Origin of the sequence: Streptomyces flaveolus, assembly GCF_044765825.1 — a bacterium.
In the GTDB taxonomy this organism is placed as follows: Bacteria; Actinomycetota; Actinomycetes; order Streptomycetales; family Streptomycetaceae; genus Streptomyces; species Streptomyces flaveolus.
Map to the genome: position 1 here is coordinate 1 of NZ_JBIWKU010000017.1, position 113,419 is coordinate 113,419.

At 72.0% G+C, this 113,419-nt stretch carries 104 protein-coding genes and 1 pseudogene (1 of these 105 cut by a window edge); 66 read left to right on the plus strand and 39 right to left on the minus strand.

Annotation, left to right across the window (positions count from 1 at the left end; genetic code table 11):
• Positions 1–152 precede the first annotated feature (152 nt).
• Both ACIRG6_RS35270 and ACIRG6_RS35275 read right to left on the minus strand, forming a co-directional pair.
• Positions 153–542, minus strand: coding sequence for a hypothetical protein (locus ACIRG6_RS35270; RefSeq protein WP_350726721.1), 390 nt, complete (start codon positions 540–542; stop codon positions 153–155).
• Positions 543–625: 83 nt separating this feature from the next.
• Positions 626–4,063: an ALF repeat-containing protein gene (locus ACIRG6_RS35275; protein WP_364684889.1), complete on the minus strand. Its 3,438-nt coding sequence runs from the start codon at positions 4,061–4,063 to the stop codon at positions 626–628.
• Between the two features lie 382 nt (positions 4,064–4,445).
• On the opposite strand from ACIRG6_RS35275, the gene ACIRG6_RS35280 reads away from it, so the two are divergent.
• Positions 4,446–4,976: a hypothetical protein gene (locus tag ACIRG6_RS35280; protein WP_350726725.1), complete on the plus strand. Its 531-nt coding sequence runs from the start codon at positions 4,446–4,448 to the stop codon at positions 4,974–4,976.
• A gap of 53 nt (positions 4,977–5,029) precedes the next feature.
• Positions 5,030–7,243, plus strand: coding sequence for a trypsin-like serine protease (locus ACIRG6_RS35285; protein WP_403325905.1), 2,214 nt, complete (start codon positions 5,030–5,032; stop codon positions 7,241–7,243).
• 80 nt (positions 7,244–7,323) lie between these two features.
• Here ACIRG6_RS35285 and ACIRG6_RS35290 read toward each other — a convergent pair whose 3' ends face one another.
• From ACIRG6_RS35290 to ACIRG6_RS35300, 3 genes are all read right to left on the minus strand, one after another.
• Positions 7,324–8,610: a DUF2637 domain-containing protein gene (locus tag ACIRG6_RS35290; protein WP_381690308.1), complete on the minus strand. Its 1,287-nt coding sequence runs from the start codon at positions 8,608–8,610 to the stop codon at positions 7,324–7,326.
• 99 nt (positions 8,611–8,709) lie between these two features.
• A complete protein-coding gene (locus ACIRG6_RS35295) occupies positions 8,710–9,588 on the minus strand; it encodes a DUF3558 family protein (RefSeq protein WP_364684883.1) in 879 nt (292 codons plus the stop codon).
• A 117-nt stretch (positions 9,589–9,705) separates the two neighbouring features.
• The gene (locus ACIRG6_RS35300) at positions 9,706–10,593 is read right to left on the minus strand and encodes a DUF3558 domain-containing protein (protein WP_364684881.1); all 888 of its coding nucleotides are present in this window, start codon (positions 10,591–10,593) and stop codon (positions 9,706–9,708) included.
• 204 nt (positions 10,594–10,797) lie between these two features.
• On the opposite strand from ACIRG6_RS35300, the gene ACIRG6_RS35305 reads away from it, so the two are divergent.
• Positions 10,798–11,991, plus strand: a complete 1,194-nt coding sequence (locus tag ACIRG6_RS35305; protein WP_364825027.1) for an RtcB family protein — start codon at positions 10,798–10,800, stop codon at positions 11,989–11,991.
• A 20-nt stretch (positions 11,992–12,011) separates the two neighbouring features.
• Here the strand turns inward: ACIRG6_RS35305 and ACIRG6_RS35310 are convergent, their stop codons facing one another.
• Positions 12,012–12,791 carry an SDR family NAD(P)-dependent oxidoreductase gene (locus tag ACIRG6_RS35310; RefSeq protein WP_403325911.1) on the minus strand — a complete coding sequence of 260 codons (780 nt, stop codon included), beginning with the start codon at positions 12,789–12,791 and terminating at the stop codon, positions 12,012–12,014.
• A gap of 56 nt (positions 12,792–12,847) precedes the next feature.
• The gene (locus ACIRG6_RS35315; protein WP_350726809.1) at positions 12,848–13,186 is read right to left on the minus strand and encodes a YnfA family protein; all 339 of its coding nucleotides are present in this window, start codon (positions 13,184–13,186) and stop codon (positions 12,848–12,850) included.
• 125 nt (positions 13,187–13,311) lie between these two features.
• On the opposite strand from ACIRG6_RS35315, the gene ACIRG6_RS35320 reads away from it, so the two are divergent.
• The 4 genes from ACIRG6_RS35320 (at position 13,312) to ACIRG6_RS35335 (ending at position 17,298) form a co-directional block, all read left to right on the plus strand.
• On the plus strand, positions 13,312–14,412 hold the full coding sequence (locus ACIRG6_RS35320; protein WP_365024835.1) for an LLM class flavin-dependent oxidoreductase: 1,101 nt from the start codon (positions 13,312–13,314) through the stop codon (positions 14,410–14,412).
• Entirely contained in the window at positions 14,409–15,029 is a 621-nt protein-coding gene (locus ACIRG6_RS35325; protein WP_403325914.1) for an FMN reductase, read from the plus strand. The genes ACIRG6_RS35320 and ACIRG6_RS35325 overlap by 4 nt, the downstream gene beginning before the upstream one ends.
• Before the next feature lie 61 nt (positions 15,030–15,090).
• Positions 15,091–15,837: a response regulator transcription factor gene (locus ACIRG6_RS35330; protein ID WP_364681967.1), complete on the plus strand. Its 747-nt coding sequence runs from the start codon at positions 15,091–15,093 to the stop codon at positions 15,835–15,837.
• The gene (locus tag ACIRG6_RS35335) at positions 15,838–17,298 is read left to right on the plus strand and encodes a HAMP domain-containing sensor histidine kinase (protein WP_364822366.1); all 1,461 of its coding nucleotides are present in this window, start codon (positions 15,838–15,840) and stop codon (positions 17,296–17,298) included.
• Between the two features lie 431 nt (positions 17,299–17,729).
• On the opposite strand, the gene ACIRG6_RS35340 is transcribed toward ACIRG6_RS35335, so the two are convergent.
• Together ACIRG6_RS35340 and ACIRG6_RS35345 are read right to left on the minus strand one after the other, a co-directional pair.
• Positions 17,730–18,032 (minus strand): heavy-metal-associated domain-containing protein, encoded by a 303-nt coding sequence (locus ACIRG6_RS35340; RefSeq protein ID WP_403325919.1) that lies wholly within the window; start codon positions 18,030–18,032, stop codon positions 17,730–17,732.
• Between the two features lie 133 nt (positions 18,033–18,165).
• Positions 18,166–18,594, minus strand: coding sequence for a DUF7144 family membrane protein (locus ACIRG6_RS35345; protein ID WP_364681961.1), 429 nt, complete (start codon positions 18,592–18,594; stop codon positions 18,166–18,168).
• 303 nt (positions 18,595–18,897) lie between these two features.
• Here ACIRG6_RS35345 and ACIRG6_RS35350 point away from each other — a divergent pair, with 303 nt between their 5' ends.
• The 3 genes from ACIRG6_RS35350 to ACIRG6_RS35360 all read left to right on the plus strand — a co-directional run bounded on the left by ACIRG6_RS35350 (position 18,898) and on the right by ACIRG6_RS35360 (position 26,479).
• The gene (locus ACIRG6_RS35350; RefSeq protein ID WP_403325923.1) at positions 18,898–19,293 is read left to right on the plus strand and encodes a hypothetical protein; all 396 of its coding nucleotides are present in this window, start codon (positions 18,898–18,900) and stop codon (positions 19,291–19,293) included.
• Positions 19,294–19,392: 99 nt separating this feature from the next.
• A complete protein-coding gene (locus ACIRG6_RS35355) occupies positions 19,393–21,426 on the plus strand; it encodes a flotillin family protein (RefSeq protein WP_364681957.1) in 2,034 nt (677 codons plus the stop codon).
• A 79-nt stretch (positions 21,427–21,505) separates the two neighbouring features.
• Complete coding sequence (locus ACIRG6_RS35360; protein WP_403325926.1) at positions 21,506–26,479, plus strand: DNA repair ATPase; 4,974 nt, start codon at positions 21,506–21,508, stop codon at positions 26,477–26,479.
• 57 nt (positions 26,480–26,536) lie between these two features.
• On the opposite strand, the gene ACIRG6_RS35365 is transcribed toward ACIRG6_RS35360, so the two are convergent.
• From ACIRG6_RS35365 to ACIRG6_RS35380, 4 genes are all read right to left on the minus strand, one after another.
• On the minus strand, positions 26,537–27,100 hold the full coding sequence (locus ACIRG6_RS35365) for a DUF4396 domain-containing protein (RefSeq protein WP_403325929.1): 564 nt from the start codon (positions 27,098–27,100) through the stop codon (positions 26,537–26,539).
• 170 nt (positions 27,101–27,270) lie between these two features.
• Complete coding sequence (locus ACIRG6_RS35370; RefSeq protein ID WP_403325932.1) at positions 27,271–27,927, minus strand: DUF305 domain-containing protein; 657 nt, start codon at positions 27,925–27,927, stop codon at positions 27,271–27,273.
• Between the two features lie 119 nt (positions 27,928–28,046).
• On the minus strand, positions 28,047–28,448 hold the full coding sequence (locus ACIRG6_RS35375) for a DUF6153 family protein (protein WP_364681949.1): 402 nt from the start codon (positions 28,446–28,448) through the stop codon (positions 28,047–28,049).
• 88 nt (positions 28,449–28,536) lie between these two features.
• Positions 28,537–29,502, minus strand: a complete 966-nt coding sequence (locus ACIRG6_RS35380) for a Rieske 2Fe-2S domain-containing protein (RefSeq protein ID WP_403325936.1) — start codon at positions 29,500–29,502, stop codon at positions 28,537–28,539.
• A gap of 252 nt (positions 29,503–29,754) precedes the next feature.
• Here ACIRG6_RS35380 and ACIRG6_RS35385 point away from each other — a divergent pair, with 252 nt between their 5' ends.
• Together ACIRG6_RS35385 and ACIRG6_RS35390 are read left to right on the plus strand one after the other, a co-directional pair.
• A complete protein-coding gene (locus tag ACIRG6_RS35385; protein ID WP_364681945.1) occupies positions 29,755–30,165 on the plus strand; it encodes a four-helix bundle copper-binding protein in 411 nt (136 codons plus the stop codon).
• A 132-nt stretch (positions 30,166–30,297) separates the two neighbouring features.
• Positions 30,298–30,504 carry a DUF5994 family protein gene (locus tag ACIRG6_RS35390; protein WP_403325940.1) on the plus strand — a complete coding sequence of 69 codons (207 nt, stop codon included), beginning with the start codon at positions 30,298–30,300 and terminating at the stop codon, positions 30,502–30,504.
• Here ACIRG6_RS35390 and ACIRG6_RS35395 read toward each other — a convergent pair.
• The 3 genes and pseudogenes from ACIRG6_RS35395 to ACIRG6_RS35405 all read right to left on the minus strand — a co-directional run bounded on the left by ACIRG6_RS35395 (position 30,443) and on the right by ACIRG6_RS35405 (position 32,368).
• Positions 30,443–31,390 (minus strand): STAS domain-containing protein, encoded by a 948-nt coding sequence (locus ACIRG6_RS35395; RefSeq protein WP_403325942.1) that lies wholly within the window; start codon positions 31,388–31,390, stop codon positions 30,443–30,445. The two genes, ACIRG6_RS35390 and ACIRG6_RS35395, sit on opposite strands and share 62 nt — an antisense overlap.
• A 127-nt stretch (positions 31,391–31,517) precedes the next feature.
• Positions 31,518–31,745, minus strand: a pseudogene (locus ACIRG6_RS35400) (aldo/keto reductase); the annotation flags it as partial.
• 185 nt (positions 31,746–31,930) lie between these two features.
• On the minus strand, positions 31,931–32,368 hold the full coding sequence (locus ACIRG6_RS35405; protein ID WP_003974483.1) for a hypothetical protein: 438 nt from the start codon (positions 32,366–32,368) through the stop codon (positions 31,931–31,933).
• A 515-nt stretch (positions 32,369–32,883) separates the two neighbouring features.
• Here ACIRG6_RS35405 and hemL point away from each other — a divergent pair.
• The 7 genes from hemL (at position 32,884) to ccsB (ending at position 40,689) form a co-directional block, all read left to right on the plus strand.
• Positions 32,884–34,200: a glutamate-1-semialdehyde 2,1-aminomutase gene (gene hemL, locus ACIRG6_RS35410; RefSeq protein ID WP_403325945.1), complete on the plus strand. Its 1,317-nt coding sequence runs from the start codon at positions 32,884–32,886 to the stop codon at positions 34,198–34,200.
• 41 nt (positions 34,201–34,241) lie between these two features.
• Positions 34,242–34,889, plus strand: coding sequence for a histidine phosphatase family protein (locus ACIRG6_RS35415; RefSeq protein ID WP_189233860.1), 648 nt, complete (start codon positions 34,242–34,244; stop codon positions 34,887–34,889).
• A gap of 153 nt (positions 34,890–35,042) precedes the next feature.
• Positions 35,043–36,341, plus strand: a complete 1,299-nt coding sequence (locus ACIRG6_RS35420; RefSeq protein WP_364681938.1) for a polysaccharide deacetylase family protein — start codon at positions 35,043–35,045, stop codon at positions 36,339–36,341.
• A 66-nt stretch (positions 36,342–36,407) separates the two neighbouring features.
• The gene (locus tag ACIRG6_RS35425) at positions 36,408–37,049 is read left to right on the plus strand and encodes a TlpA family protein disulfide reductase (protein WP_364681936.1); all 642 of its coding nucleotides are present in this window, start codon (positions 36,408–36,410) and stop codon (positions 37,047–37,049) included.
• A gap of 10 nt (positions 37,050–37,059) precedes the next feature.
• Positions 37,060–37,821 (plus strand): cytochrome c biogenesis CcdA family protein, encoded by a 762-nt coding sequence (locus tag ACIRG6_RS35430; RefSeq protein ID WP_228754175.1) that lies wholly within the window; start codon positions 37,060–37,062, stop codon positions 37,819–37,821.
• Between the two features lie 4 nt (positions 37,822–37,825).
• Entirely contained in the window at positions 37,826–39,553 is a 1,728-nt protein-coding gene (resB, locus tag ACIRG6_RS35435; RefSeq protein WP_364681934.1) for a cytochrome c biogenesis protein ResB, read from the plus strand.
• 92 nt (positions 39,554–39,645) lie between these two features.
• Entirely contained in the window at positions 39,646–40,689 is a 1,044-nt protein-coding gene (gene ccsB, locus ACIRG6_RS35440; RefSeq protein ID WP_403326040.1) for a c-type cytochrome biogenesis protein CcsB, read from the plus strand.
• A 72-nt stretch (positions 40,690–40,761) separates the two neighbouring features.
• Here ccsB and ACIRG6_RS35445 read toward each other — a convergent pair whose 3' ends face one another.
• Both ACIRG6_RS35445 and ACIRG6_RS35450 read right to left on the minus strand, forming a co-directional pair.
• Positions 40,762–41,994: a hypothetical protein gene (locus tag ACIRG6_RS35445; protein WP_403325950.1), complete on the minus strand. Its 1,233-nt coding sequence runs from the start codon at positions 41,992–41,994 to the stop codon at positions 40,762–40,764.
• Positions 41,995–42,141: 147 nt separating this feature from the next.
• The gene (locus ACIRG6_RS35450) at positions 42,142–42,753 is read right to left on the minus strand and encodes a DUF7848 domain-containing protein (RefSeq protein ID WP_364822397.1); all 612 of its coding nucleotides are present in this window, start codon (positions 42,751–42,753) and stop codon (positions 42,142–42,144) included.
• 107 nt (positions 42,754–42,860) lie between these two features.
• Here ACIRG6_RS35450 and ACIRG6_RS35455 point away from each other — a divergent pair, with 107 nt between their 5' ends.
• The 3 genes from ACIRG6_RS35455 (at position 42,861) to ACIRG6_RS35465 (ending at position 44,285) form a co-directional block, all read left to right on the plus strand.
• Positions 42,861–43,820, plus strand: a complete 960-nt coding sequence (locus ACIRG6_RS35455) for a helix-turn-helix domain-containing protein (protein ID WP_364681928.1) — start codon at positions 42,861–42,863, stop codon at positions 43,818–43,820.
• Positions 43,768–43,905: a DUF397 domain-containing protein gene (locus ACIRG6_RS35460; protein WP_318216318.1), complete on the plus strand. Its 138-nt coding sequence runs from the start codon at positions 43,768–43,770 to the stop codon at positions 43,903–43,905. The genes ACIRG6_RS35455 and ACIRG6_RS35460 overlap by 53 nt, the downstream gene beginning before the upstream one ends.
• A 218-nt stretch (positions 43,906–44,123) precedes the next feature.
• The gene (locus ACIRG6_RS35465) at positions 44,124–44,285 is read left to right on the plus strand and encodes a hypothetical protein (RefSeq protein ID WP_364681926.1); all 162 of its coding nucleotides are present in this window, start codon (positions 44,124–44,126) and stop codon (positions 44,283–44,285) included.
• Positions 44,286–44,301: 16 nt separating this feature from the next.
• Here the strand turns inward: ACIRG6_RS35465 and ACIRG6_RS35470 are convergent, their stop codons facing one another.
• Positions 44,302–44,901 carry a TetR/AcrR family transcriptional regulator gene (locus tag ACIRG6_RS35470; protein WP_403325955.1) on the minus strand — a complete coding sequence of 200 codons (600 nt, stop codon included), beginning with the start codon at positions 44,899–44,901 and terminating at the stop codon, positions 44,302–44,304.
• A 136-nt stretch (positions 44,902–45,037) separates the two neighbouring features.
• On the opposite strand from ACIRG6_RS35470, the gene ACIRG6_RS35475 reads away from it, so the two are divergent.
• A complete protein-coding gene (locus ACIRG6_RS35475) occupies positions 45,038–45,559 on the plus strand; it encodes an LppU/SCO3897 family protein (protein WP_403325958.1) in 522 nt (173 codons plus the stop codon).
• 144 nt (positions 45,560–45,703) lie between these two features.
• Positions 45,704–45,910: a hypothetical protein gene (locus ACIRG6_RS35480; RefSeq protein ID WP_364681922.1), complete on the plus strand. Its 207-nt coding sequence runs from the start codon at positions 45,704–45,706 to the stop codon at positions 45,908–45,910.
• Between the two features lies 1 nt (position 45,911).
• Here the strand turns inward: ACIRG6_RS35480 and ACIRG6_RS35485 are convergent, their stop codons facing one another.
• A complete protein-coding gene (locus ACIRG6_RS35485) occupies positions 45,912–46,253 on the minus strand; it encodes a PLD nuclease N-terminal domain-containing protein (protein ID WP_364681920.1) in 342 nt (113 codons plus the stop codon).
• 88 nt (positions 46,254–46,341) lie between these two features.
• Between ACIRG6_RS35485 and ACIRG6_RS35490 the strand changes: the two genes are divergently transcribed.
• The 11 genes from ACIRG6_RS35490 (at position 46,342) to ACIRG6_RS35540 (ending at position 55,485) form a co-directional block, all read left to right on the plus strand.
• On the plus strand, positions 46,342–47,799 hold the full coding sequence (locus ACIRG6_RS35490) for a menaquinone biosynthesis decarboxylase (protein WP_239765356.1): 1,458 nt from the start codon (positions 46,342–46,344) through the stop codon (positions 47,797–47,799).
• Positions 47,796–48,701: a menaquinone biosynthesis prenyltransferase MqnP gene (mqnP, locus tag ACIRG6_RS35495; protein ID WP_318213906.1), complete on the plus strand. Its 906-nt coding sequence runs from the start codon at positions 47,796–47,798 to the stop codon at positions 48,699–48,701. Before ACIRG6_RS35490 ends, mqnP begins: the two co-directional genes overlap by 4 nt.
• A gap of 31 nt (positions 48,702–48,732) precedes the next feature.
• On the plus strand, positions 48,733–49,416 hold the full coding sequence (locus ACIRG6_RS35500; RefSeq protein ID WP_350720951.1) for a UbiX family flavin prenyltransferase: 684 nt from the start codon (positions 48,733–48,735) through the stop codon (positions 49,414–49,416).
• A 74-nt stretch (positions 49,417–49,490) separates the two neighbouring features.
• Positions 49,491–49,949, plus strand: coding sequence for an Lrp/AsnC family transcriptional regulator (locus tag ACIRG6_RS35505; RefSeq protein WP_239765359.1), 459 nt, complete (start codon positions 49,491–49,493; stop codon positions 49,947–49,949).
• 88 nt (positions 49,950–50,037) lie between these two features.
• Positions 50,038–51,201 carry an aminofutalosine synthase MqnE gene (gene mqnE / locus ACIRG6_RS35510; RefSeq protein ID WP_239765360.1) on the plus strand — a complete coding sequence of 388 codons (1,164 nt, stop codon included), beginning with the start codon at positions 50,038–50,040 and terminating at the stop codon, positions 51,199–51,201.
• A 182-nt stretch (positions 51,202–51,383) separates the two neighbouring features.
• Positions 51,384–52,034, plus strand: coding sequence for a UdgX family uracil-DNA binding protein (locus ACIRG6_RS35515; RefSeq protein WP_403325965.1), 651 nt, complete (start codon positions 51,384–51,386; stop codon positions 52,032–52,034).
• A gap of 42 nt (positions 52,035–52,076) precedes the next feature.
• On the plus strand, positions 52,077–52,601 hold the full coding sequence (locus ACIRG6_RS35520) for a GNAT family N-acetyltransferase (protein ID WP_403325968.1): 525 nt from the start codon (positions 52,077–52,079) through the stop codon (positions 52,599–52,601).
• 101 nt (positions 52,602–52,702) lie between these two features.
• Positions 52,703–53,002 (plus strand): DUF4229 domain-containing protein, encoded by a 300-nt coding sequence (locus ACIRG6_RS35525; protein ID WP_239765363.1) that lies wholly within the window; start codon positions 52,703–52,705, stop codon positions 53,000–53,002.
• 139 nt (positions 53,003–53,141) lie between these two features.
• Complete coding sequence (locus ACIRG6_RS35530) at positions 53,142–53,243, plus strand: putative leader peptide (RefSeq protein ID WP_350720957.1); 102 nt, start codon at positions 53,142–53,144, stop codon at positions 53,241–53,243.
• A 73-nt stretch (positions 53,244–53,316) separates the two neighbouring features.
• Complete coding sequence (locus tag ACIRG6_RS35535) at positions 53,317–54,630, plus strand: dicarboxylate/amino acid:cation symporter (RefSeq protein ID WP_318213913.1); 1,314 nt, start codon at positions 53,317–53,319, stop codon at positions 54,628–54,630.
• A 99-nt stretch (positions 54,631–54,729) separates the two neighbouring features.
• On the plus strand, positions 54,730–55,485 hold the full coding sequence (locus tag ACIRG6_RS35540; RefSeq protein ID WP_364822408.1) for a TetR/AcrR family transcriptional regulator: 756 nt from the start codon (positions 54,730–54,732) through the stop codon (positions 55,483–55,485).
• Here the strand turns inward: ACIRG6_RS35540 and ACIRG6_RS35545 are convergent.
• Positions 55,392–56,249, minus strand: coding sequence for a MaoC/PaaZ C-terminal domain-containing protein (locus tag ACIRG6_RS35545; protein WP_403325973.1), 858 nt, complete (start codon positions 56,247–56,249; stop codon positions 55,392–55,394). The two genes, ACIRG6_RS35540 and ACIRG6_RS35545, sit on opposite strands and share 94 nt — an antisense overlap.
• A gap of 345 nt (positions 56,250–56,594) precedes the next feature.
• Between ACIRG6_RS35545 and ACIRG6_RS35550 the strand changes: the two genes are divergently transcribed.
• Complete coding sequence (locus ACIRG6_RS35550) at positions 56,595–58,520, plus strand: AMP-dependent synthetase/ligase (protein ID WP_364822414.1); 1,926 nt, start codon at positions 56,595–56,597, stop codon at positions 58,518–58,520.
• A gap of 15 nt (positions 58,521–58,535) precedes the next feature.
• On the opposite strand, the gene ACIRG6_RS35555 is transcribed toward ACIRG6_RS35550, so the two are convergent.
• Together ACIRG6_RS35555 and ACIRG6_RS35560 are read right to left on the minus strand one after the other, a co-directional pair.
• Entirely contained in the window at positions 58,536–59,180 is a 645-nt protein-coding gene (locus ACIRG6_RS35555; protein ID WP_364681904.1) for a class I SAM-dependent DNA methyltransferase, read from the minus strand.
• Positions 59,181–59,311: 131 nt separating this feature from the next.
• A complete protein-coding gene (locus tag ACIRG6_RS35560; protein WP_003974443.1) occupies positions 59,312–59,515 on the minus strand; it encodes a cold-shock protein in 204 nt (67 codons plus the stop codon).
• Between the two features lie 288 nt (positions 59,516–59,803).
• Between ACIRG6_RS35560 and ACIRG6_RS35565 the strand changes: the two genes are divergently transcribed.
• The 5 genes from ACIRG6_RS35565 (at position 59,804) to ACIRG6_RS35585 (ending at position 65,052) form a co-directional block, all read left to right on the plus strand.
• Complete coding sequence (locus ACIRG6_RS35565) at positions 59,804–60,661, plus strand: menaquinone biosynthetic enzyme MqnA/MqnD family protein (RefSeq protein ID WP_403325977.1); 858 nt, start codon at positions 59,804–59,806, stop codon at positions 60,659–60,661.
• Positions 60,662–60,724: 63 nt separating this feature from the next.
• Positions 60,725–62,380, plus strand: coding sequence for a serine/threonine-protein kinase (locus ACIRG6_RS35570; protein WP_403325980.1), 1,656 nt, complete (start codon positions 60,725–60,727; stop codon positions 62,378–62,380).
• A gap of 50 nt (positions 62,381–62,430) precedes the next feature.
• Complete coding sequence (locus ACIRG6_RS35575) at positions 62,431–63,168, plus strand: prepilin peptidase (protein ID WP_364681975.1); 738 nt, start codon at positions 62,431–62,433, stop codon at positions 63,166–63,168.
• Positions 63,169–63,245: 77 nt separating this feature from the next.
• Positions 63,246–64,445, plus strand: a complete 1,200-nt coding sequence (gene mqnC / locus ACIRG6_RS35580; RefSeq protein ID WP_403325983.1) for a cyclic dehypoxanthinyl futalosine synthase — start codon at positions 63,246–63,248, stop codon at positions 64,443–64,445.
• 7 nt (positions 64,446–64,452) lie between these two features.
• On the plus strand, positions 64,453–65,052 hold the full coding sequence (locus ACIRG6_RS35585) for a hypothetical protein (RefSeq protein ID WP_350720974.1): 600 nt from the start codon (positions 64,453–64,455) through the stop codon (positions 65,050–65,052).
• Positions 65,053–65,057: 5 nt separating this feature from the next.
• Here the strand turns inward: ACIRG6_RS35585 and ACIRG6_RS35590 are convergent, their stop codons facing one another.
• A complete protein-coding gene (locus ACIRG6_RS35590; RefSeq protein WP_365022045.1) occupies positions 65,058–66,074 on the minus strand; it encodes a chitinase in 1,017 nt (338 codons plus the stop codon).
• 183 nt (positions 66,075–66,257) lie between these two features.
• On the opposite strand from ACIRG6_RS35590, the gene ACIRG6_RS35595 reads away from it, so the two are divergent.
• From ACIRG6_RS35595 to ACIRG6_RS35610, 4 genes are read left to right on the plus strand one after another with little or no spacing between them, the layout of a single operon-like run.
• Positions 66,258–66,653: a hypothetical protein gene (locus tag ACIRG6_RS35595; RefSeq protein ID WP_364681895.1), complete on the plus strand. Its 396-nt coding sequence runs from the start codon at positions 66,258–66,260 to the stop codon at positions 66,651–66,653.
• A 19-nt stretch (positions 66,654–66,672) separates the two neighbouring features.
• Positions 66,673–68,940, plus strand: a complete 2,268-nt coding sequence (locus ACIRG6_RS35600) for a bifunctional polysaccharide deacetylase/glycosyltransferase family 2 protein (protein ID WP_403325986.1) — start codon at positions 66,673–66,675, stop codon at positions 68,938–68,940.
• Positions 68,940–70,073 (plus strand): acyltransferase family protein, encoded by a 1,134-nt coding sequence (locus tag ACIRG6_RS35605; protein ID WP_403325989.1) that lies wholly within the window; start codon positions 68,940–68,942, stop codon positions 70,071–70,073. Before ACIRG6_RS35600 ends, ACIRG6_RS35605 begins: the two co-directional genes overlap by 1 nt.
• Positions 70,074–70,096: 23 nt before the next feature.
• Positions 70,097–70,792, plus strand: a complete 696-nt coding sequence (locus tag ACIRG6_RS35610) for a demethylmenaquinone methyltransferase (RefSeq protein ID WP_189233801.1) — start codon at positions 70,097–70,099, stop codon at positions 70,790–70,792.
• A gap of 12 nt (positions 70,793–70,804) precedes the next feature.
• Here ACIRG6_RS35610 and ACIRG6_RS35615 read toward each other — a convergent pair whose 3' ends face one another.
• Complete coding sequence (locus tag ACIRG6_RS35615) at positions 70,805–71,149, minus strand: PASTA domain-containing protein (protein WP_364681890.1); 345 nt, start codon at positions 71,147–71,149, stop codon at positions 70,805–70,807.
• Positions 71,150–71,241: 92 nt separating this feature from the next.
• Positions 71,242–71,748: a GNAT family N-acetyltransferase gene (locus ACIRG6_RS35620; RefSeq protein ID WP_350720986.1), complete on the minus strand. Its 507-nt coding sequence runs from the start codon at positions 71,746–71,748 to the stop codon at positions 71,242–71,244.
• Between the two features lie 100 nt (positions 71,749–71,848).
• Between ACIRG6_RS35620 and ACIRG6_RS35625 the strand changes: the two genes are divergently transcribed.
• Positions 71,849–73,132, plus strand: coding sequence for a geranylgeranyl reductase family protein (locus ACIRG6_RS35625; RefSeq protein WP_189233798.1), 1,284 nt, complete (start codon positions 71,849–71,851; stop codon positions 73,130–73,132).
• Here the strand turns inward: ACIRG6_RS35625 and def are convergent, their stop codons facing one another.
• The gene (gene def, locus ACIRG6_RS35630) at positions 73,133–73,762 is read right to left on the minus strand and encodes a peptide deformylase (RefSeq protein ID WP_239765378.1); all 630 of its coding nucleotides are present in this window, start codon (positions 73,760–73,762) and stop codon (positions 73,133–73,135) included.
• 160 nt (positions 73,763–73,922) lie between these two features.
• Complete coding sequence (locus tag ACIRG6_RS35635) at positions 73,923–74,765, minus strand: C40 family peptidase (RefSeq protein WP_318213928.1); 843 nt, start codon at positions 74,763–74,765, stop codon at positions 73,923–73,925.
• 754 nt (positions 74,766–75,519) lie between these two features.
• On the opposite strand from ACIRG6_RS35635, the gene ACIRG6_RS35640 reads away from it, so the two are divergent.
• From ACIRG6_RS35640 to nuoN, 14 genes are read left to right on the plus strand one after another with little or no spacing between them, the layout of a single operon-like run.
• Positions 75,520–75,879 carry an NADH-quinone oxidoreductase subunit A gene (locus ACIRG6_RS35640; RefSeq protein WP_003992243.1) on the plus strand — a complete coding sequence of 120 codons (360 nt, stop codon included), beginning with the start codon at positions 75,520–75,522 and terminating at the stop codon, positions 75,877–75,879.
• 13 nt (positions 75,880–75,892) lie between these two features.
• On the plus strand, positions 75,893–76,447 hold the full coding sequence (locus ACIRG6_RS35645) for a NuoB/complex I 20 kDa subunit family protein (RefSeq protein ID WP_029381065.1): 555 nt from the start codon (positions 75,893–75,895) through the stop codon (positions 76,445–76,447).
• Positions 76,444–77,199: an NADH-quinone oxidoreductase subunit C gene (locus tag ACIRG6_RS35650; RefSeq protein ID WP_318213929.1), complete on the plus strand. Its 756-nt coding sequence runs from the start codon at positions 76,444–76,446 to the stop codon at positions 77,197–77,199. The genes ACIRG6_RS35645 and ACIRG6_RS35650 overlap by 4 nt, the downstream gene beginning before the upstream one ends.
• Entirely contained in the window at positions 77,196–78,527 is a 1,332-nt protein-coding gene (locus ACIRG6_RS35655; protein WP_351137148.1) for an NADH-quinone oxidoreductase subunit D, read from the plus strand. Before ACIRG6_RS35650 ends, ACIRG6_RS35655 begins: the two co-directional genes overlap by 4 nt.
• Positions 78,524–79,396, plus strand: a complete 873-nt coding sequence (gene nuoE / locus ACIRG6_RS35660) for an NADH-quinone oxidoreductase subunit NuoE (protein ID WP_239765382.1) — start codon at positions 78,524–78,526, stop codon at positions 79,394–79,396. Before ACIRG6_RS35655 ends, nuoE begins: the two co-directional genes overlap by 4 nt.
• Positions 79,393–80,742 carry an NADH-quinone oxidoreductase subunit NuoF gene (nuoF, locus tag ACIRG6_RS35665; RefSeq protein ID WP_239765383.1) on the plus strand — a complete coding sequence of 450 codons (1,350 nt, stop codon included), beginning with the start codon at positions 79,393–79,395 and terminating at the stop codon, positions 80,740–80,742. The genes nuoE and nuoF overlap by 4 nt, the downstream gene beginning before the upstream one ends.
• Positions 80,739–83,243, plus strand: coding sequence for an NADH-quinone oxidoreductase subunit G (locus ACIRG6_RS35670; protein ID WP_364681886.1), 2,505 nt, complete (start codon positions 80,739–80,741; stop codon positions 83,241–83,243). The genes nuoF and ACIRG6_RS35670 overlap by 4 nt, the downstream gene beginning before the upstream one ends.
• Complete coding sequence (gene nuoH, locus ACIRG6_RS35675) at positions 83,240–84,616, plus strand: NADH-quinone oxidoreductase subunit NuoH (protein WP_318213933.1); 1,377 nt, start codon at positions 83,240–83,242, stop codon at positions 84,614–84,616. The genes ACIRG6_RS35670 and nuoH overlap by 4 nt, the downstream gene beginning before the upstream one ends.
• Positions 84,609–85,250 (plus strand): NADH-quinone oxidoreductase subunit NuoI, encoded by a 642-nt coding sequence (nuoI, locus tag ACIRG6_RS35680; protein WP_318213934.1) that lies wholly within the window; start codon positions 84,609–84,611, stop codon positions 85,248–85,250. Before nuoH ends, nuoI begins: the two co-directional genes overlap by 8 nt.
• Positions 85,247–86,104 carry an NADH-quinone oxidoreductase subunit J gene (locus tag ACIRG6_RS35685; protein ID WP_189233789.1) on the plus strand — a complete coding sequence of 286 codons (858 nt, stop codon included), beginning with the start codon at positions 85,247–85,249 and terminating at the stop codon, positions 86,102–86,104. Before nuoI ends, ACIRG6_RS35685 begins: the two co-directional genes overlap by 4 nt.
• Complete coding sequence (gene nuoK / locus ACIRG6_RS35690; protein ID WP_004927567.1) at positions 86,101–86,400, plus strand: NADH-quinone oxidoreductase subunit NuoK; 300 nt, start codon at positions 86,101–86,103, stop codon at positions 86,398–86,400. The genes ACIRG6_RS35685 and nuoK overlap by 4 nt, the downstream gene beginning before the upstream one ends.
• Positions 86,401–86,411: 11 nt before the next feature.
• The gene (nuoL, locus tag ACIRG6_RS35695; protein WP_403326001.1) at positions 86,412–88,376 is read left to right on the plus strand and encodes an NADH-quinone oxidoreductase subunit L; all 1,965 of its coding nucleotides are present in this window, start codon (positions 86,412–86,414) and stop codon (positions 88,374–88,376) included.
• A gap of 5 nt (positions 88,377–88,381) precedes the next feature.
• Positions 88,382–89,953: an NADH-quinone oxidoreductase subunit M gene (locus tag ACIRG6_RS35700; RefSeq protein ID WP_318213935.1), complete on the plus strand. Its 1,572-nt coding sequence runs from the start codon at positions 88,382–88,384 to the stop codon at positions 89,951–89,953.
• Positions 89,950–91,608 (plus strand): NADH-quinone oxidoreductase subunit NuoN, encoded by a 1,659-nt coding sequence (gene nuoN / locus ACIRG6_RS35705; protein WP_364681882.1) that lies wholly within the window; start codon positions 89,950–89,952, stop codon positions 91,606–91,608. The genes ACIRG6_RS35700 and nuoN overlap by 4 nt, the downstream gene beginning before the upstream one ends.
• A 77-nt stretch (positions 91,609–91,685) precedes the next feature.
• On the opposite strand, the gene ACIRG6_RS35710 is transcribed toward nuoN, so the two are convergent.
• Positions 91,686–92,285, minus strand: coding sequence for a Uma2 family endonuclease (locus ACIRG6_RS35710; RefSeq protein WP_403326006.1), 600 nt, complete (start codon positions 92,283–92,285; stop codon positions 91,686–91,688).
• Between the two features lie 232 nt (positions 92,286–92,517).
• Here ACIRG6_RS35710 and recQ point away from each other — a divergent pair, with 232 nt between their 5' ends.
• Entirely contained in the window at positions 92,518–94,509 is a 1,992-nt protein-coding gene (gene recQ / locus ACIRG6_RS35715) for a DNA helicase RecQ (RefSeq protein WP_403326009.1), read from the plus strand.
• Positions 94,510–94,542: 33 nt separating this feature from the next.
• On the opposite strand, the gene ACIRG6_RS35720 is transcribed toward recQ, so the two are convergent.
• The 8 genes from ACIRG6_RS35720 to fahA all read right to left on the minus strand — a co-directional run bounded on the left by ACIRG6_RS35720 (position 94,543) and on the right by fahA (position 104,369).
• Positions 94,543–97,272, minus strand: coding sequence for a fumarate reductase/succinate dehydrogenase flavoprotein subunit (locus tag ACIRG6_RS35720; protein WP_403326011.1), 2,730 nt, complete (start codon positions 97,270–97,272; stop codon positions 94,543–94,545).
• 11 nt (positions 97,273–97,283) lie between these two features.
• A complete protein-coding gene (locus ACIRG6_RS35725; RefSeq protein ID WP_403326014.1) occupies positions 97,284–98,072 on the minus strand; it encodes an ABC transporter ATP-binding protein in 789 nt (262 codons plus the stop codon).
• The gene (locus ACIRG6_RS35730; RefSeq protein WP_364681876.1) at positions 98,050–98,952 is read right to left on the minus strand and encodes an ABC transporter permease; all 903 of its coding nucleotides are present in this window, start codon (positions 98,950–98,952) and stop codon (positions 98,050–98,052) included. Before ACIRG6_RS35730 ends, ACIRG6_RS35725 begins: the two co-directional genes overlap by 23 nt.
• Positions 98,949–100,304 (minus strand): ABC transporter substrate-binding protein, encoded by a 1,356-nt coding sequence (locus tag ACIRG6_RS35735; protein ID WP_364681874.1) that lies wholly within the window; start codon positions 100,302–100,304, stop codon positions 98,949–98,951. Before ACIRG6_RS35735 ends, ACIRG6_RS35730 begins: the two co-directional genes overlap by 4 nt.
• A gap of 13 nt (positions 100,305–100,317) precedes the next feature.
• On the minus strand, positions 100,318–100,545 hold the full coding sequence (locus ACIRG6_RS35740; RefSeq protein WP_010986276.1) for a 4Fe-4S dicluster domain-containing protein: 228 nt from the start codon (positions 100,543–100,545) through the stop codon (positions 100,318–100,320).
• Positions 100,546–100,579: 34 nt separating this feature from the next.
• Positions 100,580–101,368, minus strand: coding sequence for a GntR family transcriptional regulator (locus ACIRG6_RS35745; RefSeq protein ID WP_239765395.1), 789 nt, complete (start codon positions 101,366–101,368; stop codon positions 100,580–100,582).
• Between the two features lie 673 nt (positions 101,369–102,041).
• Complete coding sequence (locus ACIRG6_RS35750; RefSeq protein WP_318213942.1) at positions 102,042–102,980, minus strand: M56 family metallopeptidase; 939 nt, start codon at positions 102,978–102,980, stop codon at positions 102,042–102,044.
• Between the two features lie 177 nt (positions 102,981–103,157).
• Entirely contained in the window at positions 103,158–104,369 is a 1,212-nt protein-coding gene (gene fahA, locus ACIRG6_RS35755; protein ID WP_403326019.1) for a fumarylacetoacetase, read from the minus strand.
• Between the two features lie 373 nt (positions 104,370–104,742).
• On the opposite strand from fahA, the gene ACIRG6_RS35760 reads away from it, so the two are divergent.
• The 5 genes from ACIRG6_RS35760 to ACIRG6_RS35780 all read left to right on the plus strand — a co-directional run bounded on the left by ACIRG6_RS35760 (position 104,743) and on the right by ACIRG6_RS35780 (position 111,969).
• Complete coding sequence (locus ACIRG6_RS35760) at positions 104,743–105,984, plus strand: DegT/DnrJ/EryC1/StrS family aminotransferase (RefSeq protein WP_365022029.1); 1,242 nt, start codon at positions 104,743–104,745, stop codon at positions 105,982–105,984.
• Positions 105,977–108,292 (plus strand): lipopolysaccharide biosynthesis protein, encoded by a 2,316-nt coding sequence (locus ACIRG6_RS35765; protein WP_365022027.1) that lies wholly within the window; start codon positions 105,977–105,979, stop codon positions 108,290–108,292. The genes ACIRG6_RS35760 and ACIRG6_RS35765 overlap by 8 nt, the downstream gene beginning before the upstream one ends.
• 288 nt (positions 108,293–108,580) lie before the next feature.
• Positions 108,581–110,371 carry a glycosyltransferase gene (locus ACIRG6_RS35770; protein WP_403326044.1) on the plus strand — a complete coding sequence of 597 codons (1,791 nt, stop codon included), beginning with the start codon at positions 108,581–108,583 and terminating at the stop codon, positions 110,369–110,371.
• Between the two features lie 27 nt (positions 110,372–110,398).
• Complete coding sequence (locus ACIRG6_RS35775; RefSeq protein WP_364681865.1) at positions 110,399–110,851, plus strand: hypothetical protein; 453 nt, start codon at positions 110,399–110,401, stop codon at positions 110,849–110,851.
• Positions 110,848–111,969 (plus strand): glycosyl hydrolase, encoded by a 1,122-nt coding sequence (locus tag ACIRG6_RS35780; protein ID WP_350721028.1) that lies wholly within the window; start codon positions 110,848–110,850, stop codon positions 111,967–111,969. The genes ACIRG6_RS35775 and ACIRG6_RS35780 overlap by 4 nt, the downstream gene beginning before the upstream one ends.
• A gap of 16 nt (positions 111,970–111,985) precedes the next feature.
• Here ACIRG6_RS35780 and ACIRG6_RS35785 read toward each other — a convergent pair whose 3' ends face one another.
• Positions 111,986–112,741 carry a polysaccharide deacetylase family protein gene (locus ACIRG6_RS35785; protein ID WP_364681969.1) on the minus strand — a complete coding sequence of 252 codons (756 nt, stop codon included), beginning with the start codon at positions 112,739–112,741 and terminating at the stop codon, positions 111,986–111,988.
• Positions 112,742–112,827: 86 nt separating this feature from the next.
• Positions 112,828–113,419, minus strand: partial view of a glycosyltransferase gene (locus tag ACIRG6_RS35790; protein WP_364681863.1) — the 3' portion only. Its footprint extends 728 nt past the window's final position; only the last 592 of its 1,320 coding nucleotides appear in the window; its start codon lies beyond the right edge, outside the window; the stop codon is at positions 112,828–112,830.

Below are 113,419 nucleotides of genomic sequence, written 5' to 3' on the forward strand. Positions count from 1 at the left end.
AATCAGAGGAGCACGCCCGCTCCCGCGGCGCCCGCGTCTACGGCGAGGCGGCCGGGGGGGGGGGGGGGGGGGGGGGGGGGGCCCCGCCCCCCCCCCCCCCCCCCCCCCCCCCCACGTCGGTGGCGGACCCTGGGTACGCGGCTGGCGGCTCCCTAGGAGTGGGAGAACCACACGCCGACGACGACCGCGATCATGACGAACATCGAAAACGTGATCCACACCAGGGACGGTGTGTGAACCTTCACCTTGATGTCGGGATTCTGTTCCTGTTTCAGGATGTCGGCCGCGACCCATTTCCTCACCGGGACGATCATGACGAGAAATGTCAGGAGAATGGCCGCGTAAAGGTACAGGGTCACGGCGAGCGAATAACTTTTCGCCAGGGCGAACAGCAGCAGGGTGGCGCCGAGGACGAGGGGGATGAAGGAGACGCTCGTCTTCCCCTTCGGGGTGGGCATCGACCAGCGCATCAGGGCTATGTGCACCGGGGTGACGGCGACGGCGATGGCGGCCCAGGCGAGGGTGGGCAAGGACAGGAACACAGTCGATGGTCCTTCCGGGACGGAATGCGCAGAGCACTTTACTGGACTGTTCGCATTCCGCCCCGGAATGTGTCACGGCCCGATTACCAGGGGGTCAGTGAGTGCCAGGCGTCGCTGACGGTGTCGGTGACCGTGTCTTTCGCGTCGTTCCACTTGGTGGTGAACACGCCGACCGCCGGTGAGATCAGTTCCTGCTGGAGGCGCGCGGCGAGTACCGGGGCGGAGCGCAGGCCCTCGGTGCCCCACTTGATGATTCCGGAGACACCGCCGAACTTCGTGAACGGTATGCCGCCGGTGAGGACGGCGATGGCGACGCCCGCGGAGGAGGAGAGGAAGGCCGAGGACGTCCAGCCGTCGGTGAACCCGGTGATCACGGCACCCGCGACACCGGTGACGAGCGACACCGAGCCCGCGATTCCCGCGATCGCCTCGCCCAGCGGCGGCGGGATCAGCAGGGACGCGGCGGCGATGCCGCCCGAGATGGTGGAGACGGCCGACAGGACGTTGGCGACGTCGCGCCAGTCGTCCTTGGTGCCGCCGAGGAACGTGCCCGGCTCGTCGACCTTGTCGCTGTTCTCGGTGTCGGAGGGATCGACACCGCTCTGCTGGTTCTTGCGGGCCTCCTCCGCCGCCTTCCTGGCCGCTTCGGCCTGCTCCGCCTTCCGCTTGGCGACGGCGATCGCGCGTGCCTCCGACGCCGCCTTCGCGGCCTCGGCGGCGTCCTTCCCCGCCTGTGCGGCAGAGGCCTGGGCGGCGGTCGCGGAGGCCTGCGCCGAGATGGCGGACTGCACCGCGGCGGCCGCGGACGCGGTCGCCTGGTTCGCGGAGTAGTTGGCGCGCCGGGCGGCCGAACGCGCGGTGATGGCCGCGTTCCGCGCCGTCGCGGCGGACGCCGAGGCGTCCTTCGCGGACTGCTCCGCGGCGTCCGCGTGCGCGTCCGCCTCCTTGGCGTACTCGTTCGCCTGGGTGGCGGACTTCTTCGCGGCGTCGGCCCACGCGAGCGCCTCGTCGGCCGCGTTGCGTGCCTCCGCCGCCGCCTTGGCCGCTTCCGCGGCGTCCGTCTGGGCGTCCTGCGCGATCTTGGCCGCGTGGGCGAGGGAGGCCCGGATGGCGGCGATGTGGGCGGCGGCGTCGGCGTCGAGCTGCACCATGCGCGGGTGCACGGTGGTGAGGAAGTCCCGGAGCATCCACTCCGGGCCGTCCAGGGCCACGGTCCCCGCCATCTTGGTGTAGGGGCCGGCGGTGTTGAGGATCGTGAAGACGGCGACGTTGTCGTCCTGCTTCTGGGCCTCCGCGTACTTGGTGGCGAAGAAGTCGTGGAGGGCCTTGGCGGAGCCGTCGGACAGGGCCGCGTTGGCGGCCTGCGTCACCGCCTTGCCCGGGTTCTTCGACAGGATGCGGAAGATGGACACCGAGTTGTCGGTCTTCGCCGCCTCGATCATGCCCCCGTTGAGGAAGGCGGCGGCCGCGCCGGAGTCGGCCGACTCCAGTGCCCGCTGCGCCGCTTCCGCCACGGCGGGGGTGGAGATCTGGGCGATGTAGAGGACCGTCTCCCGGTCGTCCTGGTTCTGCGCGATGAGCCGGTCCGTGTCGACCCAGGCCAGGATCGCCTGGTCGTCCGAGGCGAGGGCGTACTCGGCGGCCTCACGGGTCCAGGTGCCGTGGGAGTCCAGGAGCCTGAGACAGGCCTTGCGGCCTGCGGTGATCGCGCCCGCCTCGTCGCCGGCCGCGAGCGCCCTCTCCGCCTCGGCGATGAGGTCGAGGGTCTCCGTGTCCTGGGCCTGCTTCTGGGTGAGCTGGTTACGGGCGGCCGCGACGTCCTGCGCCTCGATGGCGGCGAGGCGGCGGGCCTCGTCGCGTCCCTGGAGCGTGTGCTCCTCGATCTTCGCCTGCTCCGCCTCCCGGGCCTGCCGCTCCACCTCCTGCGCGTCGGTGACGGCCTTCAGCGCGGCGTCGGCCGCCGACTTGGCCGCGGCGGCGTACTTGGCGGAGCGGTTGGCGTAGTCCACGGCCTGACCCGCGTACTTCACCGCCTCCTCGGCGGCTGCGGCGGCGTTGTCGGCGTGCTGGGCGGCCGAGTTGGCGGCGTCCCGGGACGCCCGCGCCGAGCTCGCCGCGATCGCGGCCAGGGACTGGGCGGCGTTGGCGGCGGCGGTGGCCCGCGCGGCCTGCGCGTCCGCCTCGGCCGCGGCGGCACGGGCGGCGGCGGCCTCCGACTGCGCGGTTCCGGCGGCGGAGGCGGCGGTGGCGGCCGAGTTCGCGGCGGCTGCGGCGTTGCGTGCCGCCGAGGCGGCGGAGGAGCCGGCGGAGGAGGCCTGCGAGGCGGCCGTCGCGGCGTAGTCCGCCGCTGCCGCGGCCGTACGTGCCTTCGCCGCGGCGTTGCGGGCACCGACCGCCGCGTTCTTGGCGGCCTGTGTCTTGGTGGCGTCCTTGGACGCGGCCATGGCGGAACGGTAGGCGGCCGAGGCGGCCCGCGCGGCGGTGGCGGCGGCGGCAGCGGCGGCGTGCGCCGCCCAGGCGGCCCGGCGGGCCGCCGACTGGGCCGCGTTGGAGGCGGAGATGGCGGTACGGGCCGCCTTCGCGGCACCCGTCGCCGCGCCCGCCGCCTTGCGGGCGGCGCGCGCGGACTTGGCCACGTCCTCCTTCGCCGCCTGCGCCTCCTCGGCGGCTTCGAGCGCGGCCTGCTTCGCCTTCTCGGCGGCCGTCTGGGCCTTCTCCGACTCGGCCTTCGCCTGCTCCGTGGTCAACTGCGCCCGCTTGCCCTCGCGTTCGACGATGGCGACGAGCTGGTCGATGGTGGCCGTCTCCTGGTCACGGGCGCGGGCGATGTGCTGCCCGGTTTCCAGGAACCAGTGGATGGCGCCTGCCGTGCCCTCGTCCAGGGCCCGCTGCGCGTAGGTCTTCACCTCGGGGGAGGCGGTGGCGAGGACCTTGAAGACCTCGGCCCGCTCGTCCTCGAAGCGCGCGGTGAACTGGGTCTCGGTGATGAACTTCATCAGGGCGTCGGAGGAGCCGTCCGCGAGCGCCGTGCTCGCGGCCGCCTTCACGCTCTTGTCGCCCTGGTTCATGAGGGTGAAGGTGAGGACGCGCAGGTCCTCCAGCTGTGACGCCTCGTAGCCGCCGGCGAGGAAGGCGGAGATCGCCTCGTCACCGGCGGTCAGAGCCGCGGTGATGTCACGCGCGCCGCCCTTGCCGGAGGCGGAGAGCGCCTTGAAGAGGGCGACGCGGTTGTCCTCCGCGATCGCGGCGGGGAGGCCTGCGGCGACGAACTGCTCGGCGTCGGCCACGCTGCCCGCGAGGGCCGCCGCCGCCGCGCTCTTCACGGCCTGGCCGCCCGCCTTCCACGCGCTCACCGCCTTGCCCCGCGCGGTGTCCGGCAGGGAGGGCAGGTCGGGTACGTCCCCCGCCGTCGCGGTGGCGGCGTAGACCTGGGCTGTACCGATGAGCGGGAGGGCGGCGGCCGTCGTCGTGGCGGCCGCCGTGGTCAGAAAGCGCCGTCTGCTCCAGAAAGTCGTGTCCAAGATCAAGTCCGTCCGGTGGGCGAACCGGCGGCCGCGGTGAGCAGCCGCCGGTCACGGGTGGCTGGTCGTCGGTGCCGCACACCGGCCGGCGACGAGTCGACCGTCCAGACACGTCGGGGCAGCTGTGCAGCGGAAGCCGAACAGGAGTGCTACGAACGCACGGGCGGGACAGTACGCAACGAGCGGGGCGGTCGGCTACTGATCGAGCGTCAAGAAAGCGCGTGAGAAGAGGCACACGCACGGTAACGGTGGACCGTGGGGAAACTTCCTTTTTGGTCCAGTGTTCTGATCGCCGGTCACGTGTTTGAATGCGGCGGCGTGGCCGTCCGACAACTTGACGTCAGGCAACGGTGGTTGGGCGACTCGACACCAGAACACATCGATGAGCAAGGGGACTTGCATGATCGCCGCCGTCAGAAGAATCGCTGTGACCGGTGCCGTCGCCGCGGCATGCGCGGCAGCCGTCGCCACTGTCGGCTACACCGCCTCCTCCCACGACGACGCTCCCGCCACCGCGGTGGCGGACACGCAGCCCGGCTACGCGGTGGAGGACTTCAACTACCCCCAGGCCGACAAGATCGAGGCCGAGCAGGGGATCGTCCTCAAGCGCGGTGACGGGCACATCGTCCTCGCCGAGTGCGGCAGCGAGACGGGCCTCCTCGAGGTCTACTCGCGCGTCAACGCGAAGGTCTGCTTCCGCGCCACCGGCACCTCCGGATACCTCAGCCTCGAGGTCAAGTCCGTGTACGGCGTCAAGGGCGCCGGCAGCCAGGACGCCGACCTGACCCTCAAGGCCCCGGACGAGACACCGCAGGAAGTCAACGTGCCGGCGAACTCGTTCACGCCCGTCGGCGAGTCCATCGACCCGGACCAACGGGACCACATCCTGGTCGAGATCCGCACCAGCAAGTGACCCCGCCCGGCCCACCCGCCCATCCGACCGGACACGCACCGAGGAATTGCCCCATGCCGCATGCCAGACCCGTGCGCCGCGCCACACTCGCCGCCTGCCTGCTCGCCGCACCGCTCGCCCTGACCGCCGTACCCGCGCACGCCGTGACCGGACCCGCCGTCGCCGCGTCCGACACCACCCAGGCCTACGCCGCGCAGATCGTCGTCGGCGACCACGACCGCGGCTGCTCCGGTGTCCTGGTCGACACCGAGTGGCTGCTGACCGCCGCCAGCTGCTTCGCCGCGAACCCCGCCGAGAGCCTCGCCGTGCCCGCCGGCAAGCCCGCGAAGAAGACCACCGCGACCATCGGCCGCGCCGACCTCACCGGCACCGGCGGCGCGGTCCGCGAGGTCGTCGAGCTGGTCCCGCGCACCGACCGGGACGTGGTGCTGGCCCGGCTGAACCGTCCGGTCACCGGCGTCAACCCGCTCGCGCCGGCCACCACCGCGCCGGCCGCGGGCGAAGAGCTGAAGCTCGCCGGCTACGGCCGCTCCCGGAGCGAGTGGGCGCCGCTCGCCCTGCACACCGGCGTCTTCACGGTGGACGCGTCCGACGCCACGTCCGCCACCGTCACCGGCAAGGACGGCGTGGCCGCGTGCATGGGCGACACCGGCGGCCCGCTGGTCCGCACCGTCGGCGGCGCGCAGCAACTGGTCGCCCTGGCCAGCCGCTCCTACCAGGGCGGGTGCTTCGGCATCGACGCGGCCGAGACCCGCACCGGCGGCACCGCCGCCCGCGTCGACGACCTGGCTCCGTGGATCGCGTCGAAGGTGGGCGCCACCCGCGTCACCGACTTCAACTGCGACGGCGTCGAGGACATCGCCGTGGCCGACCCGACGGCCGCCGTCGGCGGCGACGCCAAGGCCGGTCTGGTGCGCATCGTGTACGGCGGCGGCAAGGGCACCGCCGAGATCAACCAGGACCTCGACTGGGTGCCCGGCGGCTCCGAGGCCGGCGACCAGTTCGGCCAGGCCATCGCCGTCGTCGACTACAACGAGGACGGCTGCACCGACCTCGCCGTCGGCACCCCCCTGGAGAACCTGGGCGAGGCGACCGACGCCGGCATGGCCGACATCCTCTACGGCGCCCCGGGCGGCCTGGGCACCGGCGTCACCAAGAACACCCACTTCCAGCAGGCCTCCGGCGGCGGCTCCCTCGCCGCGTCGACCCCCGAGACGGGCGATCACCTGGGCGCGGCGCTCGCCGCCGGGACCACCGCGGCCGGCGAGCCCTTCCTCGCGATCGGCGCGCCCGGCGAGAGCCTGGGCAGCCTCGCCAAGGCGGGCGAGGTGTTCTACGCGCACGGCACCGCCAACGTGGCCCTGCACCAGGACGTCGAGGGCACTCCGGGCACCGCGGAGGCGAACGACCGCTTCGGCGAGACCCTCGCCGCCGACGCCAACCACCTGGCCATCGGCGCCCCCGGTGAGGCCATCGGCACCGACGCCGAGGCCGGCGGCGTGGCCGTCTACTCGCACACCCTGAACGCCGACAAGCGGCCCACCCCGCTGTTCGGGCTCGACCAGGACCTGGACGCGGTCTCCGGCGGCGCCGAGCCGGGCGACCTGTTCGGCGCGTCCCTCGCCCTCGTCCCGTACCGCCCGGCGGGCGCGGCGAGCGCGAACGAGTCGATCCTCGCCATCGGTTCGCCGGGCGAGACCCTGGCCGTGAACGGCGCCGACAAGGCCGAGGCGGGCAGCGTCACCACCCTGCGCATCACCGCTTCCGGTACCTTCAGCGCGCTCAACTACTACTGGTCGGGCACCGGTGACGACGACGTGTCGGGTGCCGCCGAGGCCGGGGACCACTTCGGCGCCGCGCTCAGCGCCGTCAACACCGCGCCCCGCGCGGTGAGCACCGGTGCCACCCTGAAGCTGGCCGTCGGCATCCCGGACGAGGCCCTCGGCACCACCGCGAGCGCGGGCGCCGTGCACGTCTTCTCGCTGCTCGGCTCGCCCGGTGCGAACGACAAGTGGATCGAGTCCGGTGACGGCGACGGCATCCCCGGCGCTCCCGGCGCCAACCAGCGCCTCGGCTCCAGCCTCCACTTCACCGGCACCCACCTGTACGTCGGCATGCCCTACGGCCCCAGCACCTACGGCGCGCTGTACGCCCTGCCGATGGCCAACGTGACCCTCGGTGAGACGAACGCGGCGGTCACCGTCTACCAGCCCGGACAGGGCGGCCTCCCGGCCGCCGGCACCGACTTCGGATACGCGGCCCGGTAGGACGACGCACCCACGCGGCAAAAAAAGGGGGGCGCCCGGTGTTCGCCGGGCGCCCCTTCGCCGTGTCCACCGCACGCCGGTCAGGCGGGGTGCGTCTCCTCCAGCTCCGCGTTGTACAGGTCCGTGAAACGGTTGACCATGCGCTTCGCCTCCTTCGGCGGGAGCACGATGCCGAACTCGGCCTCGACGTTCTCGCCGAACTCCCGCGGCGTCGGATAACCGCTGCCGGTGATCGACTTCTTGAACACCTGGTAGTACTCCTCCTCGTCCGGCTCCGCGACCGGCAGGCCGCCGCCATCGCCCAGCTCACGCGTGCGGCCCGGGACGACCGGGATGGGGAAGCTGCCGGTCTCCTCCGGGGAGGGCTCCTCGACGGGCGGCTCCTCCTCGTACTGGTCCCGGTACTCGTCGGCCTGCTGCTGCTCCTCGTACCACTGGGCGTACTGCTCGGCCGGGTCGTACGTCGGGTCGTAGCCGCCCTGGTACGCGACCTGGCGGGGGGTGTTGAACCAGGGGCTCTCGTCCGGCTCCGGCTCCTGCTCCGCCTGCGGTCCGTGCGGCGGCCGGTCCGCCTCGCGGGCAGGGACCAGCTCGGGACGCTTCTCCGCCGCGGGGGGCGCCGCCGACGGGGCCGGCGCCTCGGCCTGCGGCTGCGGCGCGGGCGGCAGCAGCGCCGGCTCGATGCCCGCCGCCGCCAGACCCGCCGGGGCCGTCTGCGCGAGGGGCACGCCGTAGCGGGCCAGACGCAGCGGCATCAGGGACTCCACCGGAGCCTTGCGCCGCCAGGTCCGGCCGAAGCGGGAACGCAGCCGCGCCTGGTACACCAGACGCTCCTGCTCCAGCTTGATCACCTGCTCGTAGGAGCGCAGCTCCCACAGCTTCATCCGGCGCCACAGGAGGAAGGTGGGCAGCGGGGAGAGCAGCCAGCGGGTGAGGCGGACACCCTCCATGTGCTTGTCGGCCGTGATGTCGGCGATCCGGCCGACCGCGTGCCGGGCCGCCTCGACGGACACCACGAACAGCACCGGGATCACCGCGTGCATGCCCACGCCCAGCGGGTCCGGCCAGGCCGCCGCGCCGTTGAACGCGATGGTCGCCGCCGTCAGCAGCCACGCCGTCTGACGCAGCAGCGGGAACGGGATGCGGATCCAGGTGAGCAGCAGGTCCAGGGCGAGCAGCACGCAGATGCCCGCGTCGATACCGATCGGGAAGACGTAACTGAAGTTCCCGAAGCCCTTCTTGAGGGCCAGCTCACGGACCGCCGCGTACGAACCCGCGAAGCCGATCCCGGCGATGATGACGGCACCGAAGACGACCATGCCGATCAGCACGCGATGCGTCCGTGTCAGCTGAAGTGGCGCGGCCACCCGTACTCCCCTCCCAGTGCCTGTTGTTGCGCGCAACAGGGTGGCACATCTGTGCGGGTGCCGGGTGGCCGGTGGGTCTTCGGGCCTACCCGACGACCGTCAGCTCTTGCCCGCCGTGGACGTCGGCTTGGGCGACCCGGAGCCCGACGCGGACGGTGCCTCGGACGCCGGCTTGGAGCCCGACGGTGTCGCGGAAGGAGACGCCGAGCCGCCCGACGCGCTGCCGTTGGCGGCCGTCACCGAGGCCACCGCCTCCTTGGCCGCCTTCTCGGCTGCCTTGGTCAGGTCGTCGGCGTCCGGCGTCTTGTCGCCGGCCAGACCCGCGCCGTTGTAGTCGACGGTGACGACGACGTTCTCGACGCGCGCCACGACCGTCTGCTGCTTGAAGGTGCCTTCCTTCTTCTTCAGGTCGTAGCGCACGACCGCGGCCTCGTCGCCCGTGCCGCTCACCGGCGTCGTCTTCACGCTCTGCGCGCCCTCGGCCGTCTGCGCGTCCTGGAGCTGCTTCATGTAGTGGTCACGCGCCAGCTTGTCGCCCGCGCCCCGCGCCACGTCCGACTCGAAGCGCAGCATCGCCACACTCAGCCAGCGGAACTGCGAGCCCTTCACGCCGTTGTCGTCCAGGCTGTCCCAGGAGCAACTGCCGCGCGTCGCCGTGTCGTTCGACGCGCCCTCCTTGCCGGAACCGGCCTTCGGCACCAGCTCCTCCAGCGTCTTCTTCGACAGCGTCGAGCACGGCTCCGGAAGCTTCCCGTACGCCGCCGCCTGCACCGTCGGGGACGGGCTCGCGGACTTCGACGCGGCCGTCTTCTCCGCCGCCTTGTCCTTGCCGTCGCCCGAGCCGGAGTCCGAGGAGCAGCCGGCTGCCACCAGCATCACGGGTACGGCGGCCGCGCAGACAAGGACGCGGGTAAGTCGCTTCGCTCGCTGATCACGCTGGTCACGCTGGGCTCGTCGCTGCATGGTTCCTTCACTCATGGCACTCGTGGTTCCTGCGTTCGGATCGGGTCCGAGGGGTCACGGTACGCGTTGGTCACCGCGCCCGGTCCGGCTCCCCGCGCTTCACGGGCAAGGCGCACGGAGCCGGGAACGGCCTCAGCCACCGAGCGAATCGGCCAGCTGGGAGGCGAGTTTCCGCGCCCTGTCCTGCAGTTCCTTGCTGTCGGGCACGACTCCGACCGTCGCCGACTGCTCGGCGTACTCGATGGTCACCATCACGTTCGACGTGCGGAACGCCACAGTCACCGTGCGCCGTTTCGCCGTCGAACCTGAGCTGCTCAGCTCGTCGTCCAGGAACGCCTCGTCGCCCAGGTCGTCCAGCAGACGCGGCTGGAGGTCGGTGGGGGTGCCGTCGGAGGCGGACGGGCTCGACGAGGGCGCGGTGGCCGAGGCGGAACCCGAGGCCGACGCGGAGGGCGAGGCGCTCGGACCGGTGGACGACGGGCCGGACGACGGGGTGCCGGACGGGGAACCGGAGACCGGCGCGGACCCCGAGGCCGACTCCGGCCCGGAGGCCGACTCCGAGACGACCGGCTCGGGCAGGTCGGCCGCCTGCACCTGCTGGGCGAAGAGCTGCTCGGCCTGGCTGTCGTCGCTCACGGAGTTGTCGTACGACACGACCCGCTCGAAGTCGACGAAGAGATGGTCGGTGGCGTCCGCCGACTCGACCTTCCAGCGGCAGCCGACCTTGCGGTCGGTGTCGTACGCCAGCGTCGGCTCGCCCGCGTACGCCTTCTCGCGCTGCAGCTCGTCCGCGATCTCCTGGATGCCGGGCAGCAGCGAGTCGAGCGTCTTGTGCCCGATCGCGCGGCACGGCTCCGGGAGCGTGCGGTACTTGCCGGGCTGCGCCACCTCGCTGGCGACGCCGGGCTGTCCGGGGTTGGACTGGTCCGTGGTGGCGCCGTCGTCCGAGCCGCCGGTGCAGCCGGCCAGCACCACCGCCAGGAGGGCGGCGACGCCGGGTACGTAGGCCTTCCGCTGCACGGTGCGGCTCCTCTCGCCGGTGTGGCTGTGGTCGGTACTCCAGTGTCCCCGCTGGTTATTCGCTTGCCGCGCGGGGGCGCCCCCTGGAGACAATGTGTATCGCACGCGCCGCCGTGAACGCCGGTCAGCTGTCTCTTTGGCTGCCCTTGGCGCCGGTTTTGCGCTTTGAGACTTCTGTTTGCTTTCCGGGGGAATGAGGACGATATGTCGTACGTGGAGATGCCGGGCGCGAAGGTGCCGATCCGCATGTGGACCGACCCGGCGACGGTCGAGGACGTGGCGCTCCAGCAGCTGCGCAACGTCGCGACCCTGCCGTGGATCAAGGGCCTGGCGGTCATGCCGGACGTGCACTACGGCAAGGGCGCGACGGTCGGGTCCGTGATCGCGATGCGGGGCGCGGTGTGCCCGGCGGCGGTGGGGGTGGACATCGGCTGCGGGATGTCGGCGGTGAAGACGTCCCTGACGGCGAACGACCTGCCGGGCGACCTGTCGCGGCTGCGGTCGAAGATCGAGCAGGCGATCCCGGTGGGCCGCGGGATGCACGACGACCCCGTCGACCCGGGCCGCTTCCACGGGCTGGCGACCGCGGGGTGGGACGACTTCTGGGGGCGGTTCGACGGCGTGGCGGAGGCGGTCAAGTTCCGTCACGAGCGGGCCGGAAAGCAGATGGGAACGCTCGGAAGTGGGAACCACTTTGTCGAAGTCTGCACGGATACATCCGGTTCTGTCTGGCTGATGCTGCACTCCGGTTCGCGCAACATCGGCAAGGAGCTGGCCGAGCACCACATCGGCGTGGCCCAGAAGCTTCCGCACAACCAGGGTCTGGTCGACCGCGACCTCGCGGTGTTCGTCGCGGACACCCCGCAGATGGCGGCGTACCGCAACGACCTGTTCTGGGCGCAGGAGTACGCGAAGTACAACCGCACCCTGATGATGGCGCTCCTGAAGGACGTGGTCCGCAAGGAGTTCAAGAAGGCGAAGCCGGTCTTCGAGCAGGAGATCTCCTGCCACCACAACTACGTGGCGGAGGAGCGGTACGACGGCATGGACCTGCTGGTGACCCGCAAGGGCGCGATCCGCGCGGGGTCCGGGGACTACGGGATCATCCCGGGCTCCATGGGCACGGGTTCGTACATCGTCAAGGGCCTCGGGAACGACAAGTCCTTCAACTCCGCCTCCCACGGCGCGGGCCGGCGCATGAGCCGGAACGCGGCCAAGCGGCGCTTCTCCACCAAGGACCTGGAGGAGCAGACGCGGGGCGTGGAGTGCCGCAAGGACTCCGGGGTCGTGGACGAGATCCCGGGCGCCTACAAGCCCATCGAGCAGGTCATCGACCAGCAGCGCGACCTCGTGGAGGTCGTGGCGAAGCTGAAGCAGGTCGTCTGCGTGAAGGGCTGACGCCCGGGCAGCGTCCGGCGTCAGCCCTCGCGGTGGACCTTCGTGTTCGAGGCCTGGGCGCGGGGGCGGACGACCAGGAGGTCGATGTTGACGTGGGCGGGGCGGGTGACCGCCCACGTGATGGTGTCGGCGACGTCGTCGGCGGTCAGGGGGTCCGGGACACCGGCGTAGACCTTGGCCGCCTTCTCCTCGTCGCCGTTGAAGCGGGTCAGGGCGAACTCGTCGGTCTTGACCATGCCGGGCGCGATCTCGACGACGCGGACCGGGCGGCCGACGATCTCCAGGCGCAGGGTCTCGGCGAGGACGTGCTCCGCGTGCTTGGCGGCGACGTAGCCCGCGCCGCCCTCGTAGGTGGCGAAGCCGGCGGTCGAGGAGACGATCACGACCGTGCCGTCGCCGCTCGCCTCCAGCTTGGGCAGGAGCGCCTGGGTGAGGTTGAGGGTGCCGATGACGTTCGTCTCGTACATCCGGCGCCAGTCCTCCGGGTCGCCGGTGGCCACCGGGTCGGCGCCCAGTGCGCCGCCCGCGTTGTTGACGAGGACGCCGATCCCCTTGAACGCGGTCGCGAACTCCTCGACCGCCGCGCGGTCGGTGACGTCCAGGGGGTAGGCCGTCGCCTTGTGGCCGGCGGCCTGGATCTCCTCGGCCAGCGCCTCGATGCGGTCCTTTCGGCGGGCGGTGAGGACGACGCGGTAGCCGGCGGCGGCGAGCTGCCGGGCCGTGGCGGCGCCGATGCCGCTGCTCGCACCCGTGACGACGGCGATGCGGGAGGCGGCGGACGGGGCGGCTGCGGTGGCCATGGGCTGCTCCTTGGTTCGTACGACCGGTCGCCGCCCAGCGTAGTCAGCCGGCGTGGTCAGCCCCCGTGGCGCGGTGCCCACATGATCAGGGCCATCCCGGCCAGGCAGACCAGCGCGCCCGTCACGTCCCAGCGGTCGGGACGGTAGCCGTCGGCGACCACGCCCCACAGGATCGAGCCGGCGACGAAGATGCCGCCGTACGCGGCGAGGATGCGGCCGAAGTGGGCGTCGGGCTGGAAGGTGGCGACGAAGCCGTAGGCGCCGAGGGCGAGGACGCCGCCGGCCGCCCACAGCCAGCCGCGCTGTTCGCGTACGCCCTGCCAGACCAGCCAGGCGCCGCCGATCTCGAAGAGGGCGGCGACGACGAAGAGGGCGGCGGAGCGCAGGACGAGCATGCAGGCAGCTTCGCACGGTGGGGGCGGGCGCCGGGGAGTGGGGGAGCAGGGGGCGGAATAACGTCGGGGGCCGGGTCGTTCGACGGGTATAGTTGAACCGTCAACAACTTGGAGGTTGAGCGACCATGCAGTTCGGCATCTTCACCGTCGGTGACGTCACTCCGGACCCGACCACGGGGCGTACGCCGACCGAGCGTGAGCGCATCAAGGCCATGGTCGCCATCGCGCTGAAGGCGGAGGAGGTCGGGCTCGACGTCTTCGCGACCGGCGAGCACCACAACCCGCCCTTCGTGCCCTCGTCGCCGACCACGATGCTCGGTTATGTCGCGGCGCGCACCGAGCGGCTGATCCTGTCCACCTCCACCACCCTGATCACCACGAACGATCCGGTGAAGATCGCCGAGGACTTCGCGATGCTCCAGCACCTGGCGGACGGCCGGACGGACCTGATGATGGGGCGCGGCAACACCGGCCCGGTCTATCCGTGGTTCGGCAAGGACATCCGCGAGGGCATCAACCTGGCCGTGGAGAACTACGCCCTGCTGCACCGGCTGTGGCGCGAGGACGTCGTGAACTGGGAGGGCAAGTTCCGCACCCCTCTGCAGGGCTTCACGTCCACGCCCCGCCCGCTGGACGGCGTCGCGCCGTTCGTCTGGCACGGCTCGATCCGTTCCCCGGAGATCGCCGAGCAGGCCGCGTACTACGGCGACGGCTTCTTCCACAACAACATCTTCTGGCCCGCCGACCACACCAAGCGCATGGTCGAGTTCTACCGCAAGCGCTACGCCCACTACGGGCACGGTACGCCCGAGCAGGCGATCGTCGGCCTGGGCGGGCAGGTGTTCATGCGGAAGAACAGCCAGGACGCGGTGCGCGAGTTCCGGCCGTACTTCGATGTCGCGCCGGTCTACGGGCACGGTCCGTCGCTGGAGGAGTTCACCGAGCAGACGCCGCTGACCGTCGGCTCGCCGCAGCAGGTGATCGAGAAGACCCTCGCCTTCCGCGACTACGCCGGTGACTACCAGCGCCAGCTGTTCCTGATGGACCACGCGGGGCTGCCGCTGAAGACCGTGCTGGAGCAGCTCGACCTGCTCGGCGAGGAGGTCGTGCCGGTGCTGCGCAAGGAGTTCGCGAAGAACCGCCCGGCGGACGTGCCGGACGCCCCCACCCACGCCTCGCTGCTGGCGAGCGCGAAGAACGCCGAGCAGGAAGGAGCACGGGCATGAAGCTCGTCGTCGTCTCCGCGGGACTGAGCGTCCCGTCCTCCACCCGGCTGCTGGCCGACCGGCTGGCCGCGGTCGCCGCCCCGGCGGCCACCGCGCCGGAGCCCCAGCCGGCCGCTGTCCGGGTGATCGAGCTGCGTGACCTCGCGGTGGAGATCGCGCACACCTTCACCAACGGCTTCCCCGGGCGGGAGCTGTCCGCCGCCTTCGACGCCGTGCGGTCGGCCGACGGCCTGATCGTCGTCACGCCGGTGTTCTCGGCGTCGTACAGCGGGCTGTTCAAGTCGTTCTTCGACGCGCTGGGCGCCACGGAACCGGACGCCCTCGCCGGGAAGCCGGTGCTGATCGCGGCGACCGGCGGCACGGCCCGGCACTCGCTCGTGCTGGAGCACGCGCTGCGTCCGCTCTTCGCCTACCTCAAGGCCGTCGTCGTCCCGACCGGCGTCTACGCCGCCTCCGAGGACTGGGGCGCCGAGGGGCTGGACGGGCGGATCGAGCGGGCGGCGGGGGAGCTGGCCGCGCTGATGACCGGGCTGTCGACGGTCCGGAAGCCGGCCGGGGACACCGCCGAGGTCGTGCCCTTCGAGGAACGCCTCGCCGCGCTGCGGCCCGCCGGGTGAGATCTGGGTAAGAAGCCCGGCCGCCTGCTCGTAGGGCGGCCGGCCTTGGCAGACTGGACGGGTGCCCCGGACTGTTCTGCTTGCCGAAGACGACCGCGCCATCCGGCATGCCCTGGAGCGAGCCCTCACCCTGGAGGGCTACCGGGTCACCGCGGTCGCCGACGGCGTCGAGGCGCTGGCGCAGGCGCACCGGGGCCGCCCGGACGTGCTGGTCCTCGACGTGATGATGCCGGGCATCGACGGCCTCCAGGTCTGCCGGGTGCTGCGCGCCGAGGGCGACAGCACACCGATCCTGATGCTGACGGCGCTCGTGGAGACCGCGGACCGCATCGCGGGCCTGGACGCGGGGGCCGACGACTACGTGGTCAAGCCGTTCGACATCGAGGAGGTCTTCGCCCGGCTGCGCGCGCTGCTGCGCCGCACCGACCGGACGGAGGCGGACGGGGACGTCCCGGCGGCGGGCGAGGACGTACCCGGGCAGGGTCCGGAACGCGGGGAGCCCGACGGCCGGTGTCTGGAGGCGGCCGGGCTGCGCATGGATCCGGGGGCCCGCCGTGCCTGGCGGGGCGAGCGGGAGCTGGAGCTGACCCGCACCGAGTTCGAGCTGCTGGAGCTGCTGGTCCGCAACGCGGGCATCGTGCTCGACCACTCCACGATCTACGACCGTATCTGGGGCTACGACTTCGGCCCCGGCTCGAAGAACCTCGCCGTCTACGTCGGCTATCTGCGCCGCAAGCTCGACCAGCCGGACGCACCGCAGCTGATCCAGACCGTGCGCGGGGTGGGTTACGTGCTGCGGGAGGGCTGAGTGGGCGCCCCGCCCGGCCCCGGCGCACCGGGTGGCCGGGGGCGGCGGCCTCGGCTGCTGTCGCTGCGGACCACGTTCGCGGTGTCGTTCGCGACGGTCACGGCCGTGGTCACGGTCCTCGTCGGCGTGCTGTCGTACAACGCCGCCGCGCGGCTGGTGCGGGTGGACCAGGAGTCCGTCTTCGACCAGGTCGTGCAGGATCTGCGTGCCGAGGTGCGCCAGCGGCCGATGTCGCCCGGCGACTTCTCCTCGTCCGCGCCCGGCCACGACATCGTGCGCCCGGCCCGTACGGACGTACAGGTCCTGGGGCCGGACGGCGGGGTCTCCGACCCGGCCGGCCGCCGGCTGCCGGTGACCGGCGACGACCGGCGGACGGCGGGTGCCGCGGTGGCCGGGCGGATGGTGCAGCACAAGGACGTGGACGTCGGCCACGACGTCTACCGGATCGCGACCGTCGCCCTCGGCGACGGCCGGGGTGCCGTGCAGGTCGCGCAGGAGTTCAGCGACACCGAGGACCTGCTGCGGGCGCTGCAGCGGCGGACGCTGGTGCTGATGGCCGCGGTGGTGACCGCCGCCGGTCTGTGCGGCTGGTGGCTGGCCCGGCGCATCACCCGGCGCCTGATCGCCCTCACCTCCGCCGCCGAGGACGTCGCCCGCACCCGGCGGCTCGGCATCCAGGTGCCCGTCATCGGGCACGACGAGGTGGGCCGGCTGGGCCGTGCCTTCGACCGGATGCTGGGCCGGCTCGCCCAGTCCGAGGAGGACCAGCGACGCCTGGTCCAGGACGCGGGGCACGAGCTGCGCACCCCGTTGACCTCCCTGCGCACCAACATCTCGCTGCTGCGCCGGATCGACGAGCTCCCGCCCGCCGCGCGCGAGGAACTGGTCGCCGACCTGGGGCAGGAGGCGCGGGAGCTGACCGACCTGGTCAACGAGCTGGTCGAGCTGGCGGCCGGCCAGTCCGAGACGGAGCCGGTGGGGCCGGTCGACCTCGGCGAGATCGCGCACGAGGTGGCGACCCACGCGCGGCGCCGCACCGGGCGCGAGATCAGCGTGCGGGCGTGCGGCGACACGACCACGGCCGGCCGGCCCGTCATGCTGACCCGCGCGATCTCCAACCTGGTCGAGAACGCCGCGAAGTTCGACCGGGCCGGTACGGGTCCCATCGAGGTCACCGTCGCCGGCCCGGCGCGCCCGGGCACGATCCGCGTCGAGGTCCGCGACCGGGGGCCCGGCATCACCGAGGCCGACCTGGTCCGCGTCTTCGACCGCTTCTACCGCGCCGCCGACGCCCGCTCCCAGCCCGGCTCGGGCCTCGGCCTGTCCATCGTGCGGGAGGTGGCGCTGGCACACGGCGGAACGCCGTTCGCCTTCCGGCGGGACGGGGGTGGGTCGGTGATCGGGTTCACGGTGGGCGAGGTTCCGGCCCCGGACGAGCCGCCGGGGCGTGGCGCGGGCTGACGGGGCCGGTGCGGCTGCGCGTCGGCGGTGACGCAGGGCGTCGGCCCGGGCCCGGGTTCGCCGGTGACCCGGCGTTGTCGTCAGGGGTGGGTCGCGCGGCCCGGCGCTGGGGGGTGCCTTCCCGACTCTCGGCTTCTCCCCCACGCTCGGCTGCGCTCGCGCGGGGGGACGCCCATGAGCGGGGGCCCCACCGCCCACCCGTGCCGCCCCTGGGGGTACCGCCCAGGCCGTCCAGGCACTGGGGGAGGCACGACTGCCCGCGGCTGCGCGCGACAGGATCGTGCGCTGTCCGCTGCTGAGCGAGACGGGTGGGGCGGCTGCCCGCGGCTGAGCGGGCGTGGCGAGCTGGGGCGTGCGGCCCTCCGCGGAGGCTTCGCGGCGGCCCGTCCCGCCGGGCCGCACCCGGAGGCCGGTCGTCGGGGTCGGGTGGGTCAGGCCGGCCCGGCGAGTTCGTACCCCGCCTCGGTGACGGCGGCGCGGACGGCGTCCTCGTCGAGCGGGGCGGTGGAGGTGACGGTCACCTCGCCGGTGGCGGCGACGGCCTTGACCGCGGTGACGCCCGCCAGCGCGGAGATCTCCTCGGAGACCGCGCCCTCGCAGTGGCTGCACGTCATGCCGGTCACCTGGTAGACGGTGGTGGTGCCAGCGCCCTGGCCGCCCTCCGCCGTTGCGCCGGAGTGGCAGGAGCCTTCGGGGGTGCAGCAGGAGCCGGAGTTCTTCTGGTCGGCGGTCATGGCGGTCGGTCTCCCTCGGGGTCGTCAACAGGTGGGCAGCACGGGAGGCGCGCTTCTCGCAGCACTTCCCGACACCGCCCACTCTATACCCCCAGGGGGTACCTGCACAGCGGCTCCGGGATCGGGCCGGCGATCAGACCGCCGACGTGCGGCCGTGCTCGGTGCACAGCGCCCAGATGACGAAGACGCCGACGCCGATGGAGATGATCGCCCAGAGCGGGGTGTAGGGCAGCCACATGAACTGCAGGATCACGAAGAGCGCGGTGAGCCCGACACCGAGGCCCCGCGCCCACCCGGCGCCCTTGAGCACGCCCAGACCGGTCAGGGCGAGAAGGATGCCGAGGATCAGGTGGATCCAGCCCCAGGAGGTGAGGCTGAACTTGAAGACGTAGTCACCGACGGACGCGTAGACGTCGTCCTTCGCGATGGCGGCGATGCCGTTGAAGATGCCGAAGATGCCTTCGATGAGCATCAGCACACCGGCGAAGACGACACCGCCGGAGGCCCAGGCGCTCCTGCTGTCTCCCGGCCGGCGTCCGGTGCTGTGGCTGGCGTTGGCCATGGTCGTTCTCCGTCCCTCGAATCCGCGATGCGCGGGGGACTTCGAGTGTTCGCCCGCGGGCGGGGGGCGGCGAGCGGGTGTAGGCCGTTCGAGTGAATGCGCGCCGACACGATCCGGCATGGAGGCACGGCGGAAGACTGCCGGAAGTCGGCAATGCGGCGGGACGTGCCGGTCGGCAGGATGGGGGCAAGGGGAGCGCGTGAGGCGGGCTCCGATGCCGGGCACCGGCAGGTGCCCCGTCGGAGCCCGCACGTGCCGTCGCCGTCACGGGCGGGAAACGGGCAGGACCACGGGGGGTACGACATGCGGGCGTTCGTCGAAGCCGCCTTCGGCCGTGCCGTGGACGCCGATCCCGTGGCCTCGTTCCCGCTGCCGACGGCACTCGCCCGGTCCGCCGCGCTCGACGCCGGTATCCGGCCCGGCCCCGTGGTCCCCCCGGTGCCCGCGTGCGCGCCGACCGCCCATGAGGCCCCCGCCGACCCGGTCGCGCGGGCCGGCCTGAGCCGCCCGGTCGGCCCGGACACGGCGGTCGCCGTACCCGGCGTGCCCACCGTCCCCGAGGGCCGGCGGACCTCCGGCGGCGTGCCCGGCGGCCGGCTCGTCGGCACCGCCCAGCACGCCGCACCCGACCGCAAAGCCGTACGGCCGGCGCGCCGGCTGTCTCCCGACGAACACGGGCCGTCCCGGACGGCCGCCTGACTTCCGCGGCACCGTGCCGTACCGGCCCGCACCGGCCGCCGCGGTGACGCCTCCGAGCCCCGAGCGGGCTCGCCCCTCCTAGCCGCCAAGGACGTGCTGATGAATGCCATGACCGTGGGCGCGGGCGCGCTCGTCGTCCTCTGCCTGCTCGCCGTACTCGTCGTCTCCCGGCTGTTCCGCAAGGTGGAGCAGGGCAAGGCGCTCATCGTCTCCAAGATGCGCAAGGTCGACGTGACCTTCACCGGGCAGGTCGTGCTGCCGGTGCTGCACCGGGCCGAGGTGATGGACATCTCGGTGAAGACCATCGAGATCACCCGGGCCGGCAAGGAGGGCCTGATCTGCCGGGACAACATCCGCGCGGACATCCGCATCTCGTTCTTCGTCAAGGTCAACAAGACCGTCGAGGACGTCGTCAAGGTCGCCCAGGCGGTCGGCACGGCGCGGGCGAGCGACCGCGACACCCTGCAGGAGCTGTTCCACGCGAAGTTCTCCGAGGCGCTGAAGACCGTCGGCAAGCAGCTCGACTTCACCGACCTCTACACCAAGCGCGAGGAACTGCGGTACCGGATCATCGAGGTCATCGGCGTCGACCTCAACGGCTACCACCTGGAGGACGCGGCGATCGACTACCTGGAGCAGACGCCGCTGACCCAGCTCGACCCGGCCAACGTCCTCGACGCGCAGGGCATCCGCAAGATCACGGAACTGACCGCCGTGGAGCACGTGCGCACCAACGAGGCCCAGCGCACCGAGGAGAAGGAGATCACCCGGCAGAACGTCGACGCCCGGGAGGCGATCCTGGAGCTGGAGCGCCGCCAGACCGACGCCGAGATCAAGCAGCGGCGGGAGATCGAGACCGTGCGCGCCCGCGAGGAGGCCGAGACCGCGCGGGTCGTCGAGGAGGAGCGGCTGCGCGCGCAGAGCGCCTTCCTGCGCACCGAGGAGCAGCTCGGGGTCCAGCGCGAGAACCAGGCCCGGGAGGTCGCCGTCGCCGCGAAGAACCGGGAACGGGTCATCGCCATCGAGAACGAGCGCATCGAGAAGGACCGGCTGCTGGAGGTCATCGCGCGGGAGCGGGAGACCCAGCTGACGCGGATCGCGGCCGAGAAGGAGGTCGAGGCGGAGAAGCGGGAGATCGCCGAGGTCATCCGCGAGCGGGTCGCCGTGGACCGTACGGTCGCCGAGCAGGAGGAGTCCATCAAGAAGCTCCGCGCGGTGGAGGAGGCGGAGCGGCAGCGGCAGGCCGTGATCATCGCCGCCGAGGCGGAGGCCCAGGAGAAGCTGGTCAAGGACATCAAGGCGGCGGAGGCCGCCGAGCAGGCCGCCACCCACCGCGCCGCCGAGGAACTGACCCTGGCCGAGGCCCGGCTGAAGAGCGCCGACCTCGACGCGCAGGCCAAGCTGCGGCTCGCCGAGGCCTCCCGGGCGGAGAGCGCGGCGGAGGGGCTGGCCGCCGTCGAGGTCCGTGACAAGGAGGCGGAGGTCATCGAGAAGTCCGGCCGCGCGGAGGCCGGGGCGGCCGAGGCGCGGATGCGTGCCGAGGCGGAGGGGACCCGGGCGAAGGCGCTCGCGGAGGCCGAGGGCATCGGCGAGAAGCTCAAGGCCGAGGCGGCCGGCCTGACCGAGAAGGCGGCGGCGATGGCCGCGCTCGACGAGGCGTCCCGGGCGCACGAGGAGTACCGGCTGCGTCTGGCGGCGGAGAAGGAGATCCGGCTCGCCGGACTGGACGTCCAGCGCCAGGTCGCCGAGGCGCAGGCCACCGTGCTGGCCACCGGCCTGGAGAACGCCGACATCGACATCGTCGGCGGTGAGTCGGTCTTCTTCGACCGTCTGATGTCCTCCATCGCGCTCGGCAAGGGGATCGACGGCTTCGTCCAGCACTCCGGGACCGCCCAGGCGCTCGCCAAGCCGTGGCTGGACGGCACGTCGAACCTCGCCGACGACCTCGGCCGGATCCTCGGCTCGGTCTCCACGGCCGACGTGCAGAACCTGACCGTGTCCGCCCTGTTGATGAAGCTGATGAAGACGGGTGACGTGCATGCCGGTCAGGTGCAGAAGCTGCTCGACCGGGCGGGGGAGCTGGGGCTCGCGGACGCGCCGCTGACGTCCCTCAACGGCAGCGCCAGGGGCTGACGGCCGCCCGACCACGTCGTTCTCCGCAGCCGCCGCACAGGGGCGGCGGCTGCGGGGCCCACTCGCGGAAAGGAGCCCCATGGCAACCGGGGCGGACACCAGCGCGCACCAGACACCGGACACCGGCACGCCCCGGCCCCCCGGCGCCGGCCCTCACGCAGGCCCCCGGGACGCGCTGGACACCGGCACCTACGAGGTGCTGCGCGACCGGCTCGCCGCGCAGGCCGCCGAACTGGCCCGGCGGGCCGAGGCGCTGAACCTCCGCCGGGTCGAGGAGTTCGGCTCGGCGGGACTGGACCTCGCCGGCACCGAACGGCTGCGGACCGAGCGGCCCTGCGTCCCCCAGGACGTCGTGGCCGTCGGCGGGACGCTGCTCCTCGGCCACAACACGGCGTTCGCGAACCGGACCGAGGCCGCGGTGGGCGACGTCCTCGCGCTGCACGACCGGGACCTGAACCGGCTGCCCGAGGACGCCGTGCCGGGCCTGCTCGACGACCCGGCCTTCGTCCGGGAGTTCGCGGCCCTGTACCGCTACTACCGCGAGGCCACCCTGCTGCGGCTGCGCCGCGTCGACGGCAGGCTGCTCGCCGTGTTCCGCACCGGCGAGAAGGCCGACGACATCCGCGTACTGCGCTGGGCCCTCACCGACGACGGGCAGGCGTCGTTCCTGGACGCGCGCGGCGACCGCGACCACGTCCTGCCGCCCGCCCACGACTTCACGTGGACCGTGGCGACCCGCGAGGACCACGTCCTCGGCCGCCACCCGCACGTCTCCGTCGGGGGCGAGGTCTTCGTCGCCGCCGTCGGCGGAGCGCTCACCGTCAAGGTGGAGAACGACACCGAGACGGCGCAGGGCATCCACAGCGAACCGGTCGCCGAACCGCTCCAGGCCCTCGCCGACGCGGACATCGCCCACGCACGCGTGGGCGCGCTGATCCTGCTGCGCGTACGCCCCTACAAGGAGGACACCGACCGGTACCTGGTGTTCAACACCCTCACCAGGACGGTGGTCCGGCTCGACGGCATCGGACAGGCCTGCCGCCGCCTCCCCGACGACCAGGGCATCATCTTCCCCGGCGGCCACTGCCTGGCCACCGGCGCCCACCGCACGTACGAACTCGACGTCGCAGGGCTGCAGTTCGAGCGGGAGGTGCGCGCGCCGAACGGCGAGGACGTGCTGTACGCGTTCCACGCCCCCGCGCACGGCCGCACCCTCCTGCTGCCGTACAACCTGATCCGCAAGGAGGTCGCGGCCCCGCTGACCTGCCGGGGCTGGGCGCTGTTCGACGACGGCACGCTCACCCTGCTGCGCACCGAGGACGGCGGCGAGCCGGCCCGGGTGCACCCCGTGCAGCGGTGGACCTCCCCGTACGTGTCCGACACGTACGCGGCCGCCCGCCCGGCCGGCGGCGGCCCGCTGGCCCGCATCGGCAACGCCGACCTCGTCCGGGGCATCTCCGACTGCCTGTCCGTGGCCCGTGCCGCCACGGAGACCACCCCGACCGGCGGGGTGTACGCGGCACTCGCCGCCGCCTGCGTCCGGGCGGCCGACGCCCATCACTGGCTCGGCGACCCCGAAGCGGGCGACCTGGCCGACCCGTTGGAGCAGGTACGGGCCACCGCGGCACAGGTGCTCGCCGAGTTCGAGAACGTGCAGGCCCTGACCCGGCAGGCGGGCGACGCGCTGGAAGAGGCCGCCTCCCGGCTCGCCGCCGTCGTACGCCGGCTGCGCGGCGAGGCACCGCGCGGGGCCGCCGCCTGGGTGACCGGGCTGTCCGAACTGCGCCGGGCGCAGGGGCACCTGCTGACCCTGAAGGAGATGCGGTACGCGGACACCGTCCGCATCGACGAACTCGCCGCCGGCGCCGAGGCAGACCTGGCCGCCTTCGGGCAGCGGGCCGTCGCCCATCTGGCCCGCGAGGACGCCTTCGCCGGGCACCACGCGGACGTGGAGCGGCTCGTCGCGGACGCCGAGGCTCTCGGCACCGCCGCCGAGTCCGTGCCGCTCGCCGCCCGCCTCGACGAGCTGGCCGAGCAGCTCGGCACGGTGACCGAGGTCGTCGCCGGGCTCGACATCGGCGACGCCACCGTCCGCACCGCCGTCCTGGAGCGCGTCGCGGAGGCCCTCGCCGGGGTCAACCGCGCCCGCGCCGTCCTCGGCGCCCGCCGCCGCGCCCTGCTCGACCAGGAGGGCCGCGCCGGGTTCGCCGCCGAGTTCGCGCTGCTCGGCCAGACGGTCACCGGTGCCCTCGCGGTGGCCGACAGTCCCGAGGCGTGCGACGAGCAACTCGCCCGCCTGCTGGTCCAGGTGGAGAACCTGGAGTCCCGGTTCGCCGAGTTCGACGACTTCCTCGGCGAGCTGGCGGACAAGCGCGACGAGATCCACGAGGCGCTCTCCGCCCGCAAGCAGTCCCTCGCGGACGCCCGGGCCCGCCGCGCCGAACGCCTCGCGGACTCGGCGGCCCGCGTCCTGCGGACGGTCGTACGCCGCGCCGCGACCCTCGCCGACGCGGACGCCGTCACCACCTGGTTCGCCTCCGACCCGATGCCCGTCAAGGTCCGCCGCACCGCCGCGGAGCTGCGCGAACTGGGCGACCCGGTCCGCGCGGAGGAGCTCGACGGCCGCCTCGAGGCCGCCCGCCAGGAGGCGTCCCGGGCCCTGCGCGACCGTACCGACCTGTACGCCGACGACGGGCGCACGCTGCGGCTGGGCGGCCACCGCTTCGCCGTCTCCACCCAGCCCCTCGATCTCACCCTGGTCCCGCACGGCGACGGTCTGGCCCTCGCCGTGACCGGCACCGACTACCGTGCCCCGGTCACCGACCCGGACTTCGCGGCCACCCGCCCCTACTGGGACCGGCTGCTGCCGTCCGAGTCGCCCGGGGTCTACCGCGCCGAACACCTCGCCGCCCGCCTGCTCGACGAGCACGGCCCGGCCGTCCTCGCCCAGAGCGACGACCTGCCCGCCCTCGTGCGGAGCGCGGCCCGGGCGGCGTACGACGAGGGGTACGAGCGCGGCGTCCACGACCACGACGCCACCCTGATCCTCACCGCCCTGCTGCGCCTGCACGACGGCGCCGGCCTGCTGCGTCACGAGCCCGCCGCCCGCGCCGCCGCCCAGATGTTCTGGGCGCACGGCACGACGGACCGGGCCCGGCAGGACTGGCGGCGGCGCGCGGTCTCCCTGGCCCGCGCCCGGGACACCTTCGGGCTCGCGCCCGCCATCGCCGACCTGCGGCAGGAGCTGGCGCGGGCCGTCACCGAGGGCGCCGGGGAGACGGCGGCGACGGGGGAGGCCGCCGCGGCGTACCTCTTCGAGGAACTGACCTGCGGCCCCGACGGCTTCGTCCTCGGCGCCGGCACCCGCACGCTGCTGGACAAGTTCCGCCGCACGGTGGGCGGTCCGGCCTACGACGAGGACGTCGCCGCCCTCGGCGACCTGGCCGCGCGCCGCCAGCTCGTCGAGGCCTGGCTCACCGCGTACACGGCGTCCACGGGCACCGAGACCACGCCGGGCGACCTGGCCGAGGCGGTGGCCGCCGAACTCTGCCCGGACCTGCCGCGCTACCCGCACGACGCCCCGCTCACCCTGACCGTGCGCGGCCTGCTCGGCACGCACCCGCGCATCACCGACGGCGCCCTCACGCTGCGCCTCGACGAACTCCTCGCTCGCACCCGCGCGTTCCGCACCTACGACCTGCCCGGCCACCGTGCCTACCAGCACCGCCGCGCCACCCTGCTGGACGCCGAGCGCGTCCGGCTGCGCCTGGACGAGTACCGCCCGCGCGTGCTGCCGGCCTTCGTCCGCAACCGGCTCATCGACGAGGTGTACCTCCCGCTCATCGGTGACAGCCTCGCCAAGCAGCTCGGTACCGCGGACTCCGCGCACCGCACCGCCGGCGGCGGACTCCTCCTGCTCGTCTCCCCGCCCGGCTACGGCAAGACGACCCTCGTGGAGTACGTCGCCGACCGCCTCGGCCTGATGCTGGTGAAGATCAGCGGTCCGGCGCTGGGCCACGCCGTGACCTCCCTCGACCCCGCCGACGCGCCGAACGCCACCGCCCGCCAGGAGGTAGAGAAGATCAACTTCGCGCTGGAGGCGGGCGGCAACACCCTCCTGTACCTGGACGACATCCAGCACACCTCGCCCGAGCTGCTCCAGAAGTTCATCCCGCTGTGCGACGCCACCCGCCGGATCGACGGCGTACGGAACGGCGCACCGCACACCTACGACCTGCGCGGAAAGCGCTTCGCCGTGTGCATGGCCGGCAACCCCTACACCGAGTCCGGCAGCCGCTTCCAGCTCCCCGACATGCTCGCCAACCGCGCCGACGTCTGGAACCTCGGCGACGTCCTCACCGGCAAGGAGCACGTCTTCGCGCTGAGCTTCGTCGAGAACGCCCTGACGGCCAACCCGGTCCTCGCTCCGCTCGCCGGCCGCGACCGCGCCGACCTCGACCTGCTGCTCCGCCTCGCCGAGGGCGACGGCACGGCCCGCGTGGACCGGCTCGCCCACCCGTACGCCCCGGCGGAACTGGAACGCGTCCTGGCCGTGCTGCGCCACCTGCTCACGGCGCGCGCCACGGTCCTCGCCGTGAACGCCGCGTACATCGCCTCCGCCGCCCAGCAGGACGACGCCCGCACGGAACCGCCCTTCCGGCTGCAGGGGTCGTACCGCAACATGCGCAAGATCGCCCAGCGGATCCAGCCGGTCATGAACGACGCGGAACTGTCGGCGCTGATCGAGGACCACTACCGCGCCGAGGCCCAGACCCTCACCACGGGAGCCGAGGCGAACCTCCTCAAGCTGGCCGAACTGCGCGGCACGCTGAGCTCCGGGCAGGCGGCACGCTGGGCCGAGGTGAAGGCCGCCCATGTGCGCGGCCGGGTGCTCGGCGGCCCGGAGGACGACCCTCTGGGTCGGGCCGTGGCCGCCCTCGGTCTGCTCGCCGACCGGATCGGTGCCGTCGAGTCGGCGATCGACCGCGCCGCGGCGCCGTCGCCCCGACCGGCCGGCGGACCCGCCCGGCACCCGGAGGCGGGCGGGGAGTGATGACGCCGGGCGGCCCCTCGATGGTCGAGGGGCCGCCCTGCGGGGTGGGGGTGCGGGTCAGTGGTAGGCGTGGACGACGGCGTGACCCTTCCCGCGGCCGATCATCCACTTGTTGACGGGCGTGGTGAGCACGAAGGCGATGGCGAGCCCGCCGAGCAGCGCGTACCAGAACAGTCCGTCCGACAGGTGGGCGTCCATCGCGCCCGGCACGAGGGCGATGATCCCGTTGTCGACCAGTTCCATCACCGCGATGGAGACGGTGTCGGCGGCCAGCGCGACCTTGACCGCGGCCTTCAGGTCCAGCCCGGCCCGGCGCACCGCGAAGAGCGTGAACGAGTAGCCGAAGAGGAACGCGAGCGCGATGGCAAGGATCATCGTCGGGACGTTGCCCCACATCAGGGCGGTGCCGATCACCATCCCCAGGATCTCTCCGACGGCGCACCCGGTCAGGCAGTGCAGCGTCGCCTTCGCCGCCATGGCCCACGACGCCGGGCCGGGTCCGTGGTGGTGTCCGTGGCCGTGGTCGCCGTGCTGGTCGCCGTGGTGCTCCCCGTGGCCGTGGCCGCCCGCGGGAGCGGCGTGGTCGTGCGTGGCGCCGGAGTGGTGCGTGCTGTGGTCCATGACGTCGTCCCCATTCGATGTCCCGCGAGCCTCTGACGGCCCCCACGACTCCGACTGTATACCCCCGGGGGGTATGAAGCCAAGGGAGTGGGGCAACCGCTGGACAGAACAGGTGGAAAGGGGGGCGGGGCGGGCACCGGTGGCACCCGCCCCGCCCCGGGCTGACGCGGTCAGTCCTTGCCGAGCAGCTTGTTCATCTGCTCGATCTCCGCGCTCTGCGAGGTGATGATCTCTCCGGCCATCTTCGTGGCGGGCTCGTAGGCGCCGTCGGCCTGCTCGGCCTTGGCCATCTCGACCGCGCCTTCGTGGTGCTTGATCATCATTTCCATGAAGGCGGTGTCGAACGCCGTGCCCGAGGCGTTCTCGAGCTCGGTCATCTCCTGGGCCGTCATCATGCCGCCCATGCCGCCCGCACCGTCCGTGCCGTGCATGGAGTGGTCCATGGCGCCCTCGGCGGGCACCTCCTCACCCCAGGAGGTGAGCCAGCCGGACAGCGTCCTGATCTCCGGGTCCTGGGCCTTCTTGATGTCCGCGGCGAGCTTCTTCACGTCGGCCGACCGGGCCCGGCCGGGCGCGAGGTCGGCCATCTCGACGGCCTGACGGTGGTGGGGGATCATCCCCTTCGCGAAAGCCACGTCGGCGGCGTTGTGCTGCCCCTGCTTGGCGGAGGTGGAGGCCGACGCGGAGGGGGAGGCGGCGTTGTGTCCGCCGTGCCCGGCCGGGCTGCCGCCGTCGCCGTCCCCGCCACAGGCGGCCAGGACGAGCGCTGCCGCACCGGCGGCGACGGCGGCGGCACTGCGGCGGACGAGAGAACGCTTGCGGTTCATGTGGTGCAACTCCTTCACGCGCGCCGTTCGCGGCACGCGGTGGAACGGATGGAGGGCGTGCGAAGGCACGGCACCCGTCGCCGGGGGTCACCGGGGCGTGGGGTGCCGAGCGGGCCGCTCTATATCCGCAGGAGCTGAAGTTCGGAGAGGTCGGGCGGTGCCCGTCCGTCATGGGGCGACCCCGGCGATGCCGCGGTCGGCGCGGGGGCCAAGGGCGCGTCCGGCAGAGCTCCGGCCAGCGCCGGCGGCGCGTACGCCGAACCGATCCCGGCAGCCGCACACGTCCCGTCGGCGTGATCGACGTGACTCGTTCCGCCGTTCGTGTGCGCGCAGGCCCCGCCCGCGTGCGGCATGCCGTCCGCCGCGGTCGTCACCATCGCGTGGCCGGTGTCCGCGTGCGCCGTCGGCGGCATTCCGGGGGCCAGGCCGTGCATGCCGAGCACACCGGCCAGCACCACCATCACCAGCAGCACGAACGACCGCCCGGCCGGGCGGTCGCTTGATCGGGTGCTCCTGGTCACGCGCCCCATCGTACGGACGGGCCACCACAGCGGCACGCCGACCCGTGCGCCGGCCCGAAGGGACGCACGAATGGCCGGGAGGCGCCCGTCAGGCGCCGTGTCCGTGCAGCCTGCTCTCGTCCACCCGCGCTGCCAGCTCGTCCCCCTCGGGGCCGGCCGGTGCTGCGTCCGGCCCACGGAGGCTGATCTCCACGTGCCCGTCGACGACGCGCGTGTCGAACGCGGGCTGGGGTGCGGTGGCGGGGCCGCGGACGTTCCAGCCGTCGGAGAGCCGGAAGACGCTGCCGTGCCAGGGACACTGGACGCACCCGTCGGCGACCGTCCCTTCGGACAGCGGCCCGGCGAGATGGCTGCACCGCTCGGCCAGCGCGTGGAAGGTGCCGCCGACTTCGCGCACCACCAGGACCGGCACGTCGTCCACCGTGCGCCGTACGGCCTGGCCGGCGGGGAACTCGTCCACGCTGCCGACCCGGTGCCAGCCCTGGGAGACGACGTGCGGGACCTCCTCGGCGTGATTGGCACCGGACGCCTGCCGGTAGGCCAGGTGGCCACCGAGCATGCCGCCCACGCCGACCGCCGTCAGCCCGAGGAAGCCGTACGCACGGCCCGCCCCGGCCCGCCCGGTGAGGCGGCAGAGCAGCGAGGCGCCGTACAGACCCACGGCCGTCACGTTGGTCACGGCGTGCACCAGCCCCACCCGTGTCTGCTGACGGTGCAGTTCGGCCCAGTCGACCGCGCCCGCCAACGCGGCGGGACCCGCCGCCGCGAGTCCGACGCCCACCAGGAACCCGGCCTCCCGGGAACGGCCGGGCCACAGGTCGAGTACCGCGGCCGACATCCAGCTGCCGATGGGCACCTGCACCATCAAGGGGTGCGCGGGATGGCCGAGCGGCTTGCCGTGCAGCGCGTCCCGCGCCCGGCCCAGCGGCAGGGCCCGTACGCGTTTGGTCAGCACGTCGATCACCGCGTCCGCCCGGGGATCACGTTCCAGGGCGTCCAGCAGCGACAGCATGCGGTTCTGTCCGGTGATGCGGCGGTCTGACCTTTTTCTCATGGGCGCAGAGTTTCCCCGGGCTCGAAGGTCAAACAGCGGACATGAACGTGCGGCCCAGGGCCTGGCCCACGCCCGCCGTACCGGTCTGGGCACCGCCGGCACCTCGACGGCCGGCGAGGCCGCCCCGGTCGGGCGGCGAGCGGGTCGAGGCCGAGGCGTCGGCCGTTTGTGTCGCGGTGCCCGTGATACCCGGCCGACACCGCAACAACGGACGCTGATCCGGTGTCTCGCCCACAGAAGAGGAGCGGCCCGATGACCACTTCCGTGAACGACATGCTCCGTACCTACCCCGCCGACCTGGGTGAGGTGGACCAGGAAGCCATGGCCAGGTGCATCGAGGCGTGCCTCGCCTGTGCGCAGGCGTGTACCGCGTGTGCGGACGCCTGTCTGTCGGAGGGCATGGTCGGCGACCTGACCAAGTGCATCCGCACCGACATGGACTGCGCCGACGTCTGCAACGCCACGGCCGCTGTCCTGTCCCGGCACACCGGCTACGACGCCGACATCGCGCGGGCTGTCCTGCAAGCGTGCGCCACTGTCTGCAAGGCATGCGGTGACGAGTGCGCCGGTCACGCGGACATGCACGAGCACTGCCGCGTGTGCGCCGAGGCGTGCCGTAGCTGCGAGCAGGCGTGCAACGACCTGCTCGCCGGCCTGGGGTGACCGCCGGCGCCAGGAGCAGCGTGAACGCGGACTGGGACACCTCCGCACCGGCTCTCGAAGACGGGGGCCTCACGACCAGCTCGGACACACCACCTGCTTTCCGGTCACCTGCCCAGCGGTGCCCACGACGCGGTGCGGCCGGGGTCCGCGTTTCCCCGGCTGGAGACGACCGAATCGCGCGGAGGCGTCCCCGACGGCGCGTGGTGGCTGCGTTCGCGCACCATCGCGGCCGGGCTGCCCGCGCTGCTGAGCGCTCCTGGTCCGTCGGACCGAGGCGTCACCGCCCGGATCGTGGCCGGACCGGGTCCTCCCGGGGCAGCGTCATCACGCACGGGGTGAGGGGCCCCGGCAGCCCGACGATCTCTCCCATGTTCCGCCAGCCCCAGGACGCGAAGGTGGCCTGTCCGGTTCGGTCGGCCGGGTGGAGGAGGGTGACTCCGAGCGAGGAGTTCCGGTCGGCGAGCAGATGCTGCTGCAGGCGGCGGGCGATGTCACGGTTCCGAGGGTGCGGATGCGCCACGAACTGGGTGAGGACGACGAACTCGGCGCAGGACGTGAGCCGCCCGATGCACTCCGGCAGCGTGTCGTCGTGCTCCCGCCGGCCGGAGCCGCCCGTACGCACGGGACAGCCGTAGGCGCAGCCGACCAGCGCCGTCGTCTCCGCGACCAGCAGCGCGAAACCGGGGCGCCGGGCGCTGACGGCCAGACGGCGCAGGACTTCGTGCCGTTCGTGGTACGCCTCGCCGGCGGTGCCCGCGACGGACGCCACGGCCAGGTCCGCGATGTCCTCCCCCATCGCCTCCGCCTGCCAGCGACTCAGCCGGCGAAGACGGACCCCCTCCGTGAGGTCCGGTCCGCGAACAGACTCCTCGGGCGTGCCCGTCGTGCCCTCCGGGGTGACCGGTCCCAGGAGGCCGAGGCCCTCGGGAGCGGGTCCCGTGGCGGCGAGAAGCCGGCTGATCTGCGCGCACGGGTGGTGCAGCCGCAGGGAGGCGTGCACCCGGCCGGCGCGCCGTGACGCCGACAGCAGCACGTCCAGGCCCCTGGCGTCGCAGGAGCCGACCGTCAGCAGGTCCACGTCGATGACCGTGACGCCGTCGCGCAGGCACTGCTCCAGTGCGTCGCGCAGCAGCGGCGCCGTGGCCGGGCCGATCTCACCGGCGAGCGTGACGAGCGCGCCCTCTCCACGGTTGCGCCGGTGGATGTCCAACCGGGACGGGCCCATCACACCTCCCCTCGCCAGGGGGCACCGAGAACGCCCCGGCCCGGCGGCCGGAACGCGTCATCCTCGGTACTTCAACCGTACGTCGCCGCCGGCGCCCCCTCCGAGGGCGCGGCCGGGATCGTGCCGGTCAGTGGCGGGGTGCGGTGGACGGGCGCGCGGGGATCGCGTCGAGTGCGGCGAGGGTCTCCTCGTCCAGGGCGATCGCGCCCGCCGCCAGGTTCGCTTCCAGGTGGCCGGTGTCGGCGGTGCCCGGGATGAGCAGCGTCCGGGGGCTGTGGTGCAGCAGCCAGGCCAGGCCGACCTGGGCCGGGGAGCACTCCAGGCGCTCGGCGGCGGTGAGCACGGCGTGTTCGTCGCCGTCACGGACGGCGCGCCCCGGGAACGTACGGATCGCCTGCTGGACCTTCTCGCCGAGGCGCTCCGCCCGGGAGCGCGTGCGGACGCGGACACGTGACCGGCTGGACCGGTGATGTCGGCGGCGTCCGGCTCGGGCCGCCCGCCGCTCTGGGCGCATCAGCACTACGGGGGTAAAAGTCCGGCTCAGGGCCACACCAGGCAGTACGGCTGATGCCCCGCCTCATGCAGCCGGTGCGAGAAGTCCTGCCACTCGTGCAGCAACTGGTACACGTTGAACGCGTCCCGCGGTCCGCCCCGGTCCGGGACCGTCGACCAGATGAAGGCCGCCGCGCCGACCGCCTCCTCGCCGATGCCGCGCAGGGGGTCGACGACCGTCATCGGGAGTTTCACGACCGCGTAGTCGGGGTGCAGGACGACCAGTTCCAGCGGGGGCACCTTGTGCAGGGGCACGCCCTCGATGCCGGTGAGGACCATGGCCGCCATGGTCTCCGGCTTGATCTTGGTGAACATGCCGTTCATCCCGAGCTCGTCGCCGCCGAGTTCCTCGGGGCGCATCGAGATCGGCACACGGGCCGCGGTCGCGCCGTCGGGCGCGCCGAAGTACTTGTACGTCACCCCCACCCGACCACCATTCCCGCTCCCCGCCCCCGGTCGGCCGACCCGTCGGTCGGTCCGGTCGGGCTCCATCGGCGCACCGTGTGCCTGACGTGTCTCGCGTGCTTCGGCGGTGTCCTCCGCGTCGCGTCGGTGCCTTCCCCGCCGGGCACGTCGAGGACCCAGGTCGTCGGTCCCCTCGCCCAGTCCGCCACCGCGATGCATATCTCCACCCGACTGCTTTTCTAGGACGCGTGACCCCCGCCGCGCAACCCGATCATCGTGTCAGTGACCTCCCCCACGGCCGCCCGCCGAAACGTGCGGTGAACATCTGGCCGTCACCTGGCCGTCATACGCCCGCAGGAGCCGGCGGCCCCCCGTCCACGCCGCCCGAATGAGCTGCGTGGACGGGCTCCAGTCTGGCAGACGGCACGGCGTTCGGGCGGGTTGTCTACCCTGAATGAGGTCACCCTGGGCAACCAGAGCCGGAGCAGGGTCCGAGAAGTCGGAGAAGGTCGAGAAGGTCGGAGAAGTCGCAGGTCATGAGCGAACTGGCATATCCATACGAAGCACCGGCCTCGCAGGCTCTGTTCGACCGTGCGGCGGCCGTCACGCCGGGTGGGGTGAACTCCCCGGTGCGGGCGTTCCGCGCCGTCGGCGGCACGCCCCGGTTCATGGTGTCCGGCACGGGGCCGTATCTGACGGACGCGGACGGGCGGGAGTACGTCGACCTCGTCTGCTCCTGGGGTCCGATGATCCTCGGGCACGCGCACCCCGAGGTGATCGCCGCCGTGCAGGAGGCGGTCGCGCGCGGGACGTCGTTCGGCACGCCCGCCGAGGGTGAGGTCGCCCTCGCGGAGGCGATGACCGAGCGGGTCGCGCCGCTGGAGCAGGTGCGGCTCGTGTCCAGCGGGACCGAGGCCACCATGTCGGCCATCCGGCTCGCCCGCGGGTTCACGCAGCGCACCAAGGTGATCAAGTTCGCCGGGTGTTACCACGGGCACGTCGACTCGCTGCTCGCCGCCGCCGGGTCCGGCGTCGCCACGTTCGCCCTGCCCGACACCCCGGGCGTCACCGGCGCCCAGGCGAGCGACACGATCGTCCTGCCGTACAACGACCTCGACGCCGTGCACGCCGCCTTCGCCGCCCACCCGGACGAGATCGCCTGTGTGATCACCGAGGCGTCGCCCGGCAACATGGGTGTCGTGCCGCCGCTGCCCGGGTTCAACCAGGGGCTCAAGGACGCCTGCGCCGCGAACGGCGCGCTGTTCGTGTCCGACGAGGTGATGACGGGCTTCCGCACCAGCAAGGCCGGCTGGTACGGCGTCGAGGGCGTCGTCCCCGACCTGATGACCTTCGGCAAGGTCATGGGCGGTGGGTTCCCCGCCGCCGCGTTCGGCGGGCGCGCGGACGTCATGGCGTACCTCGCCCCGGCCGGGCCCGTCTACCAGGCCGGCACCCTGTCCGGCAACCCGGTCGCCACCGCCGCCGGGCTCGCTCAGCTGCGACTGCTCGACGACGCGGCGTACGCCAAGGTCGACGCCGTCTCGGAGCAGATCCAGGGCCTGGTCACCGAGGCGCTCACCAAGGAGGGCGTGGCGCACACCCTGCAGACCGCCTCCAACATGTTCTCCGTGTTCTTCACGGACCGGCCGGTGCGCGACTACGAGGACGCCAAGGCGCAGGAGTCCTTCCGGTTCACCGCGTTCTTCCACTCGCTGCTCGCGAACGGCGTCTATCTGCCGCCGTCCTCCTTCGAGTCCTGGTTCGTGTCCACCGCCCACGACGAGCGGGCCGTCCAGCGCATCGCCGACGCCCTTCCGGCGGCGGCCCGCGCGGCTGCGGAGGCGACCGCGTGAGCGCCGGGGACCAGAAGGACGACCTGACCGTCGTCCACGTGATGCGGCACGGCGAGGTCGAGAACCCGACCGGCGTGCTCTACGGCCGGCTGCCCGGCTACCACCTCTCGGAGCTGGGCCGGCGCATGGCCGACCGGGTCGCCGAGCACCTCGCCCCGCGCGATGTGACGTACGTCGTGGCCTCGCCGCTGGAGCGGGCGCAGGAGACGGCGACGCCGATCGCCAAGGCGCACGGTCTGGACCTCGGCACGGACGAGCGGCTCATCGAGGCCGAGAACGTCTTCCAGGGCAAGACCTTCGGCATCGGCGACGGCGCGCTGCGCCGGCCCGCCAACTGGAAGCACGTCGTCAACCCGTTCAAGCCGTCCTGGGGCGAGCCGTACGTCGACCAGGTGGTGCGGATGATGGGCGCGCTGAACGCCGCCAAGGACAAGGCGCGCGGGCACGAGGCCGTCGTCGTCAGCCACCAGTTGCCGATCTGGATCCTGCGGTCGTACGTCGAGCGGCGGCGGCTGTGGCACGACCCGCGCAAGCGGCAGTGCACGCTGGCGTCACTGACGACGTTCACGTTCCAGGGCGACCGGATCGTGTCCGTGGGTTACACGGAGCCCGCCCGTGACCTCGTCCCGGCCCATCTCCTCGCGGGGGCCAAGCCGGTGAAGGGACAGGGCAAGGCCTTCGGGGCCTGACAGGCCTCCGAGGCCTGACGGCCGTACAGTCCGGCGTTCACGGCCCGCCGTCCGCGCACCTCGTTACGGAATCCGCACATATATCCGGAACCTGCCCGTTCGTCACGTCCTCTCACCCAGTGACCACCCAAGGACGTGACGAACGAGGTTGCGATGCGCACTTCCACCCGCACTCTCACCCGCAGGGGGATGCTCGGACTCGGCGCGGGCGCCGCGGCCGCCGCCGGGCTCGCGGGCTGCGGCTCCCACCCGTCGGGGGACGGCTCGCACCAGGCCGGCGGTTCCCCCGAGCGGCCCTCGCCGTCCGGCAGCACGGCACCGCCCGCCCGCCCCATCGGCGACGGCTCCACGTCGTACACCGGCAAGCAGCCGCACCAGCCGGACGCGCCCGTGCCGCTGGAGCCCGGCGAGACCCCGCCGCAGTTCGTCGTCTTCTCCTGGGACGGTGCGGGGGAGGTCGGCAACGGGCTCTTCCCGCGCTTCCTCGACCTCGCGCAGGAGCACGGCGCGCACATGACCTTCTTCCTCTCGGGCCTGTATCTGCTGCCCGAGTCGAAGAAGCGCCTCTACGACCCGCCGAACAACCCGCGCGGCGCCTCGGACATCGGCTACCTGACCGACGCCCACATCAAGGAGACGCTGAAGAACGTCCGCCGGGCCTGGCTGGACGGCCACGAGATCGGCACCCACTTCAACGGCCACTTCTGTGGCGGCAGCGGCACGGTGGGCAACTGGACCCCGGCGCAGTGGCGCAGCGAGATCGACCAGGCCAAGTCCTTCGTGAAGGAGTGGCGGACCAACAGCGGCTGGACCGACCTGCCGTCGCTGCCCTTCGACTACGACAAGGAACTCGTCGGCGGCCGCACGCCCTGTCTGCTCGGCCAGGACAGCCTGCTGCCCACCGCCCGCGAGCTCGGCTGGCGTTACGACGCCTCCTCGCCCGGCGGCCGTCAGGTGTGGCCCGCGAAGAAGGACGGGATCTGGGACCTGCCGCTGCAGCAGATACCTTTCCCCGGCCACTCCTTCGAGGTCCTCTCGATGGACTACAACATCCTCGCCAACCAGTCGGTCAACTCGACCAAGGCCCCCGCCCACAACTACCCGGGCTGGCGCGACCAGGCCACCCAGTCGTACATATCTGGCTTCAGGCGGGCATACGAGTCGAATCGGGCACCCTTCTTCGTCGGCAACCACTTCGAGGAGTGGAACGGCGGCATCTACATGGACGCCGTCGAGAACGCGCTCGAGCACATCGCGCGGGAGAAGGAGAAGGGCGGGGACATACGGCTCGTCTCCTTCCGTCAGTTCACCGACTGGCTGGACGTGCAGAAGCCCGAGGTCCTCGCCAAACTCCGTACGGTCGAGGTGGGGCAGCAGCCCGCCGGCGGCTGGAAGGCCTTCCTCGAGGACACGTCCGCCGAGGGCTCGACACCCACCGGGAACGCCGCCTGAAATGCGGGTTTCCGCCCGTGAGGGGGGTGCGCAAGATCCCCGGAACGGACATGCGAAACTTTTCACATGAGTGCCGCCAGCCGCGCCCCCCTGCGCTCGAACCGCACCGCCGCCCGCGTCCGCCGTCGCGCCGCCCTGACCACCGGTGCGGCCGTGGCCGCGCTGCTCGTGTCCGCGTGCAGCTCGGGAGGGACGTCCGGCGGTGGCGGCCAGACCGGCTTCATCACCGGCTCGGACGGCATCTCCACCGCCAAGAAGGGGGAGCGGGCGGACGCCCCCGAGCTGTCCGGCAAGACCGTCGACGGCGGACAGGTCGACGTCGCCGACTACAAGGGCAAGATCGTCGTCATCAACGTGTGGGGCTCCTGGTGCGGGCCCTGCCGCGCCGAGGCGAAGAACCTGGAGACGGTCTACCGCGACACCAAGGACCAGGGCGTCCAGTTCGTCGGCATCAACACCCGTGACCCCTCCATCGGTCCGGCCCGAGCCTTCGAGAAGGACTACGGGATCACGTACCCGAGCCTGTACGACCCCACGGGCAGGATGATGCTCCGGTTCGAGAAGGGCACGCTCAACCCGCAGGCCATCCCGTCCACGCTCGTCGTCGACCGGGACGGGAAGGTCGCCGCGCGCAGCCTCCAGGGGCTCAGCGAGGAGAAGCTGCGCAAGATGCTCGCGCCGTTCCTCGCGGAGAAGCCGGAGAAGTGACGTGACCGTGATGTCCACGCTCGCTGCGGACGGCTACAACGGCACTGTGCTCAACGGCGCCCTGCTGGTCGCCCTCCCCGTCGCGCTCCTCGGCGGCCTCGTCTCGTTCTTCTCGCCCTGCGTCCTGCCGCTCGTCCCCGGTTACCTCTCCTACGTGACCGGGGTCACCGGCACCGACCTCGCCGAGGCCCGGCGCGGGCGGATGGTCGCCGGCGCCTCCCTCTTCGTCCTCGGCTTCACCGCGGTGTTCGTCTCCGGCGGGGCGCTGTTCGGCTACTTCGGCGAGACGCTCCAGGCCAACCGGGGCGTCCTGACCAAGGTGCTGGGCGTCTTCATGGTGCTCATGGGCGTGTTCTTCATGGGCCTGATGCCCTGGCTCACCCAGCGCGAGTTCCGCTTCCACCGCAAGCCCGTGAGCGGACTGGTCGGCGCGCCCGTGCTCGGCGCCCTGTTCGGCATCGGCTGGACGCCCTGCATCGGCCCGACCCTCTCCTCGGTGCTGGTGCTCTCCTCCCAGCAGGGCACCGCCGGCCGCGGCGCCATACTGACCGTGGCCTACTGCCTCGGCCTCGGCGTGCCGTTCGTCCTCGCCGCGGTCGCCTTCCGCAAGGCGCTCGGCGCCTTCGGCTGGATCAAGCGCCACTACGTATGGGTGATGCGTGTCGGCGGCGTCATGATGATCGCGACCGGTCTGCTGCTGCTGACCGGCGCGTGGGACAGCATGGTGCAGGACATGCAGACCTGGTCCACCGGCTTCAACGTGGGAATCTGAATCGATGAGCAGCACTTCGAAAACGGTGCCGGGGAACACCCCGAGGGCCGGCGACGACCCGGACCTCGGCGCCGCCGGCTCCCAGCTCTCCACCGCCCCCCAGGAGGACGCACCGAACCTCCCCGCTCTCGGCGTCGTCGGCTGGGTCCGCTGGTTCTGGCGGCAGCTCACCTCGATGCGGGTGGCGCTGCTGCTGCTCCTGCTGCTGTCGCTGGGCGCGATCCCCGGGTCGCTGATCCCGCAGGAGGGCATCGACGCCACGAAGGTCGACGACTTCCGTGCGAGGCACGACCTCCTGGCGCCGGTCTACGACAAGCTCGGCCTCTTCCACGTGTACGGCTCGGTGTGGTTCTCCGCGATCTACATCCTGCTGTTCGTCTCCCTCATCGGCTGCATCATCCCGCGCACCTGGCAGTTCGTCGGCCAGCTCCGCGGCCGCCCGCCCGGCGCCCCCCGGGGCCTGACCCGGCTGCCCGCCTACACCACCTGGCGCACCGGGGCCGAGCCCGAGCAGGTCCGCGAGGCCGCGCTGGCGGTGCTGAAGAAGCGCCGCTTCCGCGCCCACACCGTCGGTGACGCCGTCGCCGGCGAGAAGGGCTATCTGCGCGAGGCCGGCAACCTCGCCTTCCACATCGCGCTGATCGTGATGCTGATCGCCTTCGCCTGGGGCCAGCTGTTCAAGTACGAGGGCAACAAGCTGATCCTGGAGGGCGACGGCTTCTCCAACACCCTCACGCAGTACGACGACTTCAAGTCCGGAAACCTGTTCGACCCGGACCACGACCTGGCCCCCTTCAGTTTCACCCTGAAGGACTTCCACGGCACCTACGAGGCGACCGGCCCCAACCGCGGCACCCCGCGCGTCTACGAGGCCAAGGTCACCTACAGCGAGGGCGCCTACGGCAAGGACAAGCCGACCACCATCAAGGTCAACGAGCCGCTGGAGCTCGACGGCTCGAAGGTCTACCTCACCGCCCACGGCTACGCGCCCGTCCTCACCGTCAAGGACGCCAAGGGCGACGTCGTCATGGACCACGAGGCGACGGCGCTGCTGCCGCTGGACTCCAACGTCACCTCCTCCGGCGCCGTCATGGTCCGGGACGGCTACCGCAACGCCGAAGGTGTCAAGGAGCAGCTCGGCTTCAACGCGTTCTTCCTGCCGACGTACGGCGGCAAGGGAAGCGCGATGTTCTCGACCTTCCCGGCGCTGCTCAACCCGATGCTCGCGCTCTCCGCCTACCACGGTGACCTCGGTGTCGACGCGGGCTTCCCGAAGAGCATCTACCAGCTCGACAAGACCAACCTGAAGGAGTTCAAGGACTCCGACGGCGAGCTGTTCAAGAAGCAGCTCAAGGTCGGCGACACCATGACCCTGCCGAACGGTGCCGGCACGGTGACCTTCGACGGCGTCCAGGAATGGGCCAACTTCCAGGTCACCCGGCAGCCCGCCAGCGGCTGGGCGCTCGGCGGTGCCGTCGTCGCCATCCTCGGCCTCGCCGGGTCCCTGTTCATCCAGCGCCGCCGCGTGTGGGTGCGGGCCGTCAAGGGCGCCGACGGTGTCACGGTCGTCGAGATGGCCGGCCTCGGCCGCAGCGAGTCCGCGAAGGTGCCCGAGGAGCTCGGCGAACTGGCCGGGATCCTGTACGAGCAGGCGCCCGGCGCCCCCGAAGCCGACGCCGATCCCGAAAACCCCGATCCCCGAGTCGTACCTGCCGAAGGGGCTGAGAAGTGACTCTCGCCGCCGCAACAGAGGCCGCAACGGAGTTGGCCGCCGCCACCAACGAGCATCTCGCGAACCTCAGCAACACGCTGATCTACTCCGCGATGGCCGTCTACACCCTGGCCTTCTTCGCCCACATCGCCGAATGGCTCCTCGGCAGCCGCAGCAAGGTCGGCCGCACGGCCGCCGCGCTCACCGCCACGGCCGAGGCGAAGAGCGCACCGGCCGTCACCGTGAAGAAGGCCGGCGGCACCGCCGTACTGGAGCGGCCCCAGGTCGTCGTGCGCTCCGCGGCCGGTTCCCGTGACGTGCCCGACGGGCCGGGCGCCCACGGCGGCACCGAGAAGGGCGACCTCTACGGCCGGATCGCCATCTCGCTCACCGTGCTCGCCTTCGCCATCGAGGCGGGCGGTGTGCTCACGCGCGCCCTGTCGGTGAAGCGGGCGCCGTGGGGCAACATGTACGAGTTCAACATCACGCTCACGACGGTCGTCGTCGGTGTGTACCTCATCCTGCTCGCGCTGAAGAAGAACATCCGCTGGCTCGGTCTGCCCCTGGCCACCACGGTCCTGCTGGACCTCGGCCTGGCCGTCACGGTCCTGTACACGGCGAGCGACCAGCTGGTCCCGGCGCTGCACTCGTACTGGCTGTACATCCACGTCTCCACGGCGATCTTCTGCGGCGCGGTCTTCTACGTGGGCGCGGTCGCCACGATCCTGTACCTGTTCAAGGACTCGTTCGAGAACAAGCTCGCCACCGGCGGCACCCCCGGCCGGTTCGCCAACTCGGTGCTGGACCGGCTGCCCGCCGCCGCGTCCCTCGACAAGTTCGCGTACCGCGTCAACGCCGCCGTCTTCCCGCTGTGGACGTTCACGATCATCGCGGGCGCCATCTGGGCGGGCGACGCCTGGGGCCGCTACTGGGGCTGGGACCCCAAGGAAGTCTGGTCCTTCATCACCTGGGTCGCCTACGCCTGCTACCTGCACGCCCGCGCGACGGCCGGCTGGAAGGGCCGCAAGGCCGCCTACCTGGCCCTGGCCGCGTTCGCCTGCTGGCTGTTCAACTACTACGGCGTGAACATCTTCGTCTCCGGCAAGCATTCCTACGCCGACGTCGGCCTGGGCGCGCTCCAGTCCGTCGGCTTCTGAGCCCTCCCGGTGAAGGCCGGGTTCCCCTGACCCAGGTCAGGGGAACCCGGCCTTCGTCGTGCCGATGAGGGCTCAAACCCGTCGCCCCGGTACGTGCACTGGCGTCGCCCGTGTCGCGATCTCCGCGAGGAGGTCGTAGTACACCGCTGGGCGGGTCTCGAAGTCGGTCCGCGCCGCCAGTCCCGCCGCATCGCCGTCCGCCCCTCTCAACAGGTCGACCGACACCTGTGCGAACTGCTGGGGGAGGCCGTCGCGTTCGGCTTCGTCCAGCAGCGTGCGCAGCCCGGCCACGGCCGTCGCCGCACGGCGGCGCTCCTCGCCGCCCGCGTCCAGCATCCGCCTCCACCCCGAGGCGGGCGCGGCATCGATCAGCCGTTCCTCCAGTTCCCTGGCCAGAGCGCCGCCCACCTGAGCGATCTCCCGCGCCGCCGGTCCGGCCTCCACCAGAACCCGCAGAGCGTTCAGCAACGCCACCGTCCGATGACCGGGCCGGTCGGCGTCCAGGCGTACCGTCGTGTCCGCGGCGATGTCGTCTGCCGTCCGCCGCGCGGCCTCCCACACCGTCTCGGCCGTGCGCCGCCCCACACCGCAGTCCTGCGCCACACCCCACGCCCCGGTGTCGAGCACGTCCCGCACGCTGCGGACACCGTGTTTCTCCAGCTCCTTCGCTGGCAGGCGCCTTCCGGCGGTACGCCGAAGCCGCGCGACCGGAATCCGGCCCAACCGCTCGCGGACCAGGTCCTGGTGCAGCGGTTCCCACGCGCTCCGCACCGCTTCCACAGCCCGCGCGTGATCCCGCGTCACCCGAACGGCGGCTTCCCTCAGCAGTTCCGCGCGGCGGACGACTGCCGGGCGCACACCGCTCAGACGGTACAGCGAGCGGATGTTCCCGCCGACGACACCGGTGATCGTCATGAGCAGCCCACCCGCCAGCAACGAGTCGGGCAGGTCGCTCGATCCGCCGGAGCTCTCCTGCCACAGGGGGTACAGATCGCCCTTGTCCGGTCCCTCGGCGATGACGAAACCCGTGTCCCAGCCGAGGTCGGTGCCCGGTTCGTACTCCGGGGCCTTCAGCAGCGGGTCCCGCTCCGCGTCGCAGAGGTAGGGCCCCTCCCGCTCGCTGCCTCCGAACGGATCCGTCCAGCGAACCGTGCACGTCCCGTCGGGCGCCTCCTCCAGGACGGTCAGCTCGATCTGCTGCAGCTCGGGGTAGTCCGGTGCCGCCATGTACAGGCCCACGGCACAACCGATCAGTACCAGGCCGATCGCGACGACCCACCGGAAGAACGGCACATGCTTCTTCATCCCCGTAGCCCCCTGCCCACGTCGACGCGACCCCTGCCGCCCGCTCAGCCTGTCCGCCCGGCTGCGGTTCCTCAAGGCCGGACACCGGCAAGCGTGCGGCCCCGCGCCTTCCGAGTCCCGGCAGCCTTCTCCACTTCCGACCTGGGGCTACGGCAGTCTCTCCAGGACCGCGTAGTCCGCGAAGCTTCTTCGGTACCGCAGGTGCCGCGTCTCCTGGGTGTGCCGGCGCTGCCATTCCTCGACCTCCTCCGGGCCCGGGTGCGGTCCGGAGGAGGCTCCGCAGTCCGCCTCGTCGCCCGACACGCAGCGCGCCTCGTACTCCGGTCGCGCCGACGGGTCCTGCCGGATCGTGTACGGCACGTACCGGAACAGCCGTCGCCGTCCGTCGTGTTCGCCCCGCAGATGCCGGTCCAGCAGGACGTCGGCGTCCGTCTCCGCGCTGCCGTCGCCGACCGCCCGCGCCGCCTCGCGCCGGGCGGCCAGCTCCGCGCACCCGGCGCACCCGTCGACCGGGACGGGAGGTGGTCCCACCACGATCAGCGGCTGTACGCCCAGCAGGCCGGTCACGGAACGGTCGTTGGCCGCCCGTACGCCCGCGCTCAGCCGCTCCTCCGGCGTCGCCGCCCGCACCGATGCCGGGTCCGCCTGCCACTCCCGGCCGCCGCCGACCGGGCGCAGCATCGCGTACGGGCCCGCCTTCCCCTGGTACTCGCCGACCCTGTGGGTGCGCGGGTCGTAGACGAGCGTTCCCGGTTCCATCGTTCAGCCTCCGTCACTCTGGGTGTATCGAGGGTCGCGCAGGGGAATCGTCGGGGGCAACGCTCGGCGCGTGACACTCGTCGACTGTCACGAAGGGGGATTCGTTCGTGGGACGACGCAACGCCGGTGGCTCGGGCGCGAGTACGGCCGCCGTCTTCGGCGAGGTGCTGCGGCACTTCCGCGAGGCGGCGGTGCTGACGCAGGACGGGCTGGCGGCCCGCATCCCGTGCGACCGCTCGCACGTCGCGCGCGTGGAGGCGGGGACGCGGGTGCCGCAGGACACGTTCGCGAAGACGTGCGACGAGTTGCTGGGCACGGGTGGGGTGCTGGCGCGGCTGTGGGGGCGGATCGACTGGTATCCGCAGGTGGAGCATCCGGACTGGTTCGAGCGCAGGGCGCGTATGGACGCGGAGGCGGTGGCCCTTCGGGCGTACCAGACGCAGGTGGTTCCGGGCTTGTTGCAGACACCCGGCTACGCGACGGCCCTGTTCGCCCGGCGCCTGGTGGATCCCGCCGAGGTGGAGGACCGTGTGCGGGCACGGTTGAGCCGCCAGCGGCGCTTCTACGATGCGGGCGGACCGCTCTACGTCGTTGTCCTGGACGAGAGCTGCCTGCGCCATGTGGTGGGAGGCCCGGCGGTGATGCGCGAGCAGTGCGCGCACCTGCTGGCCGTTGGCCGGCTCCCCAACGTCCGTGTTCAGGTAGTCCCGTTGAGCCGTCCGGATGTAGACCGCCCGGACACCTCCCTGTCCCTCATCGAGCTGCCCGGCGGTGAGCGGTGGGTGTACTCGGAGTCGTTGGACCGTGGCCACTTCAGCGATGATCCGGCCCTCTTCACCCGCCACAACGCGACCTATGATGTGCTCCGGGCGGACGCGCTGTCAGCCCCTGAGTCCGCCGCTCTGATCAGCGACGTGATGGAAGGGTACGAGCCTCATGAACAGCCACGACCTGAGCGCGGTCACCTGGATCAAGAGCAGTTACAGCGGCGCCAACGGCGGGGACTGCATCGAGATCGCCCCCGGATTCCCCGGCGTCGTCCCCGTCCGCGACAGCAAGAACCCTGACGGCCCCGTCCTGGTCGTCGGCCGTGCCGCCTGGGCCGCGTTCACCGGGACCCGGGTCTCCGGGCTTCGGTCCCGCGGGCGGTAACTCCCAAAGGACTGTGGGGAGAAAGAACCCCACCAAGCCCCACCCCTCCCGCCCACGGCTCGGCTCACTCGCCTGGGTGAACATCATCGGTTGGGCTGGATCTGGGCACGGTCAACTCTCTTACGCTCAGCGCAAGAACCGCTGACATATGTCAGCCCTCGACGGGGACTAGCACTCCCCGCGAGGGCCTGGCCACCGAGGAAGAAGGCAGTCCGCACTTGAGCTGGAGCTGGGAGTACGCCTTCGGCGCCGAGGAAGCCGCGCGCAACGCCCCGCGGGTCTTCCTCGCCGAAGTGGACCCCGGCGGCATGCGCACGTATCAGGTCGTCGTGCGGAGCGAGTGCGTCCACGTCGTGCAGATCATCTGTCTGGACGCCTGAACGGCGCACCGCCCGTTCACTCCCCGTCCGCGCTCACCGAGCGCCAGATCCGTTCCGGCAGGACGCGGGCGGCCTCGTCCAGGTCGATGTCGCCGATGGCCAGCCAGCGGCGGGACGCGCCGATGACGGGGCCGAGGACGAGGGTCTCGATGAGCACAGGGGGCAGGGGGGCGAGCTCTCCCTTGTCGACGTACCGCTGGAGCCACTCGGCCAGCGGCGTCAGCCTGGCCTCCTGGGCGTCACGGAGCTGCTTGGCCTGGACCATGCCGAGGCGGTCGGCGTGGGACGAGTGCAGGAGCCGGCCCGCGTCCGGGTGCTCCCGGACGAAGGACAGATAAGCGCGCACGAGGGCACGGATGCCGGTCCGGGCGGTGCGTGAACGTTCCAGCGCGGTGACCATCTCGCCCAGCAGCCGTTCCAGCCACCGCATCAGCAGCGCGTCGACGAGGCCGTCGACGCTGCCGAAGTGGTGGTAGAGGCTGCCCAGGCTCACACCGCTGGCCTTGGTCACGGCGCTGACGGTCAGCCCCTGCTCGCCCGATGCGCCGTACACCCGCAGGGCGGCGTCCAGGAGCAGCTCGACGGTGGCCTCACCACGTTGTTGCTTGGGACTCATGAGGCGACCGTTTTCTCCTGGGGACCGTGACGACCAGCGTAAAGCAAGGGTCCGGTCGTCACGAAGCAGGTGAATTTCTAGAGGACGTTTCTAGAAACATACTCCGGTCGGCGGCCTGCCGACGCACACTGTGCGCATGTCTGCATCAGAGATGCGCGCCCGGGCGGGGGCGTCGGCGGCCGCCGTCGCGGCCGCGCTGCTCACCCTGTCGGTCACCGGCTGCGGCAGCGCCGACAACGACGCACCCGGCGTCGCCCCGCCTGTCAGCTCCGTGCCCTACGAGACCGCCATGGAGGACCCGTACACCGAGGATCCGTACACCGAGGACCCGGTCGACGACGATCCGTACACCGACGACGACCCGTACGCCACCGAGAGCGCCGCCCCCGACCCGTTCGACTCGGGCACCTGTCTCAACGGAACGCTGCCGGACTCCACGACCGCCCAGGAGGTCGACGACGTGGAGGAGGTGGACTGCTCCGCGTCCGACGCCCACTACCAGGTGATCCAGACCTTCCCCATGACGTCAGACCTGAGCCAGTGCAACAGCAACTCCCGTACGGAGTACGCGTTCTCCTACCGCTACACCCTCAACGGCGCGGCGATCAACGAGTACGTGTACTGCCTGGTCGGACTCGGTTCGTACGCACGCAGCTGAAACCAGTTTCTAGAAGCGTCTTTCAATCCGGGGCCGCGATGGTACAGACTGGCCCCTTGGCCGGACCCGTGTCCGTCCGTACGACCCGGGGGGGGGAACGTACGGCCACGGGTCCGGTCCGGCCGGTCGGTGAACGGGGAGAGCGTGAACGGGGAAGCCGGATTCGGCCTCGCGGGCAGCGGAGCCGGGCCGCTGGAGGACGGTTCGGGAGACGGCGGCACCGCGGCTTCCGGCACGTTCGCCCTCAGGAGCGTCTTCAACGACGGCTGCCTCGACCTGGCCTTCGGAGGCGGTGTGTCCTCACAGCCGTGCGCGTCCGGCGCCGCGTCCCAGCGCCGGGACAGGGGCTGACTCAGTCCCGCCGGGGATCCTCGTCCTTGTCGCCGTCCGTACCCGTGTCCGTGTCCTTGTCCTTGTCCCGGTCCTCGCCGAGGGACTTCAGGAAGTCGGGGTTGTCGTCCGGCGCGACCCACTGCCGCCGTCCCCCGCCCTGTCCGAACGCCGTGCCGGCCGGGTGCCGCTTCTTGCCCGCGATGAGCCAGGAGATCGAGCCGACGAGCGGGAACAGCAGGACGAGGATCGCCCACAGCGGCTTGGGCATGTGGCGGATGTCGGCGTCCTTCGTGCTGATGCAGTCGATGAACGCGTAGACGCTCAACGCCAGTGGCACGAGGAACATCAGCACCCGGAGCATGGGGCCTCTCCAGCTCAAGCGGTGGGCGGGGACGCATCACGGCCCCCAGGTACAGGGCCAGCGTAGCCGCTCGGGGATACTGGACCGCATGGCTTACGACGATCTTCGCTCCCTGCTCAGGGCGCTGGAGCGCGAGGGTGACCTCAAGCGCATCAAGGCCGAGGTGGATCCGTACCTGGAAGTCGGGGAGATCGTCGACCGGGTGAACAAGGCCGGCGGCCCCGCCCTGCTCTTCGAGAACGTGAAGGGCTCCGACATGCCCCTCGCGATGAACGTCTTCGGGACCGACCGGCGCCTGCTCAAGGCCCTCGGCCTGAAGTCCTACAGCGACATCTCCGACAAGATCGGCGGGCTGCTGCGCCCCGAGCTGCCGCAGGGCTTCGTCGGAATGCGCGAGGCGTTCGGCAAGCTCGGCGCGATGGCGCACGTGCCGCCGAAGAAGGTGAAGTCCGACAGCGCGCCCGTGCAGGAGGTCGTCCTGCACGGCGACGACGTGGACCTGGAGCGGCTGCCCGCGCTGTTCACGTGGCCCGACGACGGCGGCTCCTTCTTCAACCTGGGGCTCACCCACACCAAGGACCCGGAGACGGGCATCCGCAACCTGGGCCTGTACCGGCTCCAGCGCCACGACAAGCGCACCATCGGCATGCACTGGCAGATCCACAAGGACAGCCGCAACCACTACCAGGTGGCGGCCCGGCGCGGCGAGCGCCTGCCCGTCGCCATCGCCTTCGGCTGCCCGCCCGCAGTGACCTACGCCTCCACCGCGCCGCTGCCCGGTGACATCGACGAGTACCTCTTCGCCGGCTTCGTGCAGGGCAAGCGGATCGAGATGGTCGACTGCAAGACCGTGCCGCTCCAGGTCCCGGCCAACGCCGAGGTCGTGCTGGAGGGCTGGCTGGAGCCCGGCGAGATGCTGCCCGAGGGCCCCTTCGGCGACCACACCGGCTTCTACACGCCCCAGGAGCCCTTCCCGGCCCTGAAGATCGACTGCGTGACGATGCGGAAGCGTCCGCTGCTCCAGTCGATCGTGGTCGGCCGCCCGCCGACGGAGGACGGCCCGCTGGGGCGGGCGACGGAGCGTTTCTTCCTCCCGCTCCTCAAGATCATCGTCCCGGACATCGTGGACTACCACCTCCCGGAGGCGGGCGGCTTCCACAACTGTGCGATCGTGTCGATCGACAAGAAGTACCCCAAACACGCCCAGAAGGTGATGCACGCCATCTGGGGTGCGCACATGATGTCCCTGACCAAGCTGATCGTGGTCGTCGACTCCGACTGCGACGTCCACGACCTGCACGAGGTCGCCTGGCGCGCGCTCGGCAACACCGACTACGCCCGCGACCTCACCGTCGTCGAGGGCCCGGTCGACCACCTCGACCACGCCTCCTACCAGCAGTTCTGGGGCGGCAAGGCGGGCATCGACGCGACGAAGAAGCTGCCCGAGGAGGGGTACACGCGCGACGGGGGCTGGCCGGACATGGTGCTGTCCGACCCGGATACGGCGGCGAAGGTCGACCGCCGCTGGAAGGAGTACGGACTGTGACGTCGGCTTCCGCCGCGCTGCCGCAGCAGCCGGGGCGCACCAAGGCGTTCCTGCGCCTGGTGATGATCGAGCACTCGGTGTTCGCGCTGCCCTTCGCCTACATCGCCGCCCTGACCGCGATGTACGAGTGGGACGAGAACATCCACTGGGGCCGGCTGCTCCTGGTCACCGTCGCGATGGTCGGCCTGCGCACCTTCGCGATGGCCGTCAACCGGATCATCGACCGCGAGATCGACGCCCGCAACCCGCGCACCGCCCACCGGGAACTGGTCACCGGCGCGATGTCGGTCAAGCACGCCTGGACCGGCGCGCTCGTCGCCCTCGTCGTCTTCCTCGGCGCGGCGGCCCTGCTCAACCCGCTCTGCCTCGCCCTCGCGCCCATCGCGGTGATCCCGATGGTGGTGTATCCGTACGGCAAGCGGTTCACGAACTTCCCGCAGGCCATCCTCGGGTTCGCCCAGGCCATGGGCCCGGTCGGCGGCTGGCTGGCGATCAGCGGCGCGTGGTCCTGGGAGGCCGTGATCCTCGGCCTCGCGGTGGGCATCTGGATCGGCGGCTTCGACCTGATCTACGCCTGCCAGGACGTCGAGACCGACCGGCAGGTCGGCGTGAAGTCGGTCCCGGCCCGCTTCGGCATCCCCGCGGCGATCTGGGGTGCCCGTGCCTGCCACACCGTCACCACGGCCCTGTTCGCCTGGTACGCCGTCGCCACCGGCGCCGGTGTCTTCTTCTGGCTCGGTCTGCTGATCGTCGCGGGCGCCTTCGTCTACGAGCACACGATCGTCCGGCCGCACGACCTGTCCCGCCTGAACAGGGCGTTCTTCAGCGTCAACGGCTTCATCGGCATCGCCCTGTTCGTGTGCGCGCTGCTCGACCTGCTGGTTCGGGGCCTCACCGTCTGAATACTCGGAGCCTGCGGCTAGGCTCGACATCATGAAGCCAGGACAGACGCAGCGTGCGCCTTGGATCGTGGGGGTGTCGGGGGCATCCGGTACGCCGTACGCGGCGTCCGTGCTGCGGGCACTGCTCGCGGCCGGCGAGAGCGTCGACCTGGTGGTCAGCCGGGCCTCGCGGCTCACCCTGCTCGACGAGACCGGCATCTCCTTCCGCGACGCCCACTGGCAGCAGGACCTGCGCGAGTGGCTGGCCCGCGGAGCCGACGGCAAGCCGGACACCTTCGACGTCGACCTCGACGGCGACCGGGTACGGCACTGGAGCGCGGGCGACCTCGCGGCCGGGCCGTCCTCGGGGTCGTACCCCGCCAAGGGCATGCTGATCGTGCCCGCCTCCACGGCCTGCGTGGCCGGGGTCGCGCTGGGGCTGTCGAAGGACCTGCTGCAGCGGGCGGCGAGCGTGACCCTGAAGGAGGGGCGCAAGCTGGTGGTGGCCGTACGCGAGACCCCGCTGGACGGCCGGACCCTGCGGCACCTGGTCACCCTGGACGACGCGGGCGCGAGCGTGGTGCCCGCCTCCCCGGCCTTCTACGCGGGGGCGACGCACATCCAGGACCTGGTGGACTTCGTCGCCGGACGCGTCCTCGACGCGGCGGGCGTGGAACACGGCCTGTATCGCCGCTGGCGCGGCGAGCTCGGCGGAGGGTCACGCACCACCGGCTGAGCACGAGCACCACATGAGCACCATCTCCCCCCCACAGGTATCTTCAGACCTCTTCAGTGGAAGGCTTCGATCGCATGGACGCGGTGGACAGGCAGCTCATCCAGGCCCTGAGGGAGAACGGCCGGGCCTCCTACGCGGAGCTGGGACGCCTCGTCGGACTGTCGGGACCCAGCGTCACCGACCGCATCAACCGGCTGGAGGCGGCCGGTGTCATCACCGGCTACCGGGCCACCGTCGACTCCGCGTCGCTCGGCCTCGGCGTCACCGCCCTGGTCGGCGTCTCGCTCTCCGACGCCGCCGACCACGAGGACGTCGCGCAGCGGCTGCGGGATCTTCAGGAGATCGAGGACTGCTGGTTCATCGCCGGCGACGACTCCTACATGCTCAAGGTGCGCGCGGCCGACGTGGACGGCCTGGAGAGCATCATCCGCCGGCTGTCCGGCACGAAGGGCGTCTCGCGGACCCGTACCACCATCGTGCTCTCCACCAAGTGGGAGAACCGGGTGGGCGAGCTGCCCGAAGAGGTCCAGTAGCCGGGGCGCGGAGCGCCGTTCGGGGGTCCGCCCGCCCGAAGGGTGGGGGAGTACGGTTTACGGATTCTGTCGGAGAAAGAGGTATCGCATGGACGCCGGGCTCAAGCGCGAGCTGGAGGAGAAGGTACGGGCGGGCGTCCGCCTGACCCGCGAGGACGGCATCGCGCTGTACGAGTCGGACGACCTGGCCTGGCTCGGCGGCCTCGCGCACGAGGTGCGGACGCGGAAGAACGGTGACGTCGTCCACTTCAACGTCAACCGGCACCTCAACATGACCAACGTGTGCACGGCGTCCTGCGCCTACTGCTCCTTCCAGCGCAAGCCGGGGGAGAAGGACGCGTACACGATGCGCATCGAGGAGGCGGTGAAGCTCGCCAAGGCGATGGAGGGCGAGAACCTCACCGAGCTGCACATCGTCAACGGCCTGCACCCGAACCTGCCGTGGCGCTACTACCCGCGCTCGCTGCGGGAGCTGAAGGCCGCCCTGCCGAACGTGTCGCTGAAGGCGTTCACGGCCACCGAGATCCACCACTTCGAGACGATCTCCGGGATGTCCGCCTCCGACATTCTCGACGAGCTGATCGACGCCGGTCTGGAGTCCCTGACCGGCGGCGGCGCGGAGATCTTCGACTGGGAGGTGCGGCAGCACATCGTCGACCACCGCACCCACTGGGAGGACTGGTCGCGCATCCACCGTCTGGCGCACGAGAAGGGTCTGAAGACCCCGTGCACCATGCTCTACGGCCACATCGAGGAGCCCCGCCACCGCGTGGACCACGTGCTGCGGCTGCGCGAGCTCCAGGACGAGACGAACGGCTTCCAGGTCTTCATCCCGCTGCGCTACCAGCACGACTTCGTGGACCTGAAGGACGGGAAGATCCGCAACCGGCTCCAGGCGCGGACGCAGATGGCGACCGGCGCGGAGGCGCTGAAGACCTTCGCGGTGTCGCGGCTGCTGTTCGACAACGTTCCGCACGTCAAGGTCTTCTGGGTCATGCACGGCGTCCAGACGGCGCAGCTGGCGCTGCAGCACGGTGCGGACGACATGGACGGGTCGGTCGTCGAGTACAAGATCACGCACGACGCGGACGACTTCGGCACGCCGAACAAGCTGACGCGTGAGGACCTGCTCGACCTGATCCGCGACGCGGGCTTCCGCCCGGTGGAGCGGAACACGCGCTACGAGATCATCCGGGAGTTCGAGGGGCCCGACCCGGCGCGGCGTGACTCGCCGCAGCCGATGCGGGTCTGAACAAGGGGCGTCCGGTTCATCGCCGGCTGCGGGCCGGTGGGGGCTGGTCGCGCAGTTCCCCGCGCCCCTTCGGGGCACGACCGCTGAACGCCCCTGAAAGGGGCGCAGGGAACTGCGCGACCAGCCACAGCCCACCCGCGCCCGGCATGAGTCCGTGCCGCCGCGGCGGGTACCCGAGCCGCATGTCCGGCATCCGCGCACCCGAGGACGACTACACCGCCGAGCCCTTCGTCCCGAAGGGCGGCGGCGTGACCGCACTGCGCAAGGCCGCCGCCGGCTGCCGGGGCTGCCCCCTGCACCGGAACGCCACGCAGACCGTGTTCGGCGCCGGCACAGCGGACGCCCGCGTCATGCTCGTCGGCGAGCAGCCCGGTGACCAGGAGGACCGCCAGGGCAGGCCGTTCGTCGGCCCCGCCGGCAAGCTCCTCGACCGGGCGCTGGCCGAAGCCGGCCTGGACCCGGCGGACGCGTACGTCACCAACGCCGTCAAGCACTTCAAGTTCACCCAGGCCGAGCCGCGCAAGCGCCGTATCCACAAGGCGCCCACCCTGCGCGAGATGACGGCGTGCGGGCCGTGGCTGGCCGCCGAGCTGGCCCGGGTGGAGCCCGAACTGATCGTGGTGCTCGGCGCCACGGCCGGAAAGGCGCTGCTCGGCCCGTCCTTCCGGGTCACGCAGGTGCGCGGCACCGTCCTGGAGGAGGAGATCCACGGGCGGCCCGAGACGCTGGTGCCCACGGTGCACCCGTCGGCCGTGCTGCGGGCGGACGACCGGGAGAGCGCCTACCGGGGCCTGGTCTCCGACCTGGAGGTGGCGGCACGGGCCTTGTCGTGAACCCCTTCCCGAGGCCGGGAAGGTAATAGTTACTATGGGCGTGTGTCCCTTACTTTCACGCTCGACCCCGCCCTGACCCCCGAGCTGCGCGACGGCGTTCTCGGCCTGTGGACCGACGTGTCGAACGCCGGCGGCTCCGTCGGCTTCGTACCGCCGGTGACCCGGGAGGACATCCGCCCCGAACTGGTCAAGCACATGGTGGCCATGGCCGAGGGCCGCACCCGGCTGCTCGTCGGGCACGACGAGGACGGGCAGGTGGCCGCCACCGCGTTCCTCGCCCTCAACACGCACCGGCTGATGACCCACTGGCTGTGGCTCTACACGGTGATGGTCCACCCGCGCCACCAGGGCCGGGGGTACGGCCGGGACCTGATGGCCGCCGCCGCCGACGCGGCCCGCACCCGCGACGGCATCGAGGCGATCCGGCTCACCTGCCGGGGCGGCCTCGGTCTGGAGCGGTTCTACGCCTCCTGCGGCTACAAGGAGGTCGGCCGGGTGCCCGGCGCGATACGGGTGGCGCCGGGCGACGACCGGGACGACATCACGATGCTGCTGCCACTGACCTGAGCGCGGGACCCCGGCTGTGGCGGGCGGCCCCCGGCGTGCTTCACTGGACGGTGCCCTTTTGGGTACGTTCTGGCCTCCCCCAAACGGAAGAGTGGATTGAGATGCTCCGCTACACGCTGATGCGCCTCGGGATCTTCGTGGGCTGCCTCGTGGCCGTCTGGGGCCTCGTCTACGCCGGCGTGTTCCCGCGCGGCCTCGGCGACTCCAACGGCATGTGGATCGTCCTGCTGTCCCTGGTCCTCTCGGCCCCCATCAGCTTCGTGGTGCTGCGCAAGGAGCGGGACCGGGCCTCCGTGCAGGTCGTGCAGCGGGTGGACCGCATGAAGGCCAACCTGGAGGCCAGCCGCGGCCAGGAGGACCTCGCCGACGACACCGCCCGCGCGCAGGGCCAGACCTCCTAGTCACCGACACGCGCTCGCGCGCCCCGGTTTCCGAATCACAGGAAACCGGGGCGCTTTACGTTTTACGGCCAGTGGACCACTCCAGCCTCTCAAAGTGAGGCTTTGGGGGTCCCAAAGCATAGGTGTTAAAGTCATACGCATGAAGTCAGCAGCCGCGCCCGCCACACCGCCGAGCCTCGGGCTCGTGGCGCGCCTGCACGTGGACCTCTGTCGGTGCGCGTCCGCGAACTGTCGCCCCTGACGTCCCTTCTCATCCCGTCGTTCTCCACGTCAGCGCTGCGCGTCCGTCCCCGCGTCCCGTCCCCCTACGGAGCTTGTCCGTGTCCTCCCTCACCAAGTCCTTCAAGGTGCCCTTCTGGGCCCAGATAATCGCCGGTCTCGTCCTCGGCGTCCTGCTGGGCTGGCTGGCCCGCAGCCAGGACCTCTCCTGGCTGGTCACCACCCTGGACAAGATCGGCGGCACCTTCATCGGCCTGCTGAAGCTGGCCGTCGCCCCCCTCGTCTTCTTCGCGATCCTCGTCTCGATCACCAACCTGCGGAAGGTCAACAACGCGGCGCGCCTGGCGTCCCGCACCCTCCTCTGGTTCATGATCACGTCGCTGATCGCGGTGGCCATCGGCCTCGTCATCGGCCTGGTCACCAACCCCGGCGCCGGCACCGGCCTCACCCCGGCCGACGGCGCCAAGCCCGAGCACACCGGCTCCTGGATCGACTTCCTGACCGGCATCGTGCCGACCGACGTCATCACGCCGTTCACCGAGCTGAACGTGCTCCAGATCGTCTTCATGGCCGCCGTCGCCGGTATCGCCGCCCTCCAGCTCGGCGAGAAGGCCCAGCCGATCCTGAACCTGAGCGAGTCCGTCCTCGAACTCCTGCAGAAGGCCCTGTGGTGGGTCATCCGCCTGGCCCCGCTCGGCACCGTCGGCCTCATCGGCCGCGCCATCGCCACCTACGGCTGGGACCTGATCGGCAAGTACGCGACCTTCACCGCCGACATCTACGTCGGCTGCGCGATCGTCCTGTTCGTGGTCTACCCGACGCTGCTCGCCACCGTCGCCAAGGCCAGCCCGCTCCAGTTCTTCAAGGGCGCCTGGCCCGCCATCCAGCTGGCCTTCGTCTCCCGGTCGTCCGTGGGCACCATGCCGCTGACCCAGAAGGTCACCGAGCGCCTCGGCGTGCCGAAGGAGTACGCGTCCTTCGCCGTGCCGTTCGGCGCGACGACCAAGATGGACGGCTGCGCCGCGATCTACCCGGCGATCGCCGCGATCTTCGTCGCGCAGATCTTCGACATCCACCTCGGCATCGGCGACTACCTGCTGATCGCCTTCGTGTCGGTGGTCGGCTCCGCCGCCACGGCCGGCCTCACCGGCGCCACGGTCATGCTGACGCTGACCCTGTCCACGCTGGGCCTGCCGATGGAGGGCGTCGGCCTCCTCCTCGCGATCGACCCGATCCTGGACATGATGCGCACCGCGACCAACGTCGCCGGCCAAGCGCTCGTCCCGGTCATCGTCGCCGCCCGCGAGGGCCTGCTCGACCGCAAGGCGTACGACGAGGCGCACAGCTCGCCGCTGGACGAGCCGGAGCGGGAGAAGCAGGACGCGCAGCCCGTCCCGGTCGCGGCGTGAGTGCCTGACCGCTCGATCGCCTGACCGTGGCGGTGGCGTCCGGACGTGTTGACGTCCGGACGCCCTGACCACGGCCGCACGGACCGTACGCTGATTCGCATGGGTGTTGGGAAGACCAAGCGGATGCCGCGTGCGGTCCGTGAGCAGCAGATGCTGGACGCCGCGGTGCGCACCTTCGGGCAGCGCGGGTACATGGCGGCGTCGATGGACGAGATCGCCGAACTCGCGGGCGTCTCCAAGCCGCTGGTGTACCTCTACCTGAACTCGAAGGAAGACCTCTTCACCGCCTGCATCCGCCGTGAGGCGCGGGCGCTGACCGAGGCCGTACGCGCCGGCGTCCACCCGGGTCTGCCGGCCGACGGCCAACTCTGGTCCGGGCTGCGGGCCTTCTTCACCCACACCGCCCGCAACCCGGACGCCTGGACGGTGCTGCACCTTCAGGCCCGCACCCACGGCGAGCCGTTCGCCGCCGAGGTGGCGGTGATGCGCGAGGAGATCGTCGCGTTCGTGACGCAGCTGATCGCCGCCGCCGCTCGGGACGCCCACCGCGACCCGAACCTGCCCGAGCGCGAGGTCGCCGGGCTCGCCGAGGCCCTGGTCGGCGCCGCCGAGTCGCTCGCCGACTGGGCCAACGCGACCGAGGGCGTCAGCGCGAAGCAGGCGGCGGCGACCCTGATGAACTTCGCCTGGGCGGGCCTGGGCAACCTGATGACCGACCGGCCCTGGACCCCGCCCGGGGAGTCCGGGGCCGAAGCGGTGGCTCACGCCGCCGGACAGGGCCCGACCTCGCCGGACAGGTGCAGCCGCGGGCCTTCGTCGCCGCGCAGCTCGAACCGCCCGTCCCCGGCCCCGTAGGTCACCGTCCCGGGCAGCGGTACCGGCGCCCTGAAGGCGGCCCGCACCGCGACCGCCTCCGGTGTGCCGTGCTCGGCGAGGCACCGGGCCACGCTCCACATGCCGTGCGCGATGGCCCGCGGGAAGCCGAACAGGCGGGCGGTGAGCGGGTGCAGGTGGATCGGGTTGCGGTCGCCGGACGCGGCCCCGTAGCGCCGCCCGAGGTCACCGGCGAGCCGCCACTCGGCGCGCACGGGCAGCGGCGCCTCCTCCTGACGCGGGGCGCCGGGAGCGTCCGGCCCATCGGTGCGGTGCCGCGCCAGGTAGGTGCTGCGCGACTCCCACACCAGGTCGCCGTCGGCCCGCAGTTCCGTCACGACCGCGGCCTCGGTGCCGCGCCGGTGCGGCAGCAGGGCCTCGACGTGCACGGCGAGTTCGTAGGTCCCGGTCGCCGGCAGGGGTGCCCGCCGGGTGAGGCCGATCGACGTGTGGACGAGCCCGAGCAGCGGCAGCGGGAAGTCCCGGCCGCTCATCAGCCGCATGGCCAGCGGGAAGCCCAGCACGTGCGGATACGTCGGCGGAAGCGTGTCCGCCCCGGCCGGGAAGCCGCACACCCGCTCGTAGGCGGCCAGGGGCGCGGGGTCCACGCGCAGGTCGGGGACCACCAGGCGGGTGTGCGGGAAGTCCGCGTCCGGGCGGGGCCGTTTGAGGGGTGACAGCAGGGCCCCGCGCGCGAGGAGCGGCGGGAGGGCGGGAACTCCGGCCAGCGGACGGTCGTCGGCCATGGGTGACTCCCAGCTCCGTGAACAGACCCGAACAACACTTACCCTGAAGTAAGGTTACCGGAGGTAATCCTCGTCGTGCCGCCGTGGAGGGATGCAGTGTGACGGCCATTTCGGAACAAGCGTGACTTACCCGCAGGTAACCCCCGAGGCTGCACAGCCCCGGCGCCGGACCATCCCCGAACCCGCACCAACTCCCCACGCGAGCCCCGTACGATCCCGAACCTGACCGCCGGTAACCCCCGGCAGGACCTCGTCCACCGGCCCCGGCGATGAACGCCTCGGCGCGCGAGGCACGTACGTCATGCAGCTGAGCAGTGTCGCCGCTGCACGTCCCAGGAGCCGCCCGTGTCCACCCCGCTTCCCTCCTTCGCCCCCTCCGCCGCGTTCGCCGACTCGCCCGGTCCCACCCTGGTGGCACCCGAGACGCGACGCCTGGACGGGGCCGTGCGGGAGGCGTACGTACCGCCGTTCGCGCCGCCGGTGCGGCACGGCTCCCTCGCCGACCTGCCCTTCGACAACGCGGCCGCCGTCCCCGGCACGGTGGTCCTCAGCCGCAGGTCCGGGGACGGACACTGGAGCGACGTGACGGCGGCCGAGTTCGCCGGGCAGGTGCTGGCGGTGGCGAAGGGCCTGATCTCCGAGGGCCTGATGCCGGGCGACCGGATAGCGATCATGGCCCGGACGACGTACGAGTGGACGCTGCTGGACTTCGCCGCGTGGGCCGCGGGCCTCGTCACGGTCCCCGTCTACCCGACCTCCTCGGTCTACCAGGTCCGCTGGATCCTCCAGGACTCGGGCGCGGTCACCCTGATCACCGAGACGGCCGCGCAGGCGGCGGCCCTCGGGCCCGAGCTGGACCGCCTCCCGGACCTGCGGCACCTGTGGATCATGGAGAAGGGGCACGTGGAGCAGCTCGCCGAGCTGGGCGAGCGGGTGCCGGACGCGGAGGTGGACGTACGCCGGGGCATGCTGAGCCCGAGCACGCTCGCCACCCTCATCTACACCTCGGGCACCACCGGCCGCCCCAAGGGCTGCGTGCTGACCCACGGCAACTTCTTCGCCGAGGTGGACAACGCGATCGAGCTGCTCTACCCCGTCTTCAAGACGCAGACGGAGGAGCCGTCGATCCTGCTCTTCCTCCCCATGTCCCACGTCTTCGGCCGGATGGTCGCCGTGGCCTGTGTCCGCGCCCGGGTCCGCCTCGGGCACGCGCCGAGCCTGAAGGCGGAGGACCTGCTGCCGGACCTGGCCGCCTTCCGGCCGACCTGCCTGCTGACCATCCCGTACATGCTGGAGAAGGTCTTCAACGGGGCGCGCGCCAAGGCCGAGTCGGGCGGCCGGGCCACGGTCTTCGACCGCGCGGTCTCGGTGGCGGTGCGCTACGGCGAGGCCATGGAGGCCCGCCAGACCGGCTCGGGCGGCGGCCCGGGCCGCGCCCTGAAGACCGCCCGCTCCTTCTACGACCCCCTCGTCTACCGCAAGATCCGCAACGCCATGGGCGGCCGGGTCCGGCACGTCATCTGCGGCGGCTCCCCCCTCGGCCGCCGCCTGGCCGCCTTCTACGCCGGCGCCGGCATCGAGATCTACGAGGGCTACGGCCTCACCGAGACGACGGCCGCGGCGACCGTGACGCCGCCGCTGAAGCCCCGCCTTGGCACGGTGGGCTGGCCGCTGCCCGGCACCCGGATCCGGATCGCCGCCGACGGCGAGATCCTCGTCGCGGGCGACCAGGTCCTGCACGGCTACTGGGACCCCCAGGCGGGGGGCGTCGTCCCGGCCGCCCCCGACGGCTGGTTCGCCACCGGCGACCTCGGCAGCCTGGACGACGAGGGGTACCTGACGATCACCGGCCGCAAGAAGGAGCTGCTGATCACGGCGGGCGGCAAGAGCGTGGCCCCGGCCCCGCTGGAGAACTGGCTGCGCTCCCACCCCCTGATCTCCCAGTGCATCGTCCTCGGCGACCGCCGCCCCTACGTCACCGCCCTGTTCACCCTCGACCCCGACGGCATCACCCACTGGCGCCGCATGAACGGCAAGCACCCCGTGCCGCCGGAGCTGCTGACCGACGACGAGGAGGTCCGCGCGGTGCTCCAGCGCGCGGTCGACGAGGCCAACAAGCTCGTCTCCCGCCCGGAGTCCATCCGCCGCTTCGCCGTGCTGCCGAGGGACTTCACGGAGTGGGAGGGGCATCTGACCCCCTCGCTGAAGCTGCGGCGCGAGGCGATCATGCGGGACTTCGCGGAGGCCGTGGAGGGGCTGTACGAGGGGTAGCCGGGCGGGCCGGCGTCAGCGGCGGGCGATCAGACACGCCTGCGGGACCTTCGAGGAGGTGTCCGCCTCCTGCACGCGCACCGTCCGTGACAGCACGGTGAAGCCGGCCGCCTCGAGCAGTTCCGCCATCGGTTCCGGTCGCCGCCGCTCGAAGTCCAGGGCGACCGGGTGGCCGAAGGGACGGTCGGGGCGGAAGGGCTCGTCGCCGACCTGAAAGGCGAGGAGGAAGTGCCCGCCCGGGGCGAGCACGCGCCGCACCTCCCCGAAGAGGTCCGGCAGCCGGTCCCATGGCGTGTGGATCGACGAGTACCAGGAGACCGCACCCGCGAGGGCGCCGTCGGGCAGGTCCAGTTCCAGCATGGAGCCCTGCTCGAACCGCAGGCCCGGGTTCTCGCGGCGCGCGATCGCGAGCATGGACGCGGACAGGTCGAGGCCGAAGACCCGCAGGCCGAGCGAGGCGAGGTGGGCGGTGACCCGGCCGGGCCCGCAGCCGAGGTCGGCCACCTCCCCGTCCGGTCCCACCAGCTCGGCGAAGGCGCCCATCAGCGCCCGGTCCAGTGGTGTGCCGGCGGCGAGGGAGCGGTAGAAGTCGGCGTAGTCCTCGGCGATGGTGTCGTAGAAGGTCCGGGTGGTGTCCAGGAAGCCGGTGTCGTGGGTCATGGCGGGACCCTAGGGCCTGCCACCGACAGCCACCGGCGGTCGTCGGAATTCACCGGGAATTCATGGAGGCGCCGGAAAGGGCAGGAGCCCCGTCGCCGGAAGGCGCGGGGCTCCTTGGGTACTGCTGTCAATCAGACAGGAGTGACATTCTCCGCCTGCGGACCCTTCGGGCCCTGCGTGACGTCGAAGGACACCTGCTGGTTCTCCTCGAGGGAACGGAATCCCTGAGCGTTGATCGCGGAGTAGTGGACGAAGACGTCCGGGCCGCCGCCTTCCTGGGCGATGAAACCAAAGCCCTTTTCGGCGTTGAACCACTTCACGGTTCCGGTAGCCATAAGCCCTCCTTGGGCCCAAAGGGTTGCCCTGCTCCAGAACCAGCAAGTGTGAAGACCGATCCGCACAACTGCATATGTCTGAGAATGACGAGAGCCCGCGGTCACATGCTCCGCAGGCTCTGTACTGCAAGGGAAACCAAACTGCAACTTGCTGTGAGCGTAGCACGCAGGCCCCCGAGCGCAACAGAGGCCAAGATCACTTCACCCGGATGTTTGAACGAACGTGTCATTCGGCTGACAGCGGGGGGTGCCGCCGGGCGTCCGGCGGGGGAGGGCTAGCCTCGCGATGTGGACAATTCTCGCACCCGGCCGCGCGTCGGCCACATCCAGTTCCTGAACTGCATGCCTCTGTACTGGGGGCTCGCGAGAACGGGAACGCTCCTCGATTTCGAGCTGACGAAGGACACCCCGGAGAAGCTCAGCGAGCAGCTGGTGCAGGGCGATCTCGACATCGGTCCGGTCACCCTGGTCGAGTTCCTCAAGCACGCGGACCAACTGGTCGCGTTCCCCGACATCGCCGTCGGCTGCGACGGCCCGGTGATGTCCTGCGTGATCGTCTCGCAGGTCCCGCTGGACAAGCTGGACAAGCTGGACGGCGCCCGGGTCGCCCTCGGGTCGACCTCGCGCACCTCGGTGCGGCTCGCCCAGCTGCTGCTGGCCGAGCGCTTCGGCGTCCAGCCCGACTACTACACCTGCCCGCCGGACCTGAGCGTGATGATGCAGGAGGCCGACGCGGCCGTCCTCATCGGCGACGCCGCGCTGCGCGCCAACATGATCGACGGGCCGCGCTACGGCCTCGACGTGCACGACCTGGGCGCGCTGTGGAAGGAGTGGACGGGCCTGCCGTTCGTCTTCGCGGTCTGGGCCGCCCGGCGCGACTACGTGGAGCGCGAGCCGTTCATCGCCCGCAAGGTGCACGAGGCCTTCCTCGCCTCCCGCAACCTCTCCCTGGAGGAGGTCGACAAGGTCGCCGAGCAGGCGGCCCGCTGGGAGTCCTTCGACGAGGAGACCCTCGCGCGGTACTTCACGACGCTGGACTTCCGCTTCGGCGCCCCGCAGCTGGAAGCGGTCGCGGAGTTCGCCCGCCGGGTCGGCCCGACGACCGGTTTCCCGGCCGACGTGAAGGTGGAGCTGCTCGCGCCCTGAGCGTCGCGCCGTCGGCCCACTACCCTGCTGGAAGGTTCCGGCGTACGGGGGAGGGGTGGGCCGATGCGGCCGCTCGATGTCGACGAACCCACGGTCGTGGGGCCCTACCGGCTGCTCGGCCGGCTGGGCTCCGGCGGCATGGGCCGGGTCTACCTGGGCCGCAGCGCCGGCGGCCGGACGGTCGCCGTGAAGATCGTGCACCCGCACTTCGCGCTCGACGAGGAGTTCCGGGCCCGGTTCCGCCGGGAGGTGGACGCCGCCCGCCGGGTGGGCGGCGCCTGGACCGCGCCCGTGCTCGACGCCGACCCGGGGGCGCGCGTGCCCTGGGTCGCCACCGCGTACGCGGCCGGACCGTCCCTGACGGCGGCGGTCGCGGACGGCGGCCCGCTGCCGGCCCACTCCGTACGGGCGCTCGGCGCGGGTCTCGGCGAGGCGCTGGCCGCGGTGCACGAGCTGGGCCTGGTGCACCGGGACGTGAAGCCGTCCAACGTGCTGCTCACCCTCGACGGCCCCCTGCTGATCGACTTCGGCATCGCCCGCGCTACGGACGGCACCGCCTCCCTGACCTCGACGGGCGTCTCGATCGGCTCGCCCGGCTACATGTCGCCCGAGCAGATCCTCGGCAAGGGCGTCACCGGCGCCGCCGACGTCTTCTCCCTCGGCGCGGTCCTGGCCTTCGCGGCGACCGGCCGGCCGCCCTTCCCCGGGGACTCCTCGGCCGCGCTGCTCTACAAGGTCGTCCACGAGGAGCCGGAGCTCGGCGCCCTGGGCGGTGAGGTGCGGGAACTGGTCCGCCAGTGCCTGGCCAAGGAGCCCGGCGCCCGTCCCGCCCCCGGCGAGGTGGCCCGGCGGCTCGCCCCGGACGGCGCCGCCCGGCTGGTCGCGGGCGGCTGGCTGCCGGGGGCGCTGGTGGAGCAGGTCAGCCGGAGCGCCGTACACCTGCTCAACCTGGAGGCGTCGGGGGAGGGCGGGCCGGGGTCGGGGCCGGTGGACTTCAGCCGGTCGTCGGTGCCGGCGGGGGAGCAGGAGGCGGACGCTCACGCCGCCGGTGTCTTCGGTCCGCCGCCGGTGATGCCCCCGCCTCCCGCACCCCCCGCCGCCGTGCCCGGGCCGCGGGACGGTGACCGGAGCCCCGGGAAGCTGTCCGTGCACGTGGCGGCGACCTCGACGCGGGGCGGTGACGGACGCGGGCGCAGGCTCAGTTGCACGGTGGCCCTCGCCGTGGCGGGGGCGCTGGCCGCGGTGACGGTCGGCTCGGTGTTCCTGTTCGACCTGCTGCCGGGCGACCACCGCCGGGACACCGCCGGCGGCGACGCCGACCAGGGCACCCACTCGCCGTCCGTCTCGGCCCCCGGGGACGGGCAGGGCACCGTCCCGGCCGCCTACCTCGGCACCTGGGAGGGCCAGGGCGTCGCCCTCGGCGGCAACCTGCCGGCGGGCACCTTCCGCGTCACCATCGGGCGAGTGGGCGTCGGCCAGGAGTTGGGACGGCTGCGCCAGACCGACCAGCTGGGCGGTGTCTGCGTCGACGTCCTGACGCTCGAGCAGGTGACGGAGAAGCAGATCGTCGCCGCGTCGGTCGGTGCCGAGGGCAATCACAGCGGCTGCAACCAGTCGCCCACCACCGTCCGCTTCACCCCGGTCGGTGACGACCTCGAGTACGCCTCCGAGAGCGCCGAGTCGGGGAAGCCGGAGGCCCGGCTGTCGAAGGTCGGGTAGGCGCAAAGGGCCACCGGCCGTGCGGCCCGCCGCCATAGGGTGTCCGCGTGCTGAGCGTCGATGTGCTGGTCCTCCTCGTCGCCGTGCTCTGGGGCGCCGCGGCGGGGGCGCTGCTGCCGCGGGCGGCCTACCGTTTCTCCGCCCCCTCGGGTCAGGCGTGGCGCGAGGCGTGCCCGGCCGCGCACCCGGTCCGGGGATGGCTCGGGCCGGCGCGGTGCGGGCGGTGCGGGGCCCGCGCGGTGCCCTACGGTCCCGGCGCCGCCGTTCCCGCCGCCGTCACCGCCCTGGTCTGCGCCGCCCTCGCCGCCGCCACCGGGACCCGGCCCGAACTGGCCGTCTGGCTGCTGCTGGCGCCGGTCGGCGTGCTGCTGGCGGTCGTCGACGTGCGGGTACGGCGGCTGCCCGATCCCCTGACCCTTCCGCTCGCGGGCACCGCACTCGCCCTGCTCGGTGTCACCGCGCTCGTGCCCGAGCACGCCGGGGAGTGGACCACCGCCCTGCTGGGCACCCTCGCGCTCGGCACCGGCTACTTCGTGCTGTTCCTCGTCAACCCCGCCGGCATGGCCTTCGGCGACGTCAAGCTCGCGCTGGGCGCCGGTGCCGTCCTCGGCTGGTACGGCTGGCCGACGCTGATGCTGGGCACCTTCGCCGGGTTCCTGCTCGGGGCGCTGTACGGCGGTGCCCTCGTCGTCGCGGGGCGGGCCGGACGCGGGACGGCCATCGCCTTCGGGCCGTTCCTGCTCGCGGGTGCCTTCCTCGGCGTCCTCGCGGGCGCGTACGCGGCCTGAGCGCGGCCGGGAAAACGGCTGGCGTACGCTGGTCGAGTCTGTCCACAACCCTTACGAACCTTGCGAAAGGGACGCCGGTGACCGAGAAGGCCGACCTTCAGACCGTCCTCGACCGTGCCGCCGCCGGTGGGCGGATCACCCCCGAAGAGGCCCTCGCCCTCTACCGCGACGCCCCCCTGCACGCGCTGGGCGCCGCCGCCGACGCCGTCCGCAGGCGCCGGTACGCGGGCACCGAGCACATCGCGACGTACATCATCGAGCGCAACATCAACTACACGAACGTGTGCGTCACCGCGTGCAGGTTCTGCGCCTTCTACGCCGCGCCCAAGGACACCGCCAAGGGCTGGACCCGCGACCTCGACGACATCCTGCGCCGCTGCGCCGAGACCGTCGAGCTGGGCGGCACGCAGATCATGTTCCAGGGCGGCCACCACCCGGACTACGGCGTCGAGTACTACGAGAAGCACTTCGCCGCCATCAAGAAGGAGTTCCCCGAACTCGTCATCCACAGCCTGGGGGCGAGCGAGGTCGAGCACATGGCCCGGATCTCCGGGGTGTCGGTCGAGGAGGCCATCACCCGGATCCACGCGGCCGGGCTCGACTCCTTCGCCGGGGCCGGCGCCGAGCTGCTGCCCGAGCGCCCCCGCAAGGCGATCGCGCCGCTGAAGGAGTCCGGCGAGCGCTGGCTGGAGATCATGGAGATCGCGCACGGACTGGGCGTCGAGTCGACGTCCACCATGCTGATGGGCACCGGCGAGACCAACGCCGAGCGCATCGAGCACCTGCGCATGATCCGGGACGTGCAGGACCGCACCGGCGGCTTCCGCGCCTTCATCCCGTACACCTACCAGCCCGAGAACAACCACCTGAAGGGCCGCACGCAGGCCACGCTCTTCGAGTACCTGCGGATGATCGCCGTCGCCCGCGTCTTCCTCGACAACGTCGCCCACATCCAGGGCTCGTGGCTGACCACAGGCAAGGAGGTCGGCCAGCTCTCCCTGCACTACGGCGCCGACGACCTCGGCTCGATCATGCTGGAGGAGAACGTGGTGTCGTCGGCCGGCGCCAAGCACCGCTCCAACCGGCTGGAGATCATCGACCTGATCCGCAAGGCGGGCCGTGTCCCGGCGCAGCGTTCCACGACGTACGAGCACCTCGTCGTGCACGACGACCCGGCGAACGACCCCGTCGACGAGCGGGTGGTCTCCCACATCTCGTCCACGGCGATCGAGGGCGGCACGGCGCACCCCGAGCTGAAGCTGCTCGCTTCCAGCTGACGCCGCCGTGCTGACGCTTCACGTCGCCGAAGCCTCGCCCGAGGCGGCCGTCGTGGTCGACGGCGCGCATCTCGCCGCCGTAGGCCCGTACGAGGCACTGGCCGCCGACCACCCGCGGGCACGGGTGCGCCGCTGGCCCGGACTCCTGACGCCCGGACTGCTCAACCCTTACGGTCCGGAACTGCTGGAGCAGGCCTACCACCCCGACCCGCGCGAAGCGGACCGGCTCGGTACCGAGCCGGTCTTCGGGGAGCGCGGGCTCGCACTTCTCGCCGCCGACCCGTCCGCGCGGGGCGCCAGCGCGCGCCGCGGAGTACAGCGCATGCTGGCGCACGGAACGGTCGCCGTCGCCGGTGAGCTGCGGGGCCGCGCGGCCCTGGACGCGGTGCGGGGAGCGGGGCTCGCCCTGGCGGGGCGTCCGGCCACCCTGCCCGGGCCCGCGTCGTTCTCACCGGTGCCGCTCGTACTGCTCCCTGGGCTCGCTCCCGGGAAACCCGCGCGGTTCGCGGTGTTCGACGTGCCCGACCGGGCCGCGCTCGTGCGCGACGGCGCGTCCACCTGCGTGGCGACCGTCGTCGCGGGCCGGATCGTGTACCGGCGCCGCTGAGCGCGCTAGCCCGCGAACGCCTCCGCGAACGCGCCGCTCTCCTGCTCCACCCCGCTGCAGTCGGTCAGCGCGTCGTCCGCGGAGGCGTCGTCCCCGCACTGCTGGTCGCGGAACGTCGCCCACATCGACACCCAGGCGATGCCGTTCTCCTCGGCGAAGGAGCGGACCTCCGAGGCGTCCGCGAGCGTGAACGTCTCCCCGGCGACGTCGTTGACGCCCAGCATCGAGGTGAGCGCCATGCCCCGCCAGGCGTCCGCGTCCGACGTGCCGAAGACCTTCCTGAGCTGCGTGTGGGCGGCCTTCGCCGAGGTGAGGGCGTACTCGCCCATGTCGCCGCCGTACGACTCGCCGTAGTTCATGGTCATGAGGTTGACCGTGGAGACCTTCACGCCGTGGTCGTTGGCGGACGTCAGCAGCGCGAGGGAGTCGGCGTCCAGGCCCGAGGGCATCACCGGGAGGGTGAAGGAGACCTCCAGGTCGCTCCGCTCCTCCTGGAGCAGCGCGATCGCCTCCGAGCGCAGGGCGACCGAGTCGGCGTCGGCCAGTTCGTCGCCCTCGATGTCGAAGTCCGCCCGCGTGGCACCCGCCGCGTCCAGGGCCTCGCCGTACGCCGCCGCCAGCGCGGAGGCGCTGTCGCAGGTGGCCGCCAGTTCCTTGCCGGAGGCGCCGCCGAAGGAGACGCGGACGGCGGCGCCGGACTCCGTCAGCTTCGCGACGCGGGAGGCGACCGAGGCGTCACCGAGCTCCTGGACGCCGTTCCAGCGCGGATCGCAGTCGTCGCCGGAGGCGATCACGAACGCCAGGTTGTACGTCGCCGGGGAGCCCGCCGTGTCGTTGGCGGAGGCCGTGGTGGCGCTGACGTAGGGGGCGTAGGAGGTGCCCTGCGCGGCGGCGGCCGGTGCGGTGGAGCCGGACGGTGCGGCACCGGCCGCGTCGGTCGTGCCGTCCTGCCCGGAACAGCCGGCGGTGGCCAGGGCCAGCAACAGGGCGCACCCGGCCGCCGCCTTCCGGTAAGCCCTCATGTGCGCACGCTCCCGTTCTCGTCGTCGGACGAGTGAATGTCTCACGGGCGCCTGGGCCTTCCCTGAGAGAAGTGCGAGGTTTTCCGGCATCTGCCAGGGGACGGACAGGTTGCGTCGCGTTTCATCGTGAACTCACAACGAAGGCCCAGTTTGCGACAGGGAAGGCTCCCTAACGTCCGGGGAATGCATTCCGAGCCTGCCTTCGAAAGCCGCGCCGCCCTGGGCGAGGGCCCCGCGCGCGGTCGCCGCCGTCAACGCGGCAACGGGTCCGCCGAAGGGCCCGTGTTCGTCGACAACTCCGGACGCCGGGCCAGGCTGCTGCGCCGGCTGGGGCTCCTCGTCGGAGCCGTCTGCGTCGGCTACGCGGCCGTACTGGGCCTGGCCTTCATGGGCATCGGCACCCCGGTCAACCCGTCCTCGCTGCTGCCCTTCGGAAGCGGCCAGGACGGCCGGGCCCCGGACGGCGGTGCCCGCCCGCAGGACGGACTCGCTCCCACGGGAGCCCCGCCCGTCGGCGCCCCCGGCGGCCAGGCGCCCACCACCACCCCCACTTCCGGCGCCTCCGCCGCCACCGACTGACCGGGACGCCGCCACCGCCATGACCACGACCACACCCCCCTCCCCGTCCCCGTCCTCACGGGGCCGCCGACGCGCCCCCACCCGGATCGAGCGGGCCGCCGGCCGGGCCGCCGCCCTGCAACGACCGCGGGTGCTCCTCGCCCTGCTGCTCCTGCTCGCGCTGACCTGCGTGATGCTCCTCGACGGCTATCTGCGCGCGGAGGTCGGCGGCGACCAGCGCGTGCGCACCGGGGCGAGCGCGAGCGACGTACCGGACGACGTCCTCGACGGCGGGCCGATCCTCACCTTCCGCGGCGGACAGGCCACCACGGTCTCCGTCCCGGACAGGACGATCGCGCTGACCTTCGACGACGGCCCGGACCCGACCTGGACACCGCAGGTGCTGGAGATCCTCGAGAAGTACGACGTGCCCGGCACGTTCTTCCTGGTCGGCTCCATGGTCTCGCGCTACCCGGACATCGTGGAGGACATGGTCGAGCAGGGCAACGAGGTGGGTGTCCACACCTTCACCCACATCGACCTGTCCTACCAGAGCGACGCCCGCGTCACGCGCGAGATCGAGCAGACCCAGCTCGCCCTCGCGGGCGCCGCCGGCATCACCACCACGCTGTTCCGCGCGCCGTACTCCTCCCAGACCGACGCCATCGACAACTACAGCTGGCCCGTCTACGAGAAGCTCGGCGAGGACGGCTACACCAGCGTCTTCATCGACACCGACAGCGACGACTGGAAGCGGCCCGGCGTCTCGAAGATCGTCGACTGGGCCACGCCGGAGGACGACGAAGGCGCCTCCGTCCTCTTCCACGACGCGGGCGGCGAGCGGTCGCAGACGATCGAGGCGCTGCCGAAGTACATCGAGAAGATGAAGGCGAAGGGCTACACCTTCACCACCGTCAGCGGTGTCGTGGCCGAGCAACAGACCGAGCAACAGACCGGGCAGCAGCCCTCCGGAGGGCCCGCCGCCCAGGCGTCCGGCACCGGGGGCGGCGGCCTCCAGGCCGCCCACCACCGGGCCACCGGTACCACCCTGTACGAGGGCAAGGCGCTCATCGCGGCCGTCGCGGTCGCCGAGTGGACCGTGCCGGCGCTGTCGGTCGGGCTCATGGTCGTCGGCGTCGCCGTGATGGGCCGCTTCGGGATGATGCTGATCCTCGCCCGCCGCCACTACCGGAAGCGCAACAGACGCCGCTTCGGCTGGGGACCACCCGTCACCGGGCCCGTGAGCGTGATCGTCCCGGCGTACAACGAGAAGGAGTGCATAGCCAACACCCTCCAGTCGCTGGCACGCAGCACCCACCCGATCGAGATCGTCGTCGTGGACGACGGGTCGACGGACGGCACGGCCGAGATCGCCGAGTCCCTCGGCCTGCCCAACGTCCGGGTCGTCCGGCAGGCCAACGCCGGCAAGCCCGCCGCCCTCAACAACGGTGTCCGCCACGCCCGGTACGACATCGTCGTGATGATGGACGGCGACACCGTCTTCGAGCCGGACACCGTACGGCACCTCGTGCAGCCCTTCGCCGACCCCGGCGTCGGCGCGGTCGCGGGCAACGCCAAGGTCGGCAACCGGCGCACCCTCATCGGGGCCTGGCAGCACATCGAGTACGTGATGGGCTTCAACCTCGACCGGCGCATGTACGACCTGCTGCGCTGCATGCCGACCATCCCCGGCGCGATCGGTGCCTTCCGGCGGGACGCGGTGCTGGAGGTCGGCGGCATGAGCGAGGACACCCTCGCCGAGGACACCGACATCACCATCGCGCTGCACCGTGCCGGGTGGCGGGTCGTCTACCAGGAACACGCGCGGGCCTGGACCGAGGCGCCGGGCTCCCTCAAACAGCTCTGGTCGCAGCGCTACCGCTGGTCGTACGGCACGATGCAGGCCCTGTGGAAGCACCGCGGGTCGCTGACGGACCGGGGGCCCTCGGGGCGCTTCGGGCGGGTCGGCATGCCGCTGGTCGTGCTCTTCCAGGTCGTCACGCCGGTCTTCGCCCCGCTCATCGACGTCTTCACCGTCTACTCGATGGTCTTCATCGACTTCCGGGCGGCCCTCCTCGCATGGCTGGCGGTGCTGGGCGTGCAGCTCCTGTGCGCGGCCTACGCCTTCCGGCTCGACCGGGAGAAGTACCGGTACCTGCTGATGATGCCGCTCCAGCAGCTGGCGTACCGGCAGATGATGTACCTGGTCCTCATCCACTCCTGCGTCACCGCCCTCACCGGCGGCCGGCTGCGCTGGCAGAAACTCAAGCGGACGGGCGAGGTGGGAACACCGGCGGGGAACGGGTGATGGGCGCGCACAGCAAGGGGGCGGCGCGGCGCGCTCCGGCGGCGACCGGGGAGACGGGGGCCGGGGACGCCGTGCGCCGTGCCCCCGGGGGCCGTCCGGCGGGGGGCCGGGACCGCTACTTCGACACCCTGCGCGCCGTCGCCCTGGTCCGGGTCGTCGCGTACCACGCCTTCGGCTGGCCCTGGGCCGGGCTGGTCCTCCCCTCCATGGGCATCATGTTCGGCCTGGCCGGCACCCTCATGGCCAGGTCGCTGCGGCGCCCGGCCCCGGCGGTGATCCGCGGCCGGCTGCGGCGCCTGCTGCCGCCGTTCTGGTGCTGGGGCCTGTTCGTGACCGGCGCGATGCTGGTGCACGGCTGGATGCCGGGATGGCAGGTCGTCTACTGGATCGTGCCGCTCGGCGACCCGCCGGGCAACGCCTGGGGCGAGCAGGCCTGGGAGATCCTCTGGTACCTGCGGACCTACCTGTGGTTCGTCCTCCTCTCGCCGCTGCTGCTGCGGGTGTTCCGGGTGGCGCCCGTGCCCGTCCTGGTGCTGTCGCTCGTCCCCGCCGTCGTGCTCCGGTACGTCTGGCAGCCGCCGGACGACCGCTTCGGCAGCGCCCTCACCGACCTCGCCACGTTCCTCTTCTGCTGGCTGCTCGGCTTCGCGCACCACGAGGGGGTGCTGGGGCGGCTGAAACCGGCCGCCGTCGCCCTGCCCGCGCTCGCCGCGCTGGCGTACGGCGGGTGGTACGCGTTCGCGCATCAGGGCGAGTACGGCACCTACGACCTCGACGACATCCCGCTCGCGCAGGCCTTCTGGTCGGCGGGGTTCGTGACGCTGCTGATGTACACGAAGGCACGGCTCGGGGCCGACTTCGCCGCTCTGGCCCGTTTCCGGCGCCTGGACCGGCTGGTGACCGTCTTCAACGCCCGCGCGGTGACGATCTACCTCTGGCACGAACTCGCGCTCGTCCTCGCGGTGCCGCTGATCGACCGCTTCTGGGACGTACCGGCGTTCGAGGCGCATCTGCCGCTGGACAGCCAGTGGTTCCTGCTGGGCGTCGGCTGGGTCCTGATCGCGGTGTTCGTCGTCCTGTTCGGCTGGGTGGAGGATGTCGCCGCGCGGAAGAGGCCGAGGCTCGTGCCGTGACCCGGCCCTGCAACAATGGGCCCGTGACCCGCGCCTCCCTGAACAAGCAGCCGCACGAAGTCGCCTCGATGTTCGACCACGTCGCGGAACGGTACGACCTGACGAACACCGTGCTCTCGCTCGGCCAGGACCGGGCGTGGCGCAAGGAGGTCGCCAGAGCCGTCGACGCCCGGCCCGCGCAGAAGGTCCTCGACCTCGCCGCCGGCACGGCGACCTCGTCCCAGCCCTTCGCCCGTGCCGGTGCCTACGTCGTCCCCTGCGACTTCTCCCTGGGCATGCTCCAGGTGGGCAAGCAGCGGCACCCCTGGATGCCGTTCACCGCGGGCGACGCGACGCGGCTGCCGTTCCGGGACGACGTGTTCGACGCGGTCACCATCTCCTTCGGGCTGCGCAACGTGCAGGACACGGACGCGGCGCTGCGCGAGATGTACCGGGTGACGCGCCCCGGCGGCCGGGTCGTGATCTGCGAGTTCTCGCACCCGACCTGGGCGCCGTTCCGCACCGTGTACACCGAGTACCTGATGCGCGCCCTGCCGCCGGTGGCCCGCGCGGTGTCCTCCAACCCGGACGCCTACGTCTACCTCGCCGAGTCCATCCGCGCCTGGCCCGACCAGGCGGCGCTCGCGGAGCGGCTGCGGAAGGCCGGCTGGTCGAAGGTGGCGCACCGGAATCTGACGGGCGGCGTCGTGGCGCTGCACCGGGGCTTCAAGGAGAGCTGAGCGGCAGGCGCCTCAGGAGCGGCCGAGCAGCACGGGGCGGGGTGCCTCGCCCGGCTCGGTCAGCTCCCGCCGGAGCCCGCCGCGGGGCGGGCCGGGCACGCGCGGCTCGTGGATGCCCCCGCCGCCCTCGCCCTCCCCGAAGTCGAACCACACGTACACCCTCGACTCCCGCGGCACCCGGGCACCCGGCGGCGGATACTGGCGTACGACGTGGTCGACGACGGCGAGGCGGAGGTCGGGCCGGTCCGGCGAGGTGAGGGACAGGCCCTGTCCCCGCACCACCTCGTCCGCGTCCACGGCCATCAGGCCGACCAGGTGCGGCACGCACACGTCGGGTGTCTTCGATGTCAGGCGCACGGGCGTCACCCCCAGCGGTACGGGCACAGTAACTCCGCCGCGCACCGCCCGGAAGCGTCACGTCGCCGACTGCGACACTCCGCCCCCCGGTGTCACAGCTGGAGCCGGTAGCAGTGCCCCTGCTGCTCCGTCGCCGGGGTCGTGAAGACCTCGGCGAGCCGCATGCCCAGCCGCTCCGTGACCGCGATGGAACGCGCGTTGCGGGCGTTGACCATCGCCACCACCTCCGCGACGCCCGCCGAGCGCACCCGCTCCAGGGTCTGCCGGGCCGCCGCCGTGACGTACCCCTTGCCCCAGTGCTCCCGCCCGAGCCGCCAGCCGATCTCGATCTCGCCCTTGGGGCCCCAGTCGCCCGGCCACGGCTGCGCGCCGGTGAAGCCGATGACCCGCCCGGTCTCGTCCACCATGGTCCACAGGCAAAAGCCGTGCTCGGCGTCGTGCCGGCGCTGGCGGGCGGTGAGCTCCTCGTAGACGGACAGTTCCGCGGACCTGCCGCCGTGGAACTCCATGACGTCCGGGTCGTCGAAGACCCGGTGCCAGGCGACGGCGTCCTCGTCGGTGGGGACGCGCAGCCGTACGACAGGCAGAGCTCGGTTCACGGGGCAGCCCTTCAGCCGGGTGATCGGTGACGCTGAATAGACTGCCCATGTCCAGTGCCCGTCGGCACGCAGATTTTCGAAACTCTGGGGAGATCCCGCCGTGACCGAGCCCCTCTCCGACAACACCGCCGATGTGATCGTCGTGGGCGCGGGGCCAGCCGGCTCCACCACCGCGTACTACCTGGCCAAGGCCGGACTCGACGTCCTCCTGCTGGAGAAGACCGCGTTCCCGCGGGAGAAGGTCTGCGGCGACGGACTCACCCCGCGCGCGACCAAGCAGCTCGTGGCGATGGGCATCGACATCTCCGAGGAGGCCGGCTGGCTGCGCAACAAGGGCCTGCGCATCATCGGCGGCGGCTCGCGGCTCCAGCTGGACTGGCCGGATCTGGCCTCCTTCCCCGACTACGGACTCGTCCGCAAGCGCGACGACTTCGACGAGCAGCTCGCCCGGCAGGCGCAGAAGGCGGGCGCCCGCCTCTACGAGCGCTGCAACGTCGGCGCCCCGGTCGTCGACGACCGCACGGGCCGCATCACCGGCGTGCACGCGAAGCTGGGGGAGGAGAAGCGGGAGGTCACCTTCCACGCGCCGCTGGTCGTGGCCGCCGACGGCAACTCCACCCGGCTGTCCCTGGCGATGGGCCTGCACCGCCGCGAGGACCGCCCGATGGGCGTCGCGGTCCGCACGTACTTCACCTCGCCGCGCCACGACGACGACTACCTGGAGTCCTGGCTCGAGCTGTGGGACCGCCGCGGCGCCCAGGACCGCCTCCTGCCGGGCTACGGCTGGATCTTCGGCATGGGCGACGGCACGTCGAACGTCGGCCTGGGCGTGCTGAACACCTCCGCCTCCTTCAAGGAGCTGGACTGGCGGGAGGTGCTGAAGGCCTGGTGCGCGTCCATGCCGGAGGACTGGGGCTACACCCCGGACAACATGACCGGCCCGATCCGCGGCGCCGCCCTGCCCATGGCCTTCAACCGCCAGCCCCACTACACCAAGGGCCTGCTCCTGGTCGGCGACGCCGGCGGCCTGGTGAACCCCTTCAACGGCGAGGGCATCGCCTACGCCATGGAGTCCGGCCAGATCGCCGCCGACGTCATCGTCCAGGCACACGCGCGGGCCACGCCGGCCCAGCGGGAGATCGCCCTCCAGCGTTACCCGCGCGTCCTGAAGGACACCTACGGCGGCTACTACTCGCTGGGCCGCGCCTTCGTGAAGCTCATCGGCAACCCGAAGGTCATGCAGATCGCGACCCAGCGCGGCCTCACCCACCCGATCCTGATGAAGTTCACCCTGAAGATGCTCGCCAACCTGACGGACCCGACGGGCGGCGACGCGATGGACCGCATCATCAACGGACTGAGCAAGGTGGCCCCGAAGGCGTGATCAGGCCCCGGTGAAGGCCGCGGCGTTGGCGGCCCGGCGCGCGAACACCTCGTCGCGCCGGTCCGCCGACTGCCGCAGCGCCCGCTTCCGGTCGCGCGCGGAGAGCCGGTCCAGGTAGACGTGCCCGTTCACATGGTCGGTCTCGTGGGCGAGGCAGCGGGCGAAGTAGCCGGTGCCCTCGACGAGGAGCGGCTCGCCGTTCTTGTCCAGGCCCCGCACGACGGCCCGGTCGGGGCGCGGTACGGCCATGACGGCGCCCGGCACCGACAGGCAGCCCTCGCCCTCGTCGAGCAGCCGCCGGGCGGCCGGGTCGAGCGGTTCCAGGACCGGGTTGACGATGTGCCCGACATGTCGGACACCGTCGTCGTCGGGGCAGTCGTACACGAACAGGCGGAGACCGATTCCGACCTGATTGGCCGCCAGTCCGGCTCCCTCCGCCACGTACATCGTCCGGAACATGTCGTCGATGAGCGCGGCCAGGTCGGGCCCGAACTCGGTGACGTCCCGGCACGGCCGGTGCAGCACCTCTTCGCCGACCTCGGTGACGCGCCGGACCGACCCGCGCCGGGACTCCGGTGCGAGCGGCGGGTAGGAGGCGGTGTGCCGCCCCTGCACGAACACGCTGGGCATGCTGTTCTCTCCTTCGGTCTCGTGAACGGCCGGTGGGGGACCGGCCCGTCCCGAGCTTGCCAGGAGCGGCCCGCGTCCGTCGGGAGAGCGCGAAAGGCCGCAGCCCCCGAGCGGCTGCGGCCTTTCGTGTGGATGTGTCCGAGGTGTCCGGACGCGAGCGTCAGAGCACGCGCACCGCACCGCTCGGCGGGTCGTACGACAGGGGCTTCATCACGACGCCCGTCGACGAGTTCTGCGCGCCGACGAACATGCCGTCGCCGACGTAGACGCCCACGTGGTACGCGCTGCCCGCGCCACCCCAGTACAGGATGTCGCCCGGCTGCAGGTTGCTCAGCGACACCTGGGTGCCGGCGACCGACTGGTCCTGGGAGACGCGCGGCAGGTCGATGTTGACCTGCTTGAAGGCGGCCTGCACGAGGCCGGAGCAGTCCCACGAGTTGGGGCCGGTGCCGCCGGAGACGTAGGCGTCGCCGACCTGGGCCTGGACGAAGGAGACGACGGCGGCGGCCGAACCGGTGGCCGACGAGCTGACGCTGACCGAGGCCTCGCCGGACGAGGACGAGGACGACGACGAGCCGGTGTCCACGGAGGCGCTCAGGGTGGCGCGCTCGGCGGCCCGGGAAGCGCGCTCGGCGGCCTCCTTGCGGGCGGCCTCCTCGGCCTTCTTCTTGGCCTCCGCGGCCTTCTTCTTGGCCTCGGCGAGGTCCGCCTTGGCCTCCTTGGCCGCGGCGGCGGCGGCCGCGTCACGCTCGGCGCGCAGCTCGTAGTTCGCTGCGGCCTGCTGCGTGGCGTCCGCGGACTGGGCGACCTGGGCGGCCAGGTCGGCCGTCAGGGTGGGCAGTTCGAGGGTCTGCGTCACCGGCTCGGCCGCGTTCGCCGAACCCGACGCTCCGGCCACTGCCAGGGTGCTGAGGACGCCACCGGCAACTCCGGCCCGCATCGCGAGTGTCGACGCGCTGCGGCGGGGCTTCCGGTGGCTGCGTATGTGAGCGGTGTGGGACATGGGTACAACCGGTATCAGGAGCTCCTCCATACCTTCAAGAAACGTGGGCTGCGCCACAGTTGTTCAATGGGGCCCCCGAATCCCGGGCGTGTCGCCCTTTTTTGACGTCCTGGCGAACATTGCGACCCCTCCGTGACCCACCTGTGATCACGGGCTTTGATCGTTTCGCCCGAATTGCCCCGCGCTTACCACTGGTTGAGGCAGTTGGCCAAGCCCGGTTCTCAGACGCCTCTCATGAATGTGGTGGAGGTCACGGAACGGTTCCCCCGGCGGCCGCGTCCCCCGCGCGGATCGCCGTCCGCGACGCTCGTGAACGCGCGCACACGTCCACATCGGGCCCCGCCCTCCCTCCGAAGTGTGAACGAGAGCCACTATCAAGAGATCCGGTCCAGCACCAATTTGCATGCACGCGAACCATCTTGATATTGAGACGCCCGCCGCCCGCCCCCTCTGGCCAGCGGCGACGAGTGAAATTGTCACCTCTGGTGATCAGCTGAACGCTTCTTGTGTGAAGATCACCGCTCATCCGACTTCATGATCGTTCGTCAGGTGGTGGAGATCACAAAGCTTGTGCAATACCCCGTGTCGCAGATCACATAGCCGCGGGCATAAGATGCGAGGCAGTTGGGCTTGTGACCTGCTTCACATGTTCGCGATCTTCGCCGGGACCAGCGGGGCTCGTGGGACTGCCGGGGCGGTTGTGAGTCCAGGCCAACCGCCAGCAGTCAGTGCCGACTGAGAGGAGCGAGGAGCGGTGAACGCGTATGCGCCCATCCTCGTACTGGGAGCCCTCGGGGCAGGCTTCGCGATCTTTTCCGTGGTCATGGCCACGCTGATCGGCCCGAAGCGGTACAACCGGGCCAAGCTCGAGGCCTACGAGTGCGGCATCGAGCCGACCCCCACGCCGGCCGGCGGCGGGCGCTTCCCCATCAAGTACTACCTGACGGCGATGCTCTTCATCGTCTTCGACATCGAGATCGTCTTCCTCTACCCCTGGGCCGTCACCTTCGACGCCCTGGGGATCTTCGGGCTCGTGGAGATGCTGCTCTTCGTGCTCACCGTCTTCGTCGCGTACGCGTACGTATGGCGGCGCGGCGGCCTGGAATGGGACTGAGGGGCCTTTAGTCATGGGACTCGAAGAAAAGCTGCCGAGCGGCTTCCTGCTGACCACCGTCGAGCAAGCCGCGGGCTGGGTGCGCAAGTCGTCCGTCTTCCCCGCCACGTTCGGCCTCGCATGCTGCGCCATCGAGATGATGACCACCGGCGCCGGCCGCTACGACCTGGCGCGCTTCGGCATGGAGGTCTTCCGCGGTTCGCCGCGGCAGGCGGACCTGATGATCGTCGCGGGCCGGGTCAGCCAGAAGATGGCGCCGGTGCTGCGGCAGGTCTACGACCAGATGCCGAATCCCAAGTGGGTGATCTCCATGGGGGTCTGCGCCTCCTCGGGCGGCATGTTCAACAACTACGCGATCGTCCAGGGCGTCGACCACATCGTCCCGGTCGACATCTACCTCCCCGGCTGCCCGCCGCGGCCCGAGATGCTGATGGACGCCATCCTCAAGCTCCATCACAAGATCCAGAACTCCAAGCTCGGGGTGAACGCCGAGGAGGCGGCCCGCGAGGCGGAGGAGGCGGCGCTCAAGGCCCTGCCCACCATCGAGATGAAGGGGCTGCTGCGGTGAGTGACGCGAGCAACGCACCGGGTGACGCGAACGGGGTGAACCCCGAGAGGGACCTCTCCGCGGAGAACCTCCCGGGCCAGCGCGGCCAGGGCGGCGAGGAGATCCGGGTCCAACGCGGCATGTTCGGCGCCGACAACGGCGGCGACACCTCCGGCTACGGCGGGCTGGTCCGCTCCGTCCGGCTTCCCGGGCCGGCGAGCAGGCCCTACGGCGGCTGGTTCGACGAGGTCGCCGACGAACTCGAGGGCGCGCTGGAGGAGCAGGGGCTGCTGCCCGAGAACGCCATCGAGAAGACCGTCGTCGACCGCGACGAACTGACCTTCCACATCGAGCGCGAGCACCTGGTCCGCGTCGCGAAGACCCTGCGCGACGACCCCGCGCTGCGCTTCGAGCTCTGCACCGGCGTCAGCGGCGTGCACTACCCGAACGACAAGGGCCGCGAGCTGCACGCCGTCTACCACCTGCGCTCGATCACCCACAACCGGCTGATCCGGCTCGAGGTCAGCGCTCCCGACAGCGACCCGCACATCCCGTCGCTGTTCACCGTCTACCCGACGAACGACTGGCACGAGCGCGAGACGTACGACTTCTTCGGCATCGTCTTCGACGGTCACCCGGCCCTGACGCGGATCATGATGCCGGACGACTGGCAGGGCCACCCGCAGCGCAAGGACTACCCCCTCGGCGGCATCCCCGTCGAGTACAAGGGCGCCCAGATCCCGGCTCCGGACCAGCGGAGGTCGTACTCATGAGCACGCACACCCCGTCCTCCGCATCGGCACGCGAGACCACCGAGGGCACCGTCTACACGGTCACCGGCGGCGACTGGGACGAGGTCGTCCAGACCGCGGCCCGCGCCGACGACGAGCGCATCGTCGTCAACATGGGACCGCAGCACCCGTCCACCCACGGCGTGCTCCGCCTGATCCTGGAGATCGACGGCGAGACGGTCACCGAGGCCCGCTGCGGCATCGGCTACCTGCACACCGGCATCGAGAAGAACCTCGAGTACCGGACCTGGACGCAGGGCACGACGTTCGTGACGCGCATGGACTACCTGACGCCGTTCTTCAACGAGACGGCGTACTGCCTGGGCGTCGAGAAGCTCCTCGGCATCGAGGACCAGATCCCGGACCGGGCCTCGGTCATCCGGGTCCTGCTGATGGAGCTGAACCGGCTCTCCTCGCACCTGGTGTGCATCGCCACCGGCGGCATGGAGCTCGGCGCCACCACGATCATGATCTACGGCTTCCGCGATCGTGAACTGATTCTCGACCTCTACGAGCTGATCACCGGCCTGCGGATGAACCACGCGTACATCCGCCCCGGCGGACTCGCCCAGGACCTGCCGCCGGGCGCGGTGGACCAGATGCGCGAGTTCGTGAAGAAGATGAAGAAGAACCTCCCGGAGTACGACAAGCTCGCCACCGGGAACCCCATCTTCAAGGCCCGCATGCAGGACGTCGGCTACCTCGACCTGGCCGGCTGCATGGCCCTCGGCGCCACCGGCCCGATCCTGCGCTCCACCGGCCTGCCCCACGACCTGCGCAAGACCCAGCCGTACTGCGGCTACGAGACGTACGACTTCGACATCCCGACCGCCGACACCTGCGACTCCTACGGCCGCTTCCTGATCCGGCTGGAGGAGATGCGCCAGTCGCTGCGGATCATCGAGCAGTGCCTGGACCGGCTCCAGCCCGGCCCGGTCATGGTCGCCGACAAGAAGATCGCCTGGCCCGCCCAGCTCGCGCTCGGACCGGACGGACTGGGCAACTCGCTGGACCACATCAAGAAGATCATGGGCACCTCCATGGAGGCCCTGATCCACCACTTCAAGCTGGTCACCGAGGGCTTCCGCGTGCCGCCGGGCCAGACCTACACGGCGGTCGAGTCGCCCAAGGGCGAGCTCGGGGTGCACATCGTGTCCGACGGCGGCACCCGCCCCTACCGGGTCCACTTCCGCGACCCGTCCTTCACCAACCTGCAGGCCATGGCGGCGATGTGCGAGGGCGGCCAGGTCGCCGACGTCATCGTCGCGGTGGCGTCCATCGACCCCGTGATGGGAGGCGTCGACCGGTGACCACCTCTTCTTCGGACCGGGGCGTCAGCCTGGGCATGCCGGAACTGCCCGCGCCCGCGTACCCGGACGACGTCCGGGCCCGGCTGGAGGCCGACGCGCGCGAGGTCATCGCCCGCTACCCGGACTCCCGGTCCGCCCTCCTGCCGCTGCTGCACCTCGTGCAGTCGCAGGAGGGGCACGTCACCCGCACCGGCATGCGGTTCTGCGCGGACATGCTGGGCCTGACCACGGCCGAGGTCACGGCGGTCGCGACCTTCTACACCATGTACCGGCGCAGGCCGAGCGGCGACTACCAGGTCGGCGTCTGCACCAACACGCTGTGCGCGGTCATGGGCGGCGACGCGATCTTCGAGTCCCTCCAGGAGCACCTGGGCGTCGGCAACGGCGAGACCACCGACGACGGCAAGGTCACCCTGGAGCACATCGAGTGCAACGCGGCCTGCGACTTCGCCCCGGTCGTGATGGTCAACTGGGAGTTCTTCGACAACCAGACCCCGGCGAGCGTCCGGCGCCTCGTCGACGACCTGCGCGCGGGACGGCCGGTGACCCCCACGCGCGGTGCGCCGCTGTGCACCTTCAAGGAGACCGCCCGGATCCTGGCGGGCTTCCCCGACGAGCGGGACGGCGCCGTCGCCGCCGGCGGCAGCGCGGGGCCCGCCTCCCTGGCCGGGCTGAAGCTGGCGAAGGGCGAGGTGTCCGCCGCACGCGTGGTGCACCCGCGGGACGGCGGACCGCACGACGTGCCGCCGGACCGGGCCGTGCACGACCCGTCGCCGACGCAGCACCTCAGCTCGCACGACGCGCCGCAGGACACATCCGCATCAGACCCGTCCCACCCGGCCGGGCCCGCAGCCGAGGAGGGGGAGTGATGACCTTGGCAGCCGAGATCAAGGACCACAGCCCGGAGAAGCTGCTCGCACCCGTGCTGTCGGCCTTCTGGGACGAGGACGAGTCCTGGACCCTGGACGTCTACCGCAGGCACGAGGGGTACGAGGGGCTCCGCAAGGCGCTGGCGATGTCGCCGGACGACCTGATCGCGTACGTCAAGGACTCCGGTCTGCGCGGCCGCGGCGGCGCCGGATTCCCGACCGGGATGAAGTGGCAGTTCATTCCCCAGGGAGACGGCAAGCCTCACTATCTCGTCGTCAACGCCGACGAGTCGGAGCCGGGGACCTGCAAGGACATCCCGCTCCTCTTCGCCAACCCGCACAGCCTCATCGAGGGCATCGTCATCGCGTGCTACGCCATCAGGTCGTCGCACGCCTTCATCTACCTGCGCGGTGAGGTCGTTCCCGTGCTGCGGCGGCTGCACGAGGCCGTCCGCGAGGCCTACGCGGCGGGCTTCCTCGGCGAGAACATCCTGGGCAGCGGACTCGACCTGGAACTCACCGTGCACGCGGGCGCGGGCGCGTACATCTGCGGTGAGGAGACCGCACTGCTCGACTCGCTCGAAGGCCGCCGTGGCCAACCGCGGCTCCGTCCCCCCTTCCCCGCCGTCGCGGGCCTCTACGCGTGCCCCACCGTGGTGAACAACGTCGAGTCGATCGCGTCGGTTCCCGCCATCCTGCACAGGGGCAAGGACTGGTTCAGGTCCATGGGCAGCGAGAAGTCCCCGGGCTTCACGCTGTACTCGCTCAGCGGCCACGTCGCGAGCCCCGGCCAGTACGAGGCCCCGCTCGGCATCACCCTGCGCCAGCTCCTCGACATGAGCGGCGGGATGCGCCCCGGCCACCGGCTGAAGTTCTGGACGCCGGGCGGCTCCTCGACGCCGATGTTCACCGACGAGCACCTCGACGTGCCCCTCGACTACGAGGGAGTGGGCGCCGCCGGCTCCATGCTCGGCACCAAGGCGCTCCAGTGCTTCGACGAGACGACCTGCGTGGTGCGGGCCGTGACCCGCTGGACCGAGTTCTACGCCCACGAGTCCTGCGGCAAGTGCACGCCCTGCCGCGAAGGCACGTACTGGCTCGTGCAGTTGCTGCGCGACATCGAGGCCGGCAAGGGCTCGATGAGTGACCTCGACAAGCTGAACGACATCGCCGACAACATCAACGGCAAGTCCTTCTGTGCCCTCGGCGACGGTGCCGCCTCGCCGATCTTCTCCTCGCTGAAGTACTTCCGCGAGGAGTACGAGCAGCACATCACGGGCCGCGGCTGCCCCTTCGACCCGGCCAAGTCGACGGCCTGGGCCGACCGCACGGAGGTGAACGCATGACCGTGACCAGCAATGCTCCCTCGGGCGGAGGAGAAGCGGCCCTCCCGCCGGAGGACCTCGTCTCGCTGACGGTCGACGGCATCGAGATCAGCGTGCCCAAGGGCACCCTGGTGATCCGGGCCGCCGAGCAGCTCGGCATCGAGATCCCCCGGTTCTGCGACCACCCGCTCCTCGACCCGGCCGGCGCCTGCCGCCAGTGCATCGTCGAGGTCGAGGGCCAGCGCAAGCCCATGGCGTCCTGCACCATCACCTGCACCGACGGGATGGTGGTGAAGACCCACCTCACCTCGCCCGTCGCCGAGAAGGCCCAGCACGGGGTGATGGAGCTGCTGCTCATCAACCACCCGCTGGACTGCCCGGTCTGCGACAAGGGCGGCGAGTGCCCCCTGCAGAACCAGGCCATGTCGCACGGCCAGTCCGAGTCCCGCTTCGAGGGGAAGAAGCGGACCTACGAGAAGCCCGTGCCGATCTCGACGCAGGTGCTGCTCGACCGCGAGCGGTGCGTGCTGTGCGCCCGCTGCACCCGGTTCTCCAACCAGGTCGCGGGCGACCCGATGATCGAGCTGATCGAGCGGGGCGCGCTCCAGCAGGTCGGCACCGGCGAGGGCGACCCCTTCGAGTCGTACTTCTCCGGCAACACCATCCAGATCTGCCCGGTCGGCGCGCTCACCTCGGCGGCGTACCGGTTCCGCTCCCGCCCCTTCGACCTGATCTCCTCGCCGTCCGTGTGCGAGCACTGCTCCGGCGGCTGCGCGACCCGCACCGACCACCGGCGCGGCAAGGTCATGCGACGCCTCGCGGCCGACGACCCCGAGGTCAACGAGGAGTGGATCTGCGACAAGGGGCGGTTCGCCTTCCGGTACGCGCAGCAGCGCGACCGGCTGGAGACGCCCCTGGTGCGCAACGCGGAGGGCGACCTGGAACCCGCCTCCTGGCCGGAGGCCCTGCAGATCGCCGCGCAGGGACTGCTCGCCTCACGGGGCCGGACCGGTGTGCTGACCGGCGGCCGGCTCACCGTCGAGGACGCCTACGCGTACAGCAAGTTCGCGCGCGTGGCGCTCGACACCAACGACATCGACTTCCGCGCGCGCGTGCACAGCCCCGAGGAGGCCGACTTCCTGGCCGCCCGGATCGCCGGACGCGGCCGTGATCTCGACGGCACGGGCGTCACCTACACCGCGCTGGAGAAGGCGCCCGCCGTGCTGCTGGTCGGGTTCGAGGCCGAGGAGGAGGCCCCCGGCGTCTTCCTGCGGCTGCGCAAGGCCTGGCGCAAGCACGGGCTGAAGGTCTTCTCGCTGGCCACCCACGCCACACGGGGTCTGGAGAAGGCAGGCGGCACGCTGCTGCCCGCCGCTCCCGGCACCGAGACCGAGTGGCTGGACGCGCTCGCGAGCGGCGTCGGCCTGGAGGACGGCGGCGCTCAGGCCGCCGAGGCCCTGCGCGCCGAGGGTGCCGTGATCGTCGTCGGCGAGCGGCTGGCGTCCGTGGCCGGCGGCCTCACCTCCGCCGTACGGACCGCCACCGCGACCGGCGCCCGGCTGGCGTGGATCCCGCGCCGGGCCGGGGAGCGCGGCGCGATCGAGGCGGGCGCGCTGCCGTCGCTGCTGCCGGGCGGGCGCCCCGCGACCGACCCGCGCGCGCGTGAGGAGGTCGCCGCGGTCTGGGGCCTGGCCGACCTGCCGCACCGCTACGGCCGCGACACCGGCGAGATCGTCGAGGCCGCCGCGCGCGGTGAGCTCCAGGCGCTGCTGGTGGCGGGCGTGGAGGTCGCCGACCTGCCCGACCCGGCACGCGCGCGTGCGGCGCTCGCCGAGGCCGGTTTCGTGGTGTCGCTGGAGCTGCGGCCCAGCGAGGTCACCCGGCACGCCGACGTGGTCCTGCCCGTCGCCGCGGTCGCCGAGAAGGCCGGGACCTTCCTCAACTGGGAGGGCAGGGTGCGCTTCTTCGAGGCCGCCCTCAAGCCCGACCACATGACCCGCCGCCTCGCGCCCACCGACGGGCGCGTGCTCCAGATGCTCGCCGACGCCATGGACGTCCACCTGGGTCTGCCGGACCTGCGCACCACGCGCGCGGAGATCGACCGGCTCGGCGCCTGGGACGGGCCGACGGCCGGTGAACCGCTGCACACCGCCGGCGCGCTGCCCCGGCCGGCCGCCGGGGAGGCCGTGCTCGCCGGACACCGGCTGCTGCTCGACCAGGGCGTCCTCCAGCAGGGCGACGAGGCGCTCGCCGGCACCCGGCACGCCGCACGCGCGCGCCTGTCGGCCGCCACGGCCGCCGAGGCGGGCGTCAAGGACGGCGACCTCCTGGCCGTGACCGGCCCGCACGGAGCCGTCGAACTCCCGCTGGCGGTCACCGAGATGCCCGACCGGGTGGTCTGGCTCCCGCTGAACTCGGCCGGCCACGGCGTCGCCTCCGACGCCGGGGTGCTGCCCGGAACCCTCGTCCGCATCGGCCCGGCCACGCTCGCGGGCGAGGCCCCCAAGGAGGTGGAGGCATGAGCCCGTACCTCGCCGCTGAAGACCTCTCGATGTTCGGCACCGATCCCTGGTGGCTGGTCGTCGTCAAGGCGGTCTTCTGCTTCGCCTTCCTGATGGTGACCGTGCTCTTCTCCATCGTGTGGGAGCGCAAGGTCGTCGCCTGGATGCAGCTGCGCATCGGCCCCAACCGGCACGGCCCCTGGGGCATGCTCCAGTCGCTCGCCGACGGCATCAAGCTGATGCTCAAGGAAGACGTCATCGTCAAGCGCGCCGACAAGGCGGTGTACGTCCTGGCGCCGATCGTCGCGGCCATCCCGGCCTTCATGGCGATCGCGGTGATCCCCTTCGGGCCCGCCGGCAACGAGGTGTCGATCTTCGGTCACCGCACCGCCATGCAGCTCACCGACCTGCCGATCGCGATGCTGTTCATCCTCGCGGTCGCCTCGGTCGGCATCTACGGCATCGTGCTCGCCGGCTGGAGCTCCGGATCGACGTACCCGCTGCTCGGCGGGCTGCGGTCCTGCGCGCAGATGATCTCCTACGAGATCGCGATGGGCGCCGCGTTCGCCTCGGTGTTCCTCTACTCCGGTTCGATGTCCACCTCGGAGATCGTCGCCCAGCAGAACGACCGCTGGTACATCGTGCTGCTGCCGGTCTCCTTCATCCTCTACATCGTCACCATGGTCGGCGAGACCAACCGCGCCCCCTTCGACATGCCGGAGTCCGAGGGCGACCTGGTCGGCGGCTTCAACACCGAGTACTCGTCGATCAAGTTCGCGATGTTCATGCTCGCCGAGTACGTGAACATGGTGACGGTCTCGGCGGTCGCCACCACGCTGTTCCTCGGCGGCTGGCGGGCCCCGTGGCCCATCAGCACCTTCTGGGAGGGTGCCAACCACGGCTGGTGGCCGCTGCTCTGGTTCGTCGTCAAGGTCCAGCTGCTGCTGTTCTTCTTCATCTGGCTGCGCGGCACCCTCCCGCGCGTGCGCTACGACCAGCTGATGAAGCTCGGCTGGAAGGTCCTCATCCCGGTCTCGCTGGTCTGGCTGATGCTCGTCGCGACCGTGCGGGCCCTGAGGAACGAGAACTACGGCTTCACCGACATCGCCCTCTACATCGGCGGAGCCGTCCTGGTCCTGCTGCTGTTGTCCTTCGTCGCCGACATCTACCGCGACAAGGGCAAGGGCGCCGAGGAGCCCGTCGGGGAACCGGCCGGCTTCGACCCGATGGCCGGCGGATTCCCCGTACCGCCGATGCCCGGGCAGGAGCTGCCCCCGGTGCCGCGGCGCCGCCCGCGCCGGGACCGGGAGCTGATTGTCAGTGGCGGGCCCGATACTCAGAGTGACGGACCTCTGGGCGGATCTACGGATGGAAAGGAGGCGTCCGATGGCTGAGGAACCCAAGGAGACCGACCCCGGTTTCCTGAACCCCGTGGCCGGCTTCGGCGTGACCTTCAAGGCCATGTTCAAGAAGCGGCTCACCGAGCAGTACCCGGAGCAGCACAAGACCACCGCTCCGCGCTTCCACGGACGGCACCAGCTCAACCGCCATCCGGACGGCCTGGAGAAGTGCGTCGGCTGCGAACTGTGCGCCTGGGCGTGTCCCGCCGACGCGATCTACGTGGAGGGCGCGGACAACACGGACGAGGAGCGCTACTCGCCGGGCGAGCGGTACGGCCGCGTCTACCAGATCAACTACGCCCGCTGCATCCTGTGCGGCCTGTGCATCGAGGCGTGCCCCACGCGCGCGCTGACGATGACCAACGAGTTCGAGCTGGCCGACTCCAGCCGCGCCAACCTCATCTTCACCAAGGAGCAGCTGCTCGCCGGCCTGGAGGAGGGCATGGTCGACTCGCCCCACGCCATGTACCCGGGGACGGACGAGCAGGACTACTACCGGGGTCTGGTCACCGAGGCCGCGCCCGGCACCGAGCAGCAGGTCGCCCACTCCAAGGGGGAGGTCGTCCAGGAGGCCGACTCGACCTTCGGCGGGACCGAGCCGGCGTCCCAGGAGGTGATCCGCCGATGACCGCACAACTCGCCGCCGCAGCGACTCTCTCTGCCGGCACCTCCACCGGAGAGGCCGTCCAGTTCTGGATCCTCGGCACGGTCGCGGTGATCGGCGCCCTGTGCACCGTCTTCATGAAGAAGGCCGTGCACAGCGCGCTCTGCCTCGCCGGGACCATGATCGTGCTGGCGGTGTTCTACCTCGCCAACGGCGCCTACTTCCTCGGCATCGTGCAGATCGTCGTCTACACCGGCGCGGTCATGATGCTGTTCCTGTTCGTGGTGATGCTCGTCGGCGTCACCGCGGCGGACTCCCTGAAGGAGACCATCAAGGGCCAGCGCTGGCTGGCCCTGGCCAGCGGGCTCGGCTTCGGCATCCTGCTGATCGCCGGCATCGGCAACGCCTCCCTCAAGGAGTTCGACGGCCTCGCCCAGGCCAACGCGAACGGCAACGTGGAGGGCATCGCGTCCCTCGTCTTCACCAAGTACGTCTTCGCCTTCGAGATCACCGGCGCGCTGCTCATCACGGCGGCCGTCGGCGCCATGGTGCTCACCCACCGCGAGCGCACCGAGCGGGCCAAGACGCAGCGCGAGCTGTCCGAGGAGCGCGTCCGCGACGGCAAGTACCTGCCGCCGCTGCCCGCGCCCGGTGTCTACGCCCGGCACAACGCGGTCGACATCGCGGGCCTGCTGCCCGACGGCACCCCGTCCGAGCTCACCGTCAGCAAGACGCTGCGCGAGCGGGGCCAGGTACGCGACGTCTCGATGGAGGCGCTGAACGACCTCAAGGCCCTGGAGCAGCGTGCCGAGGAGCGTCTGGAGCGCAAGGCGGTCGGTCCGGCCACCTTCAAGCGGTCCGAGGAGGCGTCGAAGTGAACCCCGTCAACTACCTCTACCTCGCGGCCCTGTTGTTCACGATCGGTGCCACCGGTGTGCTGATCCGGCGCAACGCGATCGTGGTCTTCATGTGCGTCGAGCTGATGCTCAACGCCTGCAACCTCGCGTTCGTCGCCTTCTCGCGGATGCACGGCAACCTCGACGGCCAGATCATCGCCTTCTTCACGATGGTCGTCGCCGCCGCGGAGGTCGTGGTCGGGCTCGCGATCATCGTGTCCCTGTTCCGTTCCCGCCACTCGGCCTCGGTCGACGACGCCAGCCTGATGAAGCTGTAAGGGGCTGAAACGTGGAGAACCTGATTGCGCTGCTGGTGGCGGCGCCTCTGCTCGGAGCGGCGGTCCTGCTGTGCGGTGGCCGTCGGCTGGACGCCGTCGGCCACTGGATCGGCACGCTGCTGGCCGCCGCGTCCTTCGTGATCGGCGTCGTCCTCTTCGCCGACATGCTCGGCAGCGGCGCCGAGGACCGCACCCTGACGCAGCACCTGTTCAGCTGGATCCCGGTGGAGGGATTCCAGGCCGACGTCGCCTTCCGGCTCGACCAGCTGTCGATGACGTTCGTCCTGCTGATCACCGGCGTCGGCTCGCTGATCCACCTGTACTCGGTCGCGTACATGGAGCACGACGAGCGGCGCCGCCGCTTCTTCGGCTATCTGAACCTGTTCCTCGCGGCGATGCTGATCCTCGTCCTCGCCGACAACTACCTGCTGCTGTACGTCGGCTGGGAGGGCGTCGGTCTCGCCTCCTACCTGCTGATCGGCTTCTGGCAGCACAAGCCCAGCGCGGCCACGGCCGCGAAGAAGGCCTTCCTGGTCAACCGCGTCGGCGACATGGGCCTGTCGATCGCGATCATGCTGATGTTCCTCTGGTTCGGCACCTTCGCCTTCGGGCCGGTGCTCGGTTCGCTGGAGGAGCCCGGCCTCGCGGGACAGGCCGGCGAGGGCAAACTCACCGCGATCGCGCTGATGCTGCTGCTCGCCGCCTGCGGAAAGTCCGCCCAGGTGCCGCTGCAGTCCTGGCTCGGTGACGCGATGGAGGGCCCGACCCCGGTCTCCGCCCTCATCCACGCCGCGACCATGGTGACCGCGGGTGTGTACCTGATCGTCCGCTCGGCGGCCGTCTTCAACGGCGCTCCGGACGCCCAGCTGGTGGTCACGGTCGTCGGCGCGGTCACGCTGCTGTTCGGTGCGATCGTCGGTTGCGCGAAGGACGACATCAAGAAGGCGCTGGCCGGCTCGACCATGTCGCAGATCGGCTACATGGTGCTGGCCGCGGGCCTCGGCCCCATCGGCTACGTCTTCGCGATCATGCACCTGGTGACGCACGGCTTCTTCAAGGCCGGGCTGTTCCTCGGCGCCGGCTCCGTCATGCACGGCATGAACGACGAGGTCGACATGCGCCGCTACGGCGGCCTGCGGAAGTACATGCCGGTCACGTTCGTCACCTTCGGCCTCGGCTATCTCGCCATCATCGGCTTCCCGGGCCTGTCCGGCTTCTTCTCCAAGGACAAGATCATCGAGGCGGCGTTCGCCAAGGGCGGCACCGAGGGCTGGATCCTCGGCGCGTGCGCCCTGCTCGGCGCGGCCCTCACCGCGTACTACATGACGCGCGTGATGCTGATGACGTTCTTCGGCGAGGAGCGCTGGCGCAAGGCCCCGACGCCGTCCCCGGCCGAGCCCGACGTGGAGCCGGCCGCCGAGACACGCGGCGAGTACGAACCGCCGCACCCGCACGAGTCCCCGAAGATCATGACGATCCCGATGATCGTGCTGGCCGTCGGATCGGTGGCGGGCGGTGCCTTCTTCAGCATCGGCGACCGCTTCCTGCACTGGCTGGAGCCCATCACCGGGCACAGCCACGGGGACGCGCCGATCAGCGCCGGGGTGGTCACCGGGGCCACCGTGGCCTGCATGGTCATCGGCGTGGCGATCGCCTGGGCGCAGTACGGACGGCGTCCGGTCCCGGCCGTCGCCCCGCGCGGGTCGCTGCTCACCCGGGCCGCCCGGCGCGACCTGCTCCAGGACGACTTCAACCACGTCGTCCTGGTCCGCGGCGGCGAGCACCTCACGCGCTCGCTGGTCTACGTCGACCACACCCTGGTCGACGGGGTCGTCAACGGCACGGCGGCCTCGGTCGGCGGCCTGTCCGGGCGGATGCGCAAGCTGCAGAACGGCTTCGCGCGCTCGTACGCGGTCTCGATGTTCGGCGGTGCGGCGGTCCTCGTCGCCGCGACCCTGCTGATGAGGGCGGTCTGATACCGATGTCCTTTCCCCTGCTGACAGCGACGGCGGTGGTCCCGGCCGTCGGGGCGATCGCCACGGCCGCCGTGCCGGCCGCGAAACGCGGCTTCGCCAAGTGGCTGGCGCTGGCCTTCTCGATCGCCACCTTCGTCCTCGCCGAGCTGGTGGTCGTCCGCTTCGACCCCGGCGGCGACCGCTACCAGCTCACCGAGTCGCACTCCTGGATCGCGGACTTCGGGGTGCGGTACGAACTGGGCGTGGACGGCATCGCCGTGGCGCTCATCGCGCTGACCACCCTCCTCGTCCCCTTCATCATCCTCGCGGGCTGGCACGACGCCGACCCGCTGGAGACCGGCAGCAAGCGGTGGCGGCCGACGCAGGGCTTCTTCGCCCTGATCCTGGCCGTCGAGGCGATGGTGATCATCTCCTTCGAGGCCACCGACGTCTTCCTCTTCTACATCTTCTTCGAAGCCATGCTGATCCCGCTGTACTTCCTGATCGGCGGCTTCGGGGACCGGGCCCACGAGCACGGTGAGAAGACGGCCGCCACGCAGCGGTCGTACGCGGCGGTGAAGTTCCTCCTCTACAACCTGGCCGGCGGTCTGATCATGCTGGCCGCGGTGATCGGGCTGTACGTGGTCGCCGGGAGCTTCTCCCTCACCGAGATCGCCGAGGCGCGGGCCAACGGGTCGCTGGACATGGCGACCACCACCGAACGCTGGCTGTTCCTCGGCTTCTTCTTCGCCTTCGCGGTGAAGGCGCCGATGTGGCCGCTGCACACCTGGCTGCCCAACGCGATGGGGGAGGCCACCGCGCCGGTCGCGGTGCTCATCACGGCGGTGGTCGACAAGGTCGGCACCTTCGCGATGCTCCGCTTCTGCCTCCAGCTGTTCCCGGAGGCGAGCAAGTGGGCGACGCCCGTGATCCTCGTCCTGGCGGTGATCAGCATCATCTACGGGGCGCTGCTCGCGGTCGGCCAGCGCGACATCAAGCGTCTGATCGCCTACGCGTCGATCTCGCACTTCGGCTTCATCATCATGGGCATCTTCGCGATGACCAGCCAGGGCCAGTCCGGCGCGACCCTGTACATGGTCAACCACGGCATCTCGACGGCCGTGCTGATGCTGATCGCCGGCTTCCTGATCTCCCGGCGCGGCTCGCGGCTCATCGCCGACTACGGCGGTGTGCAGAAGGTCGCCCCGGTGCTCGCCGGCACGTTCCTGATCGGCGGCCTGGCCACCCTGTCGCTGCCGGGTCTCGCGCCCTTCGTCAGCGAGTTCCTGGTGCTGGTGGGCACGTTCACGCGCTATCCGGTGATCGGCATCATCGCCACCTTCGGCATCGTCCTCGCCGCGCTCTACACCCTCGTCCTGTACCAGCGGACGATGACCGGGCCGGTGAAGCCCGAGGTGAGGGCCATGCCCGACCTGCGGGTGCGTGAGCTGGTGGTCGTGGCGCCGCTGGTGGCGCTGCTGATCTTCCTGGGCGTCTACCCGAAGCCCATCACGGACATCGTCAACCCCGCGGTGCAGCAGACCATGTCCGACGTACACAAGAAGGACCCCCAGCCCGAGGTGGAGGCGGCCAAGTGAGCGCATCAGCCGTCCACAGCCTGTGGACAACGGCGGCAACGGCGGCCGACCCGATCGCGAAGATCGACGCACCGAAGATCGAGTACGGGCAGCTCGCGCCCACGCTCATCGTCATCGGCGCGGCGATCGTCGGAATCCTGGTCGAGGCCTTCGTGCCGCGCAGGTCCCGCTACTACGCACAGATCTTCGTCTCCGTCGTCGCGCTCGTCGCCGCCTTCGCCGCGGTCGTCGCGCTCGCGGCGCGCGGATACGGCACGACCAAGGCGGGCATCGCGGCGATGGGCGCCATCGCCGTCGACGGGCCGGCCCTCTTCCTGCAGGGCACGATCCTGCTGGCGGCGCTGGTCGGCGTGTTCACCTTCGCCGAGCGGCGGCTCGACCCGGAGACGCACGGCAACCGCGTCGACTCCTTCGCCGCGCAGGCCGCGTCCGTGCCGGGCAGTGAGAGCGAGCAGAAGGCGGTGAAGGCCGGGTTCACCACCACCGAGGTGTTCCCGCTGCTGCTCTTCGCCGTCGCCGGCATGCTGATCTTCCCCGCGGCCAACGACCTGCTGACGCTGTTCGTCGCCCTGGAGGTCTTCTCCCTCCCGCTGTACCTGCTGTGCGCGCTGGCCCGGCGCAAGCGGCTGATGTCGCAGGAGGCGGCCGTCAAGTACTTCCTGCTCGGCGCGTTCGCCTCCGCGTTCACCCTGTTCGGCATCGCCCTGCTCTACGGCTACTCGGGCTCGATGTCGTACGGCACGATCGCGCAGGTCGTCGACGGCACCGTGCAGAACGTCACCCCGGCGCTCGCCGGGACCATGGGCAACGACGCGCTGCTGCTCGTCGGGTCCGCGCTGATCGTCATGGGCCTGCTGTTCAAGGTGGGCGCGGTGCCGTTCCACATGTGGACGCCGGACGTGTACCAGGGCGCGCCGACGCCGGTGACCGGCTTCATGGCGGCGGCGACCAAGGTCGCGGCCTTCGGCGCGCTGCTGCGCATCCTCTACGTCGTCCTGCCCGGCCTGCGCTGGGACTGGCGGCCGGTGATGTGGGCCGTGGCGATCGTCACCATGCTGGGCGGCGCGATCGTCGCGATCACCCAGACGGACATCAAGCGGCTGCTGGCGTACTCGTCGATCGCGCACGCGGGCTTCATCCTCGCGGGTGTCATCGCGACCACGCCGGAGGGCGTCTCGTCCGTCCTCTTCTACCTGGCCGCGTACTCCTTCGTGACGATCGGCGCCTTCGCGGTGGTCACGCTGGTGCGCGACGCGGGCGGCGAGGCGACGCACCTGTCGAAGTGGGCGGGGCTCGGGCGCAGGTCGCCGCTGGTGGCGGCCGTGTTCGCGGTGTTCCTGCTGGCCTTCGCCGGCATCCCGCTGACCTCCGGTTTCTCGGGCAAGTTCGCCGTGTTCAAGGCGGCGGCGGAGGGCGGCGCGGCCCCGCTGGTCGTGATCGGTGTGATCTCGTCGGCGATCGCGGCGTTCTTCTACATCCGCGTGATCGTGCTGATGTTCTTCAGCGAGCCGCGGCCCGAGGGCCCGACCGTCGCGGTGCCGTCCCCGCTGACCATGACGGCGATCGGCGTCGGGGTGGCGGTCACGGTGGTCCTCGGCGTGGCACCGCAGTACTTCCTGGACCTGGCGGGACAGGCGGGAGTGTTCGTGCGCTGACACGGCACCCGCCTGTTCGGATACGGCTGCGGCCCGGCACCCTCTGGGAGTGCCGGGCCGCAGAGTGCGTACGAGGGCTACTCCCCGCTACGACGTGCCTTGATCGCGGTCAGGTCCAGATCCATCGGGAAAGGCGCGCTCACCTTCATGCGCTCGCGGAAGATGCCGACGCTGGTGTAGGCGCCGGTGGTGGGCTCCAGCTCGAAGGCGTGGACGACGGCGAGGGCCCTTGTCGTTCTCCACCGCCAGTAGTGGCCAATGCCGGCCCGGGCGTACTTCAAGGGCTTGGTCTCGCGGTCGCGGGAGACGGATTCGGCGGAAACGACCTCGATGGCCAGGATGACGGCCTCGGCGGGGTAGCGAGTCTGCTCCGGATCGTCTACCACGTCGCCCCGCACGACAATGACATCCGGCTCGGGCCGGTTCTGCCGGTCGATGTCGATGGTGAACTCGCGGATGACCTCGTACTGCGACGGTGCGAGGGACTGGAGCTGCCAGTTGAGGAAGTCGACAGCGCGTGAGTGGAAGAGGGTCTGCGGACTCACGAAGACGAGGCTCCCGTCGATCAGCTCCGTGTGCGGAGGCAGGTTCGGAAGCCGGTCCAGGTCGTCCGCGGTCCAGCCGCCTTCCGGCGGGATGGGCCAGGCGGGCTCGGACGCCTTCGGTGGGACGCTCATCAGTGCTCCCATGGGACGGAGTCTCGCGGGTGCAATCAGACTATCCGCCGGAAACGGACGGGTCTCCCGCGAACGTGTGAACGACTGTCGTGTCCTTGACGCGGGTCACGTCGGGCGACCTGTGGACAACTCCGGGGCTGTCGGCGCGGACCCCTATCGTTGAGGCAGTGGTCGGGACAGGACGGGCGCGGCAGGACGTACGGGGGACGGGACGATGGGCGTGATCGGCGAGATGACAGAGACGGCAGAGGCCGGGCGGCTGGACAGCGAGACGCTGGCCACGCTGCACCGGGTCTTCGGGTACGAGGCCTTCCGCGGTGAGCAGGAGGCGGTCGTCGACCACGTGGTGGCGGGCGGCGACGCCGTCGTGCTCATGCCCACCGGCGGCGGCAAGTCGCTGTGCTACCAGATCCCGGCCCTGGTCAGGCCCGGCACGGGCATCGTGGTCTCGCCGCTCATCGCCCTGATGCAGGACCAGGTGGACGCGCTGCGCGCCCTCGGTGTGCGGGCCGGGTTCATGAACTCCACGCAGGACTTCGACGAGCGTCGCGTGGTGGAGGCCGAGTTCCTCGCCGGCGAGTTGGACCTGCTGTACCTGGCGCCCGAGCGGCTGCGGCTGGAGAGCACCCTCGACCTGCTCTCCCGAGGCAAGATCTCCCTCTTCGCGATCGACGAGGCGCACTGCGTCTCCCAGTGGGGCCACGACTTCCGGCCCGACTACCTGGCCCTGTCCCTGCTCGGCGAGCGCTGGCCGGACGTGCCCCGGCTCGCGCTCACGGCGACGGCCACCCACGCCACCCACCGCGAGATCACCGAGCGGCTGAACATGCCGGCGGCGCGGCACTTCGTGGCCAGCTTCGACCGGCCGAACATCCAGTACCGGATCGTGCCGAAGACCGACCCCAGGAAGCAGCTGCTGAGCTTTCTGCGTGAGGAGCACGCCGGGGACGCGGGCATCGTCTACTGCCTCTCGCGCAATTCCGTCGACAAGACCGCCGAGTTCCTGGCGCGCAACGGCATCGAGGCCGTGCCGTACCACGCGGGCCTGGACGCCGGCACCCGCGCGGCGCACCAGTCGAGGTTCCTGCGCGAGGAGGGCCTGGTGGTCGTGGCGACCATCGCCTTCGGCATGGGCATCGACAAGCCGGACGTCCGCTTCGTCGCCCACCTCGACCTGCCCAAGTCGGTCGAGGGCTACTACCAGGAGACCGGCCGCGCCGGGCGGGACGGACTGCCGTCGACGGCCTGGATGGCGTACGGGCTCAACGACGTCGTGCAGCAGCGCAAGCTGATCCAGTCCGGTGAGGGCGACGAGGCGTTCCGCCGCCGGGCCCAGTCCCACCTGGACGCGATGCTCGCCCTGTGCGAGACCGTCCGGTGCCGCCGCGGGCAGCTCCTCGCCTACTTCGGACAGGACCCGGATCCGGCCGGCTGCGGCAACTGCGACACCTGCCTGACCCCGCCCGAGACCTGGGACGGCACGGTGGCGGCGCAGAAGGTGCTGTCGACCGTGGTGCGGCTGAAGCGGGAACGCGGGCAGAAGTTCGGCGCCGGGCAGATCATCGACATCCTGCTGGGCAAGCGCACGGCCAAGGTGATCCAGTTCGACCACGACCAGCTCTCCGTCTTCGGCATCGGCGAGGAGCTGACCGAGGGCGAGTGGCGGGGCGTCACCCGGCAGCTGCTGGCCCAGGGGCTGCTCGCGGTCGAGGGCGAGTACGGCACGCTGGTGCTGACCGAGGACAGCGGGGCGGTGCTGCGGCGGGAGCGGGAGGTGCCGCTGCGCAAGGAACCCGAGAAGGCGGCCACGGCCAAGTCGGCGGGCGGCGGACGTGGCGAGCGCAAGGCCAAGGCCGCCGCGGCCGAACTGCCCGCGGAGCTGCAGCCCGCCTTCGAGGCGCTGCGTGCCTGGCGGGCCGAGCAGGCCCGCGAGCAGGGCGTCCCGGCGTACGTCATCTTCCACGACGCCACCCTCCGGGAGATCGTCACCGTCTGGCCCACCTCGGTCGGGCAGCTCGGGGGCATCAGCGGAGTCGGCGAGAAGAAGCTGGCGACGTACGGGGAGGGCGTGGTCGCGGTGCTGGCGGGACTGGCCGGACCGGCCGCCGCCACGGCGCCCGCGCCGGCTCCGTCGGCCGGCCCGGGCACCGGTTCCGGTTCGGGGCTCGGCGCGGACGACTGGCCCGAGCACGAGGAAGAGCCCGAGCCCGAGGACTGGATATAGGGACGCGCCGGCAGGGCCGCCGCGTCCGCGGCGTCACAACGCCCGCGTCGCGTACGCCCGGACGTCGGCGTCCGTGTCGCTCGTGACGGTCGCGAGCGCCGTCCGGGCGTCCTCGGTGGTGGCCGTGTGCCGGGTCAGGGCCAGGACGGCGGCCTTGCGGACATCGGCGTTCGGATCGGCGAGGACCTTGGCGAGGACGGGGACCGCGGCGTCGGACGCGGCGGCGGACAGTGCGGTGGCCGCGCCCGCCCGCACCTGCCAGGCGGGGTCGGACAGCGCGGCGACCGCCCGTGCCGCCAGCGGGGCCGGGCAGCCCGTCTCCGCCAGCGCCGCGAAGGCCGCGCCCCGGACCAGGGCGTCGGGGTCCTCGGTGAGCCGGTCGTGAGCGCCGCCCGCCCGAGGGGCCGCCCGCAGCGTGCCCAGTGCCTTGGCGACGGCGACCCGGACCTCGCGGGACGGGTCCCCGGCGGCCGGTGAGAGCGACTGGGCGGCGTCCAGGGAGACCAGTCCGCGCACGGCCTCGATGCGCACGGAGGTGTCCGGATCGCCGAGGGCCCCGGCGAACGTGCCGGGGTCGCCCAGCCGCAGGACGCGCAGCAGGTCGAGCGCGGTGGCCCGGACCACCGGGTCGGACCGGTCCAGCGCCCGGACGAGGGGCTCGCCCAGCGCCGGTTCGGGTGCCAGCGTCTCGGCCAGCTCGCGCAGCGAGGCCGCGGCGGCGGCGCGTACCTCGCCGTCCGGGTCGGACAGAGCGGTGGCGAGCGCCGGACCGGTGCCGGCGGGCACGGTCTCGGTCAGCACGGTGACCGCTGTGCGCCGGACGGCGGGCTCGGGGTCGGACAGGTACGGCCGGAGGGTGGCGAGTTCGGGCTCGTTCTCCGCCAGGGCCAGCAGTTCCAGCAGCCGGGGGGAGGACGTCGCGGCCGGTTCGGCGGTCTCGTGGCCGCCGTCGCCCGAGGCCACCGCGGGCGGCGCGCCCGTGGCAAGGGGCGCGGCGTCGCGTGCGCCGGCCGTGGCCACCTGCTCCGGGTGCACCTCGCCGAGGTGCCGGGAGGGGCCGCCGACCGGCGTGAACTCGTCGATCGGCACCAGATAGGGAGCAACGGGACGGGCCGTGAACTCCATCGCGCCGGAGGGGGACTTGTGCAGATCGAGGTGGTGGAACCAGGAGACGTCGTCGCGCTCGGGGATGTCGACGCGCTCGTGGTAGAGGCCCCAGCGGGACTCCGTGCGGGCCAGGGAGGCCCGGGCGGCCATCTCCGCGCAGTCGCGGATGAAGCCGACCTCGGCGCAGCGCATCAGCTCGTGCGGGGTGCGGGCGCCCATCGCCGCGATGTCCGCGCGCATCCGCTCGAAGGACTCCAGGGCGAGCGACAGCCGCGCCCCGGACTTCGGCGGGGCCACGTAGTCGTTCACGAAGCGGCGCAGTTTGTACTCGACCTGGGGCTGCGGCGGGCCGTCGGGGTTGCGCAGCGGGCGGTAGACCAGTTCGTGCGCGGCGTGCAGCTGGTCGGCCGGCAACTCGCCCTCGTACGGCCGGTACCGGGCGGCGTCGGCGCCCGCCAGGTCGCCGAAGACGAACGCGCCGATCATGTAGTTGTGCGGCACGCAGGCGAGGTCTCCGGCGGCGTAGAGGCGGGGGACGGTGGTGCGGGCGTGGTCGTCGACGCGGACGCCGGAGGCGGAGTGGCCGCCGCACAGGCCGATCTCGGAGATGTGCATCTCGACGTCGTGAGTGCGGTAGTCGTGGCCGCGGCCCGCGTGGAAGGTTCCGCGGGTGGGGCGTTCGGTGGAGTGCAGGATCGACTCCAGGGCGGAGACCGACTCCTCCGGCAGGTGGCTGAGCTTCAGGTACACCGGGCCGCGGTCGCTGGCGACCTCCGCCGCGAACTCGGCCATCATCTGGCCCGACCAGTAGTCGGAGTCGACGAAGCGCTCGCCGTGCCGGTTGACCTGGTAGCCGCCGAAGGGGTTGGCGACGTAGGCGCAGGCGGGGCCGTTGTAGTCCTTGATCAGCGGGTTGATCTGGAAGCACTCGATGCCGGTCAGTTCGGCGCCCGCGTGGTAGGCCATGGCGTAGCCGTCGCCCGCGTTGGTGGGGTTCTCGTAGGTGCCGTAGAGATAGCCGGAGGCGGGCAGGCCGAGCCGGCCGGCGGCGCCGGTCGCCAGGATCACGGCACCCGCGCGGACGGTCACGAACCGCCCCGTGCGGGTGTTGAAGCCGGCCGCGCCCACCGCCCGGCCCTCCGCCGTCAGGACCCGTACCGGCATCACGCGGTTCTCGATGCGGATCCGCTCCCGCATCTCGCGCCGCCGAAGCTGCCGGTACAGGACCTTCTTGACGTCCTTGCCCTCCGGCATCGGCAGCACGTAGGAGCCGGACCGGTGCACCTGGCGGACCGCGTAGTCGCCGTGCTCGTCCTTCTCGAACTTCACCCCGTACGACTCCAGCCGCTGGACCATGGCGAAGCCGCGGGTGGCGGTCTGGCGGACGGTGGACTGGTCGACGATGCCGTCGTTGGCGCGGGTGATCTCGGCGACGTAGTCGTCGGGTTCGGCACGGCCGGGGATGACGGCGTTGTTGACGCCGTCCATGCCCATGGCGAGGGCGCCGGAGTGGCGGACGTGGGCCTTCTCCAGCAGCAGTACGTCCGCGCCGTGCTCGGCGGCGGTCAGCGCGGCCATGGTGCCGGCGGTGCCGCCGCCGATGACGAGGACGTCGCAGGTGAGTTCTTCGGCGTCGGTGAGGGCGGGGATCTCCACCAGGGGGCCTTTCAGGTGCCGAGGGATGTCAGGACGTCGCGCCGCAGCGCCACGCGGGCCGGGTCGTCGTGCGCGGCGCGGTCCCGGGGGCGGGGCACGTCGCGTACGGCGGTGAGCCGGCCGGAACCGAGCAGGGCGACCCGGTCGCCGAGGAACAGGGCCTCGTCCACGTCGTGGGTGACGAAGACGACGGTCGCGCCCGTGCCGCGCAGCACCTCGACCAGCAGGTCCTGCATCCCGGCGCGGGTCTGGGCGTCGAGGGCGCCGAAGGGCTCGTCCATCAGGACGGCCCGGGGGCGCGCGGCGAGGGCCCTGGCAAGCTGGGCGCGCTGGCGCTGGCCCCCGGAGACGCGGTGCGGCAACTGCCGGGCGTGCGCGGCGAGTCCGACCCGCTCCAGCCAGGCGGCCGCCTGTTCCCGGCGCTCGGCGCGGGGCAGGCCCTGGATGGCGAGGGGGAGTTTGACGTTGGCGCGCAGCGAGCGCCAGGGCAGGAGGGCGTCCTCCTGGAAGACCAGGGCGCGGTCCGCCCCCGGTCCGTCGATGCGCCGGCCGTCCTGCTCGGCGGTCCCGGCCAGCGGGGGCAGCAGACCGGCCAGGGTGCGCAGCAGCGTCGACTTGCCGCAGCCCGACGGGCCGACCACGGTGAGGATCCCGCCCGGGGAGACGTCGACGTCCACACCGGTCAGCGCGGGGGCGTCCGGGCGGCCGAGGACGGCGCCGCGCAGGGCGAGGCGGGTGCCGCGCGAGGAGCTCCGGGGGCCGGCGGCCGGACGGGTCTCAGTCTCGGACGAGGTGCTCATCGCGTGCCTCCTCGGGCTCGGTGCCCTTGCGTACGGCGGGTACGGCGGGTACGGCGGTGCGGGCGGAGGGTGCGGCCGTGCCGGCCCGCGCGGACCTGGGGCGGGCGGCGCCGGGCACGTACGAAGCACGCGGCAGCCAGCGGGTCAGGCGGCGGCCCAGCAGCTCCACGGCCGTGGAGGTCAGCCAGCCCAGCACCCCGATGGTGGCCATGCCGACGAACACGCCCGGGTAGTCGACGACGGTGTAGTCCTGCCAGGTGCGGTACCCGACGCCGTACTGGCCGGAGATCATCTCGGCGGAGATCACGCAGATCCACGACACGCCGATCCCGACCGACAGCCCGCCGAAGACGCCGGGCAGCGCGCCCGGCAGGACGACCGAGGCGAGCACCCGCCACCGGCCGCCGCCCATCGTGCGCACCGCCTCCTCCCACACGGGGGTCAGCGCGCGGACCGCGTGCCGGGTGGAGACCAGGACCGGGAAGAAGGCGGCGGTGCAGGTGATGAAGACGATGCCCTGTTCGTTGGAGGGGAAGAGGAGGATCGCGACGGGGACCAGGGCGATGGCCGGGATCGGGCGGATCACTTCCAGCACCGGGCCGAGGAGGTCCTCGGCGAGCCGCGAGCGGGCCACGAGCACGCCGGTGGCCACGCCCAGGACGGCGGCGAGCAGGAAGCCGGTGAGGATGCGGGTGAGGCTGTCGGTGAGGTCCGTCCAGTAGTCGGGGCCGGCCAGCCGGTCGGCGAAGGTGCGGGCCACGTCGGTGACGGTGGGGAACTGCGAGAAGCGCAGCCAGAGGTCGATGTCCCGGCTGGTCAGCAGCTGCCACAGACCGAGGGCGGCGGCGAGCGAGGCGACGCGCAGCGCATACCGGGTCACGACGCGCGCTCCAGTGCCTCGGCGTACGTGACGACGCGTGCTCCGCCGTGCCCGGCGCGGTACGCCTCGGCGGTCGCCGGTGTGACGAACGGCAGCAGCTCGTCGCCGTCGGCCACCCACACCGACCGGTCGGCGAACCACAGGGTGCCGGTGGTGGTGTCGGGGACGTAGGCGGCCCGGACGTCGTCGCGGTGCGCGGCGACGTGCCGCAGCAGGGCGGTGGGGGAGGCGAAGGACACGGTCTTGCGCGCGCCCTCGGGCCAGACCTCGCCGGCCGGTTCCGGGGGCGTGGCGGAGAGCCGCTCGGCGTAATGGGCCGGGCCGAGTGCCTTGCGCACGTACCGGTCGTCGACGAAGGCGTCCACGTCCACGTCGCCGGTCAGCTTCGCGTCCTTGAGGACCGACACGTCCTCCTTCAGGGCCGCCACGAGCTGGGGCTTGATCGCCGGGTCGAAGGTGGCGATGCCCTGGGCGCCGTTGTAGAGGTAGACGGCCTCGGCGGGCAGGCCGGTGGCCTTCGCGACCGTCTCGGCGGCGTCCACCGGGTGCGCGTTCAGGTAGTCGGTCGCCTGGGTCTGGGCCTTCAGGAAGGCGTCCAGCACGGCCGGGTGCTTCTTCGCGAAGTCCTCGCGGGCGGTGACCCCGTGGAAGGTGGGCAGGTTCAGCTGCGCACCGTCGTACAGGGCCTTCGCCTTGCCCTGCTGGGCCAGCAGGCCGGGCCAGGCGACGAACTGCGACAGGGCGTCCGCGCTGCCCGAGGACAGGGCGGAAGCGCCCACGGCCGGCTGCTGGTTGAGCTTCTCGATGTCCTTGTCCGGGTCGAGGCCGGCCCGCTGGAGCGCCCGTACGAGGGTGCCGTCGGCGGCCGAGCCGACGCTGGTCGAGACCTTCTTGCCCTTGAGGTCCGTCAGGGAGGCGAGCGATGAGTCGGGTGCGGTGACGATGGTGTTGAGGCCGCCGCGGAGGTTGTAGCCGGTGACCGAGACCAGGCGGGTCGGCTTGCCGAGCTGCTTGCCGCGGGCCGCGTTGATGAGCAGCGGGAAGTCGCCCATCGAGCCGATGTCGATCTTCCCGGCGGTCATCTGCGCGGTGATGGGCGCGCCGGTCGCGTAGTCCTGCCAGTTCACCTTGTAGGTGACGCCGTCACCGAGGGCGTTGAGCTGCTTCTCGAAGTAGCCGAGGGAGCGCAGGAGGGTGCCGGCCGTGACCGTGTTGATCGTCCGGGACTGGTAGCCGACGGTCACGGTGACCGTCGAGCCGTCGGCGGACGCGTCGCCGCCGCAGGCGGTGAGGGGGAGGAGCAGGGCGGCGACGGCCGTGGAGGCCAGGACGGCGGAACGTTCGGGTTTCATGGGAGTCGGCCTCTCACCGCAGCAGGTAGGGCATGTTGACCGTGACGGCCCCGGTGGGGCAGCGGGCGGCGCACGGGCCGCAGTACCAGCACTCGTCGACGTGCATGTACGCCTTGCCGTTGCTCTCGTCGATGGCGAGGGAGTCCAGCGGGCACATGTCCACGCAGAGGGTGCAGCCGTCGATGCACTTCGACTCGTCGATGGTCACGGGCACGTCGGCCCGCTGGGGCGCCAAGGGCATGGCTGTCTCCAGGGATGTGCGCGAAGGAGGGTGGTTACCGGGACCGGTGCAGGAGGCCGCTCATCGCGATGCGGTCACCGCGGAAGCGGATGAACTCCAGGTCGACGGGGCGGCCGTCCGCGAGGTGGGTGAGGCGTTCCAGCATGAGGACCGCCGTGCCGCGCGGCGCCTCGAGCACGGCGGAGCAGTGCGCGTCCGCGGTGACCGCCTCCAGGGTGATCTCGGCGTGGCCGAGGGGCCGGCCGGTGACGGACTCCAGGAGGCGGAAGACGTCGGTGTTCTCCAGGTCGGCGCCGAGCAGGGCGGTGCCGATGTCGAGGGGCAGGTAGGTGAGGTCGAGGGAGAGCGGGATGCCGTTCAGGCGGCGCAGGCGCTCGATGTAGAGGACGTCGGTGCCGGGTGGCACGTGGAGGCGTTCGGCGACCGGGGCGGGTGCCCGGACCGGGACCGTCGTGCGGACCTCGTTGGTGACCCGGCCGTGTTCGTGCAGGGTTTCGGCCAGGCCCATCAGACGGTCCAGGCCGTGGGCGTACTTGCGGGCCACGACCACCGTGCCGACGCCGGGCTGGCGGGCGACGAGGCCTTCGGCGCGGAGCAGGTCCAGTGCCTCACGGACGGTGTTGCGGGAGGCGCCGTACTCGGTGGCGAGGGCGTCCTCGTGGGGCAGCGTGGCGTCGGGGAAGGCCTCCGTGAGGATCTGGCGGCGGAGCAGGTCGGCGAGTTGGCGGGCCCGGTCGGCGCGCAGCCGCCGCCGCGCGCGGTGGGCGGCGACGGTGGTCGCGCCCTGGCCGGCGTGGTCTCGGATGCGGTCGGTGGGGGGCATGGCTGGAACCATACCTATCCGGTCGGGTTTGCGGTGTTGCTGGATTGTTGCGCCACCGAGGGCTCCGCCGGGGGTGGGGGTGAGCTGGGGTTTCCTGGCGGGTGGGGGGAGATGTGCCACCGGGGTGCGGGGCGGGTGGGGTCGGCTGCGGGGGTCCGGTGTGTGCCGGTGCGGGGTGTCGGTGCCGGGCGGGGGTCGGGGGTGTGGCCCGGCGTCGCGGGGTGCCGCCGCGCCCACCTGTGCCGCCCCTGAGGGCACCTCCCAAGCCGTTCAGGCACCGGGGGGCGCGTGACTGCCGCGGCCAAGGCGGCCAAGGCGGCACGGTGGCTCCCGCGGCACGACGGCTGTCCGCGGCTGCGGCTGTGGCTGCGGCGGCTGCGCGCGACTCGTCACCGGTCGGTCGGACCGGGGCCGACGGCCCGCACGCGGGCGGTGTCGCGGCCAGGGCGGCACGGCGGCTGTCCGAGGCTCCCGCGCCTAGGGCGGCTCGTCACCGCGGCGGTCGACCAGGCGGCCCCTGCGTGGGCGGTGTCGCGGCCATGGCGGCCACGCGACTGCCCGCGGCTCCCGCGACCAGGGCGGCTCGTCACCGCGGCGGTCGACCGGGGCCTTCGCCATGGCGCGGGCGGCACGGTGGCTGTCGCGGCTGCCCCGTCGCACCGGTCGAGCGTGGTCACGTCAGAGCCGTCAGGCCCGGGGCGAAGGTGATCAGGAGGGGGAGGAGCGGGACCAGGGCGGCCGTCGCCGTGGTCAGGGCTCGGTGGCGGGGGGTCAGGCGGGGCGGGGGTTCCAGGAGACGGTCGACCCGTTCGCCGAGGAGACGGTGGCTGGAGGCGCAGGACAGGACGCCCCGGTGCTGGTTGAGCTCGATCAGGGCCAGTGCCGTGGTCAGGTGGCCGCAGCGCCGGGAGGCGGTGTCGTCGGCGGCGAGTTCGACCAGGCGGTGGGTCTGGTCGCAGAAGTGGGAGAAGAGCGGGACCCGCGGGAAGCCGGTGGCCAGGGCGGTGGACAGGTGCAGCAGCCAGTCGTGGCGGGCCCGGGCGTGGCCGCGTTCATGGGTGAGCACGGCGTCGAGCTGATGGTCGGTGAGGCGGTGCAGGGCGCCCGTGGTGACGATCAGCTGGGGCGGGCTGCCGGGCATCCACCAGGCGTCCGGGTACTCGTCCTCCAGGACAAGGAGGGGACCGCGGGCCCGGGGGAGGCCGGCGGGCAGGTCGGGGGCGCGTTCGCGCAGGTGCGCGCGGGACCGGGCGCGGCGCCGGCGGGCCTCGACGAGCTCGCGGGCGAGCATCGCGGTCGTCCAGGCGGCGCCGCCGGCCAGCAGCAGGGTGAAGGCGGCCGCCCAGGGCGGGCCGGCGGAGAGGTTGTAGGCGGCGGTCACCGCGGGCGGCGCCGGTGCGAACAACTGGGCGCGCACGGTGCCGAAGACGGCGGTGGCGCCGAGGGCGAGGGACGTCAGGCAGCACAGCAGGACGGTGGCGACCAGGCACTGCCACACCCACAGCGCGACGACGGGATCCCGCTCGGGCCACGCGGACCGGGTCAGCGCGCGCGGCACCGGCACGGCGGCGGTCACGGCGACGGCGAACAGCAGGAGCAGGCAAACGGTCATGCCACGGGCTCCGGATCCTGGTCGGAAAGGCGGCTCTGGCTGTGGTGCTGTGGTGCTGCGCGGCGGTGTGCACCGCCCGACGCCAGTATGACGGGGACGGGCGGTGCCAGTCAGGTGCCGACGGGCATCGGATTCCCGTGCGGCAGGCCAGGGGCGCGGCCCGCGCCCGGCACGTGCCTACCGTCCGACCACCCGCCCGGTCACCTCCCCGAGCCCCACCCGCAGGCCGCCCGGACCCGGTGCCCACGCGGACAGGGTCACCACGTCCCCGTCCTCCAGGAACGTCCGCTTGCCGTCGGGGAGTTCCAGCGGATCGCGGCCGTTCCAGGTCAGCTCCAGCAGCGACCCGCGCTCCCGCTCGGTGGGCCCGCTCACCGTGCCCGAGCCGTAGAGGTCGCCGGTGCGCAGGGAGGCGCCGTTGACGGTCATGTGGGCGAGCTGCTGCGCGGCGGTCCAGTACATGGTGGAGAAGGGCGGCTCGGAGATCACGTGCCCGTTGACCGCGACCGAGATCCGCAGGTCGTAGCCGCCCGGTTCCTCCTCGGCGTCGTCCAGGTAGGGCAGCAGCCCGTGGGTGCGCTCGGGCGGGGCCACCCGCGCCTCGTCCAGGGCGTCCAGGGGCGTGATCCAGGCCGACACCGAGGTGGCGAAGGACTTGCCGAGGAACGGGCCGAGGGGGACGTACTCCCAGGCCTGGACGTCCCGCGCGGACCAGTCGTTGAGCAGGCACAGACCGAAGACGTGCTCGCGGAAGTCGCCGAGCGCCACCGGGCGGCCCAGCTCGGACGGCGTGCCCACCACGAAGCCGACCTCGGCCTCGATGTCGAGGCGGACGGACGGGCCGAAGACGGGAGCGGCGTCCGCCGGGGCCTTGCGCTGACCGGAGGGCCGTACGACGTCCGTGCCCGACACGACGACCGTCCCGGAGCGGCCGTGGTAGCCGATCGGGAGGTGCTTCCAGTTCGGGGTGAGGGAGTCCTCGGCGTCGGGGCGGAAGATCCGGCCGACGTTCCGGGCGTGGTTCTCGGAGGCGTAGAAGTCGACGTAGTCCGCCACCTCGAAGGGCAGGTGCAGGGTCACCGACGACAGCGGATAGAACAGCGGCTCCAGGGCCTCCCGGTGGGACGGGACCGTCACCCAGGCCGTCAGCGCGCGCCGCACGTCCGACCAGGCGGTGCGGCCGGCCGCCAGCAGCGGGTTCAGCGTCGGCCGCGCCAGCAGGGACGCGTACGGCGATCCGAGCGCGTGGGCTGCCGCGCCCGCGTCCAGGACGTGGTCGCCGAGCCGGACGCCCACCGTCCGCTCCTGCGCGCCCCGGATCGAGAACACGCCGTACGGAAGGTTGTGCGGGCCGAAGGGATCGCCCTCGGGGACATCGAAGGGGGGCATCGGGTGCTGCCTCGCTTTCGTGCTCGCCGTGCGCCACGTGATCCGTGGCCGCGCCACACGTTACGGGTGGCACCCGGGTCTTGGGCAGTGCCCGAAGAGGTGGCGGCGACCGGCGGGTCATGGCGCGGACAGGCGGGCTGACGTGCGGCGAGTGGCCCGGCGCCGGGGCGGGCGGCGAGAAGAGCGGCCCGTGGGGCGGCCCGCTCCGCCCGCGGGAGCGGGCCGGGACGTGGCGCTCCGCCACCGTCCGTGTGCGGGAAGTTGTCCACAGGCCGGAACGCAATCTTGACGGAGCGGTGCGAACGGGGCGACTCTGGGCGGGTGCCGGAAGGCCTCGGGGAGGGGGCGTTCCGATGGCACAACAGGGGGACGGATGGCCACAGGGGAGGCCGGTCCGGGTCCGGCGCGGTCTGGTTCGCAGCCGAGAGAGCGGCTCGAAGAGACCATGCGCAGCCGACTCGGCCGGGAATGCGTCTACGTACCGTCGTGCCGTTTCGGGCTGTACGCGGCACTGCGTCACTGGTGCCCGCCGGGCGGCCGGGTGCTGATGTCGCCGGTCAACGACGACGTCATCTTCTTCGTCGTCCTCGCCGCCGGGCTGCGGCCGGTGCAGGCGCCGCTGAATCCGCTGGACGCGTCCATCGACGTCGACGCCGTGCCCGAGGAGGTGTGGGGTTCCCTGTCCGCCGTACTGACGACCAATCTGTACGGCAACCCGGACCCGGCACCCCGGCTGAGGGAGCGCTGCGACGCGCTCGGCATCCCGCTGTTCGAGGACGCGGCGCACGCCATCGGCAGCGAGGTGGGCGGGCGGCCCGTCGGCACGTGGGGCGACGCGTCCGTGTTCAGCCTGTCCAAGCACGTCGGCGCCAAGGCCGGCGGGATCCTCTCGGTCGCCGACCCGGGGCTGCGGGAGGCGCTGGCGAAGTCCTGCGACGACCTGCTGCTGCCGCGCCGGACCACGGCCGAGGCCGCCTACGCCGTACGGCCGTACGCGGAGGCGGCCGTGCGCGGTCTGCGGCTGAGACGGGCGGCCTGGGCCACGCTGCGGCTCCTGGGGAAGATGGAGCGCGAGGACATCCGGATGCCGCTCAGGCCCGGCGAGCTGGCCCGGGCGGTCGCCTCGGCACCGGACCTGGAGGCGCACGACCCGTGGGTCCGCGTCGACATGCACGACTACCGTCTGCGGTCCGGCCGGTTCCGGCTCGGGCGCGTCGGGCGCAGACTCGACCGGCTGGACGACGTGCTCGCGGGCTGCCGGGCGGGCACGGACCTGCTGCTGTCGACCCGCTGGGCGCACCCGGCCGGCGGCCGGCGGCCGGACGGGACGCAGCCGTTGTTCCGGGTGCCGCTGTTCGTGGCGGACCGGGACGCGGCGATCGGGGCGCTGGCCCGGCGGGGCATCGTCGTCGGCTACCTCTACGACCCGCCGCTGGACGACTACGCGGGCGCGGAGTTCACCGACCTCTCGCCCAGCCCCGAGGGGGCCCGCTGGTTCGCGCGGCACGCGCTGCCCGTGGATCCGCTGCGCGCCCGCGCGGTCGTCCGGGTGCTGGAGGAGTCCGGGGCGCGGCCTGCCGAGGCGCCGGAGGGGGCGGGACCGTCCCGTGGCTGAGACGCGGGTGCACGAGGCCGCCGCGGCACCCGCGGGCGGCGACCAGGGACCGCCGGGGAGCGTGCAGGGCTCCGACTCGCTGTTCAAGAACGCCTACTTCCTCATGCTCAGCACCGGCGTCTCCGCCGTGCTCGGCCTCGGCTTCTGGCTCGTGGCCGCCCGCTACTACTCGGAGGAGGCCGTCGGCCAGGGCTCGGCCGCCATCGCCGCCATGCGGCTGCTCGCCAGCATCACGGCGACCACGATGATCGGCGCCGTCGTCCGCTTCGTGCCGCGCGCCGGACGGGCGACCGGGCCCCTGGTGCGGCGTGCGTATGTGGCCAGTTCGGTGGTCGTGGTCGTGGCCGCCGTGGTCTTCCTGCTCACCCTGGACCTGTGGGGCGCCTCGTACGCGCCGCTCGGCACCCCCGCGGCGGGCGCCCTGTTCGTCGCCGCCTGCGTGGCCTGGGCGTTGCTCACCCTCCAGGACGGGGTGCTGACCGGACTGCGCAAGGCCGAGTGGGTGCCGGTCGGGAACGCGGTGTTCTCGGTCGGCAAGCTGATCCTGCTGGCCGTCTTCGCCTCCGCGCTGCCGGTGCTCGGCATCTTCGTGTCCTGGGCCGTGGCCATCGCCTTCTCCACCCTGCCGCTCGGCTGGCTGATCTTCCGCAGGCTCATCCCGCGCCAGGCCGCCGCCGACCACGACGTGGAGCCGCCGAAGGCCCGCGAGATGGGCCGCTTCCTGGCGGGGGACTCGCTGGGCGCGCTGTTCAGCCTGGCGATGATCAACCTGCTGCCGGTGATGGTCGCGGTCCGCTTCAGCGCCGCGGAGAACGGCTTCTTCTACGTGGCGTACACGGTCGGCGGCACGATGGAGTTCATGGCCATCAACATGGCCTCCTCGCTCACCGCGCACGCCTCGCACGACCCCCGCCGCCTCGCCGACGGCGTCCGCGGGGCGCTGCGCCGCATGACGCTGCTGCTGGTGCCGGTCGTGCTGGTCCTGGTCGTCTTCGCCCCGCAGATCCTCGCCCCCTTCGACGCGGACTACGCCGAGCACGGCTCCACCGTGCTGCGGCTGCTCGCCCTCGGCGCGCTGCCGAGGATCGTCGTCGAGCTGTACATCGGCGTGCTGCGCGTCCAGGGACGCACCGGCGTGCTCGCCGCCGTGCAGGGCGTCATGTGCACCCTCGTCCTGGGCAGCGCGGCCGCGCTGTTCACCCCGTCCGGGATCGCGGGCGCCGGCTGGGCGGTGCTGCTGAGCATGACGCTGGTCGCCGTGGGCTGCGCGCCCGGTCTGCGGTCCGCCCTGCGCGGCGGCGACGGCACCGGCGGCAGGAGACCGCGTGGCGGCGGCCGGGACTCCGACGGCCCCGACTACGGCACCAGTTGGGCGCGGCTGAACGCGACCGCCGGGTACGGCACGAACTGGGCGCGCCGGGCCGCCGACGAGGAGAAGGACGCCGACGGCGACACGGCCACCTTGTTCATCGGCCGTCCCGGTTACGAACGCGAGGCGTTGCAGGCGGACACGCTGGCCCTGGTCGTGCGGCCGCCCCGGCAGCCCGGTGCCGCGTCCGCCTACGGTCCGGCCGACGAACCGGACCCCGAACCGGACCTCGAAGCGGCCCCCGCCGACGCCGTCGTCGAGACGTACGAGGACGCCGGCACGCAGCGGCGCCTGGGGATCGGGCTGTGGCTGCTGCTGGGCGCCGCCACCGCGGTCTACTGGTTCGCGTTGCGCGGGCTGCCGTGGCTGGGGGACGGGTCCGGCGCTCCGGCCGGGCTCACCGGACGGGAACTGCTGCGGGGGCTGCCACCGGCGGCGCTGGTCGCGGGGGCGCTGCTGCTCGTGGGTTTCGCGGCGTCCGTGACGCTGTACACCCGGCAGGGCCCCTGGCTGCCCGGCGCCGCGCTGGGCTCTGCCGTACTCGCCCTGTACGCCGCACCCGTCGCCCTCGGCAGGGAACCGCAGCCGGTCGAGGGGGCGTGGTACAGGAGGATGGCCGGATTTCTGGCGGAAGCGGTGGGCTTGGACGGTCCGGGACCCCTTCTGCGCTGGGCGCCGCTCGTCCTGCAGTTGCTGTGTCTGGTGGCGCTGTGGCCGCTGCTCGCGAAGGCCGGCGGACGGCTGTCGTGGCAGGGCCGCTGGGGGGTGCTGTATCTCGCCGCCGTGGCGGGCTGGATCTGGCGGCAGGAACTCGCGCCGGCCGCTCCGCCGCTGCTTGTGCTGGTCGTCCTCGCCGTCCTGCTCCTGTCACTGCGCCGTCCGGCCGCTGTGATCCGACTCGCGCACCGCCGCAGACCGAACGACATGTCCAGGGACTGATCGAGCACAGAGCCGAACCGCCAGGGGGGAACCGTCGTGCGTCCGCCAGCAACTCCACGGGAGAGATCAGCACCAGAGCCCTTGCCCGGGCAGGGAACGGACGCGCCGAGCCCGGACACGCCGCTGAGCGGGGCGGCTGCCGAGCCCGGGACGGTCTCCCGCGGCTCGCAGGAGTCGGCCGCCACGACCTCGGACGACGTGTCCGCGCGTCCGGAGCGCGGCGCCGCCCCCGAGCCGCCGGAGCCGCCCGCGCGGGACCTCGCCGGACCGGAGCCCGCCGCCTGGCGGGTGCGCGCCGCCGGCGCCGCCCTGCCCGCCGGCGCCCTGCTCGTCGCGCTCGCCCTGTGGGTCTTCGCGATGCGGCACACCGACGTGTCCCGCCTCGACGACTACGGACTGGTCACCGCCCTGCACCCGGCCTTCTGGGCCTCTCTCGTGGTGCTCACCACCGGCTTCTGGTTCACGGTCCGCGACCCGCGCCGCGGGAACAGTTGGTCGTTCGCGTACGTCCTCGGGCTGCTGGTGATGGAGCGGGCCACGCAGGCCGTGCTCTATCCGACCCCGCTGTACGCCTGGGCGTGGAAGCACGACGCGGTGATCGGCCACCTGCTCACCTCCGGCGGGCTCCAGGGCGCCGACCAGCTCGGTGACATGGCCGTCTACGACCAGTGGCCCGGCTTCTTCGCCGCCCAGGCCGCGCTGGTGCGGCTGCTGGGTGTGGACAACGCCGCGATGTACATGGCGTGGTGGCCGCTGGTCTCCAGTCTGATGCTGCTGCTCCCCCTGCTGCTGATCTACCGCACCTTCACCCAGGACCGCAGGCTGATCTGGACGGCTGTGTGGCTGTTCTTCGTCGCCAACTGGGTGGGCCAGGACTACTTCTCCCCCCAGTCCGTCGCCTTCGCCCTGCACCTGGGTGTCCTGGCCGTCGTCCTGCGCCGGTACGCCAGGTCCGGCGGGCGGCCGGGGCGGCAGGGGCAGGCGGTGTGGACGGTGCTGATCACCGTGCTGGTCACGGCCGTCGTCGTCTCGCACCAGCTCACGCCGGGCATGCTCGTCGTCTCCCTAGTCGCCCTGGCCTGCACGCGCCGCTACCGCGACTGGGCCCCGGTGATCACCGCGGTCGTGATCTTCCTGGCGTGGTGTCTCACCGCCGCGCTGCCGTTCCTGTCCGCCGCGATGCCGGACATGATCCGCTCCATCGGCGACATCGGCGCCAACGTCGAGACCGGGTACGGGGCCACACCCACCGGCACCGGCGCGGTGGCGACCTCCTGGGCGGCCCGGCTGCTGTCGGGATCCGTCCTGCTCCTTGCGCTGGCCGGGGTGCTGCGCCAGCGGGTGCTGAGGCGCCGGGCACTGCCGCTGCTGCTGCTCGCCGCGGCCCCGCTGCCGATGTTCGCGGCGAGCAGCTACGGCAGCGAAATGATCTTCCGGGTGCTGATGTTCATGCTGCCGGGTGCCGCCTTCTTCGCCGCCGCCGCGCTCCTGCCCAAGGTGCGCACCCTGGCCGCCGAGACCGCCGACGCCTCCGCCGGGGAGCCCGGCACAGGCCGGGCCGCCGCCACCCGGCGCCCGATCGCTCGCCCAGCCCTGCGCCCCGCCGTGTGGGCGCCGCTGCTCGCCCTGCTCGCGGGAACGCTCGCGTTCGTACCGAGCTACTCCGGCAAGGACCGCGTCAACTACTTCCCGCCCCGGGAGGTGGCCCTCGTCCAGCGGCTCTTCGACCAGGCGCCCGACGGCTCCCTGGTCGTCGCCGCCAACCGCAACTACCCGCTCGCCTACGAGGAGTACTGGCGCGTCGACCACTACTGGTTCCTCGACGACGCCCGGCGTCACGTCGACGAGATCGTGCGGGACCCGGCTGGCACGCTCGCCCGCGACATGGCCGGCGTGGAGCGCCCGGCCCGGGCCTACTTCCTGCTCACCCAGGGACAGATGGCGAACTCGGAGATGAACGGGCAGCTCGACCGTGCCCAGTTGACCCGGATCCGCGAGTCCGTCTCGGCCTCGCCGCGGTTCGCCCGCGTGGCGGAGAACAGCGCCGGCGTGCTCTACGTCCTGAAGCCGGCGGGCTGAGCCGGTGAGCCGAGAAGGGAGCGAGTCATGACACCGCAGGATCTGGTGATCCGCATGCTGCCCGCGTTCGGCGGCTGGCTGGCGCTCGCCGCGCTCGCCCTGCCCGACGGGTCGCCGTTGCGCGGGGCGGCGGTCGCGCTCTTCCTGGCCGTCGGCCCGGGCGCCGCCCTGGTCAGGATCTACAGCCCCGCGATGCGCGCCCGCCGTGCCCAAGGGCCCGTGGAGCGGCACGACGCGGACTTCGAACGCCACTCCGACCTGCTGGAACGGCTGATGCTGGCCGTCCTGCTCAGCGTGAGCGCCGCCGTCCTCGTCGCGACGGTGCTGATCGCGGCGCGCGCCTTCAGCGGTGACCGCACGCTGCTCGCACTGACCATGCTGACCACGCTCGCCGCGCTGTGCCCGCGCCTGCGCGCCTCCCCGGCGCCGGACACGGCACGGGAGACGGTGGCCGGGACACGGAAGGGTTCCGCTCCGTGAGGTTTGCCCGACCCGTTCGCCGCACTTCCGCGACACCGACGACGACCGGTCAGCACCGCAGGCCGAGAAGCACGAGCAGGAGGCGGTCGCTGATCATCTCGGTCACGGCCACCTGCGCGGTCCTGATCGCGGTGCTCGCCCTGCGCGACGCCTCCGGCCCGGCAGGCCCGGCCGGCGATCCGAAGTGCCGCCCCACCGCGCTGCTCGAACCGCCCTGCGGGGCCTGGTTCGGTGCCTTCGTGCCGCACGACAAGGCCGACCTGGCCGAGAAAGTCCACGCCTACGAGAAGCGGGTGGGCCGCAGGCTCGACATCGTGTACACGTACCACGACATGTCCGCGGTCACCGGCACCCGGCTGGAAGGCCAGTTGCTCACCGAGCAGGAGCAACGCGTCGGCGAGGACCGGATGCTGCTGCTGTCCTGGGAGAGTAAGTGGTGGGGCGGCACGAAACGGCAGCAGCCCACGTGGAAGCGGATAGCCGACGGCGAGCTGGACGACTCGGTGATCGATGTCCAGGCACGCCGGATCAAGGAGTACGGCGAGCGCACGGGCAAGAAGGTCTTCCTCTCCTTCGACCTGGAGATGGACACCCGCACACCGGAGAACGGCAGCCCGGCCGAGTACGTCAGGGCCTACCGGCACATCCACGACCGGTTCCGCGCGCTGGGCGTCGACAACGTGGTGTGGACCTGGATCATCACCGGCTACCTGGACCACGCCGACCTGTTCCGGCGCATGTATCCCGGGGACGAGTACGTCGACTGGATCGGCTACAACCAGTACAACTACTACCTGTGCCACAAGGCGAAATGGCTGACCTTCGCCCAGACGCAGCAGAGCAGCCACGACTGGATCCGCCGGCACATCTCCGGCGACAAGCCGCTGATGCTGTCGGAGTTCGGCACCGCGTCCGACCCCGACCGGCCGGACCGCCAGGCCGGCTGGTACGCGCAGGTGCCCCGGGTGCTCAAGGACCTGGAGGGCGTGAAGGCCGCCCTCCAGTGGAACTACCGCGACCCGGGACCGCACTGCGACCTGTCGGTGGCGGGCGATCAGGCGTGGGACGCCCTGCGCGGGGCGGCCGGTGACCCGTACCTCAACCAGCCGCACGGGTGACCGGGACCGCCCCTCGTCACCCGGCGAACTCCGGCCCCCGGAGCAGCGCACGGCCCCGCCGGTACCACCGCCACGCGACGGTCCTGGGCGCGTCCGGGTACGGCGCGACCCGGGCGCCGTCGCCGGTCAGCCAGGCCTGGACGTCGGCGACGGTGTGCCCGCGGCGCACGATGAGGCGGGCGATGCGGTACCGCTCGTCGCGGTCGGAGCTCAGCGCGTGCCGCACCGCGGTGGCCGTCTCGTAGCCGGCGCGGGCCGACATGGCCCTCACCCGCGGGCTGTTGTAGCCGTGCGGGTAGGCGAGGTGGCGGACCGGGTGGCCGAGGGCGTCCTCCAGCACGTCCTTCGACGTGCGCAGTTCGTACGCCAGGGCCTTGCCGGACAAGGTGTCCAGCTGGGCGTGGGTGACGGTGTGGCTGCCGATCTCCATACCCGCGCGCTCCAGCTCCGCGGCCTCGCCCAGGGTCATCATCGGGGCGGGCGGCAGCAGGCTGCGGCCGCCCGGGGTGACGGCCCCGGTGGTGAGGTAGGCGGTGGCGGGCAGCGCGCGGTCGGCCAGCGCCTCGGCGGTCGGGCCCGGCAGGTCGGCGAAGCCGTCGTCGAAGGTCAGCAGCACGGGCCGGGGCGGCAGGGGTGCCCGCCCGGCGAAGTGGTCGGCGACCGCGCTGATGGTGACGGGCGTGCGCCCGCTGTCGACGACGGCGTCGAGATGGGCGGCGAACTCCTCCGGGGCGACGGTGAATTCGGCGATCCAGTCGGGCGGATCCGCCATCACCGCGTGATAGAGGAAGACGGGAATGACGTCACCGCCCGCCCGCGCTCTGCCGTCCGGTGTGTCGCCGCCGCGGGTGCCCGTCGTCATCGTCCGGTCCCCCTGACAGCGGACCGGAGGGCGTACCGCGCACGCAGGTAGCCCACCGGCCCGTAGACCATCCCCCGCCGCTGCAATCGCGACAGGCGCCGTGGCCACGGGTGGGTCCGTTCGTCGTGGCCGCCCGGCGCGCCGCCGCCGTCCGTGTCGCGGACGGCGGTCAGCACGCGCGCGTGGGCCAGCCCGCGCGGCAGCCGGGCCAGGAACGCCGGCAGCAGCGCCGGCCGGTTCACCAGGATCGCCGTGAGGTACGCGGTGAGTCCCGCGCCGTAGCCGTACGCCTGGGTCTCCAGGTCCCGCCAGGTCTCCCGGTGGTGGTGCCACACCAGGGCCGTCGGGGTGTAGTGCAGCCGCCCGCCCTGGGCGAGGACGCGCACGAAGCCGTAGAGGTCGTCGCCGCCCCGCGCGGGTGTGCCCGCGCCGGTCGCCGGGTCGAAACCGCCGGCCGCACGCAGCGCCGCCGTACGGAAGGCCATGTTGGCGCCGGAGCCGAAGCGCCCCGCGGTGAACGGGAACAGCGGTTCGTCGGCGGGCGGGTGCTCCGGGTCGTACGTGCGCGGGGTGAAGCCTTTCGCGAAG

What these genes read in the sequence shown, in the direction of transcription:
- ACIRG6_RS35490 (WP_239765356.1), top strand. Translation starts at nt 46,342, where the DNA reads ATGGCTTACGACGATCTTCGCTCCCTGCTCAGGGCGCTGGAGCGCGAG.
- ACIRG6_RS35745 (WP_239765395.1), bottom strand. Translation starts at nt 101,368, where the DNA reads ATGCCCCCCACCGACCGCATCCGAGACCACGCCGGCCAGGGCGCGACC.
- ACIRG6_RS35425 (WP_364681936.1), top strand. Translation starts at nt 36,408, where the DNA reads ATGAGTGCCGCCAGCCGCGCCCCCCTGCGCTCGAACCGCACCGCCGCC.
- nuoI (WP_318213934.1), top strand. Translation starts at nt 84,609, where the DNA reads ATGGCTGAGGAACCCAAGGAGACCGACCCCGGTTTCCTGAACCCCGTG.
- ACIRG6_RS35725 (WP_403326014.1), bottom strand. Translation starts at nt 98,072, where the DNA reads ATGAGCACCTCGTCCGAGACTGAGACCCGTCCGGCCGCCGGCCCCCGG.
- ACIRG6_RS35560 (WP_003974443.1), bottom strand. Translation starts at nt 59,515, where the DNA reads ATGGCTACCGGAACCGTGAAGTGGTTCAACGCCGAAAAGGGCTTTGGT.
- ACIRG6_RS35645 (WP_029381065.1), top strand. Translation starts at nt 75,893, where the DNA reads ATGGGACTCGAAGAAAAGCTGCCGAGCGGCTTCCTGCTGACCACCGTC.
- ACIRG6_RS35310 (WP_403325911.1), bottom strand. Translation starts at nt 12,791, where the DNA reads ATGGCCACCGCAGCCGCCCCGTCCGCCGCCTCCCGCATCGCCGTCGTC.
- ACIRG6_RS35380 (WP_403325936.1), bottom strand. Translation starts at nt 29,502, where the DNA reads ATGAGAAAAAGGTCAGACCGCCGCATCACCGGACAGAACCGCATGCTG.
- ACIRG6_RS35775 (WP_364681865.1), top strand. Translation starts at nt 110,399, where the DNA reads ATGACACCGCAGGATCTGGTGATCCGCATGCTGCCCGCGTTCGGCGGC.
- ACIRG6_RS35450 (WP_364822397.1), bottom strand. Translation starts at nt 42,753, where the DNA reads ATGGAACCGGGAACGCTCGTCTACGACCCGCGCACCCACAGGGTCGGC.
- ACIRG6_RS35760 (WP_365022029.1), top strand. Translation starts at nt 104,743, where the DNA reads ATGGCCACAGGGGAGGCCGGTCCGGGTCCGGCGCGGTCTGGTTCGCAG.
- ACIRG6_RS35735 (WP_364681874.1), bottom strand. Translation starts at nt 100,304, where the DNA reads ATGAAACCCGAACGTTCCGCCGTCCTGGCCTCCACGGCCGTCGCCGCC.
- ACIRG6_RS35515 (WP_403325965.1), top strand. Translation starts at nt 51,384, where the DNA reads ATGTCCGGCATCCGCGCACCCGAGGACGACTACACCGCCGAGCCCTTC.
- ACIRG6_RS35320 (WP_365024835.1), top strand. Translation starts at nt 13,312, where the DNA reads ATGCAGTTCGGCATCTTCACCGTCGGTGACGTCACTCCGGACCCGACC.
- ACIRG6_RS35570 (WP_403325980.1), top strand. Translation starts at nt 60,725, where the DNA reads ATGCGGCCGCTCGATGTCGACGAACCCACGGTCGTGGGGCCCTACCGG.
- ACIRG6_RS35670 (WP_364681886.1), top strand. Translation starts at nt 80,739, where the DNA reads ATGACCGTGACCAGCAATGCTCCCTCGGGCGGAGGAGAAGCGGCCCTC.
- ACIRG6_RS35370 (WP_403325932.1), bottom strand. Translation starts at nt 27,927, where the DNA reads ATGAACCGCAAGCGTTCTCTCGTCCGCCGCAGTGCCGCCGCCGTCGCC.
- ACIRG6_RS35385 (WP_364681945.1), top strand. Translation starts at nt 29,755, where the DNA reads ATGACCACTTCCGTGAACGACATGCTCCGTACCTACCCCGCCGACCTG.
- ACIRG6_RS35655 (WP_351137148.1), top strand. Translation starts at nt 77,196, where the DNA reads ATGAGCACGCACACCCCGTCCTCCGCATCGGCACGCGAGACCACCGAG.
- ACIRG6_RS35355 (WP_364681957.1), top strand. Translation starts at nt 19,393, where the DNA reads ATGAATGCCATGACCGTGGGCGCGGGCGCGCTCGTCGTCCTCTGCCTG.
- resB (WP_364681934.1), top strand. Translation starts at nt 37,826, where the DNA reads ATGAGCAGCACTTCGAAAACGGTGCCGGGGAACACCCCGAGGGCCGGC.
- ACIRG6_RS35325 (WP_403325914.1), top strand. Translation starts at nt 14,409, where the DNA reads ATGAAGCTCGTCGTCGTCTCCGCGGGACTGAGCGTCCCGTCCTCCACC.
- ACIRG6_RS35360 (WP_403325926.1), top strand. Translation starts at nt 21,506, where the DNA reads ATGGCAACCGGGGCGGACACCAGCGCGCACCAGACACCGGACACCGGC.
- ACIRG6_RS35415 (WP_189233860.1), top strand. Translation starts at nt 34,242, where the DNA reads ATGCGGCACGGCGAGGTCGAGAACCCGACCGGCGTGCTCTACGGCCGG.
- ACIRG6_RS35785 (WP_364681969.1), bottom strand. Translation starts at nt 112,741, where the DNA reads ATGGCGGATCCGCCCGACTGGATCGCCGAATTCACCGTCGCCCCGGAG.
- ACIRG6_RS35475 (WP_403325958.1), top strand. Translation starts at nt 45,038, where the DNA reads ATGTCTGCATCAGAGATGCGCGCCCGGGCGGGGGCGTCGGCGGCCGCC.
- ACIRG6_RS35750 (WP_318213942.1), bottom strand. Translation starts at nt 102,980, where the DNA reads ATGACCGTTTGCCTGCTCCTGCTGTTCGCCGTCGCCGTGACCGCCGCC.
- ACIRG6_RS35305 (WP_364825027.1), top strand. Translation starts at nt 10,798, where the DNA reads ATGTCGTACGTGGAGATGCCGGGCGCGAAGGTGCCGATCCGCATGTGG.
- ACIRG6_RS35525 (WP_239765363.1), top strand. Translation starts at nt 52,703, where the DNA reads ATGCTCCGCTACACGCTGATGCGCCTCGGGATCTTCGTGGGCTGCCTC.
- ACIRG6_RS35505 (WP_239765359.1), top strand. Translation starts at nt 49,491, where the DNA reads ATGGACGCGGTGGACAGGCAGCTCATCCAGGCCCTGAGGGAGAACGGC.
- ACIRG6_RS35365 (WP_403325929.1), bottom strand. Translation starts at nt 27,100, where the DNA reads ATGGACCACAGCACGCACCACTCCGGCGCCACGCACGACCACGCCGCT.
- ACIRG6_RS35395 (WP_403325942.1), bottom strand. Translation starts at nt 31,390, where the DNA reads ATGGGCCCGTCCCGGTTGGACATCCACCGGCGCAACCGTGGAGAGGGC.
- ccsB (WP_403326040.1), top strand. Translation starts at nt 39,646, where the DNA reads ATGGCCGTCTACACCCTGGCCTTCTTCGCCCACATCGCCGAATGGCTC.
- ACIRG6_RS35685 (WP_189233789.1), top strand. Translation starts at nt 85,247, where the DNA reads ATGACCGCACAACTCGCCGCCGCAGCGACTCTCTCTGCCGGCACCTCC.
- recQ (WP_403326009.1), top strand. Translation starts at nt 92,518, where the DNA reads ATGACAGAGACGGCAGAGGCCGGGCGGCTGGACAGCGAGACGCTGGCC.
- def (WP_239765378.1), bottom strand. Translation starts at nt 73,762, where the DNA reads ATGCCCAGCGTGTTCGTGCAGGGGCGGCACACCGCCTCCTACCCGCCG.
- ACIRG6_RS35430 (WP_228754175.1), top strand. Translation starts at nt 37,060, where the DNA reads ATGTCCACGCTCGCTGCGGACGGCTACAACGGCACTGTGCTCAACGGC.
- ACIRG6_RS35740 (WP_010986276.1), bottom strand. Translation starts at nt 100,545, where the DNA reads ATGCCCTTGGCGCCCCAGCGGGCCGACGTGCCCGTGACCATCGACGAG.
- ACIRG6_RS35595 (WP_364681895.1), top strand. Translation starts at nt 66,258, where the DNA reads ATGCATTCCGAGCCTGCCTTCGAAAGCCGCGCCGCCCTGGGCGAGGGC.
- ACIRG6_RS35445 (WP_403325950.1), bottom strand. Translation starts at nt 41,994, where the DNA reads ATGAAGAAGCATGTGCCGTTCTTCCGGTGGGTCGTCGCGATCGGCCTG.
- ACIRG6_RS35700 (WP_318213935.1), top strand. Translation starts at nt 88,382, where the DNA reads ATGTCCTTTCCCCTGCTGACAGCGACGGCGGTGGTCCCGGCCGTCGGG.
- ACIRG6_RS35285 (WP_403325905.1), top strand. Translation starts at nt 5,030, where the DNA reads ATGCCGCATGCCAGACCCGTGCGCCGCGCCACACTCGCCGCCTGCCTG.
- ACIRG6_RS35530 (WP_350720957.1), top strand. Translation starts at nt 53,142, where the DNA reads ATGAAGTCAGCAGCCGCGCCCGCCACACCGCCGAGCCTCGGGCTCGTG.
- ACIRG6_RS35315 (WP_350726809.1), bottom strand. Translation starts at nt 13,186, where the DNA reads ATGCTCGTCCTGCGCTCCGCCGCCCTCTTCGTCGTCGCCGCCCTCTTC.
- ACIRG6_RS35420 (WP_364681938.1), top strand. Translation starts at nt 35,043, where the DNA reads ATGCGCACTTCCACCCGCACTCTCACCCGCAGGGGGATGCTCGGACTC.
- ACIRG6_RS35340 (WP_403325919.1), bottom strand. Translation starts at nt 18,032, where the DNA reads ATGACCGCCGACCAGAAGAACTCCGGCTCCTGCTGCACCCCCGAAGGC.
- ACIRG6_RS35345 (WP_364681961.1), bottom strand. Translation starts at nt 18,594, where the DNA reads ATGGCCAACGCCAGCCACAGCACCGGACGCCGGCCGGGAGACAGCAGG.
- ACIRG6_RS35485 (WP_364681920.1), bottom strand. Translation starts at nt 46,253, where the DNA reads ATGCTCCGGGTGCTGATGTTCCTCGTGCCACTGGCGTTGAGCGTCTAC.
- ACIRG6_RS35470 (WP_403325955.1), bottom strand. Translation starts at nt 44,901, where the DNA reads ATGAGTCCCAAGCAACAACGTGGTGAGGCCACCGTCGAGCTGCTCCTG.
- mqnE (WP_239765360.1), top strand. Translation starts at nt 50,038, where the DNA reads ATGGACGCCGGGCTCAAGCGCGAGCTGGAGGAGAAGGTACGGGCGGGC.
- fahA (WP_403326019.1), bottom strand. Translation starts at nt 104,369, where the DNA reads ATGCCCCCCTTCGATGTCCCCGAGGGCGATCCCTTCGGCCCGCACAAC.
- ACIRG6_RS35280 (WP_350726725.1), top strand. Translation starts at nt 4,446, where the DNA reads ATGAGCAAGGGGACTTGCATGATCGCCGCCGTCAGAAGAATCGCTGTG.
- ACIRG6_RS35605 (WP_403325989.1), top strand. Translation starts at nt 68,940, where the DNA reads ATGGGCGCGCACAGCAAGGGGGCGGCGCGGCGCGCTCCGGCGGCGACC.
- ACIRG6_RS35350 (WP_403325923.1), top strand. Translation starts at nt 18,898, where the DNA reads ATGCGGGCGTTCGTCGAAGCCGCCTTCGGCCGTGCCGTGGACGCCGAT.
- ACIRG6_RS35555 (WP_364681904.1), bottom strand. Translation starts at nt 59,180, where the DNA reads ATGACCCACGACACCGGCTTCCTGGACACCACCCGGACCTTCTACGAC.
- ACIRG6_RS35545 (WP_403325973.1), bottom strand. Translation starts at nt 56,249, where the DNA reads ATGGCCGACGACCGTCCGCTGGCCGGAGTTCCCGCCCTCCCGCCGCTC.
- ACIRG6_RS35600 (WP_403325986.1), top strand. Translation starts at nt 66,673, where the DNA reads ATGACCACGACCACACCCCCCTCCCCGTCCCCGTCCTCACGGGGCCGC.
- hemL (WP_403325945.1), top strand. Translation starts at nt 32,884, where the DNA reads ATGAGCGAACTGGCATATCCATACGAAGCACCGGCCTCGCAGGCTCTG.
- ACIRG6_RS35635 (WP_318213928.1), bottom strand. Translation starts at nt 74,765, where the DNA reads ATGTCCCACACCGCTCACATACGCAGCCACCGGAAGCCCCGCCGCAGC.
- ACIRG6_RS35500 (WP_350720951.1), top strand. Translation starts at nt 48,733, where the DNA reads ATGAAGCCAGGACAGACGCAGCGTGCGCCTTGGATCGTGGGGGTGTCG.
- ACIRG6_RS35540 (WP_364822408.1), top strand. Translation starts at nt 54,730, where the DNA reads ATGGGTGTTGGGAAGACCAAGCGGATGCCGCGTGCGGTCCGTGAGCAG.
- nuoH (WP_318213933.1), top strand. Translation starts at nt 83,240, where the DNA reads ATGAGCCCGTACCTCGCCGCTGAAGACCTCTCGATGTTCGGCACCGAT.
- ACIRG6_RS35295 (WP_364684883.1), bottom strand. Translation starts at nt 9,588, where the DNA reads ATGAGTGAAGGAACCATGCAGCGACGAGCCCAGCGTGACCAGCGTGAT.
- ACIRG6_RS35590 (WP_365022045.1), bottom strand. Translation starts at nt 66,074, where the DNA reads ATGAGGGCTTACCGGAAGGCGGCGGCCGGGTGCGCCCTGTTGCTGGCC.
- ACIRG6_RS35710 (WP_403326006.1), bottom strand. Translation starts at nt 92,285, where the DNA reads ATGAGCGTCCCACCGAAGGCGTCCGAGCCCGCCTGGCCCATCCCGCCG.